This window comes from Streptomyces sp. NPDC058678 (assembly GCF_042714835.1).
In the GTDB taxonomy this organism is placed as follows: domain Bacteria; phylum Actinomycetota; class Actinomycetes; order Streptomycetales; family Streptomycetaceae; genus Streptomyces.
This window is the reverse complement of sequence record NZ_JBHXSG010000019.1, coordinates 1-115343: the sequence shown is the minus strand read 5'-3', so window position 1 is coordinate 115343 and position 115343 is coordinate 1. Positions and strand designations below refer to the sequence as shown.

Below are 115343 nucleotides of genomic sequence, written 5' to 3'. Positions count from 1 at the left end.
GCCTTCGGCGCCCTCACGGTCTACTTCTACATCCTCCCCGACGGCACAGCGATGGCCATCGCCGTGCCCATGATGCTGATAGGCGGCGGAATCGTCGCCATCCTCATCGCCGTCGGAGCGGAACGATTCGCCTACCGGCCACTGCGCGGAGCACCACGGCTAGCACCGCTCATCACCGCCATCGGCCTCTCCCTGGCGCTCCAGGAGGTCGTCCGAAACTTCTACCCCGACGCCGACCGCGCCCGCGCCTTCCCCGGCCTCGACGCCACCCACGACATCGGCTCCATCACCATCAAGGACGCCGACATCTTCCTGATCGCCGCCGCGATCATCTGCATGTCCGGCCTCGCCTTCTTCGTCCGCAAGAGCCGCACCGGCCGCGCCATGCAGGCCACCGCGCAGGACCCGGACACCGCACAGCTCATGGGCATCGACACCAACCGCATCATCGTCATCGCCTTCGCGATCGGCGGCTTCTTCGCCGCCGTGGCCGCCGTCGCCTACGGACTCAAGTACGGCAACATCGACTACCGCATGGGCTTCCTCATGGGCCTCAAGGCGTTCACCGCCGCCGTCCTCGGCGGCATCGGCAACATCTACGGCGCCATGCTCGGCGGCATCGTCCTCGGCATCGCCGAAACCCTCGCCTCCGCCTACATCGACGGCATCCCCGGCATGCAGCAACTCGGCGGCCAGGGCTGGGCCAACGTCTGGGCCTTCGCCCTCCTCATCATCGTCCTCCTCGTGAGGCCACAAGGCCTACTCGGCGAACGCGTCGCGGACAGGGCGTGATCACGATGACCGACATCACCAAAACCAACCCCGCCACCCGCGGCCTCATCCCGCTGCCGGAAGCCGCCGCCCGCGGCCTCCTCCTCGCCGGCGGCATAGCCACCGCCGCCTCCGCCTTCCTCGCCTGGACCTGGACCTCCGAGTTCCCCGGCGACCTCACCATCAACGGCTACCCCGGCGGCCTGCAATGGCTCACCTTCACCGCCGGCCTCCTCACCACCCTCTTCGCCCTCGCCCTCTACGGCGTCCGCGGCCTCGGCTGGCTCCTGCCCGCCCGCAACAACGCCCCCCTCGCCCTCGCGGCCCTCGGCGGCTTCGGCACCACCTGGTTCACCGTCATCGCCATCGCCAGCAACCTCGGCGGCGTCGTCAACTACGAACCCGGCGCCTGGATCGCGGCCATCGCCTCCCTGCTGCCCGTCCTCGGCGCCTTCGCCCTCCCCCAAGAAGGCGTCGGCCAGGACAGCACCAAGGAAAGCCTCAAGGCCTACATCACCAAGCCCGACGCGATCCCCGCACCCCAGCCCCTCACACCCTGGCTGGAACGCGCCGCCATCACCCTCGCCACCATCCTCGGCCTCGCCGTCTTCACCTACGGCATCGACACCGAGTACGGCGAACTCTTCATCGGCTACCTCATCGTCGTCGTCTTCTTCACCTGGGCCCTGCACACCGCAGGCCTCATGGACCGCTTCTCCCGCATCGTCGCCCACAACCGCAGCTTCACGCTCGCCATGGGCTTCCTCGCGGCCATCGCGTTCCCCTTCACCCAGACCGACGACCACTACGCCAACATCGGCGTCAACATCCTGATCTTCGGGACCGTCGCCCTCGGCCTCAACATCGTCGTCGGCCTCGCCGGACTCCTCGACCTCGGATACGTCGCCTTCCTCGGCGTCGGCGCCTACACCGCCGCCCTCGTATCCGGCTCCGAGTTCTCCACCTTCTCCGGCGTCCAGTTCCCCTTCTGGGCCGCCGCCCTCACCGGCGCCGCCGCCAGCCTCATCTTCGGCGTCCTCATCGGCGCCCCCACCCTGCGACTGCGCGGCGACTACCTCGCCATCGTCACCCTCGGCTTCGGAGAAATCTTCCGCATCGCCGTCAACAACATGGACGGCGTCTCCGGACCCGACATCACCAACGGGCCCAACGGCATCCCGTCCATCCCCGACCTCAGCTTCTTCGGCTTCAACATGGGCGAAGCACACGACGTCGCCGGCTTCACCCTCGGCCGCTTCGCCAACTACTACCTGCTGATGGTCCTCATCATGGCGATCGTCGTCCTGGTGTACACCCGCGCCGCCGACTCCCGCATCGGCCGCTCCTGGATCGCCATCCGCGAAGACGAGACCGCCGCCACCGCCATGGGCATCAACGGCTTCCGCGTCAAACTCATCGCCTTCGCCCTCGGCGCCTCCCTCGCCGGCCTCGCCGGCACCGTCAGCGCCCACGTCACCTACAGCGTCGTCCCCACCCCGTACCAGTTCGCCGGCTCCACCCCGCCCAACTCCGCCTTCCTCCTCGCCGCAGTCGTCCTCGGCGGCATGGGCACGGTCGCGGGCCCCATCCTCGGCGCCGCACTCCTCTACCTGCTGCCCGAGAAGCTGGTGTTCCTCCAGGACAAGTCGCTGCTCGCCTTCGGCATCGCGCTCATCCTCCTGATGCGCTTCCGCCCCGAAGGCATCATCGCCAACCGACGCAACCAGCTGGAATTCCACGAAACCGGCCAACTCGACGTACCACAACAAACGACGCTGACCGACGAACCGGCCGTCACCAAGGCGGGGGCGTGACCGACATGACGACACCAGTACTCGAAGCCCGCGACGTCACGATGCGCTTCGGCGGCCTCACCGCCGTCCGCTCCGTCGACTTCACCGTCAACACCGGCGAGATCGTCGGCCTCATCGGCCCCAACGGCGCCGGAAAGACCACCTTCTTCAACTGCCTGACGGGCCTCTACATCCCCACCGAAGGCACGGTCTCCTACAAAGGAACCGTCCTCCCACCCAAGCCCCACCTCGTCACCCAGGCCGGCATCGCCCGCACCTTCCAGAACATCCGCCTGTTCGCCAACATGACGGTCCTGGAAAACGTCCTCGTCGGCCGCCACACGCGCACAAAGGAAGGCCTCTGGTCCGCCCTCCTGCGCGGCCCCGGCTTCAAGAAGGCCGAAAAAGCCAGCGAAGAACGCTCCATGGAACTCCTTGAGTTCATCGGCCTCGCCCACAAGCGCGACCACCTGGCCAGGAACCTCCCCTACGGCGAACAGCGCAAGCTCGAGATCGCACGCGCCCTGGCCTCCGAGCCGGGCCTGCTCCTGCTCGACGAACCCACCGCCGGCATGAACCCCCAGGAAACGCGAGCCACCGAAGAACTCGTCTTCGCCATCCGCGACAAGGGCATCGCCGTCCTCGTCATCGAGCACGACATGCGCTTCATCTTCAACCTGTGCGACCGCGTCGCCGTCCTCGTCCAGGGCGAAAAGCTCGTCGAAGGCACCTCCGCCGTCGTCCAGGCCGACGAACGCGTCATCGCCGCATACCTCGGCGAACCGTTCGAGGGCGAGCCAGGCGAAGCCGAAGCCGCGGAAATCGCCGCAGTGGAGGCCGGAACCGACGCGCAGAGCACCACCAGCACCAAGGGAGAAGCCCAGTGACCGCACTGCTAGAGGTCGAAGACCTCCGGGTCGCCTACGGCAAGATCGAAGCCGTCAAAGGCATCTCCTTCAGCGTCGAAGCCGGCCAGGTCGTCACCCTCATCGGCACCAACGGCGCCGGCAAGACCACCACCCTGCGCACCCTCTCGGGCCTCCTCAAGCCGGCCTCCGGAAAGATCATCTTCGACGGCAAGCCGCTCACCGGCATCCCCGCCCACAAGATCGTCGCCCTCGGACTGGCCCACTCCCCCGAAGGCCGCCACATCTTCCCCCGCCTCACCATCGCCGAGAACCTCCAACTCGGCGCCTTCCTCAGGAAGGACAAGGAAGGCATCGACAAGGACATCCAGCGCGCCTACGACCTCTTCCCCATCCTCGGAGAACGCCGCAGGCAAGCCGCCGGAACCCTCTCCGGCGGCGAACAGCAAATGCTGGCCATGGGCCGCGCCCTGATGTCCCGACCGAAGCTCCTGATGCTGGACGAACCCTCCATGGGCCTCTCCCCCATCATGATGCAGAAGATCATGGCCACCATCGCCGAGCTCAAGTCCACCGGCACGACCATCCTCCTCGTCGAGCAGAACGCCCAAGCCGCACTCTCCCTGGCCGACCAGGGACACGTCATGGAGGTCGGCAGCATCGTCGTCTCCGGCACCGGCGAACACCTGCTGCACGACGAGTCGGTCCGCAAGGCGTACCTCGGCGAGGACTAGGACACGCTTCCGACCTGCCTACACGACGAGGCCCGCGCCCCCGAATCCGGGACGCGGGCCTCGTCGCATGTGACGCGAAGGGGTATCAGCCCTTGCCGTTCTTCTTCTCGTCAGCGTCCTGAATGACCGCCTCGGCGACCTGCTGCATCGACATCCGACGATCCATCGACGTCTTCTGAATCCAACGGAACGCGGCCGGCTCGGTCAGCCCGTACTCCGTCTGAAGAATCGACTTCGCACGGTCCACCAGCTTCCGCGTCTCCAGACGCAGAGTGAGGTCCGCGACCTCGTTCTCCAGCTCCCGCAACTCCGTGAAACGCGACACCGCCATCTCGATCGCCGGCACGACATCACTCTTGCTGAACGGCTTCACCAGATAGGCCATCGCACCGGCATCCCGGGCACGCTCGACGAGATCGCGCTGCGAGAAGGCGGTCAGCATCAACACCGGGGCGATACGCTCCTCGGCGATCTTCTCCGCGGCGGAGATCCCGTCCAGCTTCGGCATCTTCACATCGAGGATCACGAGGTCCGGCTTGTGCTCGCGAGCGAGCTCGACGGCCTGCTCGCCGTCACCGGCCTCGCCCACGACGCTGTAGCCCTCTTCCTCCAGCATCTCTTTGAGGTCGAGGCGAATCAGCGCCTCGTCCTCGGCGATGACGACACGGGTCGTCAGCGGAGGCACGTGCGACTTGTCGTCGTCGGGCGCGTCTACGGGCTGGGGCGACTCGGGGGCGGTCACGGGGGCTCCTCGTTCAGGGGCGGGGTGCTGCTGACAAGAGCCTACCTAGCTGCGGTAAGGTGGACGCGCGGAGGGTCAGAGGAAACCTTGGATTCTGCCAGCCCCGGTAGCCCAATTGGCAGCAGGCAATGGATTCAAAACCCATACAGTGTCGGTTCGAGTCCGACCCGGGGCACTTTCCTTGGATTCCAAGGTCGCCCTCCGGAAGCGGATGTCCACGTTCTCGTGAACATCCGCTTTTTGCTGCGTGTCGTCGGGACCACTCTCACAGAGTGACCACATGTACGACGTCAGCACACGCAAGCGAGCACTCTCGCTGGTTGCTCAGGGGCGCAGCCTGAATTCCGTCAGCCGAGAGACGGGCATCTCACGGGCCGCGATTCGTGCTTGGCAGGACCGACTTGAGCCCTTACCTCGCATTGCGCCTCCGGACCCCGGACCGCCCGCGGATGAACGCGCGTACGCCTACCCGCTGGGCCTCTATCTCGGCGACGGCTGTATCAGCGCACACCCACGCAGCGGCTACTACCTCCGCATCGCGTGCGCCGATGCATGGCCCGGTCTTATCCAGCAGTGCCGTGAAGCCATCACGAAGGTGCGCCCCGGCATTGGTGTGTATGCCCTTCAGAGGGAGGGCTGCACGATGGTGACCAGCTACTCCCCACAGTGGCCCCGCCTCTTCCCTCAGCACGGCCCCGGCAGGAAGCACGACCGCACCATCGCCCTCGAACCCTGGCAGCAAGCCATTGTCGACGCCCACCCGTGGGAATTCATCCGCGGCCTCATCCACTCCGACGGGTGCCGGATCACCAACTGGACCACTCGCCTCGTAGCCGGTGAACGCAAGCGCTACGAATACCCCCGGTACTTCTTCACCAACCGGTCGGGCGACATCATGCGTCTCTTCACCCAGGCACTGGACCACGTGGGCGTCGAGTGGAAGCAGGCGAATGCCTGCAACATCTCGGTCGCCCGCAAAGCCTCGGTCGCCCTCATGGACACCCGCGTAGGCCCCAAGCACTGAATTGGGCCCCTCCTCAAGAGGGGCCCTGCATCCGCCTACTTGAGGCTGTCGTCCTCCCCGATGTGGTGCACCCGCACCAGGTTCGTCGAGCCCGAGACTCCCGGCGGGGAGCCGGCCGTGATGACCACGGTGTCGCCCTGTTCGCAGCGGCCGTACTTCAGCAACAGTTCGTCCACCTGGTCGACCATGGCGTCGGTGGAGTCGGCCTCGGGGCCGAGGAAGGTCTCCACTCCCCACGTCAGGCTGAGCTGGGAGCGGGTCGCCGGTTCCGGGGTGAAGGCCAGGAGCGGGATCGGTGAGCGGTAGCGGGACAGGCGGCGGACGGTGTCGCCGGACTGGGTGAAGGCGACGAGGAACTTGGCGCCGAGGAAGTCGCCCATTTCGGCTGCCGCTCGGGCGACCGCGCCGCCCTGTGTGCGGGGCTTGTTGTGTTCGGTCAGGGGCGGGAGGCCCTTGGCGAGGATGTCTTCCTCGGCCGCCTCGACGATCTTCGCCATGGTCGTGACGGTCTCGATGGGGTATTTGCCGACGCTGGTCTCGCCGGACAGCATCACGGCGTCCGTGCCGTCGATGACCGCGTTGGCGACGTCGCTCGCTTCCGCCCTGGTCGGGCGGGAGTTTTCGATCATGGAGTCGAGCATTTGGGTGGCGACGATGACCGGTTTGGCGTTGCGTTTGGCGAGTTTGATTGCGCGCTTTTGGACGAGTGGGACCTGTTCCAGTGGCATTTCGACGCCCAGGTCTCCTCGCGCGACCATGATGCCGTCGAAGGCGGCGACGATGTCGTCGATGGCGTCGACGGCCTGGGGTTTTTCGACCTTGGCGATGACGGGGAGGCGGCGGCCTTCTTCGTCCATGATGCGGTGGACGTCGTCGATGTCGCGGCCGGTGCGGACGAAGGAGAGGGCGATGACGTCGAAGCCGGTGCGCAGGGCCCAGCGGAGGTCGGCTTCGTCCTTGTCGGAGAGGGCGGGGACGGAGACGGCGACGCCGGGGAGGTTGAGTCCCTTGTGGTCGGAGATCATGCCTCCTTCGACGACGGTGGTGTGGACGCGGGGTCCGTCGACGGAGGTGACTTCGAGGCAGACTTTGCCGTCGTCGATGAGGATGTTTTCGCCGGGGGTGACGTCAGTGGCGAGGCCGGTGTAGGTGGTTCCGCAGGTCAGGCGGTCGCCCTCGGTTCCTTCCTCCACCGTGATAGTGAAGGTGTCGCCGCGTTCGAGGAGTACGGGTCCTTCGGTGAAGTGGCCGAGGCGGATCTTCGGGCCTTGTAGGTCGGCGAGGGTGCCGACGCTGTGGCCGGTCTCGTCGGAGGCCTTTCGTACGCGCTGGTAGCGCTCCTCGTGTTCGGCGTAGGAGCCGTGGCTGAGGTTGAATCGGGCGACGTCCATTCCGGCGTCGACCAGTCCTTTGATCTGGTCGTACGAGTCGGTGGCGGGGCCCAGGGTGCAGACGATTTTTGCTCGGCGCATGTTTCGAGCCTAGAGCTTACCGGTGGGTAGGGAATTGGTGGCGGGTGGCTACTGAACAAGCTTTGGGTGAAGCGCTCTTGACAAGTGTTGAATTGTGCGCAGGGGTGCTCTGATGAGCATTTCAGGGCGCCCCGGCGCATTCTTATGGCAATTACTTTTACAGCTGTGGTGGGGCCATGGTGAAGCGTGCGTTGACCTGGGCCTGGACGCGTTGGCGTTGGGGTTCGAGGTCGAGGGGGGCGGCGGCGGTTTCCTCGGCCGCGTAGGCCGCTGAGCGCATCCGGGCGCCGCTCGGGGCGGCGGGGTAGGCCGGTGGGGCGTTTTCGGCGCCGATGTCGGCGAGCTCGACCAGGGCGGCCAGTGACGTCCCGAGTGCCTCGGCGTACTCCCTGGCGCGCTGGACGGCTTCTCGTACCGCTTGCTGTCGGGCTTGCCTGTGGGCGGGTGAGTCGGGGCGCAGGGCCCACCAGGGGCCGTCGACGCGGGTGAGGTCCAGGTCGGCGAGGCGGGTGGTGAGTTCGCCGAGGGCGGTGAAGTCGGTGAGCTCGGCGGTGATGTGGACGCGGCCGTGGTAGGCGTGGATGCGTTCGCCGCGGCCGTCTTTGAGTTGTGGGGTGATGGAGAAGGAGCCGGTCTCCAGTCGTTCCACTGCGTCGCCGTAGGTTTTGATGAGGTCGAGGGCGGTGGTGTTGCGGCGGGTGAGGTCGTCGAGGGCGGCTCGGCGGTCTTTGCCGCGGGAGGCGACGGTGACGCCGATGCGGGCGATCTCGGGGTCGACTTCGAGGCGTGCTTCGCCGCGGACGGCGATGCGGGGTGCGTCGGGGGTGCCGTAGGGGACGGCGGGTTGGGGCTCCTCGGATGGTGGGGTCATACGTCCCACTGTGTCAGTTCTTACCTGTTTGACGCCCCGGCTGGTCACCAGATCGAAACCTGTGGGGTCTATTGCGGTGCGGCATGTCCGGGTCAGAATCTACGCGCGTTGTTGACCGTTCCCCGAGGAGATCCAGACATGCCGTTGAACCGTCGGAAGTTCCTGAAGAAGTCCGCTGTGACCGGTGCGGGTGTCGCGCTGGCGAGTGCGGTGGCGGCTCCGGCGGCGGAGGCCGCGGAGGCGAAGAAGGGCTCCCGGCCCGCTAAGCGGTATTCGCTGACGGTGATGGGGACGACCGACCTGCACGGTCACATCTTCAACTGGGACTACTTCAAGGACGCGGAGTACACGGACGCCAAGGGCAACGCGCAGGGCCTGGCCCGGGTGTCGACGCTGGTGAACCAGGTCCGCAAGGAGAGGGGCCGGGGCAACACGCTGCTGCTGGACGCGGGCGACACGATCCAGGGCACCCCGCTGACGTACTACTACGCGAAGGTGGACCCGATCACCGCCGAGGGTGGTCCGGTGCATCCGATGGCGGCGGCGATGAATGCCATCGGGTATGACGCGGTGGCGCTCGGCAACCACGAGTTCAACTACGGCATCGAGACGCTGCGCAAGTTCGAGGAGCAGTGTGATTTTCCGCTGCTGGGCGCGAACGCGCTGGACGCGAAGACGCTGAGGCCGGCTTTCCCGCCGTACTTCATGAAGAAGTTCCGGGTCAAGGGTGCGCCGCCGGTGACGGTGGCGGTGCTGGGTCTGACGAATCCGGGGATCGCGATCTGGGACAAGGCGTATGTGCAGGGCAGGTTGACGTTCCCGGGTCTTGAGGAGCAGGCGGCGAAGTGGGTGCCGAAGCTGCGGTCGATGGGTGCGGACGTGGTGGTCGTGTCGGCGCACTCGGGTTCGTCGGGCACGTCGTCGTACGGTGACCAGTTGCCGTATGTGGAGAACTCGGCGGCGTTGGTGGCGCAGCAGGTGCCGGGGATCGACGCGATTCTGGTCGGGCACGCGCACGTGGAGATTCCCGAGCTGCTGGTCACGAATGAGAAGACCGGCAGGACGGTCGTGTTGTCGGAGCCTTTGGCGTATGCGGAGCGGCTGTCGCTGTTCGACTTCGAGTTGGTTTTCGCGAAGGGGCGTTGGGCGGTCGAGTCGGTGTCGGCGTCGGTGTTGAACTCGAATGCGGTCGCGGACGACCCGAAGATCACGAAGTTGCTGAAGGACGATCACGATGTGGTCGTGGCGTATGTCAACCAGGTGGTCGGTACGGCGACGGAGACGCTGACGACGGTGGATGCGCGGTACAGGGACGCGCCGATCATCGACCTGATCACGAAGGTGCAGGAGGACGTCGTCAGGGCGGCTCTGGCGGGTACGGAGTACGCGTCGGTGCCGGTGATCGCGCAGGCGTCGCCGTTCTCGCGGACCTCGGAGATCCCGGCCGGCGAGGTGACGATCCGGGATCTGTCGAGTCTGTACGTGTACGACAACACGCTGGTCGCGAAGTTGATGACGGGTGCGCAGATCAGGGCGTACCTGGAGTACTCGGCGGAGTACTTCGTGCGGACGGCGGCGGGTGCGGCGGTCGATGTGGAGAAGCTGACGAACGCGGGTGGGCGTCCGGACTACAACTACGACTACGTGTCGGGGTTGACGTATGAGATCGACATCGCGGAGGCGGCGGGTTCGCGGATCAAGAACCTTTCGTACGGCGGTGCGGCGCTGGCTGACGCGCAGCGATTCGTGTTGGCGGTGAACAACTACCGGGCCAATGGTGGTGGTGCGTTCCCGCATGTGGCGTCGGCGACGGAGTTGTGGGCGGAGTCGACGGAGATCCGGACGCGGATCTCGGAGTGGGTGACGGCGAAGGGTGTGCTGGACCCGAAGGACTTCGCGTCGGTGGACTGGAGGCTGACGCGGGGTGGTACGCCGGTCTTCTAGGAGTTTTTGGCATCAGAGGTTCAGCGGGGTGGTGTCCACGGCGTCGGCGATGGGTTTGGCGCCGGCGTCGTTGACGTGGAGGCTGTCGCCGCTGTTGTGGTCGTCGCGGATCCGGTCGGGTCGGTCGGGGTCCGCGACGGCGACGGCGATGTCGATGACGGTGTCGAAGGGGTGGGTGTCGCCGAGGAGCCGGGCGTTGAGGGCTTGGCGCGTGGTCTGGCCGGTGTCGGTGTCGTAGCCCTCGTGGAGGGTGCCGCGGTAGGGGCCGGGGGTGGAGCCGGGCCGTCAGTCGATGAGGGGTGTGAGGGCTTTGGCGGGCTGCCGTGCCTGGGGGACGTGCGGGGGGTGTGGTTCGAGGCCGAAGGTGGTGAAGGCGGTGCGGGTCGGCAGGGGGTAGGGGTCTTTTCCGGTGAGGGTGTTGAGGATGGTCGCGCTGCGCCAGGCGGCGAGGCCGAGGTCGGGGGTGCCGACGCCGTGGGTGTGGCGTTCGGCGTTCTGGACGTATGCGGTGCCGGTGACGGAGGGGTCGAGGACCAGGCGGAACTGTTCGTCGACGCGGGGGCGTTCGCGGCTGTCGCGGCGTAGGTAGGGGTCGAGGCCGGCGAGGATGCGTTCGAGGGGGCGTTCGCGGTGGCCGGTGGCGAGGACGACGGCGTCGGTGGTGAGGCGGGAGCGGGTGTTCTGCTGGATGTGTTCGAGGTGTAGTTCGATTTTGGTGGTGGCGATGCGGCCGGCGGTGCGGACGTGGACGCCGGGGGTGAGGACGGTGTCGGGCCAGCCGCCGTGCAGGGTGCGGCGGTAGAGCTCGTCGTGGATGGCGGCGATGGTGCCGGCGTCGATGCCCTTGTGGAGCTGCCACTGGGTGGTGGCGAGGCGGTCGCGGACGCTTTCGGTGAGGGCGTGGAAGTAGCGGGTGTAGTCGGGGGTGAAGTGTTCCAGGCCGAGCTTGGAGTACTCCATGGGTGCGAAGGCCTCGCTGCGGCCGAGCCAGTGGAGTTTTTCGCGGCCGGCGGGGCGGTGGCGGAGCAGGTCGAGGAAGATCTCGGCGCCGGACTGTCCGGAGCCGACGACGGTGACGTGGCCGGCGCTGAGGATCGTGTCGCGGTGGTCGAGGTAGTCGGCGGCGTGGACGACGGGCACGGTGGGGGTTTCGACGAGGGGCTTCAACGGCTCCGGCACGTAGGGCTCGGTGCCGATGCCGAGGACGAAGTTCCTGGTGTAGGTCCGTCCGAGGGCTTCGGCTTCTCCGTCGGCGTCGAGCTGGGTGAAGTCGACTTCGAAGAGGTCGCGTTCGGGGTTCCAGCGGACGGCGTCGACCTGGTGGCCGAAGCGGAGCGTGGGGAGGTGGTCCGCCACCCAGCGGCAGTAGGCGTCGTACTCGGCGCGTTGGATGTGGAAGCGCTCGGCGAAGTAGAAGGGGAAGAGTCTGTCGCGGGCCTTGAGGTAGTTGAGGAAGGTCCAGGGGCTGGCGGGGTCGGCGAGGGTCACCAGGTCGGCGAGGAAGGGGACTTGGATGGTGGCGCCGTCGATGAGCAGGCCGCGGTGCCAGTCGAAGGCGGGGCGTTGTTCGTAGAAGACGGTGTCGAGTTCGGTGAGGGGGTGGGCGAGGGCGGCGAGGGAGAGGTTGAAGGGGCCGATGCCGATGCCGACGAGGTCGCGGGGTGCGTCGGGTGCGTGGTGTGGGGGGTGGGGCGTCGGGCTCATCGGGGTGTGGTTCCTTCCACGAGTTGCAGCAGTCCGGCCAGGTCGTCGGGGCGGCTGTGGGGGTTGAGGAGGGTGGCCTTGAGCCAGAGCCGGCCGTCGAGGCGGGCGCGGCCGAGGACGGCTCGGCCGTGGGTGAGGAGTTCTCGGCGTACGGCGGCGACGGTGTCGTCGGTGGCGCCCGCGGGACGGAACAGGACCGTGCTGATGGTGGGCCGGTCGTGGAGTTCGAAGCCGGGGTGGTCGTGGACCAGGGCGGCGAAGGTCTGGGCGTGGTCGCAGACCTGGTCGACGAGGGCGCCGAGGCCGGTGCGGCCGAGGGTTTTGAGGGTGACGGCGACTTTGAGGATGTCGGGGCGGCGGCTGGTGCGCAGGGAGCGGCCGAGCAGGTCGGGCAGGCCGGCCTGGGTGTCGTCGTCGGCGTTGAGGTAGTCGGCGCGCTGGTCGAGGGCGGCGAGGTCGTGGGGGTTCTTGACGGTGAGGAGGCCGGCGGCGACGGGCTGCCAGCCGAGTTTGTGCAGGTCGAGGGTGATGGTGTCGGCGGCGTCGAGGCCGGTGAGTTTGGCGCGGTGCCGGTCGCTGAAGAGGAGGCCTCCGCCGTAGGCGGCGTCGATGTGCAGGCGGGCGTGGTGGGTGCGGCACACGGCGGCGATGTCGGGGAGGGGGTCGATGAGGCCGGCGTCGGTGGTGCCCGCGGTGGCGGTGACGAGGTGGGGGCCGGGGAGGGTGGTGAGTGCTTCGTCGAGGGCCGCGGGGTCGAGGGTGCCTGCGGGTGCGGGGACGACGACGGGGTCGGGCAGGCCGAGCAGCCAGGCGGCGCGGGGCAGCGAGTGGTGGGCGTTGGCGCCGTGGAGGAGGCGGACGCCGGCGCCGTGGGTTTCGCGGGCGAGGAGGAGGGCGAGTTGGTTGGATTCGGTGCCGCCGGTGGTGACGAGTGCGTCGGCGGCGCCGGCTTGCCGGGCGAGCGCCCGGGTCACCAGTGCTTCGAGTTCGGATGCCGCCGGGGCCTGGTCCCAGGAGTCCAGGGAGGGGTTGAGGGTGGAGGCGGCGAGGTCGGCGGCGGTGGCGACGGCGAGGGGCGGGCAGTGCAGGTGGGCGGCGCACCGGGGGTGGGCGGGGTCGGCGGCGCCCTCGGCGAGGGCGTGGACGAGGAGTCGTAGGGCGTCGGGGTCGCCTTCGTCGGGCAGTACGTCGCCCACGGTGTCGCGTAGGCGCGCCGCTACTGTTTCGGGGCCGCCGGCGGGCAGGGGGCCGCCGCGTGCTCGGGTGCCGTCGTGCAGTGCGTGGAGCACGGTGTCGAGCAGGGGCCGCAGGGCGTGGGGGCCTTCGGGGCCCGAGGCGAGGCTCGGTGTGCTCATGGGTGGTCCTCCGGGCGCTGGGCAGAGGGAGTTCCAGCTTGTACGCGAATGCGTGGTCGCGCCCGAAAAGCCCAACGAACGGAACCCTAAAGGGGGTACGTCCGTGCGGGGAAAACGTGTCGGGGCACGGCCGACCCGGGAGTCGGCCGTGCCTCGGGGTTGGTCCGGTTCATGCCTCCTGTACCCGCAGGGCGCGTGCCAGGTCGTCCAGTTGGTCGGCGAGCTTGCGGCGCAGGGACGGGATGGCGTCGTCGTCGCTCAGGCACGCCTCGCCCAGGCTCAGGGTGTGCGGGTCGACGGCGTGCACGGGGAAGGCCCAGCGGCCGGCGGCGTCGGCGATGGCGGGGCCGCGGCGGTCGGCGAGGGCGACGGCGTCCTGGAAGTAGCGGGGGACGTACTGCTTCAGGAGGTCGGTCTGTTCGGGCTGCCAGAAGCCCTGGGCGGTGGCGGTGAACAGGTAGTTGGAGAGGGTGTCGTCGGTGAACATGGCCTCCCAGGCGCGCTGCTTGGCCTCCTCGTCGGGCAGGGCGGCCCGGCAGCGGGCGGCGCCTTCCTGGCCGGTGGCGCTGGGGTCGCGTTCGAGTTCGGCCGTGATGGCGGCTTCGTCGGTGGCGCCGAGGACGGCGAGCCGGGACAGGACGCGCCAGCGCAGCTCGGGGTCGAGTTCCGGGCCGCCGGGGACGGTGCCGTCGGCGAGCCAGGCGGCGATGGTGTCGGGGTGGGCGGCGACGTCGATGTAGTGGCGTACGGCGATGAGGCGCAGGCCGGGGTGGTCGCCGTCCTCGGTGCGGCGGATGAGGTCGCGGCACAGGGCGGTGAGGGTGGCGAGTGCGGCGGGCCGTTCTTCGGGCTTCAGGTAGCGGTCGGTGACCTGGGTGGCGGCGAAGGCGAGGACGCCCTGCACGAGGGCGAGGTCGGTCTCGTGCGGGAGGTGGGTGCGGGCGGCTTCCAGGTAGGCGGAGGCGGGCAGTTCACCGTCGCGGACGGCGTCCCTGAGGGCGTTCCAGACGACCGCGCGGGTGAGGGGGTCGGGCAGGCCGGAGAGGGCTGCCTGGACGGTTTCGAAGGAGCGGGGGTCGAAGCGGACCTTGGCGTAGGTGAGGTCGCCGTCGTTGAGGAGGAGCAGTGCGGGGCGCTTGCCGATGGGGCGGGCGGTGGTGTGCGGGACGTCGAGGTCGAGGCGTTCGCGCAGGACGAGGTGGCGGCCTTCGTCGGCGACGTCCTGGTCGTAGAGGCCGACGGAGATGCGGTGGGGGCGGCTGCCGGTGTGGTCGACGGTGAGGGTGCAGGTGCCGTCGTCGCCGGGGGTGACGCGCGGGGCGAGGGTGTCGACTCCGGTGGTGCGCAGCCAGGCGTCGGCCCAGGCGTGGACGTCGCGCTCGGTGCCGGCGGCGAGGGAGTCGATGAAGTCGGCGAGGGTGGCGTTGGCGAACTTGTGGCGGGCGAAGTGGGTGTTGATGCCGGTGAGGAAGTCATTTTCGCCGAGCCAGGCCACCAGTTGCCGGAGGGCGGAGGCGCCCTTGGCGTAGGAGATGCCGTCGAAGTTGAGCATGGCGGACGCGGTGTCGGGGACGGCGGCCGGGTCGGGGGCGACGGGGTGGGTGGAGGGGCGCTGGTCGGCGTCGTAGCCCCAGGCCTTGCGGGCGACGCCGAAGTCGGTCCAGGTGTCGGTGAAGCGGGTGGCTTCGGTGAGGGTCTGGTAGCCCATGTACTCGGCGAAGGACTCGTTGAGCCAGATGTCGTCCCACCACTGGAGGGTGACGAGGTCGCCGAACCACATGTGGGCCATCTCGTGGGCGATGACCATGGCGCGGGTCTGGCGTTCGGTGTCGGTGACGGCGGAGCGGTAGACGAACTCGTCGCGGAAGGTGACCAGTCCGGGGTTCTCCATGGCGCCGGCGTTGAACTCGGGGACGAATGCCTGGTCGTAGGAGTCGAAGGGGTAGGGCTCCTCGAACTTCTCGTGGTAGCGGTCGTAGCACTGCCGGGTGATCTCGAGGAGTTCGTCGGCGTCCGTGTCCAGGTATGGGGCGAGGGAGCGGCGGCAGTGGATGCCGAAGGGCAGGCCTCGGTGTTCGGTGCGCACCGAGTGCCAGGGGCCGGCGGCGACGGCGACGAGGTAGGTGGAGATCAGCGGGGTGGGTGCGGCCTGCCAGCGGCCGTCACTGAGGGGGGCGGTGATGCCGTTGGCGAGTACCGTCCAGCCCGTGGGGGCGGTCACCGACACCTCGAAGACGGCCTTGAGGTCGGGCTGGTCGAAGGCGGCGAAGACGCGCTGGACGTCGTCCATGAACAGCTGCGTGTAGACGTAGGTTTCGCCGTCGGTGGGGTCGGTGAAGCGGTGCATGCCCTCGCCGGTGCGGGAGTAGCGCATCGCCGCGTCGACGCGCAGTTCGTGCTCGCCGGGGGTGAGGTTCTTGAGGGGCAGCCTGTTCTCGTCCAGGGTTTCCGGGTCGAGGGGGTGTCCGTCGAGGGTGACGGTGCGCAGTTCGGCGGGCTTGACCTCGAGGAAGGTGTCCGTGGTGTCCTGGTCCGCGCGGACGGTGAACCGGATGACGGTGCGGGAGTCGAAGGTCTCGTCGCCGGTGCTCAGATCGAGGTCGATCGTGTAGCGGTGGACGTCGAGGAGCTTGGCACGGGTCTGCGCTTCGTCGCGCGTCAGTACGGACATGCAGGACATGCTGCCTGATGCCGCTGACCTGGCACAGAGGCGGATCGGTACGCGGCCTATGTCCGGTCCTGTTCGAGCTCTCCGGTGTGCGCCCCCTGGCCGCGCTGGACGGGTACGCGGGCGTCGGGGTGGGGCGGGGCGGGGAGGGTGGGGTGTTCGTCGGCCTCGCCGTGGTCCTTGACGAGGGCGCGTAGTTCCCGGACTTCGTGTTCGAGGGCGAGGTGGCGCTGGTGGGCGTCGAACAGGTAGCGGACCTTGGTGCGCAGCGCCCAGGGGTCGATGGGTTTCATGACGAGGTCGGCGACGCCGAGTGCGAAGGCGGTGGTGGTCAGTTCGTGGTCGGCGCCGAAGCCGGTGAGCAGGATGACGGGGATGTGCTGGGTCTGTTCCACGCGGCGCATGTAGCGCACGACGTCCAGGCCGCTGACGCCGGGCATGCGCACGTCGAGCAGGAGGAGACCGACCAGGCCGCGCAGCACCTGTTTGAGGGCTTCGTCGCCGCTGGTGGCGCGGCCCAGCCGGTAGCCCAGCGGGGCGAGGGCGCTCTCCAGGGCGTACAGCGTGTCCTCGTGGTCGTCGACGATGAGGATCCTGGCATCCGACGGCATGGCCCGACGTCCCTCCCTCGTGAGCAGACCAGCTTATGCCCGAGGAGCTGACGGGGAGTGCTCGTCAGCTGACAAGGAGTGCACAGCGCAGCATGCCTCTCGGGAGCGTCCGTGTCACGTCCTCGGGGGCGTCGGGGAGGTCAATTCGCCGGGGGTGTCGAGCCGTTGACGGCGTCCTCGGCGATGCGCTCGTGGTGCCTGATCACTTCGGCGATGATGAAGGTCAGGAACTTCTCGGCGAAGGCCGGGTCGAGTTTGGCGTTCTCGGCGAGGGTGCGCAGCCGCTCGATCTGCCGGGCCTCGCGGGCCGCGTCGGCGGGCGGCAGCTGGTGTCTGGCCTTGAGGTGGCCGACCTGTTGGGTGCACTTGAAGCGTTCGGCGAGCATGTGGACGACGGCCGCGTCGATGTTGTCGATGCTGTCGCGGAGCCGGGCGAGTTCCTCGCGGACGGCGGGGTCGACGTCTGAGGTGTCGGTGTTGCGGGTGGTCATGACGGATCAGCCTACGTGGCGTGGGGGCGTTCGATCATGGGTGGATCGTCCGGGTCGGGGACCTGGTTGCTCCAGCCGCCGGGGACGGTGCGGCCCTGCTGGGCGCGGAAGCGGACGGGGGCGGTGCCGACGCGGCGGGTGAACAGGCGGGAGAAGTAGGCCGGATCGTCGTAGCCGACGCGGCGGGCGACGGCGGCGACGGGCAGTTCGGTGGCGGCGAGGAGTTCCTTGGCGCGGCCGAGGCGGATGCCGAGCAGGTAGTCCTTGGGGCTGCAGCCGGCGCCGCGGCGGACGGCGGTGCGCAGTTCGGTGGTGGTCATGCCGTGCCGGGTGGCGTGGTCGGCGACCGACAGTGGCAGACACGCGTCGCGGGCGAGGGCCTTGAGGACGTGGTCGCCGTCGGGTGCGAGGTCGGCGCGGGCGCGGCGCAGGGCGACGAGGAGTTCGTGGACGGCGGCGCCGGTCTCCACCTCCAGGAGGGGGTTGTCGCGGCGGGCGGCGCGGGCGATGCGGGTGACGACGGCGCGTGGGCCGGTGGCGTCGGACAGGGGGACGAGGGGGCGGCCGGGTTCGATGTAGCCGAGTTCGGTGTAGGTGGTGGTGGCGGGGCCGGAGAAGGCGACGAAGCCCTCGTCCCAGCCGGTGTCGGGGTCGGGTGCGTAGTGGTGCGGGACGCCGGGGGTGAGCCACAGCAGGGCGGGCGCGGTGACGGTGGTACGGCGTTCGTCGGGGCCGAGGTACCAGCCGGTGCCGGCGCTGACGACGACGGCGACGTGGTGGTCGAGGGTGCGGGGTCCGACGGTGGGGAGGGCGCCGTGCTGGAGGCCGACGCCGAGGCAGACGAGGCCGAGCCGGTGGTGGGCGGGGCCGGGCGTGAGGAACCGCATCCAGGTGTGGTACATCCGCGGTCCTCCGGCGGTCGTACTTGTGTCCAAGCAGCGCCGATCTTTGTCCATGGACGTGATCGACGCCAGGGGGTGAGGGTGGGGCGTATGAGCGAGTTCGGGGTGGGGGACACGGATTTCCTGCTGGACGGGCGGCCGGTGCGGCTGCTGTCCGGTGCGCTGCACTACTTCCGGGTGCACGAGGCGCAGTGGGGTCACCGGCTGGCGATGCTGCGGGCGCTGGGCCTCAACTGTGTGGAGACGTACGTGCCGTGGAACCTGCACGAGCCGGGGCCGGGCGTTTTCCGTGACGTCGAGGCTGTGGGCCGGTTCCTGGACGCGGTGCGGGAGGCGGGGCTGTGGGCGATCGTGCGGCCGGGGCCGTACATCTGTGCCGAGTGGGAGAACGGCGGGCTGCCGCACTGGCTGACGGGGCGTTTGCGCACGCGTGACGAGCGCTTTCTCCGACCGGTGGAGGACTGGTTTCGCCGGCTGCTGCCCGAGGTGGTGTCCCGGCAGGCCGACCGGGGCGGCCCGGTGATTCTGGTGCAGGTGGAGAACGAGTACGGCAGCTACGGCTCGGACGCGGAGTATCCGGGCCGTCTCGCGGATCTGTTGCGGTCCGGGGGCATCACCGTCCCGCTGTGCACCTCGGACGGCCCGGAGGATCACATGCTCGGCGGCGGCTCGGTCCCCGGTGTGCTCGCCACGGTCAACTTCGGCTCCGACGCGCGCGGGGCGTTCGAGGCGCTGCGCCGGCACCGCTCGGGCGGGCCGTTGATGTGCATGGAGTTCTGGTGCGGGTGGTTCGATCACTGGGGCGGCGAGCATGTCGTACGGGATCCCGCTGAGGCCGCGGCGACGCTGCGGGAGATCCTGGAGTGCGGGGCCTCGGTCAATCTGTACATGGCGCACGGCGGCACCAGTTTCGCGGGCTGGGCGGGTGCCAACCGGGGTGGCGGCGTGATGCACGACGGGCCGCTCGAGGCGGACGTGACGTCGTACGACTACGACGCGCCGGTCGACGAGTACGGCGCGCCCACGGAGAAGTTCTGGCGGCTGCGCGAGGTCCTCGCCGAGTACGCCGACGGCCCGCTGCCCGCACTCCCGCCCGCGCCTCCGGCGCTGCGCGGGCCGGCCGAGGTGCGTTTGACCGGCTGGGCGTCCCTGTCCGCCGTGCTCGAGGCGCGCGGGGGCCCCGAGCGCACCCGTCCTGTGCCGCCCACCTTCGAGGAGCTGGACGTCGACCGGGGGCTGGTGCGCTACGAGGTGACGGTGCCGGGGCCGCGGCAGCCGTATCCGCTGACTGTGCGCGGGCTGCGGGATCTGGCGGTGGTGTACGTCGACGGGGAGCGGGCCGGCGTGCTCACCGAGGACGACGACCGTCTCGAGAGGCCCGTCGCGGGGCACGCGCGGGTGCAGCTGTGGGTGGAGTCCCTGGGGAGGGTCAACTACGGTCCGCGGACCGGTGAACCCAAGGGCATCACCGGTGGTCTCCTGCACGAGCGGCAGTTCCTGCACGGCGTACGCGCGCGTGGGCTGCGCCTGGACGCCCTGGACGACATCGAGGGCATCGGCTTCCGGTCGCCGCCCGGCGACGGCGCCCCCGGCCTGTACCGGGCCACGGTCGAGGTCCGCGGCGCGGGGGACGCCTGTCTGGATCTGCCGGGCTGGACGCGCGGCTTCGTGTGGATCAACGGCTTCAACCTGGGCCGCTACTGGTCCGCGGGTCCCCAGCGGTCGCTGTACGTGCCCGGGCCGGTGCTGCGGGAGGGCGTGAACGAGGTGTGGGTGCTGGAGCTCGAGGGGGCGTCGGCCGGGCCGGGGCCGCTGCTCAGGGGCCGATGACCTTGTGGAGGTGCACGTCCTGGTGTCCGCCGGGGATGCCTTCGGTGCGGCCCGTCTCGCGGAACCCGAGCCGCCGGTAGAAGTCCGGTGCCTGGAAGGTGAAGGAGGAGACGATCATCTCGGTGCAGCCTCGCCGCGCCGCTTCGTCCTCGGCCGCCCGCATGAGCCGGCTCCCCCAGCCGGCGTGCCGCTGGTCCGCGCGCACCCACAGCATGCCGACGGCACAGCAGCTGCCCCAGACCCAGGCGGTGAGTCCCCCGACGAGTTCGCCGCCGGTGTCGTCCAGGCGGACGGTGAGCGGCTGGGGGGTACCGGCTCCGGTCGCCTCGGCGTTGAAGGCGGTGAGTTCGTCGTCGAGGCGCTGCTCGAGGGTTGCGTCCTTGCCGCTCACGCGCAGGGAGGCGGTGGTCTCGGAATCTTGTTCGGTGGTCACGGCCGGGAGTATGCCAGGGGGGCGGGATCCGACCAGGGAATTTCCGCCCGCACCCTCGTAGAGTGGAAGCGGGTTCACGGCCTCTTGGGGGTACGGGCGTGGCGAACGACGGACCGGTCGAGCACGGCTACCCGCATCTGGAGACGGTGCGGGCCGCGGTCACCGCGCTGTACAAGCGGCTGTCGTACGACACCATCCAGACGTTCGGGGCCAGCGTGCCCCCTGTCGACGTGGCGTTCTGCGACACCGACGATCTGTATCTGGGGGCGCAGCGGGTGGCCCGCGAGCTGGTGCGGCACTACCGGCTGCCGGATGCCCGGATGGTCGTCAGTTTCCGGGAGATGACACATGCGGCGAACGTCGAACTCGCCGCTGGTCCCGAGTACTTCGTCGAGCTGAACGACCGGTTCCGCACCCACCGCCGGGACATCGGCGCGGCTCTGGCCCACGAGGTGATGCACGTCTATCTGCACCGCCTGGATCTGTCCTTCCCCGGCACCCGGGACAACGAGATCCTCACCGACACCGCGGCGGCCTACCTGGGTGCCGGCTGGCTGCTCCTGGACGCGTACCGGGAGGACGCCGCGTCCTCCCAGAAGCTCGGCTACCTCACCCCCGAGGAGTTCGGTTACGTCCTCGCCAAGCGTGCCCTGGTCTTCGGCGAGGATCCGTCGGTGTGGTTCACCAGCCCGCAGGCCTACACGGCGTACGTCAAGGGCATGGCCCGGGCCCGTCAGGACGAGCAGCAGCCCCCGCTCACGGCCGCCGGCTGGGCGGGGCGCCGCCGCTACGCCCGCGACCGGCGGCACGTGCCGGGGCCCCAGCCGGGCGTCCCCTACACCTTCAGCCCGGACAGCGGCGGCCACCTGCGTGTCTCCTTCCCCTGCCCGACCTGCCACCAGCGGATCAGGGTGCCGGTTCGGGGGCGGGTGCGGGCCCGGTGTTCGTTGTGCAGGTCGGTGCTGGAGTGCGACACGTAGCGAGCCCGTGCGTCCGGAGAACAGCGGGAGTCAGCAGGAGACAGCGGGAGACAGCTCCGCTACTCGGTCCGCAGGGCCGTCGCCGTACGGGTCCTCGCCGCCCAGCCGGCCGGGAGCAGCGCGCCCAGCAGGGCGATGGTGACGCCGGCCAGCCCCAGCAGCACCAGCCGCGGGGTGTCGTACACGTCGAGGACCGACGGTGGCAGGTCGGTGCCCGCCGCGTGTCCCATGACCGGCAGCACGTAGGCGTGCAGGGCGAATCCGGCCGGTACGCCGAGCAGTCCGCCGAGTACGCCGATCCCGGCCACCGAGGCGAGGACGAGACCCACGGTCTGGCGCGGTGACATGCCGAGCGCCTTGCACACCCCCAGGTCGTGGACCCGCTCGCGGGTGTCGAGGACCACGGAGTTGAGCACGCCGAGTCCGGCCACGGAGACCAGCATGAGCGTGAGCAGCGCGGCCATCGCGTTCAGGATGAGGACCATGTTGTCCTGTTGCGAGGGGGAGTTGGCGCCGGCGTCGCCGCCCAGGGGCTGGACCGTCGCCGCGAGGTCCCGGGCGTACTCGGTGGCCGAGACGCCCGGTTTCACCTCGACGAGGAACACGCCGGGTTCGGCCGCGGGGAAGTCGGCGCGGTTCGCGTGGATCTCCAGTGTGTCGTCGGAGGTGTCGAAGGCCTCGCCGACGATGCGCAGGGTCCGCGGCTGCCCCTGGGAGGTCACCCGTACCGTGTCGCCGATCTCGGTGCCGGTCTTCTCCAGGAAGCCCGAGGGTACGACGACCTGGCCGCGGCCGGTGATCCAGTGGCCGGAGATCATCTCGTAGGCGCCGGAGCGGGAGTCGCCCTGGTAGAGGCTGGCCCGGACGATGCCGGAGACCCCGCCGACGGTGACGTCCGTCTGGCTCTTGCCGTAGTACGAGGCCGTGCCGGCCTGCGCCTCGATGGCGGCACGCACGCGTGCCGGGTCGGCGGCGGCCGGGGGGTCGGCGGTGCCGGCCGCGGGGGCGGGTCCGTGGGCGCCGGGCGGTCCGGCGGCGCCGGTGAAGACGGTGACCGCCGCGCGGTTCTCGGGATCCTGTGCCTCGCCGACCGCGTTCAGGGACGAGGTCAGGCCCACCGCGAAGGTCGCCGCGACCGTGCCGAAGGCCACCGCGAGCAGCATGGCGGCGGTGCGGACCGGGTGGGCGAAGGGTGCGGCGAGGCCGTAGGTCACCGCGCGGGGCAGCGGCAGCCGGCCCGCCGCCCGGTGTGCCCACTGGCCGCGTCCGGTGCGGGGCGCGCGGCCGATCGCGATGGCCTCGACCGTGCGCAGCCGTCCGGCCCGCAGTGCGGGGATCAGCGCCGCGATGCCGACGACCAGCAGCGCGGCGGCCGGTACGACGACGGACACCCACCAGGCCACCGTCAGCGAGGCGGTGCCGTACACCTGCTCGGTGCCGTCCAGCAGGGGTACGGCCAGCAGGTTTCCGAGGACGACGCCCAGGGCGATGCCGACGCCCGCCGGGATGAGTGCCTGGGCGACGTAGGCGCGCACGACCTCGCGTGGGGTGAAGCCGATGGCCTTGAGGATGCCGATCCTGCGCAGGCTGGTGCCGACCGCGCCGCTGACCACACTGCCGACGATGATCAGTGACATCGCGATGCCGAGCACGCCGAACGCGATGAGGAACGGGATGGTGGGCGCCGCGCCCGCGTCGGCGGCACGCTTGGTGTCCAGGTAGGACCGGGTGCCGAGGAGGGCGCCTTCCGGCAGGGCGGCGGTGAGCTTCTTGCGGGCGGCGGTGATGTGTCCTTTGGTGTCCGCGGAGTCGAAGCGGTAGAGCATCTGGCCGGTGACCGGGGTTTCCTTCGAGGCGAGTGCCGTGACCTGGGCGGGGGTTGCCCAGGCGTCGGCGGTCCGGGCGGCCGAGACGGCGATGCCGACGACCGTCAGGGTGGGGGCGTCGGCGGCGTCCGAAGTCCTCAGTGTGGTGCCGAGCTCGAAGGCGGGGCCGGCGACCTGAGAGGTGAGGACGATCTCGCCCGGCTTCGTCGCCCAGCGGCCCAAGGACAGGTCCAGGTCGTCCACGTCGGCGTGCGGGGTGGACCGCCCGGCCAGGGTGAGGGGCGGCTGCAGGTGGCCGCCGCCCTCGTCCACCGCGCGGATCGTCGTGACGGGGTACGGTCCCGCGGTCGCGGTGACGCCGTCCAGGCGGCCGGTGGCCTCGAGCTGTGCCGTGCTCGCCTTCGCCGGGTCGTACTCCGCGGTGATGTGGGCACCGTGCTGCCGGGCGAAGGCCTTGTCGAAGGGGGCGTCCGCGGCGACCATCAGCGATCCGGCGACCACGGCCGAGGCCACGGCCATCATCACCGCCACGGCGATCACCACGGTCTGCACCCGCCGCCGGCCCACCCCGGAGCGGACGACCCGAGCGAGTGCCCCGCCAGCGAAACGGCTCATCGGACGGCCTCCACCGTGGTGTCGAGGGCGAGATGACCGTCCACCAGGTGGATCGTGCGGCTCGCGCAGGCCCGGGCCAGCGCGAGGTCGTGGGTGACCAGCACGATGGTCTGGCCGCCGCGGTGCAGATCGACCAACAGGTCCCGTACGTCCTGCCCCGACGCCGTGTCGAGCGCTCCGGTCGGCTCGTCGGCGAGCAGCAGCGCGGGCCGGTTGACCAGGGCGCGGGCGACCGCGACCCGCTGGCGTTCGCCGCCGGAGAGGCGGCCGGGGTAGGCGCGGGCGTGCTTCTGGATGCCGAGCACCTCCATGAGCTCACCGGCGCGGGCCGCGGCCTGGCGGCGCGTGGTGCCGGTCAGCTGGGCGGGCAGCTGGATGTTGTCGGCGACGGTGAGGTCGTCGAGCAGGTTGAAGAACTGGAAGACCATGCCGATCCGTTCACGGCGGAACCGGGCCAGCGCGTGTTCGCTCTGCCGGTCGATCCGCCGCCCGGCGACGGTCACCGTGCCCTCGGTGGGCCGGTCCAGGCCGGCGACGAGGTTCAGCAGCGTGGACTTGCCGCTGCCGGAGGGGCCCGTGACGGCGAGGGCCTCGCCCTGCGCGATCGCGAGGTCGAGCGGTCCGAGGGCGGGGGCGCCGGCGCTGTCGTAGCGCTTGGCCACGCCCGCCAGTTCGATCACGTGTGTGGTGGTGGCCAGGGGCGTCGTCGGTGCCAGGGAGGTCATGGGAGTCGTCCGTCCTTACGGTCGCTCGTGCCCGGTCGGGTCCCGGTGAACCTAGGGGCGGGGCCTCGTCGGGCGCGTCGGCCGCGGCACCGACATGCGGCCCTCCCCGCGGAGGACCCGTTCGCGGGGTCATCCCTGCGAAGTACGCCTGCGGGACGGTGCCTTGGCCGACCTGGTCGTCCAGGCGGACGCGGCCGGGGCGCGTCGGCCACACAATGAGCCGATGGAGACGGAGGAGCGGCCCGGGTGGCGCCGGCAACTGCGGGACGCGCTGCGGCCGGAGGCGAAGGGCGCCCCGCTGTCACGGCGTGCGATGCGCGCGGACGTGGTGCTGGCGGTCGTCCTGACCGTGGTGGCGCTGGTCGTGGCGGCGCGGTATCCCGGTGACGGGCCGGCGTTCGTCGTGCCGAGGGACGAGTACGGGGTGCCCGTCCCGCCCCAGCCGCCGACACCGGGTGCGCGGGTCGTGGAGGACGAGATCTCCGCGCTGCCCTGGCCCCTGGTGCTGCTGTCGGCGCTGCCTCTCGCGGCCCGGCGCCGGTATCCGCTGGCCGTGTTCGCGGTGGTGCTGGCCGCGGCGCTGGGCATCGGGGACCGTGCCACCTGGATCACTGTGCTGACCTGTGTCATCGGCGCCTACAGCGCGGTGAAGCACAGTCGGTACCGGACCCTGGCGCCGGCCTGTCTGGTCGCCGCCGCCGTGCCGGCCGGCCTGGCGTTCCGGCAGACGGATCCGATCCTGCCGGGGTGGTCGAGTCCCGTGGTCGTGCTCCTGGCCGCCGGGGTGCTGGCCGGGACGGTCCGGTTCTGGCAGCGGCGCCTGGCGGCAGGCCGGGACCGGTTCGCCGAGTTGCAGCGGGTTCAGGAGGAGGACATGCGCCGGGCGGTCGAGGAGGAACGGGCTCGGATAGCCGCCGAGTTGCACGACGTCGTGACCCACAATGTGAGCGTGATGGTCATCCAGGCGGGGGCGGCCCGCAAGGTGATGGACGCGGCACCGGAGCGGTCGAAGGAGGCACTGCTGGCGGTGGAGGCCGGAGGCAGGGCCGCGATGGCCGAACTGCGCCATGTGATGGGCCTGTTGGCGGCCCCGGACCTCGGCGGCACCGACACTCCCGTCGACGGTCTGGAGCCGCAGCCCGGCCTCGGGCAGCTCGACGCGCTGATCGAGCGGGTGCGCGCCGCCGGGACCCCGGTGGGCGTCGCGGTGTCGCTGCCGCCCCAGCCGCTGCCGCCCGGGGTGGACCTGGCGGCGTACCGCGTGGTGCAGGAGGCGCTGACCAACACGATCAAGCACGCGTCCGGCGCCGACGCCGGCGTCACGATCGGCTACGCCGGCGACTGTCTGGAGATCGAGGTCACCGACACCGGCGCGGTCCGCGACTCCCCGCCCGCGGACGGCAACGGCCGCGGGCTGATCGGGCTGCGCGAACGCCTCGCGGTCTACGGCGGTGAGCTGACGGCCGGTCCCACCCTCGCCGGCGGCTACCGGGTCACGGCCCGGATCCCCTGGCGGGCGGCGTGAACCGGCCGCCGGCGCTGCGCGCGGTCATCGCCGACGACCAGGCCCTCGTGCGGACCGGCTTCGGGATGATCCTGGCCGCGGACGGCATCGAGGTGACGGCCGAGGCGGCCGACGGGGCGGAGGCGGTCGCCGCGGTCCGGCGCACCCGGCCCGACGTGGTCCTCATGGACATCCGGATGCCCCGGATGGACGGCATCGAGGCCACCCGAAGGATCCTCGCCGACAGCGACCCGGACGGCCCGCGCGTCATCATCCTGACCACCTACGACCTCGACCACTACGTCTACGCCGCGCTCACCGCCGGGGCCAGCGGCTTCCTGCTCAAGGACGTCACCCCCGAGCATCTGGTGGCCGCCGTACGCCTCGTGCAGTCCGGTGACGCCCTGCTCGCACCCGCCATCACCCGCCGCCTGATCGAACGCTTCGCCCACCGCGAGGAGGCCCGACCGGCCGCCCTCCCCCGTGACCTGTCCGACCTCACCCCACGCGAGCTGGAGGTGCTGCGGCTCCTCGCGACGGGTCTGAGCAACGCCGAACTCGCGGACCGGCTGTTCCTCAGCCCCACCACGGTCAAGACCCACATCGGCCGCATCCTGTCGAAACTGGACCTCCGCGACCGCGTCCAGGCGGTGGTCCTCGCGTACGAGACGGGGCTGGTGGCACCGGGGGGTCCGCCGGGGAACGGCTGAGACCTTGTGCGCGCCCCCTGCCCCACCCCTGTCACGCGCCGTACACCGCCCGCGGAACCTCCGCCTCCGCCAGCAGTTCCAGCGTCGCGTCCCCCGCGCCGGCCGGTGTCCACCGTGCGCCCTTGTCGGCGCTCGGCCCCGGCCGCCAGCCCTCCATGACGGTGATCCGGCCGCCCTCGGCCTCGAAGACCCGCCCGGTGACGCCCGCGCTCGCGGCCGAGCCGAGCCAGACCACCAGCGGCGACACGTTCTCGGGGGCCATCGCGTCGAAGCCACCCGCGGGGCTCGCCATGGCCTCCGCGAACGTCTCCTCCGTCATCCGGGTCCGGGCGGCCGGGGCGATCGCGTTGACCTGCACGCCGTACCGTCCCAACTCCGCCGCCGCGACCAGCGTCAGCCCGAGGATCCCGGCCTTCGCCGCGCTGTAGTTGCCCTGCCCCACCGACCCCGACAGCCCTGCCCCGCTGCTGGTGTTGACGACCCGCGCCACCGGAGTCCGCCCCGCCTTCGCCTCCGCCCGCCAGTGCGCCGCCGCGTGCTTGAGCGGCAGGAAGTGGCCCTTCAGGTGGACGCGTACGACCGCGTCCCAGTCGTCCTCGTCGAGGTTGACCAGCGTGCGGTCGCGCAGGAACCCGGCGTTGTTGACGAGGGTGTCGAGACGGCCGTACGTCTCCAGGGCGGTGCGTACGAGGGACGCGGCGCCCTCGGTCGTGGCGATGTCCCCGGCGTGGGCCACCGCGTCGCCGCCGGCCGTGCGGATCTCGTCGGCGACCCGGCCGGCGGGGCTGTCGCCGCCCGGCGTGCCGTCGAGGCCGACGCCGAGGTCGTTGACGACGACCCGGGCGCCCTCGGCGGCGTACGCGAGGGCGTGCGCGCGACCGAGCCCGCGGCCTGCGCCCGTGACGATCACGACGCGTCCCTCGCACAGCGGTGGTGCGCTCATCTCAGCTCTCCTTGTCGGCGGTTGCGGCATCGAGGAACGCGGGCCGCTCCCCGCCCCCGTGGACGAGCAGCGAGGCCCCACTGATGTACGCGGCGGCGTCCGAGGCGAGGAAGACCGCGGCCGCGCCGACGTCGGACGGCTCGGCCAGCCGCCCGAGGGGGACGGTGCGGGCGACCGCGGCGATGCCGTCCGGGCCGCCGTAGTGGAGGTGGGACAGCTCGGTGCGGACCATGCCGACGACGAGGGTGTTCACGCGGACCTCCGGCGCCCACTCGACGGCCATCGAGCGGGCCAGGTGCTCCAGGCCGGCCTTGGCCGCCCCGTACGCCGCCGTGCCGGGCGAGGGGCGGCTGCCGCTGACGCTGCCGATCATCACGATCGAGCCCTGGGCCCGCTTGAGGTGGTCGTACGCGGCGAGGGACACGGTCAGCGGGGCGAGGAGATTCAACTCGACGACACGGACGTGACGTTCGGGCTCGGCCCGCGCGAGCGGACGGTACGGGGCGCCGCCCGCGTTGTTGACCAGGACATCGAGACCGGGCAGCTCGGCGAAGAACCGCCGTACGGACTCGCTGTCCCGTACGTCCAGCGGCACGAACTCGGTTTTCGGCACCGGGGCTTCCGGCGGCCGGCGCGCACAGACGACGACCTCCGCACCCGCCTCCACCAAGGCCCTCGCGATCCCGGCGCCGACGCCTCGGGTACCGCCGGTGACGACCGCGACCTTCCCGTTCAGCTCCATTCGCCGCTACCCTCCACCTAACAAACGTTTGGTGGAAAGGTAGCTGATGCGGCCATGGGTGTCTCCACCTCGTCCCCGGAAAAGGGGCCCGAAGAAAATGGCATAGCCGTCGTAACGGTCGACTTCCCGCCGGTGAACGCCCTGCCGGTGCGGGGCTGGTTCGCGCTGGCCGACGCCGTGCGCGCGGCCGGCCGGGACACCGGGGTCCGGTGCGTGGTGCTGGCCGCCGAGGGGCGCGGTTTCAACGCGGGTGTGGACATCAAGGAGATACAGACGCAGGGACAGCAGGCCCTGATCGGCGCGAACCGCGGCTGCTTCGAGGCCTTCGCGGCGGTGTACGAGTGCGAGGTGCCCGTGGTCGCGGCCGTGCAGGGGTTCTGCCTGGGCGGCGGGATCGGCCTGGTGGGGAACGCGGACGCGATCGTGGCGAGCGAGGACGCGACCTTCGGCCTGCCCGAGCTGGACCGGGGCGCACTCGGCGCGGCCACCCACCTGGCCCGGCTGGTCCCGCAGCACCTGATGCGCGCCCTGTACTACACCTCGCGCACCGCGACCGCGGCCGAGCTGCACGCGCACGGCTCGGTGTGGCGGGTCGTCCCGCGCGCGGAACTGCGCGAAGCCGCCCTGGAGCTGGCCCGCGAGATCGCCGCCAAGGACGGCCACCTCATCCGGCTGGCCAAGGCCGCCATCAACGGCATCGACCCCGTCGACGTTCGCCGCAGCTACCGCTTCGAACAGGGCTTCACCTTCGAGGCCAACCTCGGCGGCGTCGCCGGCCGGGTGCGCGACACCTTCGGCAAGGAGGCCATCCGGTGAGCGACAAGACCATGTCGGCCCAGGAAGCCGTCGGCCGCCTGGAGAGCGGCATGACGCTCGGCATCGGCGGCTGGGGCTCGCGCCGCAAGCCGATGGCACTGGTCAGAGCGCTGCTACGGTCCGAGGTCACCGACCTCACGGTCGTCTCGTACGGCGGTCCGGACGTCGGCATGCTGGCCGCGGCCGGCCGTGTCCGCAAGCTGGTCACCGCCTTCGTCACCCTCGATTCCATCCCCCTGGAACCGCACTACCGCGCGGCCCGCGAGCGCGGCGCCCTCGAACTGATGGAGATCGACGAGGCGATGTTCCTGTGGGGCCTGCGGGCGGCCGCGAACCGGCTGCCCTTCCTGCCGGTGCGGGCCGGGATCGGCTCGGACGTGATGCGGGTGAGCCCGGGCCTGCGGACGGTGACGTCGCCGTACGACGATGGGGAGACGTTCGTGGCGATGCCGGCCCTGCGGATGGACGCCGCCCTGGTGCACGTGAGCCGCGCGGACCGGCGGGGCAACGGCCAGTACCTGGGCCCGGACCCGTACTTCGACGACCTGTTCTGCGAGGCGGCCGACACCGCGTACCTGTCCTGCGAGCGGATCGTGGACACGGCCGAGCTGACGAAGGACGCCGCCCCGCAGACCCTGCTGATCAAACGCCACACGGTCACGGGCGTCGTCGAGGCCCCGAACGGCGCCCACTTCACGTCCTGCGCCCCCGACTACGGCCGGGACGAGGCGTTCCAGAAGCGGTACGCCACCACGCCCTGGGCGGAGTTCGCGGCGCGGTTCCTCGACGGGGACGAGCAGTCCTACCAGAGGGCAGTCAGGGAGGGCGCATGACCGCCGTCAGCCGCGCCGAGTACTGCGTGATCGCCTGCGCCGAGGCCTGGCGGGACGCGGGCGAGATCCTGGCGAGCCCCATGGGCCTGGTCCCGTCCGTCGGCGCCCGCCTGGCCCGCCGTACCTTCGCACCGGACCTGCTGCTGACCGACGGCGAGGCCATGCTCGTCGACCCGGACGGCACCGTCGAGGGCTGGCTGCCCTACCGCCGGCACCTCACCCTGGTCACCGGCGGGCGACGGCACGTGATGATGGGCGCGAGCCAGATCGACCGGTTCGGCAACCAGAACATCTCCTGCGTCGGCGACTGGGCGAGGCCGAAGCGGCAGCTGCTCGGTGTGCGGGGAGCGCCGGTCAACACCCTGAACAACCCGACGAGTTACTGGATCCCGCGGCACTCCAGGCGGGTCTTCGTCGAGCGCGTCGACATGGTGTGCGGGGTGGGATACGACCGTGCCGCCGAGCATCCGGAAACGGCCCGCTTCCACCGCCTCCCCCGGGTCGTCTCCGACCTCGGTGTCTTCGACTTCGCCACCCCCGACCACTCGATGCGGCTGGCCTCGCTGCACCCGGGCGTCACCGTGGACCAGGTCGGGGAGGCCACCGGCTTCGAACTGACCGTGCCGGACGAGGTGCCGTACACCCGTGAACCGACGCCCCGCGAACTGGAGCTGATCCGCGAGGTGATCGATCCGGAAGGCGCCCGTACCCGTGAGGTACCTGATCGGGAGGCCGGCTGATGGAGACCGCGCTCACCCGGCTGGTCGGCGTCCGCCATCCCGTCGTGCAGACCGGCATGGGCTGGGTGGCGGGCCCGCGCCTGGTCTCCGCGTCGGCCGACGCGGGCGCGCTGGGCATCCTGGCCTCCGCGACGATGACCCTCGACCGGCTGCGGGACGCCGTACGGGAGGTCAAGTCCCGTACGGACCGGCCGTTCGGGGTGAATCTGCGCGCGGACGCCGGGGACGCGGGCGACCGGGTGCGGATCGTCATCGACGAGGGCGTGCGGGTCGCGTCCTTCGCCCTCGCGCCCTCCCCCGAGCTGATCACCGAGCTCAAGGCGGCGGGCGTCGTGGTCATCCCCTCCGTGGGCGCGCGGCGGCATGCCGAGAAGGTCGCGGCGTGGGGGGCGGACGCGGTGATCGTGCAGGGCGGCGAGGGCGGCGGGCACACCGGCGAGGTGGCGACGACCGTGCTGTTGCCGCAGGTGGTGGACGCCGTCGACATCCCGGTCGTGGCGGCGGGCGGCTTCCACGACGGGCGGGGCCTGGTAGCGGCGCTGGCGTACGGCGCGGCGGGCGTCGCCATGGGCACGCGGTTCCTGCTCACCTCGGACTCGACGGTGCCGGACGCGGTGAAGGCCCGGTATCTGGCGGCGACGGTCCGGGACGTGACCGTGACACGGGCGGTCGACGGCCTGCCGCACCGCATGCTCCGTACGGAACTGGTCGAGGCCCTGGAGCACGCCGGCCGCACGAGGGCCCTGCTCCAGGCCGTGAGAAGAGCGGCGGGCTATCGGAAGCTGTCCGGGCTGACCTGGCGCCGGCTGGTCAGCGACGGGCTCGCCATGAAGCACGGCAAGGACCTGACCTGGAGCCAGGTCCTGCTCGCCGCGAACACGCCGATGCTGCTGAGGTCGGCGATGGTGGACGGCCGTACCGATCTCGGGGTCATGGCCGCGGGGCAGGTCGCCGGGGTGATCGACGACCTGCCGTCGTGCGCGGAGCTGGTGGAGCGGATCATGAAGGAGGCGGAGGAGGTACGGGAGCGGCTGAGTACGCCCCCGTGAGCGTCACAGCCGCTCGATGTCCTCAGAGCCGCTCGATGATCGTCACGTTGGCCTGCCCGCCGCCCTCGCACATGGTCTGCAGCCCGAACCGCCCCCCGGTGCGCTCCAGTTCGTGCAGCAGGGTCGTCATCAGCTTGACGCCCGTCGCGCCCAGCGGATGCCCGAGAGCGATGGCACCACCGTTGACGTTGACCTTGTCGGGGTCCGCGCCGGTCTCCTTCAGCCAGGCCAGGACGACCGGGGCGAAGGCTTCGTTGATCTCGACGAGGTCGATGTCGTCGAGGGACAGTCCGGTCTTCTTCAGGGCGTGGGCGGTGGCCGGTATGGGCGCGGTCAGCATGCGGATGGGGTCCTCGCCGCGTACGGAGAGATGGTGCACGCGCGCGCGTGGGCGCAGCCCGTGCTCGTGCACCGCCCCCTCCGACGCGAGCAGCATGGCGGCCGCCCCGTCGGAGACCTGCGAGGAGCAGGCCGCGGTGACGGTGCCGCCGTCGATGACGGGCTTCAGGGCGGCCATCTTCTCCGGCGAGGTGTCCCGGCGCGGCCCCTCGTCGACGGCGGTCCGGGCGTACGCCACGATCTCCCGCTCGAAGCGCCCCTCGTCGATGGCCCGCAGGGCCCGCCGGTGCGACCGCAGCGCGAACTCCTCCTGGTCCTGCCGGCTGATCCCCCACTTGGCGGCGATCATCTCGGCGCCGGCGAACTGGTTCACCGCCCGGTCCCCGTACCGTGCCCGCCAGCCCTCGCTGCCCGCGAAGGGGCCCTCCGTGAAGCCCAGGGGCTCGGCGGCCTGCCGGGTCGCGAAGGCGATCGGGATCTGCGACATGTTCTGCACGCCGCCGGCGACGACCAGGTCCTGCGTCCCGGACAGCACGGCCTGCGCGGCGAAGTGCACGGCCTGCTGGGAGGAACCGCACTGCCGGTCCACCGTCACTCCCGGCACCTCCTCGGGCAGCCCGGCCGCCAGCCAGCAGGTTCGCGCGATGTCCCCGGCCTGCGGGCCCACGGTGTCCAGGCAGCCGAAGACGACGTCCTCGACGGCGGCCGGGTCGACTCCGGCCCGCGCGACCAGTTCCTTGAGCACATGTGCGCCCAGGTCGGCCGGGTGGACCCCGCTCAGTCCTCCCCCGCGCCGCCCGACGGGCGTTCGGACCGCTTCGACGATGTAGGCCTCGGCCATGGCAACTCCCCAGACTCCCCATTGAGTTACGTGCGTACGGCGATCCCGTCCAGCACCATCGACAGGTACTGCCGGGCGATCTCCTCCGGGCTGTGCTGTCCGCCGGGCCGGTACCAGGACGCGGCGACCCAGACGGTGTCGCGCACGAACCGGTAGGTGAGGCGGACGTCGAGGTCGGCCCGGAACACCTCGGCGGCGACCCCGCGTTCCAGCGTGGACAGCCACGCCTTCTCGAACCTGCGCTGCGACTCGGCGAGGAACGCGAACCGGTCGTGCGTGACGAGCTGCCTGCTCTCCTTCTGGTAGATCGCGACGGCGGCGCGGTGCCGGTCGATCTCCCGGAACGACTCGGTGACCAGCGCTTCGAGGGTCTCGCGCGGCCCGAGCTCGCCACCCAGGACGGTGTCGTAGCCTTCCCACAGCTCGTCGAGGAAGGTCCGCAGGATCTCCTCCAGCATCGATTCCTTGGAGTCGAAGTGGTAGTAGAGGCTGCCCGCGAGCATGCCCGCGTGGTCCGCGATCTTGCGGACGGTGGTGGCGTTGTAGCCCTGCTCGGCGAAAACCTCGGCGGCGGTGTCGAGGAGTTCGCGTCGGCGGTCGCGAGCGGCGGCGGCGGGGGGCTCTGTGGCGGTCACCTGGGGCTTCTTCTTGGTCGGCACGGGTCCATTGTGGTCCTAGGGGTGCTGACTGCTGACCGGGACGACCTCGCCCGTCATGTACGAGGAGTAACCGGACGCCAGGAACACGATCACGTTGGCCACCTCCCACGGCTCGGCGTACCGCCCGAAGGCCTCGCGCGAGGTCAGCTCCTCCAGCAGTTCCGCCGAAGTCACCTTGACCAGGTGCGGATGCATGGCGAGGCTCGGTGACACGGCGTTGACGCGCACCCCGTACGCGGCGGCCTCCATCGCCGCGCACCGGGTCAGCGCCATCACGCCCGCCTTCGCGGCGGCGTAGTGCGCCTGCCCGGCCTGGGCACGCCAGCCGACGACGGAGGCGTTGTTGACGATCACGCCGCCGGTGCCCCTCATCAGGCGGAGGGCTGCCCGCATGCACCGGAACGTGCCGTTCAACGTCACGTCCAGCACCGTCGACCACTGCTCGTCGGTCATGTCGACGAGCTCCGAAGTCCCTCCGAGACCCGCGTTGTTGACGACGACGTCCAGGCGTCCGTGCTCCTGCACGGCGGCGTCGAACAGGGCCCGCACCTGTGCCTCGTCGGTGACATCGCAGGGGATCGCCGCCACCGCCCCCGGGTACTCCCGGCTCAGCTCGGTCTCGTGCTCCTTCAGCCGCCGCGCGTGCGCATCGCTGATCAGCACGCGCGCGCCCTCCTCCAGGAAGCGGCGCGCGGTCGCCCCGCCGATCCCCGCGCCGGCTGCCGCGGTGATGACGGCCGTGCGCCCGCCGAGCAGCCCGTGCCCGGGAACGTACGCGGGAGCCTCGACGTTCGTCATGACAGCACGCTAACCTACCAAACACTTGTTAGGGAAGGAGAGTGACCGTGGACCTGGCCCACTCCCCCGCCGACGAGGCGTTCCGCGCCGAGGCCCGCGGCTGGCTGCACGCGCACGTGCCGTCCGTTCCGCTCCCCTCCCTGGAGACCGAGGAGGGTTTCGCGGCGCACCGCGCGTGGGAGGCCGAACTCGCCGCGGACCGCTGGTCGGTGGTCAACTGGCCGAGGGCCTACGGCGGGCGGGACGCGGGCCTGATCCGGTGGCTGCTCTTCGAGGAGGAGTACTACGCGGCGGGCGCGCCGGGAAGGGTCGGCCAGAACGGCGTCAACCTGCTCGCCCCGACCCTGTTCGAGCATGGCACCGAGGAGCAACGCGCGCGCGTGCTCCCGCCCATGGCCTCGGGCGAGGTGGTCTGGGCGCAGGCCTGGTCGGAGCCGGAGGCGGGTTCGGACCTGGCGTCCCTGCGGTCGCGGGCGGTCCGTACCGACGGCGGCTGGCTGCTGAGCGGGCAGAAGACCTGGTCCTCGCGCGCGGCCTTCGCGGACCGCGCGTTCGGCCTGTTCCGCAGCGAGCCCGACACCCCGAAGCCGCACCAGGGCCTCACCTACCTGATGTTCGACCTGCGCGCCCCGGGCGTCACGGTCCGCCCGATCGGCCGCCTCGACGGAAAGCCGGCCTTCGCGGAACTCTTCCTGGACGAGGTGTTCGTGCCCGACGAGGACGTGATCGGCGAGCCCGGGCAGGGCTGGCGGGTCGCCATGTCGACAGCCGGCAACGAACGCGGCCTGACCCTCCGCTCCCCCGGCCGCTTCCTCGCGAGCGCCGCCCGGCTCTCCGAGCTCTGGCAGGCACGGGGCCGCCCGCAGAGCGCCGACAGCCGCGTGGCCGACGCCCTCATCGGCGCCCGCGCCTACCAGCTCTTCACCTACGCCGCCGCCTCCCGCTTCCTCGACGGCGAGTCGATCGGTCCCGAGTCCAGCCTGAACAAGGTCTTCTGGTCCGAGTACGACATCGCCCTGCACGAGACGGCACTCGACCTCCTCGGCCCGGAGGGCGAGTGTGCCGACACAGGCTGGTCCGAGGGCTACGTCTTCTCCCTCGCCGGCCCCATCTACGCCGGCACCAACGAGATCCAGCGCGACATCATCGCCGAGCGCCTGCTGGGCCTGCCGAAGGGACGCCGTTGATGCGCTTCCTCCTGGACCCCGAGCAGCGCGCGTTCGCCGACGCGCTGGACGCGATGCTGACAGCCGCGGACACACCTTCGGTGGTACGGGACTGGAGCCGGGGCGAGCACACGAGCGGCCGTGCGCTGTGGCGCCGTATCGCGGAGACGGGCGTGTTCGCGCTGGCGGTACCGGAGGCGTACGAAGGGCTGGGCCCCCGGCCCGTGGAACTCGCCGTCGCCTTCGTGGAGTTGGGGCGGCACGCGGTGCCGGGCCCCTTGGTGGAGACGGTGGCGGCGGCCACGCTGCTCGCCGCCCTGGACGACACGGGCCCGGCCGAACGCCTGCTGCCCGCCCTGGCTTCGGGCAAGTCGACGGCGACCCTGGCGGCGGGCCCGTACACGCTGGACGCGGACGTGACCGACGTCCGGCTCGAGAGGTCGGGCCCGACCGCGCTGCGCCTGGCCCCCGCGCCCGGCGCCCCGCGCCCCTGTCTCGACCCCGCTCGTCGTCTCTTCCGCCTACCGCCCGGGGGAGAAACCCTCGCCACCGGCCCGCAGGTGATCGCGGCCGCCGCCCTCGCCCTCACCTGGGCTCGCCTGGCCACGGCCGCCCAGGCTCTCGGCGTCGGTCTCGCCCTTCTCGACAGAACCGTCGCCCACGTCAGGCAGCGCACCCAGTTCGGCGTCCCCGTGGGCTCGTTCCAGACCGTCAAGCACCACCTGGCCGACGCGAAGATCGCGTTGGAGTTCGCGCGCCCCCTGCTCTTCGGCGCCGCTCTGACGATGACCGAGCAGGACGTCGCCGCCGCGAAGGTCACGGCCTGCGAGGCGGCGTACACCACCGCTCGTACGGCCCTCCAACTGCACGGCGCGATCGGCTACACGGCGGAGTACGACCTGTCACTCTGGCTCACCAAGGCCCGCGCCCTGCGCACCGCCTGGGGAGGCCCCGACGAGTGCCGGGCAGCCGTCCTCCTCACTGGTGGTGATCACCGCTCGTGAGCTCCCGGTACTCCTCGACCGTGGGTTTCGCGATCCGCTTGTCGGGCCCGAACATCGCCCTGGCGAGCCGCGCCCGCACCCGCTGGGAGACCTTGACCGGCCGCCGTACGCCGCCCGCGTCGACGAGCGGCCCGATCTCGTACGGCGGCTCCTGCTCGTGCTGGGTGAGCGTGAACATCTGTGCCTGCGAGAGCGGCTCGTGGACCTCGACGTACTCGCCCTGCGGGAGCCGTTTGATCGTGCCGGACTCCCTGCCGTGCAGCACCTTGTCCCGGTCGCGGCGCTGGAGTCCGAGACAGATCCGTTTCGTCACCGTGAAGGCGAGGACCGGCATCACGAAGACGGAGATCCGCACGAACCAGGTGATCGCGTTGATGGACAGATGCAGATGCGTGGCCACGATGTCGTTGCCGCCGCCGATCAGCAGCACCGCGTACAGGCTCAGCCAGGCGACGCCGAGACCGGTGCGCACGGGTGCATTGCGCGGCCGGTCCAGGATGTGGTGCTCGCGCTTGTCGCCGGTGATCCACGCCTCGATGAACGGATACACGCCGATGGCGATCATGATCAGCGGGAAGAGGGCGAAGGGGATGAAGACGCCCAGCTCCAGGGTGTGACCCCAGAAGTTGATCTCCCATCCCGGCATCACCCGGATCAGGCCCTCGGAGAAGCCCAGATACCAGTCGGGCTGCGCACCCGTGGTCACCAGATCCGGCCGGTACGGCCCGAAGGCCCACACCGGGTTGATGCTGGCGATGCCGCCCATCACCGTGAGCATGCCGAAGACGAGGAAGAAGAAGCCGCCGGCCTTCGCCATGTAGACGGGCAGGAACGGCATGCCGACCACCGACTTGTTGTCCCGTCCGGCGCCCGGGAACTGCGTGTGCTTGTGGTAGAAGACCAGGATCAGATGGGCCACCACCAGGCCGAGCATGATCCCGGGAAGCAGCAGGATGTGGACCGGGTACAGCCGCGCGATGAAGTCCTCCCCGGGGAACTCCCCGCCGAAGAGGAAGAACGCCAGGTACGTTCCCACGACCGGCACGGACAGGATCGCGCCGTGTGCGAAGCGCAGACCGGTGCCGGACAGCAGGTCGTCGGGGAGCGAGTAGCCGGTCAGGCCGGTGAGGATGCCGAGGAACAGCAGGGTCCAGCCGAACACCCAGTTGAGCTCGCGCGGCTTGCGGAAGGCGCCGGTGAAGAACACCCGCATCATGTGCACCATCATGCCGGTGACGAAGACCAGCGCGGCCCAGTGGTGGATCTGCCGGATGAGCAGCCCGCCGCGCACGTCGAAGCTGATGTCGAGCGTGGACTCGTAGGCCCTGGTCATCAGGACGCCGTTGAGCGGTTCGTAGGAGCCGTTGTAGACGACTTCGGTGGTGCTCGGATCGAAGAACAGGGTCAGATAGACGCCGGTGAGGATCAGGATGAGGAAGCTGTAGAGGCAGACCTCGCCCAGCATGAACGACCAGTGGTCCGGGAACACCTTGCGCATGTTGGCCTTGGCCAGCCCGTAGAGACCGAGCCGCCCGTCTGCCCAGTCGGCGAGCTTCTCGCCCTTGGCGGGGGGCTCCCTGCGGGAGCGGACGGAACCCCTCGTCTCGTCCACCGATCGTGCGCCGTCCATACGTCGTCGCCTCCCCGTGGGATCCCATTCAGGGTGGCACGGCGGTCATGCCTGGGCCAACGGTGCGAGCGGACGAGTGAGCGCGGAACGGCCCCCACACATGCGGCGGCGCCTGCCCATGTCCGGTCGGGGACTGGGGCAGGCGCCGTCTCGTGTTCCGTACGCCTTTGTACGGGACGCTTCGTGTGGGCCGAGGCCGAGGCCGTCAGACCATCAGCGAGCGGTCCGTCGGACGGATCGGGGCGTGCAGCTCACTGGTTCCGGTCAGGAACCGGTCGACGCCGCGCGCGGCCGAGCGGCCCTCCGCGATCGCCCAGACGATGAGCGACTGGCCTCGGCCGGCGTCACCGGCGACGTACACGCCCGGCACGTTGGTCCGGAAGTCGGCGTCGCGGGCGATGTTGCCGCGCTCGTCGAGCTCCAGGCCGAACTGCTCGACCAGGCCGTTCTCACGGTCGGTGCCGGTGAAGCCCATGGCGAGGGTGACCAGCTGGGCGGGGATCTTGCGCTCCGTGCCCGGCTTCGGGGTCAGCTTGCCCTCGACGAACTCGACCTCGCTGAGGTGCAGCCACTGGACGTTTCCGTCCTCGTCGCCCTCGAAGTGGGTGGTGGAGACGGAGTAGACCCGCTCGCCGCCCTCCTCGTGCGCCGAGGTGACCTTGTAGAGCATCGGGAAGGTCGGCCACGGCTGGGAGACCGGGTTCCGGTCCTCGTTCGGGCGGGGCATGATCTCCAGCTGCGTGACGGAGGCCGCGCCCTGGCGGTGCGCGGTGCCCACGCAGTCGGCACCGGTGTCACCGCCGCCGATCACGACCACGTGCTTGCCCTCGGCCGAGATCGGGGGCGCCACGAAGTCGCCCTCCTGCACCTTGTTGGCCAGGGGCAGGTACTCCATGGCCTGGTAGATGCCCTTGAGCTCGCGGCCCGGGGCCGGAAGGTCACGCGCGGTCGTCGCACCGGCGGCGATGACGATCGCGTCGTACCGCTTCTTCAGGTCGGTCGCCTTGAGGTCGCGGCCGATCTCGATGCCCGTACGGAAGCGGGTGCCCTCCGCGCGCATCTGCTCGATACGGCGGTTGATGTGCCGCTTCTCCATCTTGAACTCGGGGATGCCGTACCGGAGGAGGCCTCCGATGCGGTCCGCGCGCTCGTAGACGGCGACGGTGTGGCCGGCCCGGGTCAGCTGCTGGGCGGCGGCGAGACCGGCAGGGCCGGACCCGATGACCGCGACCGTCTTGCCCGACAGGCGCTCGGGCGCCTGCGGGGCGACGTCACCGGTCTCCCACGCCTTGTCGATGATCGAGACCTCGACGTTCTTGATGGTCACCGGCGGCTGGTTGATGCCGAGCACACACGCCGACTCGCAGGGAGCGGGGCACAGCCGGCCCGTGAACTCCGGGAAGTTGTTCGTGGCGTGCAGGCGCTCGGAGGCGTTCGCCCAGTCCTCGCGGTAGGCGTAGTCGTTCCACTCGGGAATCAGGTTCCCCAGCGGACAGCCGTTGTGACAGAACGGGATGCCGCAGTCCATGCACCGGCTGGCCTGCTTGCTGATGATCGGCAGCAGCGAACCGGGAACGTAGACCTCGTTCCAGTCCTTGAGACGTACGTCGACGGGGCGGGACCTGGCGACCTCGCGCCCGTGGTTCAGAAAGCCCTTCGGGTCAGCCATTGATCGCCGCCTCCATCATCTTCTCGGTGATCTCGGTCTCGGTGAGACCCGCTCGCTCGGCGGCGTCCTTGGCGGCGAGCACTGCCTTGTACGTGCTGGGGATGATCTTGCTGAAGCGCTCCACGGAGGCGTCCCAGTCGGCGAGCAGCTTCTCGGCGACCGTCGAGGCGGTCTCCTCGGCGTGGCGGCGCACCACGTCGTGCAGCCACTGCTTGTCGGTGTCGTCCAGCGCCTCGATCGCGTCCACGTTGCCGACGTTGACGTTGTCGCGGTTCAGGTCAATGACGTACGCGACACCGCCGGACATGCCGGCCGCGAAGTTGCGGCCCGTCTCGCCCAGCACCACCGCGTGACCGCCGGTCATGTACTCGCAGCCGTGGTCGCCCACGCCCTCGGAGACGACCGTCGCGCCGGAGTTGCGGACGCAGAACCGCTCGCCGGTGCGACCGCGCAGGAACAGTTCACCGCCGGTCGCGCCGTACGCGATGGTGTTGCCCGCGATCGTCGAGAACTCGGCGAGGTGGTCGGCGCCCCGGTCGGGACGGACGATCACCCGGCCGCCGGAGAGGCCCTTGCCGACGTAGTCGTTGGCGTCGCCCTCCAGGCGCAGCGTGACGCCGCGCGGCAGGAAGGCACCGAAGGACTGGCCGGCGGAGCCCGTGAAGGTGATGTCGATGGTGTCGTCGGGCAGGCCCGCGCCACCGAACTTCTTGGTCACCTCGTGGCCGAGCATGGTGCCGACCGTGCGGTTGATGTTGCGGATCGCGACCTGGGCGCGCACCGGCTGGGCGTCGGTCGCGGAGTCCGCGGCCAGGGCGTCGCCGGCGAGCTTGATCAGCTCGTTGTCGAGTGCCTTCTCCAGGCCGTGGTCCTGCTGGATGACCTGGTGCAGCGGGGCGCCCTCGGGCAGCTCCGGCACGTAGAAGAGCGGGGACAGGTCCAGGCCCTGCGCCTTCCAGTGGTCGACCGCGCGGGTCACGTCGAGGGTCTCGGCGTGGCCGACGGCCTCCTCGATGGAGCGGAAGCCCAGCTCGGCGAGGATCTCGCGGACCTCCTCGGCGATGAACTGGAAGAAGTTCACCACGTACTCGGCCTTGCCGGTGAACCGGTCGCGCAGGACCGGGTTCTGGGTGGCGATGCCGACCGGGCAGGTGTCCAGGTGACAGACGCGCATCATGACGCAGCCGGAGACGACGAGCGGCGCGGTCGCGAAACCGAACTCCTCGGCGCCGAGGAGCGCGGCGATGACGACGTCACGGCCGGTCTTCAGCTGGCCGTCGGTCTGCACGACGATGCGGTCGCGCAGGCCGTTGAGCAGCAGCGTCTGCTGGGTCTCGGCGAGACCGAGCTCCCAGGGACCGCCCGCGTGCTTCAGCGAGGTGAGTGGGGAGGCGCCCGTACCGCCGTCGTGGCCGGAGATGAGCACCACGTCCGCGTGCGCCTTCGACACACCCGCCGCGACCGTGCCGACGCCGACCTCGGAGACCAGCTTCACGTGAATCCGCGCCTGCGGGTTCGCGTTCTTCAGGTCGTGGATCAGCTGGGCCAGGTCCTCGATGGAGTAGATGTCGTGGTGCGGCGGCGGGGAGATCAGACCGACACCCGGGGTGGAGTGACGGGTCTTGGCGACCCACGGGTACACCTTGTGGCCGGGCAGCTGGCCGCCCTCGCCGGGCTTGGCGCCCTGGGCCATCTTGATCTGGATGTCGTCCGCGTTGACCAGGTACTCGGAGGTCACGCCGAAGCGGCCGGAGGCGACCTGCTTGATCGACGAGCGGCGGGCCGGGTCGTACAGCCGGTCCGCGTCCTCGCCGCCCTCACCGGTGTTGGACTTGCCGCCCAGCTGGTTCATGGCGATGGCGAGCGTCTCGTGGGCTTCCTTCGAGATGGAGCCGTACGACATGGCGCCCGTCGAGAACCGCTTGACGATCTCGCTGACCGGCTCGACCTCGTCGATGGAGATCGGCTGCCGGTCGGAGGTGAAGCCGAACAGGCCGCGCAGCGTCATCAGGCGCTCGGACTGCTCGTTCACACGCTCGGTGTACTTCTTGAAGATGTCGTACCGGCCGCTGCGCGTGGAGTGCTGGAGGCGGAAGACCGTCTCCGGGTCGAACAAGTGCGGCTCGCCCTCGCGGCGCCACTGGTACTCGCCGCCTATCTCCAGCGCGCGGTGGGCCGGCGCGATGCCGCTGGCCGGGTACGCCTTGGCGTGGCGGGCGGCGACCTCCTTGGCGATGACGTCGATGCCGACGCCGCCGATCTTGGTGGCCGTACCGCTGAAGTACTTGGTGACGAACTGCTCGTCCAGGCCGACCGCTTCGAAGACCTGGGCGCCGCGGTAGGACGCGACGGTCGAGATGCCCATCTTGGACATGACCTTCAGGACGCCCTTGCCGAGGGCGTAGATCAGGTTGCGGATGGCCTGCTCGGCCTCGATGTCCGACAGGAAGGTGCCCGCGCGGACCAGGTCCTCGACGGACTCCATGGCCAGGTACGGGTTCACGGCCGCGGCGCCGAAGCCGATCAGCAGGGCGACGTGGTGGACCTCGCGGACGTCACCGGCCTCGACCAGCAGACCCACCTGGGTGCGCTGCTTGGTGCGGATGAGGTGGTGGTGGACGGCCGCGGTGAGCAGCAGCGACGGGATCGGCGCGTGCTCGGCGTCCGAGTGACGGTCCGACAGGACGATGAGGCGGGCGCCGTTGTCGATGGCGGCGTCGGCCTCGGCGCAGATGTCCTCGAGGCGTGCGGCGAGGGCTTCGCCGCCGCCGGAGACCCGGTACAGGCCGGACAGGGTCGCGGCCTTCATGCCGGGCATGTCGCCGTCGGCGTTGATGTGGATGAGCTTGGCCAGCTCGTCGTTGTCGATGACCGGGAAGGGCAGGAGGACGCTGCGACAGGACGCGGCGGTCGGCTCCAGCAGGTTGCCCTGCGGGCCGAGGGACGAGCGCAGGCTCGTGACCAGTTCTTCCCGGATGGCGTCCAGCGGCGGGTTGGTGACCTGCGCGAACAGCTGGGTGAAGTAGTCGAAGAGCAGTCGCGGACGCTCGCTCAGCGCGGCGATCGGCGAGTCGGTGCCCATCGAACCGATCGGTTCGGCACCGGCCTTGGCCATCGGCGCGAGGATGACGCGCAGCTCCTCCTCGGTGTAGCCGAAGGTCTGCTGGCGGCGGGTGACCGAGGCGTGCGTGTGCACGATGTGCTCGCGCTCGGGCAGGTCGGAGAGCTCGATCTCGCCGGCTTCCAGCCACTCCGCGTACGGCTTCTCGGCGGCGAGCTGGGCCTTGATCTCGTCGTCCTCGATGATGCGGTGCTCGACGGTGTCGACGAGGAACATACGGCCGGGCTGCAGACGGCCCTTGCGCACGACCCTGGCCGGGTCGATGTCGAGGACGCCGACCTCGGAGCCGAGGACGACGAGGCCGTCGTCGGTGACCCAGTAGCGGCCGGGGCGCAGACCGTTGCGGTCGAGGACCGCGCCGACCTGCTTGCCGTCGGTGAAGGTGACGCAGGCCGGTCCGTCCCAGGGCTCCATCATCGTGGCGTGGAACTGGTAGAAGGCTCGCCGGGCCGAGTCCATGGAGTCGTGGTTCTCCCACGCCTCCGGGATCATCATCAGCACGGAGTGCGGCAGTGAACGGCCGCCCAGGTGCAGGAGTTCCAGGACCTCGTCGAAGGACGCGGAGTCGGAGGCGTCCGGCGTGCAGATCGGGAAGACCCGGTCGATCGTGTCCTGCTCGCCGAACAGGTCGGAGACGATCTGGGACTCGCGGGCCGCCATCCAGTTGCGGTTGCCCTTGACCGTGTTGATCTCACCGTTGTGCGCGACGAAGCGGTACGGGTGCGCGAGCGGCCAGCTCGGGAAGGTGTTCGTCGAGAAGCGCGAGTGGACCAGCGCGATGGCCGACGCGAAGCGGCGGTCGGACAGGTCCGGGAAGAAGGGCTCCAGCTGGCCGGTGGTCAGCATGCCCTTGTAGACGATCGTCCGCGCGGACAGCGACGGGAAGTAGACGTCGACCTCGCGCTCGGCGCGCTTGCGCAGCACGAACGCCTTGCGGTCGAGGGTGATGTCCGTCGAGGAACCGTCCGTGACGAAGATCTGCCGGAAGGCGGGCATCGTCGAACGGGCGGTGGCGCCGAGCAGTTCGGGGGCGACCGGCACGTCGCGCCAGCCGAGGACCGTCAGGCCCTCCTCCGCGGCGATCGTCTCAATGCGTGAGATGGCGTCTTCGGCGCCGTTCTCCGGCAGGAAGGCGATACCGACCGCGTACGCACCGGCCGCGGGCAGCTCGAATTCGGCCACCTCGCGGAAGAAGGCGTCCGGCACCTGGGACAGGATGCCCGCCCCGTCACCCGAGTCGGGCTCGGAGCCGGTGGCACCGCGGTGTTCCAGGTTGCGCAGAACAGTCAGCGCCTGCTCGACCAGCGCGTGGCTCGCCTCGCCGGTGAGGGTGGCCACAAAGCCGACGCCACAGGCGTCGTGCTCGTTGCGGGGGTCGTACATACCCTGCGCAGCAGGGCGAGCATCCATGAACGACCGGTTCTGGCCATTCGTGGAGTGCTGGGACGGCTGGCGCGGCGTACGCATCGGCTCTCCCGTCGTCGTCATGTGGCATATGCAGATTGCCGAGGGACGACGTTGGCCCTCTGCGTGAGTGCAAAATTTCGTGCAGGTTACATGATGGAGCGGATCTCGGGAACCGGATACTCCGTTCCAACATGCGGACGCCGCAGGGTCGCGGCGGGGGTACCGCGCTCGGCGGCGCAAGGTATATGGGGACCGAAGCGGACAGATCGGTGTCCGTCGACCCGAGGGGGCGGAGAGAGCATCGTCGCCCACCCCGCGGGTGTGCCGCGGGCCTCATTGCCCACAGCGCTTACGGCTCATGCCCGGTGGTTAAGCATTCGAAACCAGCGAGTAACGGCTACTTATGCGGCCCATCGCATAACTTGCAGCCGACCTATCCTACGACCGTTCCGAACAGGCTGCCCAGGGCGTACGTCACACCGGCCGCCGCACCCCCCAGAGCGAGCTGCCGCAGCCCGCTGAACCACCAGGTCCGCGCCGTCACCCTGGCCACGACCGCGCCGCACGCGAAGAGCCCGACGAGCGCGAGCAGCACGGCGGGCCACAGGTCGGTGGCGCCGAGCAGATACGGCAGCACGGGAAGCAGGGCGCCCAGCGCGAACGCCCCGAACGAGGACACGGCGGCGACCAGCGGCGACGGCAGGTCACCGGGGTCGATGCCCAGTTCCTCGCGAGCGTGTATCTCCAGCGCCTGCTCGGGGTCGCGGGACAGCTGCCGCGCCACTTCCCGGGCCAGCTCCGGCTCGACGCCTCGCCCTTCGTACAGGGCCGCGAGTTCGGCCTCCTCGTCCTTCGGGTGCTTTCTCAGCTCCCTGCGTTCCACGTCCAGCTCGGCCTCGACGAGTTCGCGCTGCGAGGCGACGGAGGTGTACTCACCGGCGGCCATGGAGAAGGCGCCGGCGGCGAGCCCCGCGAGCCCGGTGATGACAATGGTCTGCTGACCGACCGAACCGCCCGCGACGCCGGTCATCAGCGCGAGGTTGGAGACCAGGCCGTCCATCGCACCGAAGACGGCGGGCCGCAGCCAGCCGCCGTTCACATCCCGGTGGGTGTGGTTGTCGCGGTGCGCCTCGTGCAGTGACGCCTCGGTTTCGATGATGGCCATACGGTCCCCCAGGGAGAGCTTCTTCGGGCTTCTTTGGACTTCTTCCAGATTTCGACAACAAAGAGACTACGCTCCCGAATTCCCGCCCGCCAGCAAGGAAAGGCTCCGCTAACCTGCGGTTTTACCTTCGGACGCTCATTCGATCGGGGAGCTGCACAGATGTCGACCGGGTGATGCTGAGGTCCCCGAGGCTCTGGCGAACCGCTCCGGTGGGACACATCCGCAAAGGGCTCCGCCGCCTGCGTGAAGCCCCGGAGGAGAGGCCGCGTATGGCATCGATCGCCTGCATTCCCCCGGTCCCGGCGCCCGGCAACGCCGCCGAAATCCGCGAGCGGGCCCGCGGCGCCCTGCTCGGCCTGGCCGTGGGAGACGCGCTCGGGGCCCCGGCGGAGAACATGAAACCCTCCGAGATCCGCGCCCGCTGGGGCCGTATCACCGGCTATGTCGCGGACAAGCCGTCCGGCACGGACGACACCGAGTACGCGATCTTCTCCGGCCTCCTGCTGGCCCGGCACGGCTCGGCGCTCACCCCGACCCACGTCGAGGCGGCCTGGCACGAGTGGATCGCGGACCGCGACGAAGGCCCCTTCAGGGGCGCGGGCTTCAGTGAACGCGGCACGCTGGAGAACCTGCGCCGCGGCCTCGCGGCCCCCATCTCCGCCCAGCACCGCCACGCCTGGAGCGACGGCCTGGCCATGCGCGCGGCCCCCTTCGGCGTCTTCGCATGCGGCCGCCCCGCCGAGGCGGCCCGCCTGGTGGCGATCGACGGCTCGGTGAGCCATGACGGCGAGGGCATCTACGGCGGTCAGGCGGTGGCGGCGGGTGTCGCGGCGGCGATGGCGGGCGCCCCGACGATCGCCGTGGTCGCCTCGGCCCTGGCGGTCGTGCCCGACGACTCGTGGACGGCCCGCTCGCTCCGCCGCGCGGTGGCGGTGGCCCACCGCGGCGAACGCGCGGTCCGCTCGGCGGTCGTCGTCGGCGGCTACCCCTGGACCGACCTGGCCCCCGAGGCGGTCGCCCTCGCCTTCGGCGCCTACGCGGCCGCCGACGGCGACTTCGTCCAGGCGGTGCTCACCGCCGTCAACATGGGCCGCGACGCCGACACCACGGCGGCGGTGGCGGGCGCCCTGGCCGGCGCCACCCACGGCGTCTCCGCGATCCCGGCCGACTGGGCCGCGGCGATCGGCCCGGCGCGCGGCAGCTGCCTGCCGTCCATGGCGGGCCACCACGTCCTGGACGTGGCGGAGCTGCTGACGCCGGGCGAGGACGGGCGATGGGGCGCGGGGGGCTTCGTACCTAGCGAGATCCCGGGCGAGACGGAGGCCCTCTCATGACCCCGCCCATCCCCTGGGACGAGGGCGCGGCGACGCAGCTGCTCGCACCCGCGGCCGCCGAAGGCGAGGAACCCCCACAGGGGCCACCGGCACCCGACGACGAAAGCCGCACGGGTGGTGCGGGTGGGAACAAAAAGGCCGAAGGCGAAGCCGAGGCGACCCACCACCGCACCCCACGCCGAATCGAAGGCCTCCTGCTGGGCCTCGCCGCAGGCGACGCAGCCGGCTGGCCGGCCGGCCGCCACCGAGCCGCCCGTATGCCCGACTGGACCCGCCGCCTGACCCGCGAACTCGACACCTTCGCCGAACAGAACGCGACGACGACCCTCCCCGTCCCCATCGCCCTGAACCAACCCCCCGAACCGCTCCGGCTGGGGCCGTCCGACGACGCCGAGTGGGCGGTCTTCGCGGCGGAAGCGGTCCTCCGCGCAGGCGACGACACCGTCCTCGGCGACCTGAGCCGAGAACGCCGTACCCGCGCCGCCATCGACCTCACCTGGAGCGCCCTGGCCAGCGAGGTCGCCGCAGCGGCCGACCGCGCCCCCGAGATCGAGTCCGCGGTGATCCCCCTCCGCGCCCGCATCTCGGTCCGCGCGGGCCTCGGCAACCTCGCCACCGGCCTGCGCCCGCCCGCCACCGGCCACGACAACCCGCACTACTTCGACGACGCCGCCTGCGTACGGGCCTGCGTACTGGCCGTGGCCCACCCCGGTGACCCCCGGCTCGCCGCGGAACTCGCCGAGTTCGACGCCCGCTACACCCAGGACGGCGACGGAGTGCACGGCGCCCGCGCGATGGCCGCGGCACTCGCCCTCGCCCTGGCGGGAGCCGACGTACGGGCATGCGTCACCGCCGCACTCGCGGAACTCCCCGAGTCCACCGAGATCGGCCGCAACGCCCGCCACGCCCTCGAGCTCGCCCAGGACGCCGAAAGCGCCTTCGCCCTGATCCCCCTGCTGGAACACCAGATCGTCGACCACGTCTACAGCTACGGCATCGCCGCCGCCGAGACCGTCCCGGTCGCCCTGGCCCTGGCCTGCGCGGCGCAGGGCCGGATCGCGCAGGCGGTTCCGGCAGCGGCCTGTCTCTCCCGGGTCGCCGATTCGGCCCCGGCCCTCGCGGGCGCCCTCACCGGCACCCTGGGCGGCGGCCAGTCGATCCCCGCCTCCTGGCGCGACAGCTGCCGCATCCTCTCCGGCTGCGTACTGCCCCGCCTCACCGGCACGGACCTGGTGGAACTCGCCGAGCTGCTGGAAGCCGCACAACCGGCCCCGCCAGGGGGATGATTCGGGGCATGACACCCAAAGAGGAAAAAGCTCACGCGTCGGGTCTGGACGAACGCATCGCCGGCGCCCTCGTCGGCGCGGCTGTCGGCGACGCGCTGGGCGGCCCCGTCGAGGGCTACTCCCCCGAGCAGATCGTCGAACGCCACGCCGGCCGCGTCCACGGCATCGTCGGCCCCTGGCACGGCGACGCCTGGCGCACGGCCCGTCCCATCGCGCCTTACCACAAGGGCGACGGCCACGTCACCGACGACACCTTGATGACCCACGCGCTGGTCCGGGTGTACGCGCGGGTCCGTGACCACCTGGACGCGTACGCGATCGCGGACCACCTGGTGCCGGACCTGATGACGAACCCGCGGTGGATCCCGGAGCTGGAGACGGAGGCACTCCCGCTGCAACGTGTCTTCCTGGCGGAGAAGTGGCTGGTGGCCCGTCTCCACTACGGCCACCTCGACCCCCGCGAGGCCGGCGTCGGCAACATCGTCAACTGTGGCGCGGCGATGTACATGGCCCCGGTCGGCCTGGTCAACGCGGCCAACCCGGCGGGGGCGTACGCCGAGGCGCTGGACATCGCGGGCGCCCACCAGTCGTCGTACGGCCGTGAGGCGGCGGCCGTCCTCGCGGCGGCGGTGGCGGCGGCGAGCACGCCCGGCGCGAGCCCGGACTCGGTCGTCTCCGCCTGCCTCGCCCTGGCGAAGGACGGGACCCGTGCGGCCATCGAGCAGGTCTGCGAAACCGCCTCACAGCACACGGACTTCGAGTCCGCGCTGACCCCGCTGCGAAAGGCGGTGGCCCCGTACGACACGGTCGGTCCCGACTACCGACAGCCCTCCCTCGGCGCCCGCCGCCCCTCCCGCCTGCACACGATCGAGGAACTTCCGATCGCCCTGGGCATGCTGGTGGTCTCCCGCGGCGACTACCGGCACGCGGTCCTGGGCGCGGTGAACTACGGCCGCGACTGCGACTCCATCGCCACGATGGCGGGCGCGATGGCAGGCGCCCTCGGCTCCCCGGTCCCGGAGGACTGGGCGAAGCAGGTCTCCGAAGCCAGCCGCCTGGACCTCTGGGAACCGGCGACCACCCTCACGACCGTCACCCGCGAGATCTTCCGACGGGACGTGACCCGTCGCCGGTCCCACGAGGCGGCCCTCACCGAACTCGGAGCCTGAGATGCTCCGCCTCACCTGGGTCCAGCCCGAGGACCTGATCGGCCACGAACTCCACCAGGCGGCCCAGGACGGCCGCGAGCCGTCGGCGATCGCGGCGAGATGGAGAGCGGCGGGCGGCAGAGCAGCCCCCCTGCGAGCGGGCGCCTCGCCGGAACCGGCATCGAGATACCTACGGCAGCTCGCCGAGGACCTGCTGGACGAACTGGCGGACCTGCCGAGCAGGTCGGCGGAGAACGAGCCCACCGACCTCGCGAGGATCAAGGCCGCCTGCCCGGCCTGGCCCACCCGGACTGCGGGCAGTCGTGCCGCCGGGGCGGCCCCGATGGACGTCGCAGGCGGCCAGGCCCGGCTGGAAGCCGCCTGGCTCGGCCGGGCCGTCGGCTGCCTCCTGGGCAAACCAGTGGAAAAGCTCCCCCTGGAAGCCATCCGCCGACTCGCCAAATCCACCGGCAACTGGCCCCTGAACACGTACTTCACGGCCCGAGGAGTCCCCCCGGAACTCCTGACGGAGCACCCCTGGAACCGCCGCTCGGCACAAACCTCGCTCGCCGAGAACATCGACGGCATGCCGGAGGACGACGACCTCAACTACCCCCTCCTCAACCTCCTCCTGCTCCAACGCCACGGCAAGACCTTCACCACCAAGGACGTGGCATCCCTCTGGCTGGACGAACTCCCGGCCGGCCGCACGTTCACCGCCGAACGCATCGCCTACCGCAACCTCCTCACCGGCCTGGAACCCCCACGCACCGCCCACCACCGCAACCCCTTCCGCGAATGGATCGGCGCGCTGATCCGCGCCGACGTCCACGGCTGGACCAACCCCGGCGCCCCCGCGGCCGCCGCGGAACAGGCCCACCGGGACGCCACCCTCACCCACACCGCCAACGGCGTGTACGCGGCGATGTTCGTCGCGGCCACCATCGCGCAGGCGGCCACCGGCACCCACGACATCCACACCTGCCTGCGCACCGGCCTCACGGTGATCCCCCCGGCCTCCCGCCTGGCGAAGGCCGTCACCCATGCTGTCCAACTGGCCCAGGAGCACGACGACTTCGACACGATCGTCGACGCGCTGCACGCCACCCACGCGCCGACCCACCACTGGGTCCACGCCATCCCCAACACCGCCCTGATCGCCGCCGCCCTCACCCACGCGGACGGCGACTTCACCGGCTCCATCCGCCGTGCGGTTTCGGGAGGTTGGGACACCGACTCCAACGGTGCCACCGCCGGCAGCATCGCCGCCCTCCTCGCCGGCACCCCCGCCGCCCTCCCCGACCACTGGACGGCCCCCCTCAAGAACCGGCTGTCCACCTCCGTCGGCGACTTCAACGGCACCGGCTTCGACACTCCGGCCCGCCTCACCCACGAGCTCACCCACCTGGAGGCACCCCGCCCATGACCCACATCGCCGTGCTCGGCAGCACGAACATGGACCTCGTCGCCTACGTCGAGAAGGCCCCGCAGCGCGGAGAGACCGTCACGGGACGGGACTTCCGTACGATCCCCGGCGGCAAGGGCGCCAACCAGGCGATCGCCGCGGCTCGCGCCGGAGCCACCGTCTCGATGATCGGCGCGGTCGGCAACGACGCGTTCGGCGCCCGCCTGCGCTCCACCCTGGAGCACTCCGGCGTGACCACCGACCACCTGCGCACCACCGAGGGCCCCTCCGGCACGGCGCACATCGTCGTGGACGACGAGGGCGGCAACGCGATCGTCGTGATCCCCGGCGCCAACGGTACCGTCGACCACCTCGCCCCCGGCGACGAAGGCCTCATCGCCTCCGCCGACGCCCTGCTCCTCCAGCTGGAGATCCCCCTGGCCGCGGTCCTCGCGGGCGCGCGGGCGGCCCGCGACCACGGAGTCCGTACGGTCCTCACCCCCGCACCCGCCCAGCCACTGCCCCCCGAACTCCTCGCCGCCACCGATCTGTTGGTGCCCAACGAACACGAGGCCGCCGCCCTCACCGGCCTCACCGACCCGCATGACGCGGCCACCGCCCTGCTGGAGCGGGTCCCGGAGGTGGTCGTCACCCTGGGCGCGGCGGGCAGCCTCCACGCGACCCGCGGAGCCGAGCCGGCAACCGTCCCCGCACCGCAGGTCACCGCCGTGGACTCGACCGGCGCGGGCGACACCTTCGTCGGCACCCTGGCCGTGGCCCTCGGCGAGGGCCGCCCGATGCGCGAGGCACTGGAGTGGGCGGCCACGGCCGCCGCGCTCTCCGTACAGCGTCCCGGAGCCTCGGCCTCGATGCCGTACCGCGCGGAGATCGAAGCGGGGTACACCGCATGACACGAAACCACCGCACGACAACAAACCACCGCACGACAACAGACCCCCGTGCAACGGAAGACCGCCGCACGACGACAGACCCCCGTTCGACGGAAGACCGCCGCACGACGACAGACCAGCCCACGACGGCAGACCGGCCCACGGCCGCCGCCCCCCTCACCGGCCTGCGCGTCCTCGACCTCGCCACCCTCTTCGCCGGCCCCCTCGCCGCCACCATGCTCGGCGACTTCGGCGCGGAGGTCATCAAGATCGAGCACCCGGCCAAACCCGACCCTTCCCGGGGCCACGGCCCGTCGAAGAACGGCGTGGGTCTGTGGTGGAAGCTGCTCGGCCGCAACAAGCGCACGATCACGCTGGATCTCTCCAAGCCGGCCGGCCGCACCACCCTCCTCCGTCTCGCCGCGACCGCGGACGTTGTCATCGAGAACTTCCGCCCCGGCACCCTGGAGAAATGGGACCTCGGCTGGGAGGAGCTGTCGGCAGCCAACCCCCGCCTGGTCCTCACCCGCGTCACCGGCTTCGGCCAGTTCGGCCCGTACGCCCACCGCCCCGGCTTCGGCACCCTCGCCGAGGCGATGAGCGGCTTCGCGGCGATCACCGGCGAACCGGACGCGCCCCCGACGCTCCCACCGTTCGGCCTGGCCGACTCGATCGCGGGCCTCGCCACGGCGTACGCGGTGATGACGGCGCTCGCCGCCCGCGACCGCACCGGCGCGGGCCAGGTCGTCGACATGGCGCTGATCGAACCGATCCTGATGGCCCTGGGCCCCCAGCCCCTCTGGTACGACCAGCTCGGCCACGTCCAGCCGCGCACCGGCAACCGCTCCCAGAACAACGCACCGCGCAACACCTACCGCACGGCGGACGGCACCTGGGTCGCGGTCTCCACCTCCGCCCAGTCGATCGCCGAGCGCGTGATGCACCTGGTCGGCCGACCGGAGCTGATCGACGAGCCGTGGTTCGCCACGGGCGCCGAACGGGCCGCCCACTGCGACATCCTCGACGAGGCGGTCGGCTCCTGGATCGCCGAGCGCACCCGCACCGAGGTCCTCGCGGCCTTCGAGAAGGCGGAGGCGGCCGTCGCCCCGATCCAGGACGTGAGGGACGTGATGGCCGACCCCCAGTACCAGGCCCTCGACACCGTCACCACCGTCGACGACCCCGAGCTGGGCCCCGTCCGCATGCAGAACGTCCTGTTCCGCCTCTCCGCCACCCCGGGCGCGATCCGCTGGACAGGCCGCCCGCACGGCGCGGACACGGCGGAGGTCCTGGCCGAACTGGGCCTGACACCGGCGGACCTCGACGCCCTGCGGGAGGAGGGCACCGTATGACGGCACCTCCGCTCACCTGGCTGTACGTCCCCGGCGACCGCCCGCGCGTGGTCACCAAGGCCCTCGCCTGCGGCGCCGACGTCGTCGTGATCGACCTGGAGGACGCGGTCGCCCCCGACCGCAAGGCGTACGCCCGCGAGGCCACCGTCGAACTCCTCTCCGAGCCGCAGCCGGTACCGGTCCACGTCCGCGTGAACGCCCTGGACGGCCCGCTCGCGGCGGCGGATCTGGCGGCCGTGGCGGCCCTCCCGGGCGTCAGCGGACTCCGCCTCCCGAAGGTGACCTCGCCCGGGCAGATCGTCCGTGTCGCCGAGGACACGGCCCCCGCCGACGGCGGCGCACCCCCGCTCCACGCCCTCCTGGAATCGGCCCTGGGCATCGAACGCGCCCACGCCATCGCCTCCGCACACCCGGCCCTGCTCGGCATCGCCGTCGGCGAGGCGGACCTCCGCGCCGACCTGGGCGTGCGTGACGACGCGGGCCTCGACTGGTGCCGCTCCCGCGTGGTGGTCGCCGCGCGTGCGGCGGGTCTCGCGCCACCACCCCAGTCCGTACACCCCGACATCCGCGACCTCGACGCCCTCGCCGCCTCCTGCGTCCGCGGACGCGCCCTCGGCTTCCTCGGCCGCGCCGCCATCCACCCCCGGCAGCTCCCGGTCATCGAACGGGCCTACCTGCCCACCGAGGAGGAGATCGAGGAGGCGGAGACGATCGTCAAGGCGTCGACCACGGACCAGGGCGCGCAGGCGCTGCCGGACGGACGATTCGTCGACGCGGCGGTGGTGGCGGCAGCGCGACGCACGCTGTCGCTGGCCCGCCGGACATGACTGAGGGCGCCCGGGGATTCCAGGGCGCCCTCGTCGACGGTCGACCGACCGTCAGGTCTTCTTCCCCGACCCGGCCTCGTCCTTGACGTCGGTGTCGGCGTCGGCTTCCGCCTTGGCCTCGGCCGCGGCCCCCTGTTCGGCCTCGGCGCCGTCCTCGGGTTCGTCGCCGGAGGCACTGTCACCGTCGGCGGGCTCGCCGCCCGGCTCGACCACCGTCTCCCGGCCCGGCCGCTTCTTCGCCGACAGCACGAGGTAGACCACCGCGAGCACGAACACGACCATCGCGGTCCAGTTGTTCAGGCGCAGGCCCAGGATGTGGTGGGCGTCGTCGACGCGCATGTACTCGATCCAGAACCGGCCCGCGCAGTACGCGGCGACATACAGCGCGAACGCCCGGCCATGCCCCAGCTTGAAGCGGCGGTCGGCCCAGATGACGAGGAGGGCGACGCCGATGCACCACAGCGACTCGTACAGGAACGTCGGGTGGTAGTAGCCGGGCACCCGCCCGTCCGCGGACGAGGTGATGTGCAGGGCCCAGGGGAGGTCGGTCTCCTTGCCGTACAGCTCCTGGTTGAACCAGTTGCCCCAGCGGCCGATCGCCTGTGCGAGGGCGATACCGGGGGCGAGGGCGTCGGCCCAGGCGGGCAGCGGGATGCCCCGGCGCCGGCAGCCGATCCACGCGCCCACCGCACCGAGCGCGATCGCGCCCCAGATACCGAGACCGCCCTCCCAGATCTTGAAGGCGTCCACCCAGTCACGGCCCTCGCTGAAGTACAGCTCGTAGTCCGTGATCACGTGGTAGAGCCGGCCGCCGACCAGACCGAACGGCACGGCCCAGACCGCGATGTCGGCCACCGTGCCGGCCCGCCCTCCCCGGGCGAGCCAGCGCTTGTTGCCGAGCCAGACGGCTACGAAGACGCCGATGATGATGCAGAACGCGTAGCCGCGCAGCGGAACGGGGCCGAGGTACAGCACCCCGCGCGACGGGCTGGGAATGTAGGCAAGTTCCATGGCAGGGTCGACGCTACCGTGCCCGACCGGGCCCACGACGGGCGGCCCGGCTACGGGTCCATAACGGGAGGGTGTGAAAGCTGCTCACCAGCGGGTCACGCCTTGTCGGCCTCCTGCACCAGCTGCTTCAGCTTCGCCGGGGTCATGGTCTGGTCCTGGTAGATGTTCTTTCCGTTGAGGATCACGGTCGGCGTGCCGCTGAAGCCGCCGTTGCGGAAGGCCGCGGCGGACTTCTCGACCCAGCTGTTGTGGGTGCCCTTCTCGACACACGTACGGAACGCGGCGGTGTCGAGACCGTCGACCTTGGCCGCCAGCTCGATGAGCTTGGTGTTCTCGGCGAAGGCGTCGTCGGTCTCCGGGGGCTGGTTGTCGTACAGCACGTCGTGGTACGCCGTGAACTTGCCGACGTCCTGGGCGCAGGCCGCCGCGTTGGCGGCGTTGCGGGAGCCGGTGCCGCCCATGTTGCCGTCGATGATCGTCGCCAGGTGGTACTCCACCTTCAGCTGCCCGGCGGCGGTCAGCTCGTGGATGGCCGGCCGGTACGCCGTCTCGAAGGCCTTGCAGGCCGGGCAGCGGAAGTCCTCCCAGATCGTGAGCGTCGACTTGGCGCTCTCCTTGCCGACCGGGATGGCGAGGCTGTCCTTGCCCTTGGCCCCCGAGGGCACCACGAGCGGGCCGGCGGAATCGCTGCCGTCGTCCTTGCCCACCTTCGCCGCGACCACGCCGATCACCGCCGCGAGAGCCAGGACGCAGACCACGCTCGCGCCCACGATCAGCACCCTGCGCCGCTTGTCCGCGGACTTCTGTTTGTCGCGCTCCTCCGCCAGCCGCTCCCGGGCGGTGCGCTTTCCCTCTCGATTCTTCTCGCTCACATCCCGCAGAACGAACCGGGGAGGCGCACCGCGCCTCCCCGGTCCCAGGTCCACCCGTTCGAGTGACCCGTACGAAATGTCCTGCCTTGTTACGCCTTTCCGCGCACGCCCTTCGCGAGTTCACCGGCGAGCGCGCGGACCGCCTCGACGCCGGCCGCGTCGTCGGGCGCGTCCAGCATCCGCTTGACGAAGGCCGAGCCGACGATCACACCGTCGGCGAAGCCGGCGACCTCGGCGGCCTGAGCGGCGTCGGAGACGCCGAGCCCGACGCAGACCGGCAGGTCGGTGCCGGTGGCCCGGGTGCGCTGCACCAGGTCCTGGGCCTGCGCGCCGACCGACGCGCGGGTGCCGGTGACGCCCATCAGCGAGGCGGCGTAGACGAAGCCGCTGCCCGCCGCGGTGATCTTGGCGAGCCGCTGGTCCTTGCTGCTGGGGGCCACCACGAAGACCGTCGCGAGCCCGTGCTTCTCCGCATGCTCCCTCCACAGCGCCGACTCCTGCACGGGCAGGTCGGGCAGGATGCACCCGGCGCCGCCCGCCTCGGCGAGCTCGGCGGTGAAGCGCTCGACGCCGTAGCGGTCGATCGGGTTCCAGTACGTCATCACGAGCACCGGCTTCCCGGTCGCCTCGTGGGCCTCACGGACCGTCCGCATGACGTCCGCGATCTTGACGCCACCACGCAGGGCGATGTCGTCGGCGGTCTGGATGACCGGGCCGTCGAGCACGGGGTCGCTGTGCGGCAGACCGACCTCGACGATGTCCGCGCCGCCGTCGAAGACGGCCTTGATCGCCTCGATGCCGCCGTCCACGGTCGGGAACCCGGCCGGGAGGTAGGCGATGAGGGCCGAGCGTCCCTCCGCCTTGGTGGCGGCGAGGGTGTCGGACAGCAGTTGGATGTTCCCGCTCACTTGGCGTCCCCCTCGATCTCGGCGGTGTCGGCGTCCTGGTCGGCCGCGACCTCGGCGTCGGTGTCGTACAGGTCGAAGTAGCGGGCGGCCGTGTCCATGTCCTTGTCGCCGCGGCCGGACAGGTTGATCACGATCAGCCCGTCCCTGCCGAGCTCCTTGCCGACCTCCAGCGCACCGGCCAGCGCGTGGGCGCTCTCGATGGCCGGGATGATGCCCTCGGTCCGCGACAGCAGGCGCAGGGCCTGCATCGCCGCGTCGTCGGTGACCGCGCGGTACTCGCCGCGGCCGCTGTCCTTGAGGTAGGCGTGCTCGGGGCCGATGCCGGGGTAGTCGAGTCCGGCCGAGATCGAGTACGGCTCGGTGATCTGGCCCTCCTCGTCCTGGAGGACGTACGACCGCGAACCGTGCAGGATGCCGGGCTCGCCGGCCGTCAGGGTCGCCGCGTGCTCGCCGGTCTCCACGCCGTGCCCGGCGGGCTCGCAGCCGATGAGGCGTACGTCCGCGTCCGGGATGAAGGCGTGGAACAGGCCGATGGCGTTGGAGCCGCCGCCGACGCAGGCGACGGCGGCGTCGGGCAGACGTCCGGCGCGCTCCAGGATCTGGCGGCGGGCCTCGACGCCGATCACCCGGTGGAAGTCGCGCACCATGGCCGGGAAGGGGTGCGGCCCGGCCACGGTCCCGAACAGGTAGTGGGTGCGGTCGACGTTGGCGACCCAGTCGCGGAACGCCTCGTTGATCGCGTCCTTCAGCGTGCGGCTGCCGGACTTCACGGCGATGACCTCGGCGCCGAGCATGCGCATCCGGGCCACGTTGAGGGCCTGGCGCCGGGTGTCGATCTCACCCATGTAGATGGTGCACTCGAGCCCGAACAGCGCGCAGGCGGTGGCGGTCGCGACACCGTGCTGGCCGGCACCGGTCTCGGCGATGACGCGGGTCTTGCCCATCCGCTTGGTGAGCAGCGCCTGGCCGAGCACGTTGTTGATCTTGTGGGAGCCGGTGTGGTTGAGGTCCTCGCGCTTGAGGAACACCCGGGCGCCACCGGCGTGTTCGGCGAACCGCGGCACCTCGGTGAGGGAGCTGGGCCGGCCGGTGTAGTGGACGAGGAGGTCGTCGAGTTCGCGGGCGAACTCGGGGTCGCCCTTCGCCTTCTCGTACTCGACGGCGACCTCGTCCACGGCGGCGACGAGCGCCTCCGGGATGAACTTGCCGCCGAACGCGCCGAAGTAGCCTTCGGCGCTGGGGATCCGACCCTCGGGGTCGGGGATGAAGAACTCGCTGGGCATGCTGGAACCTCACGGTGAGTGTGGTGGACAGACACTGATCGCCGTGGGGGCGGGGTTTCGTCAGTCGGCCGCGGGCCGACTGTGGCTTGTCGCGCGCACGCGGCGGAGCCGCATGTTCAGAACTGCCCCACGCCCCTGACGGGGCGCTGCCATCGCATGCCGTTCACCTGGCCCGGTTCGTCACCGATGACGTACCGCACCCGACGCCCGTGCACCCTGCGTGCGGGCGCGCGGCAGCCCCGGGGCCGACAGCCGCGCGCCAGGCGGGCGTACCGGTCCGGGGTCGTCAGGGTGATCGGGAGCGTCATCGGGGTCAGTTTAGCGAGCCGTCAGCCCCGGCCGTGCCGGAGTGCGGGATGCTCGCCCGCCGCGACCAGATCGGCGACCGCCGTCTTGGGGTCCTTGCCGGTCACCAGGGACTCGCCCACCAGGACCGCGTCGGCACCGGCGTTGGCGTACGCGATGAGGTCGTGCGGGCCGCGGATGCCGGACTCGGCGATCTTGACGAGGTTGTCCGGGATCTCGGGAGCCAGCCGCTCGAAGGTCGTGCGGTCGACCTCCAGCGTCTTCAGGTTGCGCGCGTTGACGCCGATCACCTTGGCGCCCGCGTCCACCGCGCGCTCCACCTCGTCCTCGTCGTGGACCTCGACGATCGGGGTGAGCCCGATGGACTCGGCGCGCTCGATGAGGGACTCGAGGGCCGGCTGGTCCAGGGCGGCCACGATGAGCAGCGCGAGGTCGGCGCCGTAGGCCCGGGCCTCCCACAGCTGGTACGAGGTGACGATGAAGTCCTTGCGCAGCAGGGGGATGTCCACGCGCCCGCGGACCGCTTCGAGGTCGGCCAGCGAGCCGCCGAAGCGGCGCTCCTCGGTCAGTACGGAGATGACGGCGGCGCCGCCCGCCTCGTAGTCCGCGGCAAGGCCTGCCGGATCGGCGATCGCGGCCAGCGCGCCCTTGGACGGGCTGGAGCGCTTGACCTCACAGATGACCTTGACGCCGTCGCCCCGCAGTGCGGCGAGCCCGTCCTTGGCCGCGGGAGCCTTCGCCGCGCGCTCCTTGAGCTCGTCGAGGCTGACGCGCGCCTGCCGTTCCGCGAGGTCGGCACGGACTCCGTCGATGATCTCGTCGAGCACACTCACGCGAGCGGCCCCCTTCCAGACGGTTGACTGTTCAAGCGGTTGAGCTTCTGCCACCGGACCGGCCCATGAGACGAAACCAGTGGTCACCTCGATGGTATCCGCAGGAGGGCGTAGGCCTCACATCCGGTTGACGCCGGTCCCACTACCTGGACCTTCGTGAATTGATCAAGGATGTAGCCAGCCACCGAACGGCAGGTTCCGGACAACAGTGAAGACCAGCACCAACGCACCGAGGCTCCACAGCTGCACCGGCCCGAGAACGATCCTCGCCGGCCGTCCGCGCAGCGCACGGACCACCCAGACGGTCCACACCACCGCGAAGGCGAAGTACCCGACGACGGCCAGGGCGTTGTCGCCGAGCGCCGCGACGAAGTCCCCGTGGATGAAGGCGTGCGCACTGCGCAGACCGCCGCAGCCAGGGCAGTAGATGCCGGTGAGGCGCAGCAGCGGGCAGACGGGGTAGTGGCCGGGCTGGTTGGGGTCCACGGTGCCCACGTACGCGAAGGCCCCGACGACCGCCGCGAGCACTCCCGCCGGCACGGCCAGCCGGCCCAGCACGCCCTCGTCGGCGGCGTCGGGGGGCGATGTCGTCGGGGTGCTCCGGCTGTCGGCGTCCACGCTCGCATTGTGCCCTGTACGGCCCCCTGGACGCGCGTGAGGGGCGGCCCCGGCATCACGCCGGGCCGCCCCTCCACGAAGTCGTACGCGATCAGCCCTCGACGCGCGCGGGCTCGCGCTCGTCCGCGACCTTGTGCTCCGGGTGGGTCTGCTTCGGCTGGCCCAGTCCCATCTTCCGCATGATCCAGCCGACCACGCCACCGAGGACCACGATCACCATGCCGCCCCAGAAGCCCGCCGGCTCGGCCAGCACCATGAAGGCGCCGGCGACGGTGAAACCGATGAAGGCGATGATGACACCGGTCCAGGCGGCCGGGGTGTGACCGTGGCTGCTGCCCGCCATGACTTGCTCCTCGTTGCTGTGTACGTGTCTGAGCCGGACGCTCATGGTCCATTGTTCCGCACGCACGCGTGCCGGGTGTCCCGGGGTCGTCCCTTGCGCGTCGGGGGCCGATGGGGCGCCGGCCGTGGCCTGTCTGCCGAAGAACCGGCACCTGGCGAGAAGCGTGGGCCGCACCCCCAGGGGCGCGGGGAACTGCGCGACCAGCCCCCACACACCAGCACCCGGCACATCACCGAGCCCCCACCCCCGTAGCCGCCGCGACCGCGGCACGCACCGCCGGAGGCCTACGCGCCGGTCGGATCCTCGCCCCGGTCGAGGGCCTTCCAGATGTCCTCGGGACGGTCGGGGTCGACGGCGGGCGCCTGGCGGCGCGGGCGGGGAGTGCCGGAACGCTCGTAGCGGCCGGACATCGCGGGCCACCGGCGTCCGTAGCGCAGGGCGAGCAGGCCGGCCAGGAGGAGCAGGGCACCGCCGACGGCCGCGACGTACGGCCAGGCGGTGTGGGAGAGCGCGTCGACGGTGGCCGAGGTGTCGCCGGAGGCCTTCGCGGCCTGCTCGTCGAGCGCGGAGCTGTCGTCGACGCCGAGGAGGGCCGCCGCGATGGTACCGGCGCCGGAGAGCGCGAGCAGGGCGGCGACCAGGAAGCGGCCGGCCCGGCGGACGGCGAAGACGGCGACGAGCGCGGCGAGGCCCACTATGGCCAGGGACGCGGGCACGCCCGTCACGTCGCTGCCCGTGGCGGTCAGCGGGAAGCTGCCGCCGGCCACGGTCGCGGTGCCCTGCGACCACTGCTGGCGGGTCGCGAGCAACACCACGGCCGCGCCGAGCGCCCCGCTGAGCAGGGCGACGGCAAGACTCCGGCGGCCGGCCCGGGCGGGTCCTGCGGCATCGGAACGGGGGTGAGGTACGGGAGTCACGTACTCCACTATCGCCTGAACCCCGGGCGAACCGTCACCCGGGGTTCAGTGATAAGCGCCCTATTTGACGAGCCGGTTGGCCGTGTGGACCGCGCGCAGCACCGCCGCGGCCTTGTTGCGGCACTCCTGGTCCTCGGCGACCGGGTCGGAGTCCGCGACGATGCCGGCGCCCGCCTGGACGTATGCCGTGCCGCCCCGCAGCAGGGCCGTGCGGATGGCGATGGCGGTGTCGGAGTCGCCGGCGAAGTCCAGGTAGCCCACGCAGCCGCCGTACAGGCCGCGCCGGGACGGTTCCAGTTCGTCGATGATCTGCATGGCGCGGGGCTTGGGGGCTCCGGAGAGGGTGCCCGCCGGGAAGCAGGCCGTCAGGACGTCGAAGGCCGTGCGGCCCGCGGCGACCTTGCCGGTGACCGTCGAGACGATGTGCATGACGTGCGAGTACCGCTCGACGGACATGAAGTCGACGACCTCGACCGAGCCCGGCTCGCAGACTCGTCCGAGGTCGTTGCGCCCCAGGTCGACCAGCATGAGGTGCTCGGCGCGCTCCTTCGGGTCGGCGAGCAGCTCCTCGGCGAGGGCCTGGTCCTCCTGCGGGGTGGCCCCGCGGTGCCGGGTGCCGGCGATGGGGTGGACCATGGCCTGCCCGTCCTCGACCTTGACGAGGGCCTCGGGGGACGAGCCGACGACGTCGAAATCGTCGAAGCGGAACAGGTACATGTACGGGGAGGGGTTCGTCGCCCGCAGCACCCGGTACACGTCCAACGCGCTTGCCGTGCACGGTGTTTCGAAGCGCTGCGACGGTACGACCTGGAAGGCCTCGCCCGCGCGGATGCGCTCCTTGACGTCCTCGACGGCCTCCTGGAAGTCGGGGCCGCCCCACAGGGCCGTGTACTCGGGGAGTTCGGAGGGGGGCAGGACGGCCGGGGGCTGGGCGACCGCCCGCGACAGGTCCGCCTCCATGGCGTCCAGGCGGGCCACCGCGTCCGCGTGTGCCTCGTCGACGCCGGTGTCGAGGTCGTTGTGGTTGATCGCGTTGGCGATCAGCAGGACCGAGCCCTCCCAGTGGTCCATCACGGCGAGGTCGCTGGTGAGGAGCATGGTCAGCTCGGGCAGTCGGAGGTCGTCGCGCTCGCCGGGGCCGATCTTCTCCAGGCGGCGCACGATGTCGTAGCCGAGGTAGCCGACCATGCCGCCGGTGAAGGGCGGCAGGCCCTCCTGGTGGGGGGTGTGCAGGGCCTCGATGGTGGCGCGCAGGGCGACGAGCGGGTCACCGTCGGCCGGGACGCCGACGGGCGGGGTGCCGAGCCAGTGCGCCTGCCCGTCGCGCGCGGTGAGCGTCGCCGCGGACCGGACGCCGACGAACGAGTAACGGGACCACGAGCGGCCGTTCTCCGCGGACTCCAGCAGGAAGGTGCCGGGGCGCTCGGCGGCGAGCTTGCGGTAGAGCGCGACCGGGGTGTCGCCGTCGGCGAGGAGCTTGCGGGTGACGGGGATGACGCGGCGGTCGGTGGCCAGCTTGCGGAACGTCTCGAGGTCCATGGCGGCTGACCCTACTGATCCGCGGCCGGTACGCCGGAACCGGCGTCCTTGACCAGCACGTCGGCGTCGAAGCAGGTGCGCGCGCCGGTGTGGCAGGCGGCGCCGACCTGGTCGACCTTGACCAGCACGGTGTCCGCGTCGCAGTCCAGGGCCACGGACCTGACCCACTGGAAGTGGCCGGAGGTGTCGCCCTTGACCCAGTACTCCCGGCGGCTGCGCGACCAGTAGGTGCAGCGGCCTGTGGTGAGCGTGCGGTGCAGCGCCTCGTCGTCCATCCAGCCGAGCATCAGCACCTCCCCGGTGTCGTACTGCTGGGCGATGGCGGGCAGGAGTCCGTCGGCGCTGCGCTTGAGACGCGCGGCGATCTCGGGGTCGAGCCGGCTGGGCTGGCGGGGCGTGCTGCTGGTCATGGTGCCATTGTGCCGCCCGCCACTGACAGTCACCGTGGGGTGTCCACTGTGCGGACCGGCGGGACGGCCGTAGGCTGACTGCCATGTCGACTTTCGCCAAGCGTGAACGACTTCTCCTGGCCGACCTGTTGGAGGCCGCGGGCCCTGAGGCCCCGACCTTGTGCGAGGGCTGGCTGACCCGTGACCTGGCCGCGCACGTGGTGGTGCGCGAGCGCCGCCCCGACGCCGCCGGCGGCATACTGATCAAGCAACTCGAGCCACGCCTGGAGAAGGTGATGGACGAGTTCTCGGCCAAGCCGTACGAGGAACTGATCCAGCTGATCCGGACCGGCCCGCCCCGGTTCTCGCCCTTCTCTCTCAAGCAGATCGACGAGGCGTCCAACACCATCGAGTTCTACGTCCACACCGAGGACGTCCGCCGCGCCCAGCCCGACTGGTCACCGCGCGAGCTCGACAAGGTCTTCCAGGACGCCCTGTGGTCCCGCCTGGAGCGCACCGCCCGCCTGATGGGCCGCGGCGTCGCGACGGGCCTGGTGCTGCGCCGCCCGGACGGCCAGACCGCCGTCGCCCACCGCGGCACCCCGGTCGTGACGGTGACCGGCGAGCCGTCGGAGCTGCTGCTGTTCCTCTACGGCCGCCAGGACGCGGTCCACGTCGAGCTGGACGGCGACAAGGAGGCGATCGACAAGCTGCACGGGTCGAAGCAGCTCGGTATCTGAAGTCCCGCTCAGCGGGGCAGTTGCGCGCGCCTGTCCCGTTCAGCGGGGCAGTTGCGCGCGCCGCAGGTCCCGGACGCACAGCGCGACGACCCCGCCGAGCCCGCAGACCACGGCGCTGACGACGAAGACCGGGCCGGTCCCCCAGGCGCCGACGGCCGCGGCGGACAGTGGCATGCTCAGCGGGGCGAAGCCGAGGCTCACCAGGCCGGAGACGGCGGTGACGCGGCCCAGGTAGGCGGGGTCGGCCTGGGTCTGCAGCAGGGCGCCGCACATGACGCCGCTGAGCCCGGCGAGCAGCCCGATGAGCAGGGCCACCCCGACCGCCGCGAGGACGCCCGGGACGAAGGCGAGGGCGCCGATGGCGACCGAGCCCGCGAGGATGGCGTACGCAGCGACCTGCCCGGCGTGCGGCAGGCGTCCGCGCACGGTCAGCAGCAGGGAGGCGGCGCCCGCCCCGGTCCCGAACCCGGCGAGGACCCAGCCCACGCCGGAGGCACCCCAGCCACGCTCGTCCGCGAGCAGGGTGAGGCCCACGTTCAGCGGGCCGACGAAGCCGAGGTCACCGAGGGCGATGGCCAGCATCAACGGGGCCAGCACGCGGTGGCGGCGTATGTAGCACAGTCCGGCCACCAGGTCGCGCCAGGCGGTGTCGCCGTGGGCGGCCGCCTTGTCGTCCGGGCCCAGTTCCCGCAGCCGTACGCAGAGGAGCAGCGGCACCGACACCGCGATCAGCAGGCCCGCCAGAGCGAAGGCCGCCGCCGCACCGCCCGCCGCCACCGCCAGGCCGCCGAGCGGGGCGCCGACGATGCTGGCGAGGCGGATCGCGAGGCCCCGCATGCCCTGCACGCGCGCGAGCTGGTCGCGGCTCGTCACGCGCGCGGGGAGGGCACCCACGGCGGGCATGAAGACGGCGTCGACGGTGCCGAAGACGAGGGCGAGCAGGGCCAGCGGCCACAGTCCGGGGCTGGTGAGGAACAGCAGGGCGGCCACCGCGAGCCCGGCCGCGCAGCGCACCGCGTCACTGCCGATGACGACCCTGCGCGGCCCGAACCGGTCGGCGATCACTCCCCCGCCCAGCATCAGCAGGGCCCGCGGCACCGCGCTCACCGCCATGACCACTCCGGCCTGGGAGGGCGTCCCGGCCTGCACGGCAGCCCAGGACAGGGCGATGTAGTACACGCTGTCGCCGACCATCGAGAAGGTGTAGGCGGCGAGCCAGCGCAGGACGTTGCCGTCCCGGTGGGCCGGTCTGCCGGTGACGGCGGCCGGGGCGGTGAGTGAGGCGCTCACGGTGGGTGCCTTTCGGACGCGGAACGGGAAGGCGTACAGGGGCGGGGCGACGTGCTCGCGACAGGTCCTTCTTCAGCTCCGCTTCGGTCCGGCCAAGAAGAAAGCCCCGGCGGCCTCGAAAGGCAGCCGGGGCTCGAGCCGAACGTCACCTCACCGGGTGCCCCGACTCCCGCAGTGCGTCCTTCACCTGTCCGATGCGCAGATCGCCGAAGTGGAAGACGGACGCCGCGAGCACCGCGTCCGCGCCCGCCGCGACGGCCGGCGCGAAGTCGGCCAGCTTGCCCGCGCCGCCGGAGGCGATCACCGGAACCGTCACGTGCTTGCGGACGGCGGCGATCATCTCCAGGTCGTACCCGTCCTTCGTCCCGTCCGCGTCCATCGAGTTGAGCAGGATCTCCCCCGCGCCCAGCTCGGCGGCCCGGTGCGCCCACTCGACGGCGTCGATGCCGGTGCCCTTGCGACCGCCGTGGGTGGTGACCTCGAAGGAGCCCGACTCGGTGCGCCGCGCGTCCACCGACAGCACCAGCACCTGCCGGCCGAAACGCTCGGCGATCTCGCGGATGAGGTCGGGACGGGCGATCGCGGCCGTGTTGACGCCCACCTTGTCCGCGCCCGCCCGCAGCAGCTTGTCCACGTCCTCGGCCGCACGGACGCCGCCGCCGACCGTCAGCGGGATGAACACCTGCTCGGCGGTGCGGCGCACCACGTCGTACGTCGTCTCGCGGTTGCCCGACGAGGCGGTGATGTCCAGGAACGTCAGCTCGTCGGCGCCCTCGGCGTCGTACACCTTCGCCATCTCGACGGGGTCGCCCGCGTCGCGCAGGTTCTGGAAGTTGACGCCCTTGACGACCCGGCCGTTGTCCACGTCCAGGCAGGGGATGACTCGGACCGCCAGGGTCATGACTTGTCTGCTCCTCGGTACGCCTCCACCTCGACCTCGACCACCAGGCCGGGGTCCACGAAGCCGGAGACGATGATCATGGATGCGGCGGGCCGGACGGAGTCGAACAGCTCCTTGTGAGCCCGACCGACGTCGTCCACGTCCCGGGCGTGGGTGAGGTACATGCGCGTACGCACGACGTCCTCGCGGCCGAGACCCAGCTGCCCCAGCGCCTCGAACGCGACGTCGAAGGCGTTGACCGTCTGCTCGTACGGGTCGCCTCCGGCGATCTGGCCGTCCACGACGGACGTGCAGCCGGAGACCAGTACCAGGCCGTTCGGGAGCTCCACCGCCCGGGAGTACCCGAAGGTCTCCTCCCAGGGCGCGCCGGTCGTCACGCGTCGCAGATCGCTCACTGAGCCACCGCCTCCAGGGCCTCTTCGAGGGTGAACGCCTTCGCGTACAGGGCCTTCCCGACGATGGCGCCCTCGACACCGAGGGGTACCAGCTCGGCGATGGCCCGCAGGTCGTCCAGCGACGACACGCCACCGGAGGCCACGACGGGCCGGTCGGTCGCCGCGCACACGTTGCGCAGCAGCTCCAGGTTGGGGCCCTGCAGCGTGCCGTCCTTGGCGATGTCCGTCACCACGTACCGCGCGCAGCCCTCCTTGTCGAGGCGCTCCAGCGTCTCGTAGAGGTCGCCCCCGTCACTGGTCCAGCCGCGTCCGCGCAGGGTCGTGCCGCGTACGTCGAGCCCGACCGCGATCTTGTCGCCGTGCTCGGCGATGACCTTGGCGACCCACTCGGGGGTCTCCAGGGCGGCCGTGCCGAGATTGACCCGGGTGCAGCCGGTGGCCAGCGCGGCGGCGAGGGCGGCGTCGTCGCGGATGCCGCCGGAGAGCTCCACCTTGACGTGCATGCTCTTCATGCGCTCGGCGACCTCGCCGATCACGGCCCGGTTGTCGCCGGTGCCGAACGCCGCGTCCAGGTCGACCAGGTGCAGCCACTCGGCGCCCGAGCGCTGCCAGGCGAGGGCGGCCTCCAGCGGGGAGCCGTACGAGGTCTCCGAGCCGGACTCGCCGTGCACGAGCCGGACCGCCTGGCCGTCACGGACGTCGACGGCGGGGAGGAGTTCGAGCCGTCCTGAGGGGTTCGAAGACATCAGAGGGTTCCGATCCAGTTGGTCAGCAGCTGCGCTCCGGCGTCGCCGGACTTCTCGGGGTGGAACTGCGTGGCCCACAGGGCGCCGTTCTCCACGGCGGCCACGAAGGGCTTGCCGTGGGTCGACCAGGTGACCTTGGGGGCGCGGATCGCCGCGTTGTGCGTCTCCAGGCTCCAGTCGTGGACGGCGTAGGAGTGCACGAAGTAGAAGCGCGCGTCCGCGTCCAGCCCGGCGAAGAGCTGCGAGTCGGCCGGCGCGTCGACGGTGTTCCAGCCCATGTGGGGCACGATCTCGGCCTGCAGCGGCTCGACCGAGCCGGGCCACTCGTCGAGGCCCTCGCTCTCCACGCCGTGCTCGATACCCCGCGCGAAGAGGATCTGCATGCCGACGCAGATGCCCATCACGGGGCGCCCGCCGGACAGCCGGCGGTCGACGATCCAGTCGCCGCGTGCTTCCTTCAGGCCCTTCATGCAGGCGGCGAAGGCGCCGACGCCCGGCACCAGCAGGCCGTCCGCGTTCATGGCCCTGTCGTAGTCGCGCGTTATCTCGACGTCCGCTCCCGCGCGCGCGAGGGCACGCTCGGCGGAACGGACGTTGCCGAAGCCGTAGTCGAAGACGACCACTTTCTTCGATCCGGTGCTCAATTCCACACCTCCAGCCTCATGACGCCCGCGACGAGGCACATCGCAGCGCCGATCGAGAGCAGCACGATGAGGCTCTTCGGCATCTGCTGCTTGACGAAGGAGTAGATCCCGCCGGCCAGGAAGAGGCCGACGACGATCAGGAGGGTCGACAGGCCGGTCACAGCGCGCCCTTCGTGGACGGGAGGATGCCGGCCGCGCGCGGGTCGCGCTCGGACGCGTACCGCAGCGCCCGGGCCAGTGCCTTGAACTGGCACTCCACGATGTGGTGGGCGTTGCGTCCGTAGGGCACGTGCACGTGCAGGGCGATCTGCGCCTGGGCGACGAAGGACTCCAGGATGTGCCGGGTCATCGTGGTGTCGTACTCGCCGATCATCGGCGCCATCTTCTCGGGCTCGGTGTGCACGAGGTAGGGGCGGCCGGACAGGTCGACGGTGACCTGGGCGAGGGACTCGTCCAGCGGGACCGTGCAGTTGCCGAAGCGGTAGATGCCCACCTTGTCGCCGAGCGCCTGCTTGAAGGCGGCGCCCAGCGCGAGGGCGCTGTCCTCGATGGTGTGGTGCGAGTCGATGTGCAGGTCGCCCTCGGTCTTCACGGTCAGGTCGAACAGACCGTGCCGGCCGAGCTGGTCGAGCATGTGGTCGTAGAAACCGACCCCTGTCGACACATCGACCTTGCCGGACCCGTCGAGATCGATCTCGACGAGGACCGAGGTCTCCTTCGTCACCCGCTCGACCCTTCCAACACGCCCATCGCGAGTCATGCGCACTGCTCCTTCTTCAGTTCACGGACCGCGTCGAGGAACGCGTCGTTCTCTTCGGGGGTTCCGGCGGTCACCCGCAGCCAGCCGGGCACGCCGTTGTCCCGGACCAGGACGCCCCGGTCGAGGATCTTCCGCCACACCGCGTGGGCGTCGTCGAACCGCCCGAACTGCACGAAGTTGGCGTCCGACGCCGTCACCTCGTAGCCGATCGCCAGCAGTTCGGAGACCAGCCGGTCCCGCTCGGCCTTCAGCTGCTCGACGTAGCCGAGCAGGGTGTCGGTGTGTTCCAGGGCGGCCAGCGCGGTCGCCTGCGTGATCGCCGACAGGTGGTACGGCAGCCGTACGAGCTGGACGGCGTCCACGACCGCCGGGTGCGCGGCGAGATAGCCGAGGCGCAGGCCCGCCGCGCCGAAGGCCTTGGACATCGTCCGCGAGACGACGAGGTGGGGCCGGCCCTCGATGAGCGGCAGCAGCGAGGCGCCGTGGCTGAACTCGATGTACGCCTCGTCGATCACGACCATCGAGGGCCCCGCTGCCTGGGCGGCCTCGTACAGCGCGAGGACCGTCTCCGGCGGGACCGCGGTGCCGGTGGGGTTGTTGGGGGTCGTGACGAAGACGACGTCCGGCCGGTGCTCGGCGACCGCCTTCTCGGCGGCGGCGAGGTCGATCGTGAAGTCCTCGTTGCGGGGGCCGGAGATCCAGCCCGTGCCGGTGCCGCGCGCGATGAGGCCGTGCATCGAGTACGACGGCTCGAAGCCGATCGCCGTACGGCCCGGTCCGCCGAAGGTCTGCAGCAGTTGCTGGATGACCTCGTTGGAGCCGTTGGCGGCCCAGAGGTTGGCCGGGCCGACCTCGTGGCCGGCGGTGTCGGTGAGGTACTTGGCGAGCTGCGTGCGCAGCTCCACCGCGTCCCGGTCCGGATAGCGGTTGAGGTTCCGGGCCGCCTCGCGCACCCGCTCGGCGATCCGCTCGACCAGCGGTTCGGGCAGCGGGTAGGGGTTCTCGTTGGTGTTCAGCCGTACCGGGACGTCCAACTGGGGGGCGCCATAAGGGGACTTGCCGCGCAGCTCGTCCCGTACGGGGAGATCGTCGATTCCAAAACTCACTTGCTCGTCGGTACCTTCCATCCGAACCGCGCCTTGATCGCCGCGCCGTGCGCGGGCAGGTCCTCCGCCTCCGCGAGCGTCACCACGTGGTGCGCCACGTCGGCCAGCGCGTCCTTCGTGTAGTCGACGATGTGGATGCCGCGCAGGAAGGACTGGACGGACAGGCCCGAGGAGTGGCAGGCGCAGCCGCCGGTGGGCAGGACGTGGTTGGACCCGGCCGCGTAGTCGCCGAGCGAGACCGGCGCCCAGGGGCCGATGAAGATCGCGCCGGCGTTCCTGACGCGTTCGGCGACTTCCGAGGCCTGAGCGGTCTGGATCTCCAGGTGCTCGGCGCCGTACGCGTCGACGACCCGAAGTCCCTCCTCGACACCGTCGACGAGAACGATCGCGGACTGCCTGCCGGCGAGGGCCGGCACGATCCGGTCCTCGATGTGCTTGCTGGCCGCGACCTGCGGCTCCAGCTCCTTCGCCACCGCGTCCGCGAGCTCCACGGAGTCGGTGACCAGCACGGCTGCGGCCAGCGGGTCGTGCTCGGCCTGGCTGATCAGGTCGGAGGCGACGTGCACCGGGTCGGCGGTGTCGTCCGCGAGGATCGCGATCTCGGTCGGACCGGCCTCGGCGTCGATGCCGATCTTGCCGGTGAAGTAGCGCTTGGCGGCGGCGACCCAGATGTTGCCGGGGCCGGTGACCATGTTGGCGGGCGGGCAGGACTCGGTGCCGTACGCGAACATCGCGACGGCGGTCGCACCGCCGGCCGCGTACACCTCGTCGACGCCGAGCAGCGCGCACGCGGCGAGGATCGTCGGGTGCGGCAGCCCGTCGAACTCGGCCTGCGCGGGGGAGGCGAGGGCGATCGACTCGACGCCGGCCTCCTGCGCGGGCACCACGTTCATGATCACGGAGGACGGGTAGACGGACCGCCCGCCGGGCGCGTAGAGACCGACGCGATCGACCGGCACCCACTTCTCGGTGACCGAACCACCGGGTACGACCTGCGTCGTGTGCGTCGTACGGCGCTGCTCGCGGTGGACGAGACGGGCGCGGCGGATGGACTCCTCCAGGGCCGCGCGCACGGCCGGGTCCAGCTCCGCGAGGGCCAGGGTCAGCGCCTCGGCCGGAACCCGTACGGACTCCAGGCGTACTCCGTCGAACTTCTCGGCGAAGTCGATCAGCGCCGCGTCACCCCGATGATGCACGGCCTCGCAGATCGGACGCACCTTCTCCAGGGCGGCCGAGACGTCGAAGTCCGCTCGGGGCAGCAGGTCGCGCAGGGCGGGGCCCTCGGGAAGGGCGTCGCCGCGCAGATCGATTCGGGAGATCACGTCGTCAATTCTCTCAGACCGGGATCGGGCGTCGTTCGCGCGTATCAATGGCTGATACAGGTCCCGGGCGGAACCCGGAAGATCCCGTTCACGTCTGGTGTTCCGGGCGTCACTCAACGGGCATGACCGGTTGTACGAAACCACGAAGAGCTACTGGGGAGGAAGGAAGCCTGGTGACCGAGGGGGCCGGCATCCGGGACGGAGACCTGCCGGAGGATCTGACCGCCGCCGAGGCGGGGATGTGGCAGGCGTTCCGCAACGGCAGTGTGTACGACCTGAGCAGCGGCGACACCGTCGTCGACGATCCGCACGGCGGGCACCCCTGGGGGCCCGAGCGGACCGTGCGGGCGCGGATCGTGTGCTGGCTGCTCCTGGACGGACCGCCCGCGCTCGCGGGCCGTGTGTCGTCACTGAAGCTCGTCGGGGTGCAGATCAGCGACAGCCTGGACCTCGCGGGCGGCACGGTGGTGCCTTACGTCGAGATGCGCGGCTGCCGGTTCGAGCGGGACGTCCTGCTGCCGGAGGCCCACTTCACGACCGTACGCATGGTGGACTGCTCGGTGCCGCGCCTGGAGGCGGCCCGGGTGCACACCGAGGGCGACCTGCATCTGCCGCGCTGCCGCTTCCAGAACGGCATCCGGCTCACCGACGCGCAGATCGGTACGGATCTGCTGCTCAACCAGGCGATCGTCTATCGCGACCGCAGCGGTCGCTCGATCGCCGCGGACGGCCTGACCGTCGGCCAGGACCTCCAGGCCGAGATGCTGGAGTCGCACGGCGAGCTGACCCTGCGCAGCGCGAAGATCGGCGTCTCGCTGAGCCTGCGCGGCGCCCGGCTGGCCAACCCCTACTCGCGGCTCGCCCTGAACGCCCCCCAGCTGACCGTGGAGCGCTCGCTGTACCTGACCCCGGCGGGCGTCGGCAGCACCCTGCTCAGCGGCACGACGCCCGCGCGCGGGACGCGCATCCAGCGGTTCGAATGCCAGGGCGGGCTGCGCCTCGACGACGGGCGGTTCGGGGACGCGGTCGACCTGGAGCGGGCCCGGTTCACCTTCACCGACGAGCAGGAGCTGTCGCTGCGCCGCGTGCAGACGCCCGAGCTGCGCTTCCTCGGGGAGCGGCCGACGCGGGGCACGGTCGTGCTGTCGGGGGCGCGGGTCGTCAACCTGATGGACCGGGCGGACGCGTGGCCGGGCCCGGGCCGGCTGCACATGGGCGGGTTCAGCTACGAGAACCTGGTGCCGCGCGGCCCGTTCCCGCTGAACGAACGGCTGGAGTGGCTGGCGGCGGCGACCGCCGAGTACAACCCGGAGCCGTACGAACGGCTCGCCGCCGTACTGCGGACCGGCGGCGAGGACGAGGACGCCCGGGAGGTGCTGCTGGCCAAGCAGCGCCGCCGCCGCGAGAGCCTGCCGGTCGCCGCCAAGCTGTGGGGGTACGTGCAGGACTGGGCGGTCGCCTACGGGTACCGGCCGGGCCGGGCCGCCGTGTGGATGGCGGTGCTGTGGGCGGCGAGTTCGGTGGCCTTCGCGCACGCCGACCATCCACCGATCAGGCGCGGCGAGCACCCGCCGTGGGACCCCGCCCTGTTCGCCCTCGACCTGCTGCTGCCGGTGATCGACCTGGGCCAGGCCGGGTTCTGGCAGCTGCGGGGCGGCTGGCAGTGGCTCGCCGCCGCGATCATCCTGCTGGGCTGGATTCTGGCGACGACGGTGGCGGCGGGGGCCACACGGCTGCTGCGGCGCAGCTAGAGGGGCTCGTGTGGCTGATGGTGCAGAAGTTGTTGAACGGGCAACCTTTTACCTGTCCTTGACCGTAGCGCGTACAACTTTCCGCGAGTTGCCCGTTCGCACTGGCGCTCCCTTGACCAGCGGACCTTCAATGGTCGGCACCATGGCTCTGCTGCCCCCCTTCATCCGCTCGTCCCGGACGCCCCGGGAGCCCTCGCGCCTCGGCCCGCCGCCCGCCGACGACGAGGTCCTCCTCGACGCGCCCGACGACCGGCTCGGTCCCGCACTCGTCGCGGCCGCGCGGGGTGAGTACGAGCCCGCCGCCCACCTGCTCACCGCCACCCGCATCGGCGCCGACTGGGAGAACCGCGATCGCTACGCGCGAAGACTCGCCGCCTTCGCCGGCTCCCGCGGCGAGTGGTACGAGGACTGGCGCACAGCCGCGCCCACCGATCCCGACGCACTGCTGATCGGCGCCCAACTCGTGCTGGATCGCGCCTGGCAGTCACCGGCGCGGGCCGAACTCCTGCGCCAGGCCACCCCCCTGATCACGGCCGCCGCGCACGGCGACGACCGGGACCCGGTGCCGTGGCGGATCGCGCTGGACCACGCGCGCGGCGCGAACGCCGGGCACAAGTACTTCGAGCAGCTGTGGGAGGCGGCGGTCCGCCGTGCCCCGCACCACTACGGCTGCCATGTGGCCGCCCTGCGCTACCTCGCCGCCTCCTGGCACGGCTCCCACCACGCGTGCTTCGACTTCGCCGACCTGGCCGCGCAGGACGCTCCGGCCGACTTCCTCGTCCAGGCGCTGCCGGCCCGGGCGGCCTTCTCCTACCTGACCGACGGCTGCGGCCCCGAGGTCCCGGTCGAGCGGCTGGACGCGGCGGTGGACCGGGCGATCGCGCTCTCGGCCCGGTTCCCGGCGGCCGACCCCTGGCCGGCCGAGGTACGGAACAAGCTGATGTACCTGCTGGTACGGCTGGAGCGCTGGACGGACGCCGAGGAGCAACTGCGCCTGATCGGCCCGTACGTCACCTCCTTCCCCTGGGACCGGTTCTCGGACGATCCGCTCGTCCGGTTCCTGGAGATCCGCGAGGAGGTCCGCCGGAACACGGCTGCCCGCCATCCACGGAGTGAGCACGGCGGACGCGTCCGCTCGGGCGACCATTAGGCTTTTGCGTCGTGACCACCGTCCGGCTTCCGCTCTTCCCGCTGAACTCCGTACTGTTCCCGGGGCTCGTGCTTCCACTGAACATTTTCGAGGAGCGCTATCGCGCCATGATGCGCGAGTTGGTGAAGACGCCCGAGGACGAACCGCGCCGGTTCGCCGTGGTGGCGATCCGCGACGGCCACGAGGTGGCGACGACCGCACCCGGCATGCCGGACCAGACGGCCGTGGCCGAGCACGGTGCCGCGGCCGGCTTCGGCGACGACCCGGTCAAGGCGTTCCACGGGTTCGGCTGCATCGCGGACGCCGCGACCATCCGGGAGGGGGCCGACGGCACCTTCGAGGTACTGGCTACGGGCACGACCCGGGTACGGCTGCTGTCGGTCGACGCCTCGGGTCCGTTCCTCACGGCGGAGCTGGAGGAGCTGCCCGAGGACCCGGGCGAGGAGGCGGGGGCGCTGGCGGAGGGCGTGCTGCGGGCCTTCCGCCAGTACCAGAAGCGCCTCGCCGGCGCCCGCGAGCGATCCCTGTCCACCGGCGCGGACCTGCCGGACGAACCGTCGGTGGTCTCCTACCTCGTGGCCGCCGCGATGATGCTGGACGTCCCGACCAAGCAGCGCCTGCTCCAGGCCCCGGACACCGCGTCCCGGCTGCGCGACGAACTGAAACTCCTGCGCGCGGAGACGGCGATCATCCGTAATCTGCCGTCCTTGCCCGCGGCGGAACTGACCCGCGGCCCGACGAGTCTCAACTGACGTACGACCTCTGGGGAACAGGCGGAATCAGGCCGCATGGCGAAGAAGGCGAAGAAGCAGCAGCAGGCGGGCGGCACGCCGGCGACGGTGGCCCTGACGGCCGCGGGAGTGCCGTACACGGTCCACTCCTACGACCACGACCCCGCCCACCCGTCGTACGGCGAGGAGGCGGCCGAGGCGATGGGTGTCTCACCGGAGCGGGTCTTCAAGACGCTGGTCGCGGACGTCGACGGCACCCTGACCGTCGCCGTCGTTCCGGTGGCCGGCCAGCTGGACCTCAAGGCACTGGCGGCGGCGGTCGGCGGCAAGCGCGCCGCGATGGCCGACCCCGCACTCGCGGAACGCACCACGGGCTATGTCCGCGGCGGCATCTCCCCGCTCGGTCAGCGCAAGAAGCTCGCCACGGTCCTGGACGAGTCGGCCTCCGCCCACCCGACGATCTGCGTCTCGGCGGGCCGCCGCGGCCTGGAGGTCGAACTTTCCCCCGACGACCTGGCCCAGCTCACCGCAGCGGTGGTGGCTTCCATCGGGCGTGCGTGACCCCTCGACGCGGGCCGGTTCCCCGGTCACGCACGAGGGACGTGTCGAAGCGAACGCGCAACGCGGGTGGCGCACCCCGAAGGGCCGCTCGGATCACGGCCAGGCTGTCCGCCCGGCCGCTCGTCACGCCTGCGGGGTCCCGTAGCCGTCCTTGGGAACCGGGCCCTGCTGGTGGACGTACGGGTCCGGGTCCCGGGGTCCGAACAGCGCCGTCAGCCCCAGATGCACCACGAGCGCGGCCAGCGACCAGGCCATCAGGGCCCCCTTCGCGCCCAGCCTCAGCGGCGCCGAGAACGTGACCCCCTTGCCCACGTCCTTGGCATGCGCGATGACGTCATGGGTGGGCCCCAGCCACACCCCGAGCCGCCACGCCAGCAGTGACCCGAGCAGCCCGCCGACGGTGAGCGCCACGACCAGCGGCACTCCGCCGCGCCTGCGCACCAGGAACACGGCGAACGCGCTCACCGCGCCGAAGGCCAACGCCAGCAGAGTGAACGTTCCATCGACACCGACGGCCTGCTCGCCCTCGGTGTCCTGGAGGAAGACGACCCAGTTCCCCTGCTCGTCCAGCCCGCCGACCAGCGGCACGTGCGGCGCCAGCCACCACCACAGCACCCCGAGCAGCACCCCGCCGAGCGCCACCGCCACCGTGACGACGCCGGCCTCCCGCACTTCGGTCTTCATCCCGGGACCGTCCTGTCCGTACGAACCGTGCGCGCCGTACGGGGCGTCCGGCGCGGGGGCCGCGTACCCGGGAGGCACGGACTGCCACGCGCTGTGCGAGGAGTGTTCGTGGGGCGGCGGAGGAGGAGTCAACGGTGCGGTCACCCTGACATCGTGCCAGGCCCGCCTGTGCGGCGCGTCATCGGACGGCCGCCCGGCGGTAGGCCCAGGTGGCGACGGCCAGCGAGACCACGCCGACCCCGGCGCACACGGCGAGATCACCGAGCACGAACGCCCAGTCGGGGTTCGGCTCGAAGGTCCGGGCGAAGGCCTCGACGCCGTACGTCGACGGCAGCAGGTCCCGCGCGAACCGCACGGCCTCCGGCATCCGGTCCGCCGGCAGGACCCCGAGCAGCAGCGCCGCGGACATGCCCAGCTGCCCCAGCAGTGTGGCCAGTTCCGGACGCGGCGCGAGCAGTCCGAGCGCGGCCCCGAGCCCGGCGAGCGCGGCACCCGCGAGCGGGATGACGGCCAGCAGCACCCACAGGTGCGCGAGCGGCAACCCGAACAGCACGCAACCGAAGACCGCGGTGACCACGGTCCCCGGCACGGTGAAGGACGCGTACGCGCCCGCCGCCCCGAGCACCACGGCCGCCGGCGGCACGGGAAGTGTCGCGTAGTGGTCGAGCCCGCCGCTGGCGCGCAGCTGGCCGAAGTACTGGGCCAGCAGGTTCAGTGCGACGAAGGCGACGACGAGCACTGACGACCCGGCGACCACGGCCTGCGCCTCGCCCCCGCCGTCCACGACCCCCCGCATCAGGACCATGATCCCGACAGACTGGAAGGTCGCGACGAACAGCAGCGGGATCCGCGCCACCCGCGCGCGGGACAGCTGTGCCCGGTACACGGCCGCGAGCGCCGGCCACAGCCGTGCGCGCGGTCCTAGCTCGGCCGCTTCCCGGACCGTCTCCTCCACGGCCAGGACGCTGCCCGGCAGAACCTCGGCGGGTACGACACTCACGTCGCGCGGCTCCCCTCTCTCGGTTTCACTCCGGCAGTCGTCGTGTTCCGTACGGATGCGGCGGTCACGGTACTCACGCCCGTGGTCGGTCGGCTCACGCCTTCACCAGCCCCTGTCGTGCGGCGCCGCCGAGCGCCAGGTACACGTCCTCCAGGCTCGGCGTGGTCAGTGTGAAGTCGTCCAGCGCGGCGAACGCGGCCCCGCCGGTGACCGTGGCGACCACCGTACGGGCCTCCTCCGGGGCGAGCCGCAGCGTCCAGCGGCGTCCGGACTCCTCGGCCCGGTCCCGCAGCGCGGCCACCTCGGGGACGTGCAGCGGGGCGGACTCGCGCCACACCAGGTCGACCCGCACCTCGCCGGCGACCTGCTCCTTGAGACCGGTGGGGGTGTCGCAGGCGATCACCCGTCCCCGGTCGAGTACGGCGACCCGGTCGAGGACCGTCTCCGCCTCGATGACGTTGTGCGTGACGAGCAGGACGGTCGTGCCGTGCTCGGCCCGGCGCCGGTCAACGGCGGACCACACCGCGCGCCGCGCCACGGGGTCCATGCCGCTGGTGGGCTCGTCGAGGACGAGCAACGGCCGCGCCCCGACCAGCGCGGCGGCGAAGCAGGCGAGCCGGCGCTGTCCGCCGGAGAGTTTCCTGAGCGGCCGCCCGGCGAGCGGGGTGAGCCCCAGCTCGTCGAGTACGGCGTCCCGCTCGGCCCGTGCCTGGGCCGCCTCCAGCCCGCGCAGCCGTCCGGTGGTCTCGGCGGCGAGCGACACGGTCAGGTCGTCCAGGGCGGTGGACTCCTGCCCGAGGTAGGCGAGGATCCGCGACGCCCGCTCGGGATGGCGCACGATGTCGTGGCCGAGGATCTCGACGCTGCCGCGGTCGGGCCGCATCAGCCCGGTCAGCTGCCGTACGAGGGTGGTCTTCCCGGCACCGTTCGGCCCGAGGAGCCCGAAGATCTCGCCGCGCCTGATCTCCAGCCGTACGTCGTCGGTGGCCTTCACCTCGGGCGTCGCGGGAACGCCGCGCCGGCCCCGGGCCGCCGGATAGGTCTTCGTCAGCCCGCGCACCGCGCACACGACATCGTCACCGTGCCGAAGTGCCTGTGCCGCGCGCGTACTCACAAGGGACGAGACTACGGGGTCCGCGAGCCCGCTTTGCTCCCGGGTCGGCCCGTTACGGCACTTGGTGCGGAAAAGATCTCACTCCCCGACGGGCGCGTGCTCGGCGGCCGTCCGCACATCGATCTCCCGCCAGAACCCGGCCCGGATCGCATACCGGTCGTGCTCGTCGATCTGGTCGTCCTTGTGCGCGAGCAGCCCGAACCGCGCGGCGTACCGCAGCAGCTCCCCGTCGATCCGGTGCGGGATCCGCGGGTACATCCCGGACAGTTTCTGCAGGTGGACCTGGTCACCGAGCCGCTCCATCCAGCGCCGCGCGAACACCTGCCCGACCTCGAACGGATCGCCGCCGACGGTCGTGATGTCCTCCTCCCGGTCGGCCCACCGCTGCTCCGCCGTGGTCACCTGGGCGAGCGTCGGCATCGAGGCGACCTCGGGAGGCTCGGCCGCGCCGCCGGGCCGGTCGACCCACCCTTTGTCGGAGGACCAGCGCAGGGTCGCGGTCTGCGGGGGCTGGGCGGGCTGCGGGCCGGGCGCGCGCAGCGCGGCCAGGTCCTTCGGCGTGGGCACTCCCTTGGCCGCGGGCGCCCGCTCCTGCGTGCCGTTCTCCGAGACGGCGGCCGCCGGGGCGTGCTCCTCCTCGACCGACCGCTCGGCTGCCCCGGCGTGCGCGGACTCGGGCAGCGGCGCGGAGAGGATCGCGGCGATCTCGGGACGCGGCACGGGCGGCGGCGCGCAGATACCGCCGAAATCCTTGGCGCGTACGGCCTTGGTGATCCACGTACGGTCCAGCACCCGCCGCTCGTCGGCCTCGGCGACCAGGTCCTCGGACTGGTTGTAGTCCCCGTCGGCGGCCTGCACGGCCCACAGGTGTACGGCGACCCCGTGTTCCTTGGCCGCCATCATGCCCGGCAGCAGATCCCCGTCGCCGGTCACCAGGACCACGTCGGAGCAGGCGCGGTTGCGGGCCAGCTCGGTCAGCTCGGCGTGCATCGCGGCGTCCACGCCCTTCTGGGCCCAGCGTCCGTCGCTGCGGGTCAGGGCGCCGAGCCGGACGGTGACCCGGGGCATCACGCGCAGCCTGCGGTGCTCGGGCTGCGGGACGCGGTCGGGGGCGCCGTCGAACCAGTAGATGCGCAGCAGGGGCCGCTCCGTGTCGGACTCGGCGCGTTCACGCAGGCCCTGGATGAGGGCGGTGTGGTCGACGGTGATGCGGGACCGCGAGGGCTCCCCGGCGAGGAGACTGGCGGCGGCCCCCAGCAGATACCCGGCGTCCACCAGGACGATGCAGCGGTCCACGCGATCCACCCTCTTTCCGGGAGGTTTGCTTCGGGCTTCCTTCGAGTCTGCCCGACCGTGAGGGGGTTAACGGCCCGAACTCGATCTTCGGCGTGGCGTTTCGAGGTATCGCTCCCCGACAAGCCCTGTCACAGACGGTAATTATCCGACATGCGCTCCTTGTCAGCCTATGTGAATCTGGTCCCGGCCCTGGCCCCTAGATCCCCCACAGGAGGCAGATCACCATGGCCAAGAACAAGAACCGTGAACGTAAGCAGTCGCAGTCCGCGCGAGGTGAGCAGACGGTCCAGGAGTCCACAGTGGACACGCAGGCCCCGTCACATGCCACGCAGGTGACTCCCGACGCCATGGCCCGCAAGAGCCGCGGGAAGCGCTTCGGTCACAACTGACCTCCGCGTCACGGGCCGTTGAAGCCCGGGCACACACCGAGGGGCGCACCCGATCGTGGGCGCGCCCCTCGCGTACGTCAGTTGCTCGGCCGGACAGCCGCTCAACCGGCCAGGCAGGACGGGCCCAGCAGCACCTTCAAGTCACCGAAGAGCGCCGGATCCGGCTTCACCCGGTGCCGGTCCAGACGCAGCACGGTCGTCTTGCGGGGGCCCTGGAGCTTGATCCGCACCTCGCTGTCGCCCTTGTGGTGGCTGAGGATCTCGCCGAGCCGGCTGACCATCGGCGGGGTGACCCGGGTGGCCGGGATGGTGAGAATGACGGGGGCGTTGGTGCCCGCGTTCGACAGGTCCGGCACCTGGAGCTCCATGGCGACGAGGCGGGGCACGTCCTCGCGCTTGTCGAGGCGTCCCTTGACGAACACCACGGCGTCCTCGACGAGTTGGGTCGACACGAGCTGGTAGGTGGCGGGGAAGAACATGCACTCGATGGAGCCGGCCAGGTCCTCGACCGTGGCGATGGCCCAGGCGTTGCCCTGCTTGGTCATCTTGCGCTGGAGGCCGGAGATGATGCCGCCGATGGTGACGACCGCGCCGTCGGAGTGCTCGCCTCCGGTGAGCTGGGCGATGCCCGCGTCGGCCTTGTCGGACAGCACGTGCTCCAGGCCGAAGAGCGGGTGGTCGGAGACGTACAGACCGAGCATCTCCCGCTCCTGGGCGAGCAGATAGGCCTTGTCCCACTCGTCGGTCGTGAACTCCACGTCGAGTCCGAAGCCGGGCTCGCTCGTCTCCTCCTCGCCCATGCCGCCGAAGAGGTCGAACTGGCCCTCGGCCTCCTTGCGCTTGACCGCCACCACGTTGTCGATCATCGGCTCGAAGTGCGCGGTGAGGCCCTTGCGGGTGTGCCCCATGCTGTCGAAGGCGCCCGCCTTGATCAGCGATTCGGTGGTGCGCTTGTTGCAGACGACCGCCTCGACCTTGTCGAGGTAGTCGGGGAAGGACGCGTACTTTCCCTTGGAATTGCGGCTCTTGATGATCGACTCGACCACGTTCGTACCGACGTTGCGCACCGCGGAGAGGCCGAAGAGGATCACGTCGTCGCCCTGCGCGGCGAAGTTGGACATCGACTCGTTGACGTTCGGCGGGAGCACCTTGATGCCCATGCGCCGGCACTCGTTGAGGTAGACGGCCGACTTGTCCTTGTCGTCCTTGACCGAGGTGAGCAGCGCGGCCATGTATTCGGCGGGGTAGTTCGCCTTCAGGTACGCCGTCCAGTACGAGACCAGTCCGTACGCGGCCGAGTGGGCCTTGTTGAACGCGTATCCGGCGAAGGGGACCAGCACGTCCCACAGGGCCTGGATGGCCTCGTCGCTGTACCCCTTCTTCTTGGCGCCCTCCTGGAAGAGGACGAAGTTCTTCGCCAGCTCGTCGGGCTTCTTCTTGCCCATCACGCGGCGCAGGATGTCGGCCTCGCCGAGCGAGTACCCGGCGATGATCTGGGCGGCCTTCTGGACCTGCTCCTGGTAGACGATCAGGCCGTAGGTGACGGCCAGGACCTCTTCGAGGGGCTCCTCCAGCTCCTTGTGGATCGGCGTGATCTCCTGGCGGCCGTTCTTGCGCTCCGCGTAGTTGATGTGCGAGTTCATGCCCATCGGGCCCGGCCGGTAGAGGGCCGAGACGGCGGAGATGTCCTCGAAGTTGTCGGGCTGCATCTGGCGCAGCAGCGAGCGCATCGGGCCGCCGTCGAACTGGAAGACGCCGAGGGTGTCACCGCGGCACAGCAGTTCGAAGGTCGTGGGGTCGTCCAGCGGGAGGGCGAGCATCTCCAGATCGATGCCCTTGTTGGCCTTCACCATCTTGATGGCGTCGTCCATGATCGTGAGGTTGCGCAGGCCCAGGAAGTCCATCTTCAGCAGGCCCAGCGACTCGCACTGGGGGTAGTCCCACTGTGTGATGGTCACGCCGTCGGTGTGCCGCACCCAGATGGGGGCGTGGTCGACGATGGGTTCGCTGGACATGATCACGCCCGCCGCGTGCACACCCATCTGCCGGACCAGGCCCTCGACGCCCTTGGCGGTGTCGATGACCTTCTTCACGTCCGGCTCGTTCTCGTACATCGCGCGGATCTCGCCCGCCTCGCTGTAACGGGGGTGCGAGGGGTCGGTGATGCCGTTGAGGTCGATGCCCTTGCCCAGGACGTCGGCGGGCATCGCCTTGGTGAGGCGGTCGCCCATCGCGTACGGGTAGCCCAGCACGCGCGCGGAGTCCTTGATGGCGTTCTTCGCCTTGATCTTGCCGTAGGTGCCGATCATGGCGACCTTGTCGGCGCCGTACTTCTCCGTCACGTACCTGATCACCTCGACGCGCCTGCGCTCGTCGAAGTCGATGTCGACGTCGGGCATGGAGACGCGCTCGGGGTTGAGGAACCGCTCGAAGATCAGGCCGTGCGGGATCGGGTCGAGGTCGGTGATGCCCATGGCGTACGCGACGATCGAGCCGGCCGCGGAGCCTCGGCCGGGGCCGACCGCGATGCCGTTGTTCTTGGCCCACATGATGAAGTCGGCGACGACGAGGAAGTACCCCGGGAACCCCATCTGGATGATGACGTCCATCTCGTACTCGACCTGCTTCTGGCGGTCTTCCGGAATGCCGCCGGGGAAGCGGCGCTCCATGCCGCGGCGGACCTCCTCCTTGAACCAGCTGACCTCGGTGTAGCCCTCGGGGATGTCGAACTTCGGCATGAGGTTCTTCGCCTCGAACATGCCGGCCGTGTCGATCTGCTCGGCCACCAGGAGGGTGTTGGCGCAGCCCTCCTGCCAGGCGTCCGAGGAGTCGATGGCGTACATCTCGTCGGTGGACTTCAGGTAGTAACCGGTGCCGTCGAAGCGGAAGCGGTCCGGGTCGGAGAGGTTCTTGCCGGTCTGGATGCACAGCAGCGCGTCGTGAGCGGTCGCCTCGTGCGCGTACGTGTAGTGCGAGTCGTTGGTGACCAGCGGCGGGATGCCGAGCTTCTTGCCGATCTCCAGGAGGCCGTCGCGGACCCGGTGCTCGATGTCGATGCCGTGGTCCATCAGCTCAAGGAAGTAGCGGTCCTTGCCGAAGATGTCCTGGTACTCGGCCGCCGACTTCAGGGCCTCGTCGAACTGGCCGAGCCGCAGCCGGGTCTGGAGCTCGCCGGAGGGGCAGCCGGTGGAGGCGATGAGTCCCTCGGACCACTGGGAGATGGTCTCCTTGTCCATCCGGGGCCACTTCTGCAGCCAGCCCTCCGCATACGCGTCCGAGGACAGCTTGAAGAGGTTGTGCAGGCCCTTCGCGTTGGCCGCCCAGATCGTCTTGTGGGTGTAACCACCCGAACCGGAGACGTCGTCCCGCTTCTGGTGCGGCTGGCCCCACTGGATCTTGCGCTTGTTGCGCCGGGACTCGGGCGCGACATACGCCTCGATACCGATGATCGGCGTGACCCCCGCCTTCTTCGCGGTGTGGAAGAAGTCGTAGGCCCCGTGCAGGTTGCCGTGGTCGGACATCGCGATGTGGGTCATGCCCATCTCGTTGCACGCGTCGAACATGTCCTTGAGCCGCGCGGCACCGTCCAGCAGCGAGTACTGGGTGTGGACGTGCAGGTGCGTGAACGGCGGCTTTGACACGGCGTGGCCTCCATGGAAAACGCTCGGCGACAGGCTGCGGACAGTCTGGGGGGACAGCGTCGAAGTCTATGCCTCGGCACTGACACCGGGAGGCGTCTCCCCCGTACCTTCAAGCAGGAGTCGCGGGCACTCCCGCGTACCGTCGGACGTTGCAAGAGGACGGGCGATCCGGCCCCCCATGTCACGCACCACCTGCACCAGGAGGCACCCAGCGATGTCGGTCCCGCAGCTCAACGACGAGCACCGCGGCGAGGAGATCCTCGCCGTCTTCGACACCGCCTTCGGCCAGCTCCTGGCCGCCGACCCGGCAGCGTTCCGCGTGAAGTTCCGGAAGATGGCGGCCTCGGCGTTCGCGTTCTACCGGGGCACGGCGTGCCTCTTCTACCACGATCTCGACGCCGAGGACGCCGGGCGGGGTGCCGGGAGGATATTCAGCGGGCCCTACCTGGACGAGCGCACCTCCCGCGTGTGGATCCACGGCGACCTGCACGCGGAGAACTTCGGCACGTACATGGACGCCAACGGCCGGCTGATCTTCAACGTCAACGACTTCGACGAGGCGTACGTCGGCCCCTTCACCTGGGACCTCAAGCGCTTCTCCGCCTCCATCGCCCTGATCGGCTACGCGAAGGCGCTCGGTGACGACCAGATCACCGAGCTGGTGCAGGTGTACGCGGGCGCGTACCGCGAGCGGATCCACGCCCTGGCCACCGGCGCCAAGAGCGACGAGGTGCCGCCCTTCACCCTGGACACCGCCCAGGGCCCGCTGCTCGACGCGCTGCGCGACGCCCGCTCGCTGACCCGCTTCGGCCTGCTCGACTCCATGACGGAGATCCGTGACTTCGAACGCCGCTTCGCCCCGGGCAGCGGCTCCATCGAGCTGGACGCGGCCACCCGCTACAAGGTCCTCGCCGCCTTCGACGGCTACCTGGAGACGCTCCCTGACTCGTCCCTGGCCCGCCCGGACTCGTACCGCGTGAAGGACGTCGTCGGCCGCCGCGGCATCGGCATCGGCTCGGCCGGGCTGCCGTCGTACAACATCCTCCTGGAGGGCCACAGCGACGCCCTGGAGAACGACGTCGTGATCTACATCAAGCAGGCCCAGACCCCGGCCGTCTCCCGCCACATCACGGACCCGGCGATCCGGGACTACTTCCAGCACGAGGGCCACCGCACGGTGATCTCGCAGCGTGCCCTCCAGGCACACGCCGACCCGTGGCTCGGCTGGACCGAGCTGGGCGGCACGGGGCAGCTGGTCGCCGAGATCTCGCCGTACGCCGTGGACCTCGACTGGGGCGACATCGACGACCCGGAGGAGATCGCCGCGGTCGTCGCCGACCTGGGCCGGGCCACCGCCACCATGCACGGGGCGGCGGACGACCAGTCCGGCGAGTCCCTGGTGCCCTTCTCCACCGAGCGGGCCATCGACGCGGCCCTCGCGGCCGACGAGGACGGCCTGGCGGACCTCCTGGTCGACTTCGCGCACGGCTACGGCGCACGCGCGCGTGCCGACCACCAGATCTTCGTGGACCTGTTCCGCAACGGCCGGATTCCAGGTCTGTGACGGAACGGCCGCGCACAGGAACCCTTTAGGGGTCCCTTACAGGCCCGCGTGACAGACTCTCCTCCGCTATGGACATATCCGGGACTCAGCTCAGAGCCGTACGCGCGGCGCTGTTCACGGCACTCGTCGTGACGCTCAGCACCGCGTCGCACGTCCTGCTGTCCCGGGCCCCGCTGCCGCTGAACACGGTGGCGGTGGTCGCCGCCGCCGTGTTCGCCCTCGCCTACGCGCTGGCCGGCCGCGAACGCGGCTACGGCCGGATCGCCGCCCTGCTGATCCCGCTGGAACTGGCCGCCGACACCGTGTTCACCACCGGCCAGCACGTCTGCTACGGCGCCGCGGGCGGCCCGGTCACCGGTCCGCTGCGCTCCGTCGGCCTCGACCTGCTGTGCGGCGACGGCACCGGTGTCGGCGCCCCGCTGGCCCGGGTGACTGGCGCCGACCCCGACCGCCTCGGCGGTCTGCTCGCCCACGCCGACCCGGCGACCGCCTGGCTGCTGCTCGGCGCGCACCTCGGCGTCGGCCTCCTGGCCGCCGCCTGGCTGCGACGCGGCGAGCGCGCGCTGGCCCAGCTGCTGCGGGCGATGACCGCGACCACCTTCCGGCCGCTCCTGCTGGCGGTCGCGGCGGTGGCCGTGACCGCGGATCCGACACCCTCCGTGTGCCGCCCGCAGCGCCCCGGCCGCCGTACCGCCACGGCGCGCGAGCGGATCCTCGTGCACTCCCTGGGACGGCGTGGACCGCCGTGCTCGGTCGCTTTCGCCTGAGCACCACCAGTCCCCCATACGTATTCCGCACACGACGTGTGCGCGTCCCCTTACGGAGATCACCCATGGCAAAGCGGAACAGTCAGGCCGCGAAGACCGCCGCCCGCGAGCGCCTGCGCCAGGAGCGCGAGCGCCAGGCCAAGCGCGACAAGGTCAAGCGGCAGGTCATCGTGGCCGGCTCCATAGTCGCCGTCCTGGCGATAGCCGGCGGCATCAGCTACGCGGTCGTCCAGGGCAACAAGCCCGGTTACTGGGATGCCGCGAAGGACGACAAGCTCGTCAAGCCGGCCAACACCACGGGCACGAACGGCACGACCGTCGTCATCGGCAAGAGCAGCGCCAAGAAGACCCTGGTCATGTACGAGGACCCGCGCTGCCCGGTCTGCGCCCAGTTCGAGCAGACCGTCGGCGCGACGGTGGACAAGGGCGTCGAGGACGGCACGTACAAGGTGCAGTACGTCGGTGCCAGCTTCCTCGACAACGGCCTGGGCGGCGAGGGCTCCAAGAACACGCTCAGCGCCATGGGCGCCGCGCTCAACGTCAGCCCCGAGGCCTTCCTCGAGTACAAGACCGCGCTGTACTCGGCGAAGTGGCACCCGGAGGAGAACGACGACAAGTTCAAGGACGACGCCTACCTGATCAAGGTGGCCGACACGGTCTCCGCGCTCAAGGGCAACACGAAGTTCCAGAGCGCCGTGAAGAACGGCACCTACGACAAGTGGGCGCTGGAGATGTCGGCGAAGTTCGACGACAGCGGCGTGACCGGCACCCCGACCCTGAAGATGGACGGCAAGACGCTGACCGCCCCGAACAGCAAGAACGCGCCGATGACGGTCGCCGACTTCAACACCGCGATCGAGGCGGCCCTCAAGGCCTGATCTCGATCGCCGCTCGAAGAGCGATCGTCGGTCAAAGAGCGGGCGAACTTTTGCGAGTTCGCCCGCTCTCGTTCATACCGATCAGTAACCTGATCGGCCGTGACCAGACGACACAGAGCATCCGAGCAACTCAACTCCCTTTCCCCGCGCCGCCGTACGGTCGTCAAGGCCGCGGCCGCCACCGCCGTCCTGGCCGGCCCGCTGGCCGCCGCCCTGCCCGCCCGGGCGGCCACGGACTCCCCCGCCTTCCTGCACGGCGTCGCCTCCGGCGACCCGCTGCCCGACGGCGTCCTGCTGTGGACCCGGGTGACGCCCACCGCCGAGGCGGCACCCGGCTCCGGGCTCGGCCCGGACACCTCGGTCGACTGGGTCGTCGCCCGGGACAAGGCGCTGACGAACATCGTCGCCAAGGGCACCGTCACCGCGACCGCCGCCTCCGACCACACCGTCAAGGCGGACGTACGCGGCCTGGAACCGGCCACCGACTACTGGTTCCGCTTCTCCGCCGGGGGCACCGACTCCCCCGTCGCCCGCACCCGCACCGCCCCCGCCGCCGACGCGGCCGTGCCGAACCTCCGCTTCGGCGTGGCCTCCTGCGCCAACTGGGAGGCCGGCTACTTCTCGTCGTACCGCCATCTCGCGGCCCGCGGCGACCTGGACGCCTGGCTGCACCTGGGCGACTACATCTACGAGTACGGCACCGGCGAGTACGGGACGCGCGACACCGTCATACGGCCGCACGCGCCCACGCACGAGATCCTCACCCTGGCCGACTACCGCATCCGGCACGGCCGTTACAAGACCGACGCCGACCTCCAGGCCCTGCACGCCGTCGCTCCGGTCATCGCCATCTGGGACGACCACGAGTTCGCCAACGACGCCTGGTCGGGCGGGGCCGAGAACCACACCGAGGGGGCCGAGGGCGCCTGGTCCGCGCGTCAGGCCGCCGCCAAACAGGCCTACTTCGAGTGGATGCCGGTGCGCACGGCGATCGCGGGCACCACCTACCGGCGGCTGCGCTTCGGCAAGCTGGTCGACCTCTCGCTCCTGGACCTGCGCTCCTTCCGCTCGCAGCAGGTGTCCGTCGGCAACGGCTCGGTCGACGACCCGGACCGCACGCTCACCGGCCGCGCCCAGCTCGACTGGCTGAAGGCAGGGCTCAAGGCGTCCGACACCACCTGGCGGCTGATCGGCAACTCCGTGATGATCTCGCCGTTCGCGATCGGCTCCCTCGCCGCCGACCTGCTCAAACCGCTCGCCGAGCTGCTCGGCCTGCCGAAGGAGGGCCTCGCCCTCAACACCGACCAGTGGGACGGCTACACCGACGACCGCCGCGAACTGCTGGCCCACCTGCGCTCCCACGCGATCCGCAACACCGTCTTCCTGACCGGCGACATCCACATGGCGTGGGCCAACGACGTGCCGGTGGACGCCGGCACCTACCCGCTGTCCGCCTCGGCGGCCACGGAGTTCGTCGTCACCTCGGTCACCTCCGACAACCTCGACGACATCGTGAAGGCCCCCGAGGGCACGATCTCCGCGGTCGCCGCGCCGATCATCAAAGCCGCCAACCGGCATGTCCACTGGGTCGACACCGACCGCCACGGCTACGGCGTCCTGGACATCACGGCCGCCCGTGCGCAGATGGACTACTACGTCCTGTCCGACCGCACCAGACCTGACGCGACCTCGTCGTGGGCCCGCTCGTACCGCACGCGCAGCGGCACGCAGAAGGTGGAGCGGACGTACGACCCCGTGTGAGCCCCCTGATCCACCCGTGCAAGGCCGTGATCTACAGGGATTCGAGGAAGCCGAGTGCCACCCGCCAGGTGGCCTCGGCTGCCTCCTCGTCGTAGTCGGGCAGGTCGGGGTCGGTGTACAGGTGGCCGGCCCCCGCGTACCGGTACACCTCCACGTCCGCGCCCGCCCTGCCCATCTGGAGATACCAGGCGCTCAGCCAGTCGTCGGTCTCGAAGGGGTCCGGCTCGGCGACGTGCAGCTGCACGGGCAGCTCGTCCACGCTCGCGTTCGCCGCGATGTCCGACGTGCCGTGCAGGAGCAGCAGGCCGCGCGCCTTTTCGTCACCGAGCGCGAGGGTCTGTGCGACGGACGCGCCGAGCGAGAACCCGGCATAGACCAGCCCGCGTTCCGAGTAGGGCGCGGCGGCCAGGACGGCCCGCTTGAGCAACTCGTCCTTGCCGATCTCGTCGTTGAAGGCCATGCCCTCCTCGACCGTCTCGAACGTACGCCCCTCGAAGAGGTCCGGCGTCCACACCTCGTGTCCGGCCGCGCGCAGCCGGTCCGCCGCGGCGCGCACCGCGGGCCTGAGACCGAAGGTCGAGTGAAAGAGCACGATGTTCATGAGGCCATGGTGCCAGCCGGGTACGACAACGCAGGTCACGGCCGTGCCCTTCGCCCGGTGCCGCGGCCGTACCCACCTTGAGCGCGAAGTCACATGTTCATGAACGCCCGGGGCCGGTTACGTTCGTGGGCATGGAGAATCTACTCCGCCCACTGATCGTGGTCGGCGGGTCGGTCGCGCTCACGCTGGTCATCGGCTGGGCGACCGACCTGTTGCTGCGCAAGGCCGACGCACGGCATCACGAGACCCCCCTGTGGGGTCTGTTGCGCCGTGGCCGCATCCCCTACCAACTCGTGCTCTGCGCGGCCATGCTGAGAGGGGCGTACGACGAGGCGCAGCTCCTGGAGCAGCACAGGGTCGGCATCGGCCGCACCCTCACCCTGGTCCTGATCGGGGCGACCGCGTGGCTGGTGATCCGGATCGCCGCCGCGATAGTGGAGACGACGTACACCCGCTACGCGCGCGCCCACCGCGATGCGGCCCGGGTCCGGCGCGTCCGTACCCAGGTGTCGCTGATCATGCGTGTCGTCTCCGCGACCGTCGGCGTGGTGGCCGTGGCCACGATGTTGCTGACGTTCCCGGCGTTCCGCGCGGCGGGCGCCTCGTTGCTGGCCTCGGCCGGAATCCTCGGCATCGTCGCCGGTGTCGCCGCCCAGTCGACGCTCAGCAACATGTTCGCGGGGTTTCAGATCGCCTTCGGCGACATGGTGCGCATCGGCGACACGGTCGTGGTGGACGGCGAGTGGGGCACGGTCGAGGAGATCACGCTGACCTTCCTGACCGTACGCACCTGGGACGAGCGGCGGATCACCATGCCCGTCTCGTACTTCACGTCCAAGCCGTTCGAGAACTGGTCGCGCGGCACCCCCCAGATGACCGGCATCGTCTTCTGGCACGTCGACCACGCCGCGCCGGTGGACGCGATGCGGGACAAGCTCCGCGACCTCCTGCGCGAGTGCCCGGCCTGGGACGGCCGCGCCTTCGGCCTGGACGTCACCGACACCACTCCGAACACCATGCAAATACGGGCCCTGATGACGGCGAAGGACGCCGACGACATCTGGACGGTACGCGTCACGGTCCGCGAGGGCATGATCCGCTGGCTGGCCGCGGAACACCCGTACGCCCTCCCCCGGGTCAACACGGCGGACGCTGTCCAGCCCCCGAACCGCAGGAACGGGCACCGCCCCGCCCGGGACGACGTCGCACGCGACGGGGTGGCCGCGAGCCGCGGCCACGAGCCTCCGCGCGCGGGTGCCTGACACAGCGCAGCACGTACGGGCAGCCCGCACGGACGAGCAACCCCCACAGGACGGACCACCTCACGACCAACTGGAAACGGCTGGTGCGCGCGGGTGGGAGACCACATCGGCAACCCCCACCCGCACGCACCCGGCAACTCACCGCAAACTCCGCACATCAAGATGCCGCAGCACCCGATCCACCACCTCCGGATCGGCCCCCGCCTCACTCCGGGCCGCCAGCACCTCATGCCGAGCCGCGCTCAGCATCTCCCCCTGGATCCGCCGCACCCGCTTGAGCCTCCGCACCCGCTGCTCATGCGCCTCCCGGCGCTCGTCCTCCCCCACCTCCGGAGTGATCCGCACCCCGATGTCGTGGGCCCGCCGCAGCATCTGCTCGGACAACTCCTCCGGCAGCTCCTCCTCGGCCTCGATCTCCCTGAGCCTCCGCTTCGCCGCCTTCGCCGCCCGCACGGCCAGCGCCTTCTCGAACTCCTTCTCCCGATCCGTGTCGGCCTGCACCCCCAGCCGCCTCACCAGCCACGGCAGGGTCAGCCCCTGAAGCACCAGGGTGGCCATGATCACCCCGAACGCGATGAACACGATCTCGTCCCGGTCCGGGAAGGGCGAACCGTCATCGGTCTGCAGGGGAATCGCCAACGCCAGCGCCACCGACGCCACCCCCCGCATCCCGGACCACCACATGACGACGGTCTCCCGCAGGCTCATCGGGATGTCCTCGTCGTGGTCCCGCCTCGCATGCAGCCGCTTGGTGAGCCAGGTGGCCGGCAACAGCCACAACAGCCGTACGAGCACGACCACACCCACGATCGCCGCCGCCCACCCGAGCATCTCGCCCCACCGCCCGGACGCCGTCCGGATCGCGTTGTGCAGCTCGAGGCCGATCAGCCCGAAGGCGACCCCGGTGACCAGCGTGTCGACGATGTCCCAGAAGGTGTGCCCGGCGAGCCGTGTCAGCACGTCGTCCGGATCGGTGGCGTACTCGGCGAGGAACAACGCGGTGGTGAGCACGGCCAGCACCCCGGACCCTCGGAACTCCTCCGCCAGCACGTACGAGGCGAACGGCACCAGCAGCGTCAACCCGATCTGCAGGGTCGGGTCCCCGAGCAGGTCCATCAGCTTGTTGGCGCCCCACCCCAGCACGATCCCGACGGCCACCGCCACCACGGCGGACAGCACCAGGTCCAGCCCCGCCCGCCACGGCGAGAAGCTCCCGCTCACGGCCGCGGTGATCGCCACGTGGTACAGCACGATGGCCGTGACGTCGTTGAAGAGCCCCTCGCCCTCCAGGATGGACACCAGTCGCCGCGGAAGGCCGAGTTGGCCCGCGACGGCGGTCGCCGCGACCGGGTCGGGCGGCGCGACCAGCGCGCCGAGCGCCACGGCGGCGGCGACCGGCAGCCCCGGCACGATCGCGTTGGCGACGGCGGCCACACACACCGTGGTGACGAACACCAGCGCCACGGCCAGCAGGAAGATCGGCCGGATGTTGGCGGTGAACTGCCGCCAGGACGTGCGCCGTACGGCCGCGTACAGCAACGGCGGCAACAGCAGGGGCAGGATGAGTTCCGGCGGGATGCTGACGTTCGGCACGAAGTCGAGCAGCGCGAGGACGATCCCGAGGAGCGTCATCAGCACCGGCGCCGGCAGTTTCAGCCGGTCCCCGACCGGGACGCTCACCACGGCCCCGAGCAACAGCACGAAAAGCAGGGCCAACTGATCCACGATCAGGCTCCGGGGTCGTCTCGGCGTTCACACAACAGACTTCAAGCCTGCCACGCCACGGTGTTCACCGGCCGTTCGACGCCCCCCGCCACAGCGGACACGGCCTGGGCCGGCAGGCACGGCCGGCTACAGCACGCGCCGCATCGCCCGGTGCGCAATCCCGGCGTCCGGGAACTCGGGGCCGTACGCCACGTACCCCAGCCGCTCGTAGAACCCGAGCGCGTGCGTCTGGGAGTGCAGGTCCACCGCCGCGAGCCCACGCGTGCGTGCCGCGTCCTCGACGGCCCGTACGAGAGCGGCCCCGACGCCGAGGCCCCGCGCGTCCCGCGTCACGGCGAGCCGTCCCAGCGAGCCCACCGACAGGTCGCCGTCGGTCTTGGCCGCGGCCTCTTCGCCGTACAGCAGTCGTGCGGTCCCGAGCGGCGTGCCGTCCTCCCGGACCGCCAGCACATGCACGGCCCCGGCGTCGTACGCGTCGTACTCAAGGTCCGCGGGGACCCCCTGCTCGCCGACGAAGACCTCCTTGCGGACCGCGAAGCACGCCTCACGGTCGGCGGGGTCCTCGGCGACCCGCACGACGTACGCGGAGCTCACGCGTAGGTCTCCTCGCGGACCTGGTCCAGGGCCTGCTGCAGGTCGTCCGGGTAACCGCACTCGAACTCCACCCACTGACCGTCTCCGGGGTGTTCGAAGCCCAGCCGTACGGCGTGCAGCCACTGGCGGGTCAGGCCGAGCCGCTTGGCGAGCGTGGGGTCGGCGCCGTACGTCAGGTCGCCGACGCACGGGTGCCGGTGGGCGGCCATGTGGACGCGGATCTGGTGGGTGCGGCCGGTCTCCAGCTTCACGTCGAGCAGGGAGGCCGCGCGGAACGCCTCGATGAGGTCGTAGTGCGTGACGGACGGCTTGCCCTCGGCCGTGACCGCCCACTTGTAGTCGTGGTTCGGGTGCCGGCCGATGGGCGCGTCGATGGTGCCGCTGGTCGGGTCCGGGTGGCCCTGGACAAGCGTGTGGTAGCGCTTGTCGACCGTGCGCTCCTTGAACTGGCGCTTGAGCGAGGTGTAGGCGTACTCGGACTTCGCCACGACCATCAGGCCGGACGTGCCCACGTCCAGGCGGTGCACGATGCCCTGGCGCTCGGCGGCGCCCGAGGTCGAGATCCGGTACCCGGCGGCGGCGAGCCCGCCGATCACGGTCGTCCCCGTCCAGCCGGGGCTGGGGTGCGCGGCCACGCCGACCGGCTTGACGATCACGACCACGTCATCGTCGTCGTGCACGATCTCCATGCCCTCGACCGGTTCGGCGACGATCTGCACCGGCGCGGGCGCCTGCGGCATCTCGACCTCCAGCCAGGCCCCGCCGTGCACCCGCTCGGACTTCCCTACCACCGACCCGTCGACCGTGACCTTCCCCGCGGCGGCAAGCTCCGCCGCCTTGGTACGGGAGAAGCCGAACATGCGGGAGATGGCGGCGTCGACGCGCTCGCCCTCCAGGCCGTCGGGCACGGGCAGGTTGCGGATCTCGGGAATGGTGCTCACCCGTCGAGTATGCCGGACGGGTCCGACACTCTCGTACGAGAGTCCGGGGTCCTCAGTCCTTGTGGACGGTGCCGTCCGGGTCGAGCCCCTTGAACGACAGCAGCACGATCAGGATGCCGCCGCACACGATCGCCGAGTCGGCCAGGTTGAAGACCGCGAAGTGCTTGGGCGCGATGAAGTCGACGACCGCGCCCTCGAACACGCCCGGCGAACGGAAGATCCGGTCGGTGAGGTTGCCGAGCGCACCGCCGAGCAGCAGGCCGAGCGCGATCGCCCAGGGCAGGCTGTAGAGCTTGCGGGCGAGACGGGCGATGACCACGATCACGGCCGCCGCGATCACCGTGAAGATCACGGTGAAGGCCTCGCCGAAGCCGAAGGCCGCACCCGCGTTGCGGATGGCCTCGAACTTCAGCCAGTCCCCGATGATCTCGATCGGCGCGTGGTGCTCCAGCTTGGCGACCACGATCATCTTGCTGATCAGGTCGAGGGCGTACGCGAAGGCCGCGACGGTGAACAGCACGGCGATCCGCCGCCTGCCCCGAGGCCGCTCGGCCCCGGCGGCGGCCTCCGACGCGTCCGCAGCGTGCTCCTCGGACTGCTCCGGCCCGCCTCCCGCCGCCTCTGGGGTGTCCGGCGTACCGATGATGCGCTCCGCCTCTGCCACGTGAGTCCCTCAACCTAGATACCTGACTGAGGACGAGGGTACGACACGCCCCCAGGCAGCGACGTGATCAGTACCGGCGTTCCTGCTTCTGCTTGCACTCCACGCACAGGGTGGCCCGCGGGAAGGCCTGCATGCGGGCCTTGCCGATGGGGTTGCCGCAGTTCTCGCACAGGCCGTAGGTGCCCGCGTCGAGCCGCTGCAGGGCCCGCTCGGTCTGGATGAGCATCTCGCGCGCGTTGGCCGCGAGGGCCATCTCGTGCTCGCGCGTGATGTTCTTGGTACCGGTGTCCGCCTGATCGTCGCCGGCGCCGTCGCCGGAGTCCCGCATCAGACCCACCAGGGACTGTTCGGACGAGGTGATCTCGTCGCGCAGTCGCGTCGCCTCGGACGACAGCTCGGCGCGCGCCTCCGCGACCTCTTCCGGCGTCCAGGGGTCCTCGCCGGGGCGCACCGCGAGCTCACCGGGCTCCGCCGCGGCGAGCCGTGCCTGGGGTAGGGCGGTCTTCGCCGCCGTGGCCGTGCCAGGAGTCTTCTTCGCAACCACCGTCGTGGCTCCCGTCTGCTCCGCGGCCTGCGCCGCGCCCGCCTTCTTGACCGTGCTCTTCTTGGCCGCAGTCGTCTCGGCTGCGCTCTTCGTGGAGGTGCTCTTCCCGGCGCCGCTCCTCGCGGTACCACTCTTCTGGTCAGCGGTCTTCTTCCCGCCGGTCTCCTTCACAGGCGCTACGTCCGTGACCGCCACCTTCCCGCCCGCGCCCTGACCGGCCGCCACCTTCCCGCCCGTGTCCTTCACGGCGGCCGCCTTCCCGCGGGCCCCTTTCCCGGCCTCGGCCTTGGCGGCCGCCGCCCCGCCCGTCTCCTTCACGGCGGCCGCCTTCCCGCCCGCCGGCTTCGTGGCTTCAGCCTTCGTGGCCGCCACCGTCTTCCCGCCGGTCTTCCGCCCGTCGGCCACCTTCCTGGCTTCAGCCTTCGTGGCCGCCACCGTCTTCCCGCCGGTCTTCCGCCCGTCGGCCACCTTCCTGGCCGCCGCCTTCGTGGCCGCCTTCGTAGCCACCGCCTTCTTTCCCGCGGCCTTCTTCGCCGCCGCCCCCCTCTTGCCGGCCTTCGTCTCCTCTGCCGCCGGTCTCTCCAGCCCTTTCTCCCCGGCCGCGGCCTTGGGGGGAACCGCCTTGGACGCCGCCGCCTTCTTGGCAGCGGCCTTCTTCACTGGTTGCGTTTTCCTTGCCGCCGCCTTCTTCGCCTCGGCCTTTTTGACCCCCGCACCCGCGCCCGCCGCGGTGCTCTTCCCGGCGGTCTTCCTCGCCGCCGTACCCACCGTCTTCACGGCCTTGGCCTCCCGCTCGGCCGCGCCCCCCTGCGTGCTCTTCTTCCCGCCGACGTCCTTGGCCGCACCGCCGGAGGCACCCGTGGATCCGGACGCCGACTGCTGTACGGCGGTCTTCTTCGCCACCATGGCCGCGGCCCCTTCACATATTGTGATCTTGCACGCGAATCGTGCTGGGACGATAAATCGACTTGAGTCCCACGGCAACGGGGCACACCGCCCGATTCGCCCGCCCCGCGAACGCCGCGCGGCAAACCTGCATGCGTTGTGCCCAGCTCCCCGCCGGGTAATCCGCCGAGCCGGGCATCCCGGTATGCGAACACCCGCCCCTCGCCATTCGGGTCATCCCGGCCCGCGCCCAGCCCGCGCCGACGGCCGCCGGTAAAGCGGTCGGCCGCTGTCCTCGCGGCGCCGTACACTGGGCGGAGCGAAAAGCGTGGATGGGGACGAGTAGCGACGTACGCAGCCCAGAGCGACCCGGGGACGGTGGAAGCCCGGGGGCGAGCGCGACGTGAAGATCACCCCGGAGCCGCCGGAAGAAAGCCGCAGCCGAAAGAATGCGGCCAGTAGACCCGGCATCGCGACCCCAATGAGGGGGCTCACCGGCGCGTACGGCGCACCGGAGAGCCAAGGAGGGTGGTACCGCGGGAGCGCGCCGAAGGCGGCGCAGGGAATGACACAGCTCTCGTCCCTCCGGACGGAAGGCAGCAAGTCCGCCGGAGGAAGCTCGCTGATGACAACGCCGACGTACCGCCAGGTGCCCGCCCAGGTCGACCTGCCCGCGCTCGAGCACGCCGTGCTCGACTTCTGGCGCGAGCAGAAGATCTTCGCCAAGACCCTGGAACAGTCCGAGGGCCGCCCCGAGTGGGTGTTCTACGAGGGCCCGCCCACGGCCAACGGCATGCCGGGGGCCCACCACATCGAGGCGCGCGTCTTCAAGGACGTCTTCCCCCGCTTCCGCACCATGCGCGGCTACCACGTGGCCCGCAAGGCCGGCTGGGACTGCCACGGCCTCCCGGTCGAGATCGCCGTGGAGAAGGAACTCGGCTTCAACGGCAAGAAGGACATCGAGGCGTACGGCATCGCCGCGTTCAACGCCAAGTGCCGCGAGTCCGTGACCCGCCACACCGACGCCTTCACCGAGCTCACGAACCGCATGGGCTACTGGGTCGACCTGGACGACGCGTACCGCACGATGGACCCCGAGTACGTGGACTCCGTCTGGTGGTCGCTGAAGGAGATCTTCAACAAGGGCCTGCTGGTCCAGGACTACCGGGTCGCCCCCTGGTGCCCGCGCGACGAGACAGGTCTGTCGGACCACGAGCTGGCGCAGGGCTACGAGACGATCGTCGACCCGTCGGTGTACGTCCGTTTCCCGCTCACCTCCGGCCCGCTCGCCGGCCGGGCAGCGCTCCTGGTGTGGACGACGACGCCCTGGACGCTGGTCTCCAACACCGCCGTCGCCGCGCACCCCTCCGTCACCTACGTCGTCGCGACGAACGGCGAGGAGAAGCTCGTCGTCGCCGAGCCGCTCGTCGAAAAGGCCCTCGGCGAGGGCTGGGAGGTCACGGGCGAGACCTTCACCGGCGCCGAGATGGAGCGCTGGACTTATCAACGCCCCTTCGAGCTCGTCGAGTTCCCGGAACCGGCCCACTACGTGGTCAACGCCGAGTACGTGACGACCGAGGACGGTACGGGTCTGGTCCACCAGTCCCCCGCTTTCGGTGAGGACGACCTCAAGGTCTGCCGCGCGTACGGCCTTCCCGTCGTGAACCCCGTCCGCCGGGACGGCACCTTCGAGGAGGACGTCCCCCTCGTGGGCGGCGTCTTCTTCAAGAAGGCGGACGAAAAGCTCACCGAGGATCTCCAGCACCGCGGTCTCCTCTTCAAGCACATCCCGTACGAGCACAGCTACCCGCACTGCTGGCGCTGCCACACCGCGCTCCTCTACTACGCGCAGCCGTCCTGGTACATCCGCACGACGGCCGTCAAGGACCGCCTCCTCCAGGAGAACGAGAAGACCAACTGGTTCCCGGACTCCGTCAAGCACGGCCGTTTCGGCGACTGGCTGAACAACAACATCGACTGGGCGCTCTCCCGCAGCCGCTACTGGGGCACGCCGCTGCCCATCTGGCACTGCGAGGACGGCCACCTCACCTGCGTCGGCTCCCGCGCCGAACTGACCGAGCTGACCGGCACCGACCAGTCGGAGCTCGACCCGCACCGTCCGTTCATCGACGACGTCACCTTCGCCTGCCCGACGTGCCAGAAGACGGCCACGCGCGTGCCGGAGGTCATCGACGCCTGGTACGACTCGGGTTCGATGCCGTTCGCGCAGTGGGGCTACCCGCACAAGAACAAGGAGCTCTTCGAGAGCCGCTACCCGGCCCAGTTCATCTCGGAGGCCATCGACCAGACACGCGGGTGGTTCTACACCCTCATGGCCGTCGGCACGCTCGTCTTCGACAAGTCGTCGTACGAGAACGTCGTCTGCCTCGGTCACATCCTCGCCGAGGACGGCCGCAAGATGTCCAAGCACCTGGGCAACATCCTGCAGCCGATCCCGCTGATGGAACAGCACGGCGCGGACGCGGTCCGCTGGTTCATGGCGGCCGGCGGCTCCCCGTGGTCGGCCCGCCGCGTCGGCCACGGCACCATCCAGGAGGTCGTCCGCAAGACGCTCCTCACCTACTGGAACACGGTCGCCTTCCAGGCCCTGTACGCCCGCACGTCGAACTGGGCACCCAGCGAGGCCGACCCGGCCCCGGCGGACCGGCCGGTCCTCGACCGCTGGCTCCTGTCCGAACTGCACGCGCTCACCGACCAGGTGACGCAGGCGCTGGAGTCGTACGACACCCAGCGCGCCGGAAAGCTGCTGTCGGCGTTCGTCGACGACCTGTCCAACTGGTACGTACGCCGTTCACGCCGCCGCTTCTGGCAGGGCGACAAGGCCGCGCTGCGCACCCTGCACGAGGTCGTCGAGACGGTCACCAGGCTGCTGGCCCCGCTGACCCCGTTCCTCACCGAACGGGTCTGGCAGGACCTGGTGGTGCCCGTCAGCCCTGACGCCCCCGAGTCGGTGCACCTGGCGTCCTGGCCCGAGGCGGACCTGTCCGCCATCGACCCGGAACTGTCGAAGCAGATGGTCCTGGTTCGGCGGCTGGTGGAGCTGGGCCGTGCCACGCGCGCGGAGTCGGGCGTGAAGACGCGCCAGCCGCTGCGGCGCGCGCTGATCGCCGCGACGGGCTTCGACTCGCTCAACGCAGAACTGCACGCGCAGATCACGGAGGAGCTGAACGTCGAGGCGCTGGCGTCGCTGTCCGAGGTGGGCGGTTCGCTGGTCGACACGACGGCGAAGGCCAACTTCCGTGCACTCGGCAAGCGGTTCGGCAAGAGGGTCCAGGACGTGGCGAAGACCATCGCGAACGCGGACGCCGCCGCGCTGTCCCTGGCCCTGCGCGAGGGCACGGCATCCGTGGAGGTCGACGGCGAGACGGTCACGCTCGCCCCGGACGAGGTCATCATCACGGAGACCCCGCGTGAGGGTTGGTCGGTGGCGTCCGACTCGGGCGCGACGGTCGCCCTCGACCTGGAGATCACGGAGCAGCTGCGTCAGGCGGGCCTGGCCCGTGACGCGATCCGTCTGATCCAGGAGGCCCGCAAGAACAGCGGCCTCGACGTGGCCGACCGCATCGCGCTGCGCTGGACGTCCACGGACCCGGCCGTCGTCGCGGCCCTGTCCGAGCACGCCGGCCTCATCGCCGACGAGGTCCTCGCGAGTGACTTCGCCCAGGGCGAGGCGGACGACACCTACGGATCCCCGTTCACGGACGAGGGCCTGTCCCTGACCTTCCGCCTGCGCAAGGCGTAGCCAAGGGCACGAAGGCCCGGGCGCACCAAGAAGATCTTGGCGCACCCGGGCCTTCGGCGTTGCGTACGCAGGACAACTGCACCGGCACCCGAACACGCACGGCAAAACCCCGGACGCACACGGCAAAAGGGCGGGGCCCCGGATCAAAATCCGGGGCCCCGCCCTGAACGCTGCCGACGCCTACGGCGTACTCATAACCGTCAGTTGTCGTCCTCGTCGATGAGGAAGCCGCGCATCGGCGAGGGAGCCTGGCCCATCGGCGACGGGCCCTGCGGCCGTACCGGCGCCATCGGCTGGGTCATCGCCGGGGACATCTGCTGCTGGCCGCCGTAGGACGGACCGGCAGGAGACGGACCGCCGCCCATGCCCTGGTTGCCGCCGCCGTACGACGGGGCGCTGGCGCCGGCCGGAGCCATGGAGGGCGCCGGGGACGGCGGCAGCGACGCGGCCGCCGGGGTGCGCGGCGGGGCCAGCGAGTCGTCCGCCTGGGTCTCCAACTGACGCAGCTGCGACTCCAGGTAGGACTTCAGACGCGTGCGGTACTCGCGCTCGAAGCCACGCAGGTCCTCGACCTTGCGCTCCAGCGTGGCGCGGGCGGACTCCAGGGAGCCCATCGCGACACGGTGCTTCTCCTGCGCGTCCCGCTCCAGGGCGTCGGCCTTGGCGCGGGCGTCACGCTCAAGACCCTCGGCACGCGAACGCGCCTCACCGACGATCTTGTTGGCCTCGGAACGCGCCTCGGCGATCGCCTGGTCGGCGGTCTGCTGGGCCAGCGAGAGGACACGGGCGGCGCTGTCGCCACCGGGGCCCTGACCGGGGCCGCCCATCGGACCGCCCATGGGGCCACCCATCGGGCCGCCCATCTGCTGCTGCATCTGGGGCTGGCCACCCATCGGGCCCTGACCCATCGGACCCTGGCCCATCGGACCGGGACCCTGCGGGCCGCCCTGGCCACCACCGGGACCGGCAGGCAGCTGCGGTGCACCGCTCGGCAGCTGGGGCGGGCCACCCATGGGGCCACCCATCTGCTGCTGCGGCGGGCCAGATATGCCGGCCGGCACCGGAGAGCCGGGACCGCGCATGCCTTGCTGCGGCATCCCTTGCTGCGGCATCCCCTGCTGAGGCATGCCTTGCTGCGGCATCCCCTGCTGAGGCATACCCTGCTGCTGCATGCCGCCCTGCTGCTGGTCCTGTTGCTGCTCCGGGGGCTTGCGCATGTTCTGCTGATTCTGGGCAGCAGCGCGCGTGGCCGCCGCCAGCTTGGCGCGCAGGTCCTCGTTCTCGCGGAGCAGGCGAGTCAGTTCGGCTTCGACCTCATCGAGGAAGGCATCGACCTCGTCCTCGTCATAGCCTTCTCGGAGGCGGACGGTCGTGAACTGCTTGTTCCGCACGTCCTCGGGGGTCAACGGCATCTCTTCACCTCAACGTAGTCGTCGGCATTCGGCAAGACCGTATCGTTCACAGCCGGCTCACGACGGAGATCAGGATGTAGACGATGATCATCAGTACGAAGAAGGACAGGTCGAGCGCCACGCCCCCGAGACGCAGCGGCGGAATGAACCGCCGCAGAAGCTTGAGCGGTGGATCAGTGACAGTGTAGGTGGCCTCCAGAACGACCACCATCGCCTTGCCGGGTTGCCACGAGCGGGCGAACTGGAAGACGTAGTCCATGACCAACCGGAAGATCAGCACGATGAGGAAGCACATCAGCGCGATGTAGACGACATCCAGAACCACGCTCATTGCCTGCGCTTCCCTCTCCCCTGATCCGTACTGCTGGGTCCTACTTGTACTGCCGTTTCCGGTCCTGCGTCTCAGCTCTGGTTGAAGAACCCGCCCTCTGCGATGCGGGCCTTGTCCTCCGCCGTGACATCGACGTTAGCAGGCGACAACAGGAACACCTTCTGCGTCACCCGCTCGATGCTGCCGTGAAGACCAAACACCAAACCGGCCGCAAAGTCGACAAGTCGCTTCGCGTCCGTGTCATCCATCTCAGTCAGATTCATGATCACCGGGGTGCCCTCACGGAAGTGTTCCCCGATGGTACGGGCCTCGTTGTAGGTCCGGGGGTGAAGTGTGGTGATCCGGTAAGGCTCTCGTTCCGACACGACCTTGGGCATGATCACCGGTGCGTTCTTCTCCAGGCTTGCGCGTTCTTGTGTGATGGATGCCACGGGCGCGATACGCGCCGGACGCCCGGATTCCGCGCCTAGCGAAGCGGATCGGGGCAGCGGGTCGCGTGACACCGGAGGCTGCACCATTCGCACCGGTTCGTCCCTTTCAGGCTGATGTGCCTGGTGGGACTGGTGCGAGCCGTGCGACTGGTGCGACAGCTCATGCCGTCGCCGGTCCCGCTCGGGCTCCGGATCCAGCTCGGGTTCGAAGTCGTCGTCGGGATCAAAACCGCGGCCGTCGTACCCATCGTCCTCCACGAGGCCGAGGTAGACCGCCATCTTGCGCATCGCGCCGGCCATTCTCTGAGTCCTCCGCTCTGTGGTGGATCGGCTGACGACTGCCAAGTGCCCGCGATCCACGAGGTCGTTATGCCCGCTATGCTGCGGTAATGACCATATTTTCTGCTGTGGTCCGACTTCCTGGCGACGTTACCCGAGCCTGGGGCGTACTCCGAGTACCGCGGTACCGACGCGTACATGTGTCGCCCCGGCCGCCACGGCCTGTTCGAGGTCCGCACTCATCCCTGCGGAGACCATGTTCGCAGCCGGATGCGCCCGGCGCAGGTCGGTCGACAAATCCATCAACCGCTCGAACGCCGCCTGTTCGCGCCCCGCGTACTCCCCGGTGAGCGGAGCGACGGTCATCAGCCCGTCGAGCCGCAGCCCCGAAGCGTCGGCGACGAGGTCGGCCAACTCCTGGATCCCGCCAGGTCCTACGCCACCCCGCTCCCCTCTCCCGCTCGCTCCCGCGTCGAGCGCCACCTGGATCAGGCAGCCCACTTCGCGCCCGACCCGCACGGCCTCCTTCGACAGGGCCGTCACCAGCTTGGAACGATCGACGGACTGCACGATATCCGCGTAACCGACCACAGATCGCACCTTGTTGGTCTGCAACTGACCGACGAAATGCCATTCAAGGGGCAAGTCCGCGCATTCCGCAGCCTTGGGTGCCGCGTCCTGGTCGCGGTTCTCGGCGACATGACGCACACCGAGTTCCGAAAGCATCCGCACATCACTCGCGGGATAGGTCTTGGTGACCACGATCAGCGTGACTTCCTCACGCCCCCGCCCGGCGGCCGCACACGCGGCGCCGATGCGCTCCTCCACCTTCGCCAGGTTTCCGGCGAGTTCGTCCTGACGGTTCGTCATGCCCCTCAGTCCAACCACACATATCCCGCGAGTCGCCCCGTGGTGCGATCGCGGCGGTACGAGAAGTGGTCCCCCGACTCCAGCGTGCACACCGGCGACTGCTCCCGGTCGTGCACCCCGAGCCGCTCGAGCTGCGCGTGCACTCCGGCGGTCACGTCGACCGCGGGCGTACCCCAGCTCGTCTCGGCGTGCGCCGCCGGTTCGACGGCGGCCACCTCGGCACGCATGGCGTCCGGCACTTCGTAGCACCGGCCGCAGACCGCGGGTCCGGTGCGGGCGACGATCCGGGACGGTTCGGCACCGAGTTCGGTCATGGCCCGTACGGCGGCGGGGACGACCCCGGCGATCATGCCGGGCCGGCCCGCGTGGGCCGCGGCGGCGACCTTGGCGACCGGGTCGGCGAGCAGAACGGGAGTGCAGTCGGCGGTGAGGACGGCGAGGGCGAGTCCGCGCCGGGCGGTGACGACCGCGTCCACCGAGGGGATCCGCGAAGCGGAACCCCAGGGTCGGTCCACCACGACCACGTCGGCCCCGTGCACCTGGTTCATCCAGACCACCTGAGCCGCGTCCAGCCCCAGGGACTTGGCGGCCAGTTCACGGTTGGTCCGTACGGCCTCGGGATCGTCGCCGACCGCTCCGCCGAGGTTGAGCTCCTCGTACGGAACGGCGCTCACCCCGCCCCACCTGTCGGTGAAGGCGAAGTGCGCGCCGTTCACAGTGCTCGTTCCGGAGCGCTGGTCTATCACTTCAGGAAGTCCGGCACGTCCAGTTCCTCGGCCGCGCTGTCCGAGTAGGACCGCGACGGCGGGACCGGCGGGGAGACCGGAAGGTCGGCCACCGGCTCGGGCGCCTGCTCCGACTCCTCCTTCGGCGTGACACTGCCGAGCGAGCCGAAGGACGGGCGGCTCTCGGTCTGCCGTACCGGAGTGGGCTCCTCACGGCGGCCCGAGGTCGACGACGAGGCCGAACCGAGGACGTTGTCCCGGCGGGCCGGCGGCTGGCCGCCGTCGAAGCCGGCCGCGATCACGGTGACCCGGACCTCGTCGCCGAGGGCGTCGTCGATGACCGCGCCGAAGATGATGTTGGCCTCGGGGTGGGCGGCCTCGCTCACCAGCTGGGCGGCCTCGTTGATCTCGAACAGGCCGAGGTCGGAACCGCCGGAGATGGAGAGGAGCACACCGCGGGCGCCGTCGATGGACGCCTCCAGCAGCGGCGAGGAGATCGCCATCTCGGCCGCGGCCACCGCACGGTCGTCGCCACGGGCCGAGCCGATGCCCATGAGGGCCGAGCCGGCCTCGGACATGACCGACTTGACGTCGGCGAAGTCGAGGTTGATCAGGCCGGGCGTGGTGATGAGGTCGGTGATGCCCTGGACACCGGAGAGCAGGACCTGGTCCGCCGACTTGAAGGCGTCGAGGACCGAGACCTGGCGGTCCGAGATGGACAGCAGCCGGTCGTTCGGGATGACGATGAGGGTGTCGACCTCTTCGCGGAGTTCGGCGATGCCGTCCTCGGCCTGGTTGGCGCGGCGCCGTCCCTCGAAGGTGAACGGACGCGTGACCACGCCGATGGTGAGGGCGCCCAGGGTGCGTGCGATGTTGGCCACGACGGGTGCGCCGCCGGTGCCTGTGCCGCCACCTTCACCGGCCGTCACGAAGACCATGTCGGCCCCCTTGAGGACCTCCTCGATCTCCTCTCGGTGGTCCTCGGCGGCCTTGCGGCCCACGGCCGGGTTGGCTCCGGCGCCGAGTCCGCGGGTGAGTTCGCGGCCGACGTCGAGTTTGACGTCGGCGTCGCTCATCAACAGCGCCTGTGCGTCGGTGTTGATGGCGATGAACTCGACGCCCTTGAGACCGACCTCGATCATCCGGTTGATGGCATTGACACCACCGCCGCCGACACCGATGACTTTGATGACTGCGAGGTAGTTCTGCGGTGCTGCCACGTCGAAGGCCTCTCGCCTCGAGTTACGTGTCGCCGCCTCACGGGCCTTGCCGCGGTCCGACGACTGATGCCGATTTGGGACGGTCCGTATCGCCGACCCGAACCCTAACGTTGAAGTTTAGGGTTACCAGTGTGTCTGTTCCCTGGAGTCTTCTGAACAGGACACTAAGTCGACAAGTGGCGCACGTTCAACGAACACGCCGAACCTCCCGTTTTTCTTTTCACCCTATGTGATCAGCCATAGCGCTGCCCAACCAGGGTGCTGGCCTGCGCGGATGTGCGTCAACTCCCCGATGACGCGGGCGCCGTGGGAACGCTGACGTCGAAGAACCGCGCCTCAGGAGAGGCTTTCATGAGAGCCGTGAGCGTACGGGCCTTCGCGGCCCCCTTCTCGCTGCTCCCCCAGGCGACGGTCCGCCCGTCGCTCAACTCCAGTGAGATGTCGTCGTACGAACGCACCTTGAGGGTCTCAGTCCGATGCGCGACGGCGGCCGGAATGGCACGGGCGACGCTGACCGCCTCCCGCAGCAATCGGCCCTCGCCGAATCGGCGCAGGCTCGCGGCGCGCGAGCCCGGCTGAGACAGCGTCAATTCCAGTGCGGGCACGCCTTTCGGGGCCTCGGAAACCGTGGCGAATCGGACACCTTCCTCGTCCACTTCGACAAAGTTTCCGCCCTTTTGGACAAGCAGAACCGGAGTACGCTCAGTCACTTTCAGCCCGATTTCGTGGGGCCAGGAACGCACTACGTCAACCACGTCAATTCGGGGCAATTTCCGGCGCAGTCGTGCCTCGATCGCATCGGTGTCGACGGAAATCAGGGGCGATCCGACCGGCACATCGGCGGCCTCTCGGACCTGCGCGGGCGTCAGAACCCTTGTCCCGGCGACCGATACCTGCTCCACGCGCAGCCAGTTCGAGCCGTACAGGACCCAGACGGATCCGGCACCGGCGAGCACCAGCGCGACGGCGAGAATGATGATCGTACGAAGGCGGGGGGTGGCGATCCTCCGGACAGGCGGCGGGCCGGACGACTCCTGCTGGCGTTCACCGCGCTCGGCGGTCGTCGATCCGGCCACGCTCCCTGCCTTCCGGTCATACGGGCCTCGGTACAGTCCTATCGGCGTGCACGGTTGGCGGCGATCGCCTCGTACACCATGCCGACGAGCAGGTCGTCGGCGTCCCGGCGGCCGAACTCACCGGCGGAACGGGACATCTGGTACAGCCGGTGCGGGTCGGCGAGCACGGGCAGCACGTTCTGCTGCACCCACTCGGGCGTCAGGTCCGCGTCGTCCACCAGGAGTCCGCCGCCGGCCTTGACCACCGGCTGGGCGTTCAGCCGCTGTTCACCGTTGCCGATGGGCAGCGGGACATAGGCGGCCGGGAGTCCGACGGCGGAGAGTTCGGCGACGGTCATCGCGCCCGCGCGGCAGAGCATCATGTCGGCCGCGGCGTACGCGAGGTCCATCCGGTCCACGTACGGTACCGGGATGTACGGGGGCATCCCCGGCATCTGGTGCACCTGCGGCAGTTCGTTCTTCGGGCCGACCGCGTGAAGGATCTGAATCCCGGCCTGCTGGAGGTACGGCGCGACCTGCTGGACCACCTCGTTGAGCCGACGCGCACCCTGCGAGCCGCCGGAGACCAGCAGCGTCGGCAGGTTCGGGTCGAGCCCGAAGGCGGCGCGGGCCTCGGGGCGCATGGCCGCCCGGTCGAGGGTGGCGATGGAGCGGCGCAGCGGGATGCCGATGTAGCGGGCGTCGCGCAGCTTGCTGTCCGGGGTGGAGACGGCCACCTTGGCCGCGTACCGGGAGCCGATCTTGTTGGCGAGGCCGGGTCGGGCGTTGGCCTCGTGGATGATGATCGGCACGCCGAGGCGCTTGGCGGCGAGGTAGCCGGGCAGGGCCACGTACCCGCCGAAGCCGACGACGGCGTCCGCCTTGGTGCGCTCCAGGATCTGCTCGGCGGCCTTGATCGTGCCGCGCAGCCGGCCCGGGACGGTGATCAGCTCGGGGGTCGGCTTGCGTGGCAGCGGTACCGCGGGGATCAGCGCGAGGTCATAGCCCCGCTCCGGTACGAGCCGGGTCTCCAGACCGCGCTCCGTGCCCAGGGCCGTGATTCCCACGGTCGGGTCCTGCCTGCGCAGGGCGTCCGCGAGGGCGAGCGCGGGCTCGATGTGGCCGGCGGTCCCCCCACCGGCGAGTACGACATGCACCGAAATTCACCGCTCTCCGGACGAACGCGCCGCCGAGGCACGCCGTCTCATCGTGTTCCATCTCCGAGGCCCCCGCACAGGGCCTCCCGCCCGCTTTCTACCAAAGCGGGGTTGCCGCATCGAAAGCGCCATCCGCGCAGCGGGATCCTCTCGCGCGAAGGCGATCAGCAACCCGATGGCGAACATGGTCGGCAGCAGGGCGGACCCTCCGTAGGAGAACAGCGGGAGGGGGACACCGGCGATCGGCAGCAGGCCGAGCACCGCACCCATGTTGATCACCGCCTGTGCGGTGATCCAGGTGGTCACACCTCCCGCGGCATACCTCACGAAGGGGTCCTCCGTGCGTCCGGCCACGCGGATACCCGCATAGCCTAGGGCCGCGAAGAGGGCGAGCACGGACAGCGTCCCCGCCAGGCCCAGTTCCTCACCGGTGACGGCGAAGATGAAGTCCGTGTGCGCTTCCGGGAGTTGGCCCCATTTTTCCACACTCGCACCGAGCCCGGAACCGAAGAGTCCACCGGAGGCCAGGGCGTAGATGCCGTGCACGGCCTGCCAGCAGTCGGCCACTCCGGACTTCGGCTCGGTGGCACCGATGCACTGCAGCCGGGCCATGCGGTTGGGGCTGGTCCTGATGAGGATCACACCCAGCGTGGCGGCGATCGACAGCACCCCGACGAACAGCCGGGTCGGCGCGCCCGCCAGCCACAGCAGCCCGAACAGGATCGCGGTGAGGATGATCGCCGTACCCATGTCACCGCCGAGCATGATCAGCCCGAGCAGCATGAAGGCGACCGGCACGAGCGGCACGAGCATGTGCTTCCACTGGGTCAACAGCTTCTTGTCCTGCTTGCGGGCGAGCAGGTCGGCACCCCACAGCACGAGGGCGAGCTTGCCGAACTCGCTGGGCTGGATCTGGAAGGAGCCGCCGAGGGAGATCCAGTTCTGGTTGCCGTTGACCGACATCCCTATCCCCGGGATCTGCACCAGGGCCATCAGGAAGACCGCGCCCGCGAGGATCGGGTAGGCGAGCGCCCGGTGCAGCTTCACCGGCATGCGGGAGGCGGCCAGCAGCAGTACCCCGCCGATGACGGCCGCGAGGAGCTGCTTGCGGAAGAAGTACGAGCCCGGCAGGGACATCTGCAGGGCGGTGATCTGGGAGGCCGAGTAGACCATCACCAGCCCGAGCACGGTGATCAGCAGACTGCCGCCGAGGATCAGGTAGTACGCGGTCAGCGGCCGGTCCCAGGCGCGGCGGGCGCGCAGGTACAGGCTGAGGATCGGGTTCTCGCGCGGTGCCCGGGGGGTGGCGGGACGTCTCACGGCCCGCCGCACGGGCGGCCGCCCGGTACGGCTACCGGGCATCGCAGACCTCACTGTACGTCGACGGTCCCACGCGTCCCTCCCAAGGTCCGCCCGGCAGGCGGCCGGGTCAGGCGCCGAGTTCGCGAACCGCCTCCGCGAACGCGTCACCGCGCTGGTTGTAGTTGGTGAACATGTCCATGGAGGCACAGGCCGGGGCCAGCAGGACCGTGTCGCCCGCGGCGGCGAGCCGCTTCGCTTCCTGGACTGCCTGGAGCATCGCCCCAGTGTCGGTCCGCTCGAGGTCGACGACGGGTACTTCCGGGGCGTGTCGCGCCAGGGCTTCGCGGATCAGCGCGCGGTCCGCGCCGATGAGGACGACCCCGCGCAGCCGCTTCGCCGCCCCCGTCACCAGCTCGTCGAAGGTCGCGCCCTTCGCGAGACCCCCAGCGATCCACACGATCGACTCGTAGGCCGCCAACGAGGCTTCTGCGGCGTGGGTGTTGGTGGCCTTGGAGTCGTCGACGTAGGCGACCTGGCCGATGTCGGCCACGTGCGCGATGCGGTGGGCGTCCGGTGTGAAGGCCCTCAGGCCGTCCCGTACGGCCGTCGCGGGCACCCCGAAGGCACGCGCGAGGGCGGCCGCCGCAAGGGCGTTGGCGATGTTGTGGGGGGCGGGCGGGTTGACGTCGGAGACCTCCGCCAGCTCCTGGGCGTTCTTGTGCCGGTCCTCCACGAAGGCGCGGTCGACCAGGATGCCGTCCACCACGCCGAGTTGGGAGGGCGCGGGCGCGCCGAGGGTGAAACCGATGGCCCGGCAGCCCTCCTCGACGTCCGCCTCGCGCACCAGGTCCTCGGTGGCCCGGTCGGCGAGGTTGTAGACGCACGCGACGCGATTGCCCTCGTAGATACGGCCCTTGTCGGCGGCGTACGCCGCCATGGAGCCGTGCCAGTCGAGGTGGTCGGGCGCCAGGTTCAGTACGGCGGCGGAGTGGGCGCGCAGCGAGGGCGCCCAGTGGAGCTGGTAGCTCGACAGCTCCACCGCGAGGACGTCGTACTGCTCCTCGCCGAGGACCGCGTCGAGGAGCGAGACGCCGATGTTGCCGACCGCCGCCGTGCGCAGGCCCGCCGCCTTCAGGATGGAGGCGAGCATCTGGACGGTCGTGGTCTTGCCGTTGGTGCCGGTGACGGCGAGCCAGGGCGCGGCGTCGGGTCCGCGCAGCCGCCAGGCGAGTTCGACGTCGCCCCAGACCGGCACGCCGGCGGCGCGTGCCGCCGCGAACAGGGGCTTGTCCGGCTTCCAGCCGGGGGCCGTGACGATGAGCTCGGTGCCCTCCGGCAGGGTCGCGCCGTCACCGAGGCGCACGGTGATGCCGAGGTCCTCCAGTTCGGCCGCCTGGGCACGGGCCCGCTCGTCGTCGCCGTCGTTGACGACCGTGACGAGAGCGCCGCGTTCGTGCAGCACCTTGGCGGCCGGGATGCCGGAGACGCCGAGCCCGGCGACGGTGACGCGCTTGCCCTGCCAGTCGGTCACTTGTCCGCCGCCCATCCCGCGTAGAACAGGCCCAGGCCGACGATCACACAGATGCCCTGGATGATCCAGAAGCGGACCACCACAAGGACTTCGGACCACCCCTTGAGTTCGAAGTGGTGCTGGAGTGGCGCCATCCGGAAGACGCGCTTGCCGGTCATGCGGAAGGAGCCGACCTGGATGACGACCGACATGGTGATGAGGACGAACAGGCCGCCGAGGAGGGCGATCAGCAGCTCGGTGCGGGAGCAGATCGCGAGACCGGCGAGCACACCGCCGAGGGCCAGCGAACCGGTGTCACCCATGAAGATCTTGGCGGGCGAGGTGTTCCACCACAGGAAGCCGAGGCATGCACCCATCAGCGCGGAGGCGATGACCGCGAGGTCGAGCGGATCGCGTACCTCGTAACAGGCGCCCGGGTTGGTCAGGCTCTCGCCGTTGGCGCAGGACTCCTGGAACTGCCAGACACCGATGAAGGTGTAGGCACCGAAGACGAGGACGGAGGCGCCTGTGGCCAGGCCGTCCAGACCGTCCGTCAGGTTCACGCCGTTCGACATCGCGAGGATCATGAACAGCGCCCAGACGACGAACAGCACCGGGCCGATCGTCCAGCCGAAGTCCGTGATGAACGACAGCTTCGTGGAGGCCGGGGTGTTGCCGCGGACGTCCGCGAACTGCAGCGAGAGCACGGCGAAGCTGATGCCCACGATCAGCTGGCCGGCCATCTTCGCCTTGGCCCTGAGGCCCAGCGAACGCCGCTTGACGATCTTGATGTAGTCGTCGAGGAAGCCGACCAGGCCCATGCCGACCATCAGGCCGAGGACGAGCAGACCGGAGTAGGTCGGGGTGTAGCCGGTGATGACCTTCGACAGGAAGTACGCGGCGACCGTCGCGAAGATGAAGGCGATACCGCCCATGGTCGGCGTACCGCGCTTGCTGCCGTGCGTGCGCGGGCCGTCGTCGCGGATGTACTGGCCGTAGCCCTTGCGGGCCAGCAGCTTGATCAGCAGCGGGGTGCCGACCAGGGTGAGGAAGAGGCCAATGACTCCTGCGAACAGGATCTGCTTCATCATCGGGCTGCGACCTCACCCTCGGCACCGGTTGCCAGCAGCGCCTCGGCGATGCTCTCCAGGCCGACCGAACGGGACGCCTTCACGAGTACGACGTCTCCCGGGCGCAACTCGCTGCGCAACAGGTCGATCGCCGCCTGTGCGTCGGACACGTGCACCGACTCCTCACCCCACGAACCCTCGTTATATGCGCCCAGTTGGAGCCAGGACGCTTCCCTGCCCCCGACCGCGACGAGCTTGCCGACATTGAGCCGGACGGCGAGCCGTCCGACCGCGTCGTGCTCGGCGAGCGCCTCGTCCCCGAGCTCGGCCATCTTGCCGAGCACCGCCCAGGTCCGCCGCCCCTTGCCCATGGCCGCGAGCGCGCGCAAAGCGGCTCGCATGGACTCGGGGTTCGCGTTGTAGGCGTCGTTGACGACCGTCACGCCGTCCGGGCGCTCGGTGACCTCCATACGCCAGCGGGAGAGGGAGCCCGCCTCGGAGAGCGCGGTGGCGATCTCTTCCGCGGACATGCCCAGCTCGTGGGCGACGGCGGCCGCGGCGAGCGCGTTCGACACGTGGTGCTCACCGTACAGGCGCATGGTCACTTCGCTTGCACCGGAGGGTGTACGAAGCAGGAAGGCGGGCTGTCCGCTGTCCGTGAGTCTCACGTTCTCGGCACGTACGTCCGCTTCGCCGGACTCTCCGAAAAGGATCACCTTCGCCTTCGTACGGGACGCCATGGCCCGTACGAGCGGATCGTCCGCGTTGAGGATCGCGGCACCGCCCTCGTCCGCTGAGGGAAGGGCCTCCACCAGCTCGCCCTTGGCCTGCGCGATCTGCTCGCGGCCGCCGAACTCGCCGATGTGGGCGGTCCCGACGTTGAGGACGAGGCCGATCTTCGGCGGCGTCAGATCGGCGAGGTAGCGGATGTGGCCGATGCCGCGGGCGCCCATCTCCAGGACGAGGAACCGCGTCTCCTCGGTGGCGCTGAGCGCGGTCAGCGGCAGCCCGATCTCGTTGTTGAGCGAGCCGGGTGTGAACACCGTCGGCGCCTTGTGCTGGAGCACCTGGGCGATCAGGTCCTTGGTGCTGGTCTTGCCGGCGGAGCCGGTGAGGGCTACGAGGGTCGCGCCGAGCCGTCGTACGACATGACGCGCGAGGGCGCCGAGAGCCGTCTGGACGTCCTCGACGACGATCGCGGGCACGCCTACGGGGCGCGACGCCAGTACGGCGACCGCGCCCGCTTCGACGACGGCCTGTGCGAAGTCGTGGCCGTCCACGCGCTCGCCGACGAAGGCGACGAAGAGGGTGCCGGGCCCGGCCTCGCGGGAGTCCCGGACGACCGGTCCGGTGACCTGCACGGACGGATCCGGTATGTCGTGCGTCTGCCCGCCGACGACTGAGGCGATCTCGGCGAGAGAGAGGGCGATCACAAGTTCATCCCTGGGTCTTCTGGATAGCTTCGCGAAGCACCTGGCGGTCGTCGAAGGGACGGACCACCCCGGCGATGTCCTGGCCCTGCTCGTGGCCCTTGCCCGCGACCAGCACGGTGTCGCCGGGCTCGGCTCGGGCGACGGCGGCGGCGATAGCGGCGGCCCGGTCCTCGAAGACCTGGACCTCGCCGCGCTCGTGCGCGGGCACGGAGGCCGCGCCCTGGAGCATCGTGGCGAGGATCGCGAGGGGGTCCTCGCCACGGGGGTTGTCGGAGGTCAGTACGGCGGTGTCGGCGAGCCGGGCCGCGGCGGCGCCCATCGGCATCCGCTTGGTCTTGTCCCGGTCGCCGCCGCAGCCGAGCACGATGTGCAGCCGGCCCTCGGTGACCTTGCGCAGGGCGCGCAGCACCGATTCGACGGCGTCCGTCTTGTGGGCGTAGTCGACGACCGCGAGGTACGGCTGTCCGGCGTCCACGTGCTCCAGTCGGCCCGGCACACCGGGCACGGCGGCGATGCCGTCGGCCGCGGCCTGCGGGTCGAGGCCGGCGGCGGCGAGGGCGACGATCGCGGCGAGGGTGTTCGCCACGTTGAAGGGGCCGGCGAGCGGCGACCTGGCCGTGATCCGCTCCCGCTCGGGGCCGATCACGGTGAACGTCGAGTCCATGGGCCCGACTTGGACGTCCTCGGCGCGCCAGTCGGCGTCCGGGTGGCCCTCGGCGGAGAAGGTGACGACCGGGACGGTGGCCTCCTTGGCCAGCCTGCGCCCGTACTCGTCGTCGAAGTTGACGACGCCGAGCCTGCTGCGTTTCGGCGTGAACAGCTGCGCCTTGGCCCGGAAGTAGTCCTCCATGTCGGAGTGGAACTCCATGTGTTCCGGGCTCAGGTTGGTGAAGACGCCGATGTCGAAGACGCAGCCGTCGACCCGGCCGAGGACCAGGGCGTGGCTGGAGACCTCCATGGCGACCGCCTCGACCCCGCGCTCGCGCATGACGGCGAACAGGGCCTGGAGGTCGGTGGCTTCGGGGGTGGTGCGCTCGGACTTGATGCGCTCGTCGCCGATGCGCATCTCCACCGTGCCGATCAGTCCGGTGGACTTGGCCGTCTTCAGACCGCCCTCGACCAGGTAGGCGGTGGTGGTCTTGCCGGAGGTGCCGGTGATGCCGATCTGGAGCAGATCAGGGCCCGGGTGGCCGTAGATCGTGGCCGCCAGTTCGCCCATCTCCGCGCGCGGGTCGTCGACGACCAGCACCGGGAGCCCGGTGGCGGCGGCCCGCTCGGCGCCCGTCGGGTCGGTCAGCACGGCGACCGCGCCGAGGCCCGCGGCCTGGGTGACGAAGTCGGCGCCGTGCAGGCGGGCCCCCGGGAGGGCGGCGTACAGGTCGCCGGGACGGACGGCACGGGAGTCGTGGGTGATGCCCGAGACTCCGGCCGCGCTCTCCGGGGCTTCCGGCTGCACGACACCCAGCTGATCGGCGAGCTCCGCGAGGGGTGTGGCGGAGATCCGGACCGGCCTGGGCGGTCCCGGATATGTCACGGGTGCGCCCTTCTGGGTGGTTTGGGACTGATCGGCGTGTGGCACGGCGGTGAGCGTACCGGGCGCACCCGCTTCGGAGCGAAGTGAGGGCACGGGCGTGCCCTGGTTGCCGGAATCGGGGGTGATCGTTGTCACGAGCTGGTTCCTGGGGGTTCCGTGCTGAACAGAGACGGTCAGGGTGTGAAGGCGACCGGAAGTTTCGCGGCCTTGGCCCCGGTGGGCGGTACCTGGAGGGTCTTCAGGGCGAACTCCATCACCTGCTTGTAGACGGGACCGCAGATCTGGCCACCGAAGTAGCTGCCCTCGGTGGCGTTCTGGATCGCGCAGTAGACGGTGACGCGAGGCTTGTCGGCGGGGGCGAATCCGGCGAAGGACGAGGTGTAGCCCTTGTACTTGCCGGTGGCCGGATCCACGCGGTTGGCCGTGCCCGTCTTGCCCGCGACCCGGTAGCCGGGGATCCGCGCCTTCGTACCGGTGCCCTCCACGTCGTCCACGACGGACTCCAGCATCCGGGCGAGGGTCTTGGCCGTCTTGGCGCTGACGACCCTTGTCTTCTTCGGCTGAGCGGCAGGGGCGAAGCGTCCGTCGGGTCCCTTCGTGCCGCGGACGAGCGTGGGTTCGACGCGGACACCGCCGTTGGCGATGGTCGAGTAGACCGACGCCGCCTGCATCGCGTTGAGGGACACGCCCTGGCCGAAAGGAATCGTGTACTGCTGCGAGGTCGACCACTTGTCGGGCCCGGCGAGGATGCCCGGCGTCTCGCCGGGGAAGCCGAGCCCGGTGTAGCTGCCCAGGCCGAACTTGCGCAGGTACGAGTAGAGGACCTGGTTGGCCTCCGCCTGCGTCTTGCCGAGCTGCCCGGTGGCCAGGATCGTGCCGATGTTGCTGGACTTGGCGAGCACGCCGTTGAGCGTGAGGTACCACGTCGGGTGGTCGATGTCGTCCTTGAAGAGCCGGTCGCCGCGGTGCAGCCGGTTGGGCACGACGACATGCGTGTCGGGCGTGGCGACGTTCTCCTCCAGTACGGCGGCCATCGACATGACCTTCGCGGTGGAGCCGGGCTCGTACGCGTCCTGGAGCGCCGCGTTGCCCATGTTGAGCCCGCTCGCCTTGGACAGGTCGTTCGGGTCGAAGCCGGGCGAGTTGGCCATGGCGAGGACCTCGCCGGTCCGGGTGTCCTGCACGATCACATAGCCGCGGTCCGCCTTGGACTTCTCGACCTGCTCGGTGATGGCGTTCTGCGCGGCCCACTGGATGTCGCGGTCGATGGTGAGCTCGACGTCGCTGCCGGGCACGGCGGGCGTCTCGGTGGAGCCCACGGTCGGCACCTGGCGGCCTCCGGACTGGGCGTAGCGGATCTTGCCGTCCTTGCCGGCCAGCAGGCCGTTCAGCTGCTGCTCGACACCGCCGCCGCCCTTGCCCTCGGCGTTGACCCAGCCCAGTATCCCGGCGGCGAGATCCCCGTTCGGGTACACGCGCTTGCTGGTGGGCACGGCCAGGACGCCCGCGAGGACGTTGACCGTGCCCGGGTCGGTCTCGGCCTTGGTGGACAGCGCGGTCTTGAGGTCCTTGATCTGCTTCCAGACCTGCGGGGTCTGCCGGTTGGCGAGCACGACGTAGCGGAGTTTCTTGTCCGCCGGCCTGAGCTTCTTGACGATCGCGTCCTGCTCCTGGCCGAGGATCGGGGCGAGCAGGGCGGCCGCCTGCTCGGGCCCGTCGTCGATCTTCAGCTGCTTACGGTTGAACAGCGTGGGGTCCGCGGTGATGTTGTACGCGTCCTCGCTGGTCGCCAGGGCCACGCCCGCGCGGTCGGTGATCCCGCCGCGCTCGGCGGCCAGGGTGTAGCCGACGTACCGGTTCTGCTCGGCCTTGGCGGCGTACGTGCTCGCGTCGACGGCCTGCACCTGGAGCAGTCGTACGACGAAGGCGATCAGTACGAGGGTCAGCGCCAGGCCGACCATGCGCAACCGGGGCCGGGGGCTGCCCAGCCGGATGACACGAGGGGCCGCGGGGCGGGGCGCCGCCGGGCGGCGGGGCGGGCGGGCGCCCGGGCCCGGGCGCCGCCGGCCGGAGGGGCGGGCAGGGCGCTC

General features: G+C 70.7%; 101 protein-coding genes and 1 tRNA gene (1 of these 102 running past the window's edge). 36 read left to right on the top strand and 66 right to left on the bottom strand.

Going from position 1 to position 115343, the window contains the following annotated elements:
• The 4 genes in view from ACFWWR_RS19350 to ACFWWR_RS19335 are tightly spaced (at most 5 nt apart) and all read left to right on the top strand, a layout consistent with a single transcriptional unit that may run on beyond the window.
• Window positions 1-792 carry the 3' portion of a branched-chain amino acid ABC transporter permease gene (locus tag ACFWWR_RS19350; protein ID WP_383860564.1) on the top strand. 138 nt of this gene lie to the left of the window's left edge, so 792 of the gene's 930 nt are visible here — the last part of the coding sequence; the start codon falls outside the window, past its left edge; it ends in the stop codon at window positions 790-792.
• Between the two features lie 5 nt (window positions 793-797).
• Window positions 798-2585 (top strand): branched-chain amino acid ABC transporter permease, encoded by a 1788-nt coding sequence (locus tag ACFWWR_RS19345; RefSeq protein ID WP_383860830.1) that lies wholly within the window; start codon window positions 798-800, stop codon window positions 2583-2585.
• 5 nt (window positions 2586-2590) lie between these two features.
• Window positions 2591-3451: an ABC transporter ATP-binding protein gene (locus ACFWWR_RS19340; protein WP_383860827.1), complete on the top strand. Its 861-nt coding sequence runs from the start codon at window positions 2591-2593 to the stop codon at window positions 3449-3451.
• Window positions 3448-4164: an ABC transporter ATP-binding protein gene (locus tag ACFWWR_RS19335; protein ID WP_383860561.1), complete on the top strand. Its 717-nt coding sequence runs from the start codon at window positions 3448-3450 to the stop codon at window positions 4162-4164. The genes ACFWWR_RS19340 and ACFWWR_RS19335 overlap by 4 nt, the downstream gene beginning before the upstream one ends.
• 85 nt (window positions 4165-4249) lie before the next feature.
• Here the strand turns inward: ACFWWR_RS19335 and ACFWWR_RS19330 are convergent, their stop codons facing one another.
• Window positions 4250-4906 carry an ANTAR domain-containing response regulator gene (locus ACFWWR_RS19330; protein ID WP_053748470.1) on the bottom strand — a complete coding sequence of 219 codons (657 nt, stop codon included), beginning with the start codon at window positions 4904-4906 and terminating at the stop codon, window positions 4250-4252.
• A 100-nt stretch (window positions 4907-5006) separates the two neighbouring features.
• On the opposite strand from ACFWWR_RS19330, the gene ACFWWR_RS19325 reads away from it, so the two are divergent.
• Window positions 5007-5081, top strand: a tRNA-Leu gene (locus ACFWWR_RS19325).
• 105 nt (window positions 5082-5186) lie between these two features.
• Window positions 5187-5930 carry a helix-turn-helix domain-containing protein gene (locus ACFWWR_RS19320; protein ID WP_384304380.1) on the top strand — a complete coding sequence of 248 codons (744 nt, stop codon included), beginning with the start codon at window positions 5187-5189 and terminating at the stop codon, window positions 5928-5930.
• Window positions 5931-5965: 35 nt separating this feature from the next.
• Here the strand turns inward: ACFWWR_RS19320 and pyk are convergent, their stop codons facing one another.
• Window positions 5966-7402, bottom strand: coding sequence for a pyruvate kinase (pyk, locus tag ACFWWR_RS19315; protein ID WP_383860554.1), 1437 nt, complete (start codon window positions 7400-7402; stop codon window positions 5966-5968).
• Between the two features lie 157 nt (window positions 7403-7559).
• Window positions 7560-8273 (bottom strand): SIMPL domain-containing protein, encoded by a 714-nt coding sequence (locus ACFWWR_RS19310; RefSeq protein ID WP_383860551.1) that lies wholly within the window; start codon window positions 8271-8273, stop codon window positions 7560-7562.
• A 138-nt stretch (window positions 8274-8411) separates the two neighbouring features.
• Here ACFWWR_RS19310 and ACFWWR_RS19305 point away from each other — a divergent pair, with 138 nt between their 5' ends.
• On the top strand, window positions 8412-10217 hold the full coding sequence (locus ACFWWR_RS19305; protein WP_383860549.1) for a bifunctional metallophosphatase/5'-nucleotidase: 1806 nt from the start codon (window positions 8412-8414) through the stop codon (window positions 10215-10217).
• Window positions 10218-10502: 285 nt separating this feature from the next.
• Here ACFWWR_RS19305 and ACFWWR_RS19300 read toward each other — a convergent pair whose 3' ends face one another.
• The 6 genes from ACFWWR_RS19300 to ACFWWR_RS19275 form a co-directional block, all read right to left on the bottom strand.
• Entirely contained in the window at window positions 10503-11921 is a 1419-nt protein-coding gene (locus ACFWWR_RS19300; RefSeq protein WP_383860547.1) for a lysine N(6)-hydroxylase/L-ornithine N(5)-oxygenase family protein, read from the bottom strand.
• Window positions 11918-13276 carry a pyridoxal phosphate-dependent decarboxylase family protein gene (locus ACFWWR_RS19295; protein WP_384304377.1) on the bottom strand — a complete coding sequence of 453 codons (1359 nt, stop codon included), beginning with the start codon at window positions 13274-13276 and terminating at the stop codon, window positions 11918-11920. Before ACFWWR_RS19295 ends, ACFWWR_RS19300 begins: the two co-directional genes overlap by 4 nt.
• A gap of 169 nt (window positions 13277-13445) precedes the next feature.
• Entirely contained in the window at window positions 13446-15947 is a 2502-nt protein-coding gene (gene pepN, locus ACFWWR_RS19290; RefSeq protein WP_383860541.1) for an aminopeptidase N, read from the bottom strand.
• Between the two features lie 56 nt (window positions 15948-16003).
• Window positions 16004-16555, bottom strand: a complete 552-nt coding sequence (locus ACFWWR_RS19285; RefSeq protein ID WP_383860538.1) for a two-component system response regulator — start codon at window positions 16553-16555, stop codon at window positions 16004-16006.
• Window positions 16556-16695: 140 nt separating this feature from the next.
• Complete coding sequence (locus tag ACFWWR_RS19280) at window positions 16696-17046, bottom strand: chorismate mutase (RefSeq protein ID WP_384304374.1); 351 nt, start codon at window positions 17044-17046, stop codon at window positions 16696-16698.
• 11 nt (window positions 17047-17057) lie between these two features.
• Complete coding sequence (locus tag ACFWWR_RS19275; protein WP_383860531.1) at window positions 17058-17948, bottom strand: helix-turn-helix domain-containing protein; 891 nt, start codon at window positions 17946-17948, stop codon at window positions 17058-17060.
• 90 nt (window positions 17949-18038) lie between these two features.
• On the opposite strand from ACFWWR_RS19275, the gene ACFWWR_RS19270 reads away from it, so the two are divergent.
• On the top strand, window positions 18039-19778 hold the full coding sequence (locus ACFWWR_RS19270; RefSeq protein ID WP_384304372.1) for a beta-galactosidase family protein: 1740 nt from the start codon (window positions 18039-18041) through the stop codon (window positions 19776-19778).
• Here the strand turns inward: ACFWWR_RS19270 and ACFWWR_RS19265 are convergent.
• Window positions 19765-20211 (bottom strand): GNAT family N-acetyltransferase, encoded by a 447-nt coding sequence (locus ACFWWR_RS19265; RefSeq protein ID WP_384304369.1) that lies wholly within the window; start codon window positions 20209-20211, stop codon window positions 19765-19767. The two genes, ACFWWR_RS19270 and ACFWWR_RS19265, sit on opposite strands and share 14 nt — an antisense overlap.
• Before the next feature lie 98 nt (window positions 20212-20309).
• Between ACFWWR_RS19265 and ACFWWR_RS19260 the strand changes: the two genes are divergently transcribed.
• A complete protein-coding gene (locus tag ACFWWR_RS19260; protein WP_383860521.1) occupies window positions 20310-21191 on the top strand; it encodes a hypothetical protein in 882 nt (293 codons plus the stop codon).
• Between the two features lie 59 nt (window positions 21192-21250).
• Here the strand turns inward: ACFWWR_RS19260 and ACFWWR_RS19255 are convergent, their stop codons facing one another.
• Window positions 21251-23632, bottom strand: coding sequence for an ABC transporter permease (locus ACFWWR_RS19255; protein ID WP_384304366.1), 2382 nt, complete (start codon window positions 23630-23632; stop codon window positions 21251-21253).
• A complete protein-coding gene (locus ACFWWR_RS19250) occupies window positions 23629-24357 on the bottom strand; it encodes an ABC transporter ATP-binding protein (protein ID WP_384304363.1) in 729 nt (242 codons plus the stop codon). The genes ACFWWR_RS19255 and ACFWWR_RS19250 overlap by 4 nt, the downstream gene beginning before the upstream one ends.
• Window positions 24358-24580: 223 nt before the next feature.
• Between ACFWWR_RS19250 and ACFWWR_RS19245 the strand changes: the two genes are divergently transcribed.
• Complete coding sequence (locus ACFWWR_RS19245; protein WP_384304360.1) at window positions 24581-25882, top strand: sensor histidine kinase; 1302 nt, start codon at window positions 24581-24583, stop codon at window positions 25880-25882.
• Window positions 25867-26571 (top strand): response regulator, encoded by a 705-nt coding sequence (locus ACFWWR_RS19240; protein ID WP_383860824.1) that lies wholly within the window; start codon window positions 25867-25869, stop codon window positions 26569-26571. Before ACFWWR_RS19245 ends, ACFWWR_RS19240 begins: the two co-directional genes overlap by 16 nt.
• A 31-nt stretch (window positions 26572-26602) precedes the next feature.
• On the opposite strand, the gene ACFWWR_RS19235 is transcribed toward ACFWWR_RS19240, so the two are convergent.
• Window positions 26603-27514: an SDR family oxidoreductase gene (locus ACFWWR_RS19235; protein ID WP_383860509.1), complete on the bottom strand. Its 912-nt coding sequence runs from the start codon at window positions 27512-27514 to the stop codon at window positions 26603-26605.
• Window position 27515: 1 nt separating this feature from the next.
• A complete protein-coding gene (locus ACFWWR_RS19230) occupies window positions 27516-28256 on the bottom strand; it encodes an SDR family oxidoreductase (protein ID WP_383860506.1) in 741 nt (246 codons plus the stop codon).
• A gap of 54 nt (window positions 28257-28310) precedes the next feature.
• On the opposite strand from ACFWWR_RS19230, the gene ACFWWR_RS19225 reads away from it, so the two are divergent.
• From ACFWWR_RS19225 to ACFWWR_RS19210, 4 genes are read left to right on the top strand one after another with little or no spacing between them, the layout of a single operon-like run.
• Window positions 28311-29072, top strand: a complete 762-nt coding sequence (locus tag ACFWWR_RS19225; protein WP_383860503.1) for an enoyl-CoA hydratase family protein — start codon at window positions 28311-28313, stop codon at window positions 29070-29072.
• The gene (locus tag ACFWWR_RS19220; RefSeq protein ID WP_383860500.1) at window positions 29069-29905 is read left to right on the top strand and encodes a CoA transferase subunit A; all 837 of its coding nucleotides are present in this window, start codon (window positions 29069-29071) and stop codon (window positions 29903-29905) included. Before ACFWWR_RS19225 ends, ACFWWR_RS19220 begins: the two co-directional genes overlap by 4 nt.
• The gene (locus ACFWWR_RS19215) at window positions 29902-30645 is read left to right on the top strand and encodes a CoA-transferase subunit beta (RefSeq protein WP_383860497.1); all 744 of its coding nucleotides are present in this window, start codon (window positions 29902-29904) and stop codon (window positions 30643-30645) included. The genes ACFWWR_RS19220 and ACFWWR_RS19215 overlap by 4 nt, the downstream gene beginning before the upstream one ends.
• A complete protein-coding gene (locus ACFWWR_RS19210; RefSeq protein ID WP_384304358.1) occupies window positions 30645-31694 on the top strand; it encodes an NAD(P)H-dependent flavin oxidoreductase in 1050 nt (349 codons plus the stop codon). Before ACFWWR_RS19215 ends, ACFWWR_RS19210 begins: the two co-directional genes overlap by 1 nt.
• A gap of 22 nt (window positions 31695-31716) precedes the next feature.
• On the opposite strand, the gene ACFWWR_RS19205 is transcribed toward ACFWWR_RS19210, so the two are convergent.
• From ACFWWR_RS19205 to ACFWWR_RS19195, 3 genes are read right to left on the bottom strand one after another with little or no spacing between them, the layout of a single operon-like run.
• Entirely contained in the window at window positions 31717-32874 is a 1158-nt protein-coding gene (locus tag ACFWWR_RS19205) for an acetyl-CoA C-acetyltransferase (protein WP_383860491.1), read from the bottom strand.
• A 26-nt stretch (window positions 32875-32900) separates the two neighbouring features.
• A complete protein-coding gene (locus tag ACFWWR_RS19200) occupies window positions 32901-33533 on the bottom strand; it encodes a TetR/AcrR family transcriptional regulator (RefSeq protein WP_384304356.1) in 633 nt (210 codons plus the stop codon).
• 15 nt (window positions 33534-33548) lie between these two features.
• Complete coding sequence (locus ACFWWR_RS19195) at window positions 33549-34331, bottom strand: SDR family oxidoreductase (protein WP_383860485.1); 783 nt, start codon at window positions 34329-34331, stop codon at window positions 33549-33551.
• Window positions 34332-34378: 47 nt separating this feature from the next.
• Between ACFWWR_RS19195 and ACFWWR_RS19190 the strand changes: the two genes are divergently transcribed.
• Window positions 34379-35518 (top strand): acyl-CoA dehydrogenase family protein, encoded by a 1140-nt coding sequence (locus ACFWWR_RS19190; protein WP_383860482.1) that lies wholly within the window; start codon window positions 34379-34381, stop codon window positions 35516-35518.
• Window positions 35518-36501 (top strand): acyl-CoA dehydrogenase family protein, encoded by a 984-nt coding sequence (locus tag ACFWWR_RS19185; RefSeq protein ID WP_383860479.1) that lies wholly within the window; start codon window positions 35518-35520, stop codon window positions 36499-36501. Before ACFWWR_RS19190 ends, ACFWWR_RS19185 begins: the two co-directional genes overlap by 1 nt.
• Here the strand turns inward: ACFWWR_RS19185 and ACFWWR_RS19180 are convergent.
• The 4 genes from ACFWWR_RS19180 to ACFWWR_RS19165 form a co-directional block, all read right to left on the bottom strand.
• Complete coding sequence (locus ACFWWR_RS19180; RefSeq protein WP_383860476.1) at window positions 36476-38131, bottom strand: cytochrome bc complex cytochrome b subunit; 1656 nt, start codon at window positions 38129-38131, stop codon at window positions 36476-36478. The genes ACFWWR_RS19185 and ACFWWR_RS19180 overlap by 26 nt on opposite strands.
• 205 nt (window positions 38132-38336) lie before the next feature.
• Window positions 38337-39800 carry a glutamate synthase subunit beta gene (locus ACFWWR_RS19175; protein ID WP_383860473.1) on the bottom strand — a complete coding sequence of 488 codons (1464 nt, stop codon included), beginning with the start codon at window positions 39798-39800 and terminating at the stop codon, window positions 38337-38339.
• Window positions 39793-44388, bottom strand: coding sequence for a glutamate synthase large subunit (gene gltB / locus ACFWWR_RS19170; protein ID WP_383860821.1), 4596 nt, complete (start codon window positions 44386-44388; stop codon window positions 39793-39795). Before gltB ends, ACFWWR_RS19175 begins: the two co-directional genes overlap by 8 nt.
• 373 nt (window positions 44389-44761) lie before the next feature.
• Window positions 44762-45493, bottom strand: coding sequence for a VIT1/CCC1 transporter family protein (locus tag ACFWWR_RS19165; RefSeq protein WP_383860470.1), 732 nt, complete (start codon window positions 45491-45493; stop codon window positions 44762-44764).
• A 269-nt stretch (window positions 45494-45762) separates the two neighbouring features.
• Between ACFWWR_RS19165 and ACFWWR_RS19160 the strand changes: the two genes are divergently transcribed.
• From ACFWWR_RS19160 to ACFWWR_RS19130, 7 genes are read left to right on the top strand one after another with little or no spacing between them, the layout of a single operon-like run.
• Window positions 45763-46827, top strand: a complete 1065-nt coding sequence (locus ACFWWR_RS19160) for an ADP-ribosylglycohydrolase family protein (protein ID WP_383860467.1) — start codon at window positions 45763-45765, stop codon at window positions 46825-46827.
• Window positions 46824-48113, top strand: coding sequence for an ADP-ribosylglycohydrolase family protein (locus ACFWWR_RS19155; protein ID WP_384304354.1), 1290 nt, complete (start codon window positions 46824-46826; stop codon window positions 48111-48113). The genes ACFWWR_RS19160 and ACFWWR_RS19155 overlap by 4 nt, the downstream gene beginning before the upstream one ends.
• Window positions 48114-48121: 8 nt before the next feature.
• Window positions 48122-49282, top strand: coding sequence for an ADP-ribosylglycohydrolase family protein (locus ACFWWR_RS19150; RefSeq protein ID WP_384304353.1), 1161 nt, complete (start codon window positions 48122-48124; stop codon window positions 49280-49282).
• A gap of 1 nt (window position 49283) precedes the next feature.
• A complete protein-coding gene (locus ACFWWR_RS19145) occupies window positions 49284-50687 on the top strand; it encodes an ADP-ribosylglycohydrolase family protein (protein ID WP_384304351.1) in 1404 nt (467 codons plus the stop codon).
• Window positions 50684-51577 carry a ribokinase gene (rbsK, locus tag ACFWWR_RS19140; RefSeq protein ID WP_384304348.1) on the top strand — a complete coding sequence of 298 codons (894 nt, stop codon included), beginning with the start codon at window positions 50684-50686 and terminating at the stop codon, window positions 51575-51577. The genes ACFWWR_RS19145 and rbsK overlap by 4 nt, the downstream gene beginning before the upstream one ends.
• Window positions 51574-52908 carry a CaiB/BaiF CoA transferase family protein gene (locus ACFWWR_RS19135; RefSeq protein WP_384304346.1) on the top strand — a complete coding sequence of 445 codons (1335 nt, stop codon included), beginning with the start codon at window positions 51574-51576 and terminating at the stop codon, window positions 52906-52908. Before rbsK ends, ACFWWR_RS19135 begins: the two co-directional genes overlap by 4 nt.
• Window positions 52905-53735 (top strand): HpcH/HpaI aldolase/citrate lyase family protein, encoded by an 831-nt coding sequence (locus ACFWWR_RS19130; RefSeq protein ID WP_383860449.1) that lies wholly within the window; start codon window positions 52905-52907, stop codon window positions 53733-53735. The genes ACFWWR_RS19135 and ACFWWR_RS19130 overlap by 4 nt, the downstream gene beginning before the upstream one ends.
• Window positions 53736-53786: 51 nt before the next feature.
• On the opposite strand, the gene lgt is transcribed toward ACFWWR_RS19130, so the two are convergent.
• From lgt to hisI, 11 genes are all read right to left on the bottom strand, one after another.
• Window positions 53787-54746, bottom strand: a complete 960-nt coding sequence (gene lgt / locus ACFWWR_RS19125) for a prolipoprotein diacylglyceryl transferase (protein WP_384304343.1) — start codon at window positions 54744-54746, stop codon at window positions 53787-53789.
• A gap of 95 nt (window positions 54747-54841) precedes the next feature.
• A complete protein-coding gene (locus tag ACFWWR_RS19120) occupies window positions 54842-55618 on the bottom strand; it encodes a DsbA family protein (RefSeq protein WP_383860443.1) in 777 nt (258 codons plus the stop codon).
• Window positions 55619-55707: 89 nt separating this feature from the next.
• Window positions 55708-56526, bottom strand: a complete 819-nt coding sequence (gene trpA, locus ACFWWR_RS19115; RefSeq protein ID WP_383860440.1) for a tryptophan synthase subunit alpha — start codon at window positions 56524-56526, stop codon at window positions 55708-55710.
• Window positions 56523-57809: a tryptophan synthase subunit beta gene (gene trpB / locus ACFWWR_RS19110; protein ID WP_383860438.1), complete on the bottom strand. Its 1287-nt coding sequence runs from the start codon at window positions 57807-57809 to the stop codon at window positions 56523-56525. Before trpB ends, trpA begins: the two co-directional genes overlap by 4 nt.
• Window positions 57810-57925: 116 nt before the next feature.
• Window positions 57926-58117: a tryptophan biosynthesis modulator TrpM gene (gene trpM, locus ACFWWR_RS19105; RefSeq protein ID WP_383860435.1), complete on the bottom strand. Its 192-nt coding sequence runs from the start codon at window positions 58115-58117 to the stop codon at window positions 57926-57928.
• Between the two features lie 21 nt (window positions 58118-58138).
• Window positions 58139-58948 (bottom strand): indole-3-glycerol phosphate synthase TrpC, encoded by an 810-nt coding sequence (trpC, locus tag ACFWWR_RS19100; protein ID WP_383860432.1) that lies wholly within the window; start codon window positions 58946-58948, stop codon window positions 58139-58141.
• A gap of 165 nt (window positions 58949-59113) precedes the next feature.
• Window positions 59114-59566 carry a DUF2752 domain-containing protein gene (locus ACFWWR_RS19095; protein ID WP_383860429.1) on the bottom strand — a complete coding sequence of 151 codons (453 nt, stop codon included), beginning with the start codon at window positions 59564-59566 and terminating at the stop codon, window positions 59114-59116.
• 91 nt (window positions 59567-59657) lie between these two features.
• The gene (locus ACFWWR_RS19090) at window positions 59658-59909 is read right to left on the bottom strand and encodes an HGxxPAAW family protein (RefSeq protein WP_383860426.1); all 252 of its coding nucleotides are present in this window, start codon (window positions 59907-59909) and stop codon (window positions 59658-59660) included.
• Window positions 59910-60193: 284 nt separating this feature from the next.
• On the bottom strand, window positions 60194-60835 hold the full coding sequence (locus ACFWWR_RS19085; protein WP_383860423.1) for a TIGR02234 family membrane protein: 642 nt from the start codon (window positions 60833-60835) through the stop codon (window positions 60194-60196).
• 51 nt (window positions 60836-60886) lie between these two features.
• A complete protein-coding gene (locus ACFWWR_RS19080; RefSeq protein ID WP_384304340.1) occupies window positions 60887-62365 on the bottom strand; it encodes an anthranilate synthase component I in 1479 nt (492 codons plus the stop codon).
• A gap of 11 nt (window positions 62366-62376) precedes the next feature.
• Window positions 62377-62775: a phosphoribosyl-AMP cyclohydrolase gene (gene hisI, locus ACFWWR_RS19075; protein WP_383860417.1), complete on the bottom strand. Its 399-nt coding sequence runs from the start codon at window positions 62773-62775 to the stop codon at window positions 62377-62379.
• An 83-nt stretch (window positions 62776-62858) separates the two neighbouring features.
• Here hisI and ACFWWR_RS19070 point away from each other — a divergent pair, with 83 nt between their 5' ends.
• Window positions 62859-63494 (top strand): TIGR03085 family metal-binding protein, encoded by a 636-nt coding sequence (locus ACFWWR_RS19070; protein WP_383860414.1) that lies wholly within the window; start codon window positions 62859-62861, stop codon window positions 63492-63494.
• A 39-nt stretch (window positions 63495-63533) separates the two neighbouring features.
• On the opposite strand, the gene ACFWWR_RS19065 is transcribed toward ACFWWR_RS19070, so the two are convergent.
• The 9 genes from ACFWWR_RS19065 to hisD form a co-directional block, all read right to left on the bottom strand.
• Complete coding sequence (locus tag ACFWWR_RS19065) at window positions 63534-64784, bottom strand: MFS transporter (RefSeq protein WP_384304338.1); 1251 nt, start codon at window positions 64782-64784, stop codon at window positions 63534-63536.
• Window positions 64785-64929: 145 nt separating this feature from the next.
• On the bottom strand, window positions 64930-65685 hold the full coding sequence (gene hisF, locus ACFWWR_RS19060; protein ID WP_383860408.1) for an imidazole glycerol phosphate synthase subunit HisF: 756 nt from the start codon (window positions 65683-65685) through the stop codon (window positions 64930-64932).
• On the bottom strand, window positions 65682-66080 hold the full coding sequence (locus ACFWWR_RS19055) for a RidA family protein (protein WP_383860405.1): 399 nt from the start codon (window positions 66078-66080) through the stop codon (window positions 65682-65684). Before ACFWWR_RS19055 ends, hisF begins: the two co-directional genes overlap by 4 nt.
• A complete protein-coding gene (priA, locus tag ACFWWR_RS19050; protein WP_384304335.1) occupies window positions 66077-66826 on the bottom strand; it encodes a bifunctional 1-(5-phosphoribosyl)-5-((5-phosphoribosylamino)methylideneamino)imidazole-4-carboxamide isomerase/phosphoribosylanthranilate isomerase PriA in 750 nt (249 codons plus the stop codon). The genes ACFWWR_RS19055 and priA overlap by 4 nt, the downstream gene beginning before the upstream one ends.
• Window positions 66826-67476, bottom strand: coding sequence for an imidazole glycerol phosphate synthase subunit HisH (hisH, locus tag ACFWWR_RS19045; protein ID WP_383860399.1), 651 nt, complete (start codon window positions 67474-67476; stop codon window positions 66826-66828). The genes priA and hisH overlap by 1 nt, the downstream gene beginning before the upstream one ends.
• Window positions 67467-67631, bottom strand: coding sequence for a hypothetical protein (locus tag ACFWWR_RS19040; RefSeq protein WP_358795182.1), 165 nt, complete (start codon window positions 67629-67631; stop codon window positions 67467-67469). The genes hisH and ACFWWR_RS19040 overlap by 10 nt, the downstream gene beginning before the upstream one ends.
• A complete protein-coding gene (gene hisB, locus ACFWWR_RS19035) occupies window positions 67628-68230 on the bottom strand; it encodes an imidazoleglycerol-phosphate dehydratase HisB (RefSeq protein WP_383860395.1) in 603 nt (200 codons plus the stop codon). The genes ACFWWR_RS19040 and hisB overlap by 4 nt, the downstream gene beginning before the upstream one ends.
• Window positions 68227-69336, bottom strand: a complete 1110-nt coding sequence (locus ACFWWR_RS19030; RefSeq protein WP_384304332.1) for a histidinol-phosphate transaminase — start codon at window positions 69334-69336, stop codon at window positions 68227-68229. The genes hisB and ACFWWR_RS19030 overlap by 4 nt, the downstream gene beginning before the upstream one ends.
• Window positions 69333-70658: a histidinol dehydrogenase gene (gene hisD / locus ACFWWR_RS19025; protein ID WP_384304330.1), complete on the bottom strand. Its 1326-nt coding sequence runs from the start codon at window positions 70656-70658 to the stop codon at window positions 69333-69335. The genes ACFWWR_RS19030 and hisD overlap by 4 nt, the downstream gene beginning before the upstream one ends.
• Window positions 70659-70831: 173 nt before the next feature.
• Between hisD and ACFWWR_RS19020 the strand changes: the two genes are divergently transcribed.
• The 4 genes from ACFWWR_RS19020 to ybaK all read left to right on the top strand — a co-directional run bounded on the left by ACFWWR_RS19020 (window position 70832) and on the right by ybaK (window position 74851).
• Window positions 70832-72409, top strand: a complete 1578-nt coding sequence (locus ACFWWR_RS19020; RefSeq protein WP_384304327.1) for an oxidoreductase — start codon at window positions 70832-70834, stop codon at window positions 72407-72409.
• 130 nt (window positions 72410-72539) lie between these two features.
• Window positions 72540-73559: a hypothetical protein gene (locus tag ACFWWR_RS19015; protein ID WP_383860383.1), complete on the top strand. Its 1020-nt coding sequence runs from the start codon at window positions 72540-72542 to the stop codon at window positions 73557-73559.
• Between the two features lie 11 nt (window positions 73560-73570).
• Window positions 73571-74311: an LON peptidase substrate-binding domain-containing protein gene (locus tag ACFWWR_RS19010; RefSeq protein ID WP_383860380.1), complete on the top strand. Its 741-nt coding sequence runs from the start codon at window positions 73571-73573 to the stop codon at window positions 74309-74311.
• Window positions 74312-74347: 36 nt separating this feature from the next.
• On the top strand, window positions 74348-74851 hold the full coding sequence (ybaK, locus tag ACFWWR_RS19005; RefSeq protein WP_383860377.1) for a Cys-tRNA(Pro) deacylase: 504 nt from the start codon (window positions 74348-74350) through the stop codon (window positions 74849-74851).
• A 123-nt stretch (window positions 74852-74974) separates the two neighbouring features.
• On the opposite strand, the gene ACFWWR_RS19000 is transcribed toward ybaK, so the two are convergent.
• From ACFWWR_RS19000 to ACFWWR_RS18985, 4 genes are all read right to left on the bottom strand, one after another.
• Entirely contained in the window at window positions 74975-75679 is a 705-nt protein-coding gene (locus tag ACFWWR_RS19000; protein ID WP_384304325.1) for an AAA family ATPase, read from the bottom strand.
• 34 nt (window positions 75680-75713) lie between these two features.
• Window positions 75714-76535 (bottom strand): ABC transporter permease, encoded by an 822-nt coding sequence (locus ACFWWR_RS18995; RefSeq protein WP_383860372.1) that lies wholly within the window; start codon window positions 76533-76535, stop codon window positions 75714-75716.
• 94 nt (window positions 76536-76629) lie between these two features.
• The gene (locus ACFWWR_RS18990; RefSeq protein WP_383860818.1) at window positions 76630-77604 is read right to left on the bottom strand and encodes an ABC transporter ATP-binding protein; all 975 of its coding nucleotides are present in this window, start codon (window positions 77602-77604) and stop codon (window positions 76630-76632) included.
• Between the two features lie 123 nt (window positions 77605-77727).
• Complete coding sequence (locus ACFWWR_RS18985) at window positions 77728-78945, bottom strand: NYN domain-containing protein (protein ID WP_383860369.1); 1218 nt, start codon at window positions 78943-78945, stop codon at window positions 77728-77730.
• Between the two features lie 224 nt (window positions 78946-79169).
• Here ACFWWR_RS18985 and ACFWWR_RS18980 point away from each other — a divergent pair, with 224 nt between their 5' ends.
• On the top strand, window positions 79170-79334 hold the full coding sequence (locus ACFWWR_RS18980) for a hypothetical protein (RefSeq protein WP_383860366.1): 165 nt from the start codon (window positions 79170-79172) through the stop codon (window positions 79332-79334).
• Between the two features lie 101 nt (window positions 79335-79435).
• Here the strand turns inward: ACFWWR_RS18980 and dnaE are convergent, their stop codons facing one another.
• Window positions 79436-82975: a DNA polymerase III subunit alpha gene (dnaE, locus tag ACFWWR_RS18975; RefSeq protein ID WP_383860363.1), complete on the bottom strand. Its 3540-nt coding sequence runs from the start codon at window positions 82973-82975 to the stop codon at window positions 79436-79438.
• A 214-nt stretch (window positions 82976-83189) separates the two neighbouring features.
• Here dnaE and ACFWWR_RS18970 point away from each other — a divergent pair, with 214 nt between their 5' ends.
• The 4 genes from ACFWWR_RS18970 to ACFWWR_RS18955 all read left to right on the top strand — a co-directional run bounded on the left by ACFWWR_RS18970 (window position 83190) and on the right by ACFWWR_RS18955 (window position 87945).
• A complete protein-coding gene (locus ACFWWR_RS18970) occupies window positions 83190-84539 on the top strand; it encodes a DUF2252 domain-containing protein (RefSeq protein WP_383860360.1) in 1350 nt (449 codons plus the stop codon).
• Window positions 84540-84607: 68 nt separating this feature from the next.
• Window positions 84608-85306, top strand: coding sequence for a hypothetical protein (locus tag ACFWWR_RS18965; RefSeq protein WP_383860357.1), 699 nt, complete (start codon window positions 84608-84610; stop codon window positions 85304-85306).
• 65 nt (window positions 85307-85371) lie between these two features.
• Window positions 85372-86184: a thioredoxin domain-containing protein gene (locus ACFWWR_RS18960; protein WP_383860354.1), complete on the top strand. Its 813-nt coding sequence runs from the start codon at window positions 85372-85374 to the stop codon at window positions 86182-86184.
• A gap of 99 nt (window positions 86185-86283) precedes the next feature.
• Window positions 86284-87945 carry an alkaline phosphatase D family protein gene (locus ACFWWR_RS18955; RefSeq protein WP_383860351.1) on the top strand — a complete coding sequence of 554 codons (1662 nt, stop codon included), beginning with the start codon at window positions 86284-86286 and terminating at the stop codon, window positions 87943-87945.
• Window positions 87946-87976: 31 nt separating this feature from the next.
• Here the strand turns inward: ACFWWR_RS18955 and ACFWWR_RS18950 are convergent, their stop codons facing one another.
• A complete protein-coding gene (locus tag ACFWWR_RS18950; protein WP_383860348.1) occupies window positions 87977-88546 on the bottom strand; it encodes a dienelactone hydrolase family protein in 570 nt (189 codons plus the stop codon).
• A 131-nt stretch (window positions 88547-88677) separates the two neighbouring features.
• On the opposite strand from ACFWWR_RS18950, the gene ACFWWR_RS18945 reads away from it, so the two are divergent.
• Window positions 88678-89808, top strand: coding sequence for a mechanosensitive ion channel family protein (locus tag ACFWWR_RS18945; RefSeq protein ID WP_383860345.1), 1131 nt, complete (start codon window positions 88678-88680; stop codon window positions 89806-89808).
• Between the two features lie 138 nt (window positions 89809-89946).
• On the opposite strand, the gene ACFWWR_RS18940 is transcribed toward ACFWWR_RS18945, so the two are convergent.
• The 5 genes from ACFWWR_RS18940 to ACFWWR_RS18920 all read right to left on the bottom strand — a co-directional run bounded on the left by ACFWWR_RS18940 (window position 89947) and on the right by ACFWWR_RS18920 (window position 95182).
• Window positions 89947-91533 (bottom strand): Na+/H+ antiporter, encoded by a 1587-nt coding sequence (locus tag ACFWWR_RS18940; RefSeq protein WP_384304323.1) that lies wholly within the window; start codon window positions 91531-91533, stop codon window positions 89947-89949.
• A 126-nt stretch (window positions 91534-91659) separates the two neighbouring features.
• Window positions 91660-92127, bottom strand: coding sequence for a GNAT family N-acetyltransferase (locus ACFWWR_RS18935; protein WP_383860339.1), 468 nt, complete (start codon window positions 92125-92127; stop codon window positions 91660-91662).
• Entirely contained in the window at window positions 92124-93068 is a 945-nt protein-coding gene (locus ACFWWR_RS18930; RefSeq protein ID WP_383860336.1) for an RluA family pseudouridine synthase, read from the bottom strand. Before ACFWWR_RS18930 ends, ACFWWR_RS18935 begins: the two co-directional genes overlap by 4 nt.
• Window positions 93069-93120: 52 nt before the next feature.
• Window positions 93121-93732: a signal peptidase II gene (gene lspA, locus ACFWWR_RS18925; protein ID WP_384304321.1), complete on the bottom strand. Its 612-nt coding sequence runs from the start codon at window positions 93730-93732 to the stop codon at window positions 93121-93123.
• A gap of 67 nt (window positions 93733-93799) precedes the next feature.
• Entirely contained in the window at window positions 93800-95182 is a 1383-nt protein-coding gene (locus tag ACFWWR_RS18920) for a TraR/DksA C4-type zinc finger protein (RefSeq protein WP_384304319.1), read from the bottom strand.
• 604 nt (window positions 95183-95786) lie between these two features.
• Between ACFWWR_RS18920 and ileS the strand changes: the two genes are divergently transcribed.
• A complete protein-coding gene (gene ileS / locus ACFWWR_RS18915; protein WP_383860328.1) occupies window positions 95787-98924 on the top strand; it encodes an isoleucine--tRNA ligase in 3138 nt (1045 codons plus the stop codon).
• A gap of 200 nt (window positions 98925-99124) precedes the next feature.
• On the opposite strand, the gene ACFWWR_RS18910 is transcribed toward ileS, so the two are convergent.
• From ACFWWR_RS18910 to ACFWWR_RS18845, 14 genes are all read right to left on the bottom strand, one after another.
• The gene (locus ACFWWR_RS18910; protein ID WP_383860325.1) at window positions 99125-100336 is read right to left on the bottom strand and encodes a DivIVA domain-containing protein; all 1212 of its coding nucleotides are present in this window, start codon (window positions 100334-100336) and stop codon (window positions 99125-99127) included.
• Between the two features lie 46 nt (window positions 100337-100382).
• Complete coding sequence (locus tag ACFWWR_RS18905; RefSeq protein ID WP_033318070.1) at window positions 100383-100667, bottom strand: YggT family protein; 285 nt, start codon at window positions 100665-100667, stop codon at window positions 100383-100385.
• Between the two features lie 71 nt (window positions 100668-100738).
• The gene (locus ACFWWR_RS18900) at window positions 100739-101398 is read right to left on the bottom strand and encodes a cell division protein SepF (protein ID WP_383860322.1); all 660 of its coding nucleotides are present in this window, start codon (window positions 101396-101398) and stop codon (window positions 100739-100741) included.
• Window positions 101399-101527: 129 nt separating this feature from the next.
• Window positions 101528-102247 (bottom strand): YggS family pyridoxal phosphate-dependent enzyme, encoded by a 720-nt coding sequence (locus tag ACFWWR_RS18895; RefSeq protein ID WP_383860319.1) that lies wholly within the window; start codon window positions 102245-102247, stop codon window positions 101528-101530.
• Between the two features lie 5 nt (window positions 102248-102252).
• Window positions 102253-102963 (bottom strand): peptidoglycan editing factor PgeF, encoded by a 711-nt coding sequence (gene pgeF, locus ACFWWR_RS18890; RefSeq protein WP_384304317.1) that lies wholly within the window; start codon window positions 102961-102963, stop codon window positions 102253-102255.
• Between the two features lie 26 nt (window positions 102964-102989).
• The gene (gene ftsZ, locus ACFWWR_RS18885) at window positions 102990-104192 is read right to left on the bottom strand and encodes a cell division protein FtsZ (RefSeq protein ID WP_383860313.1); all 1203 of its coding nucleotides are present in this window, start codon (window positions 104190-104192) and stop codon (window positions 102990-102992) included.
• 281 nt (window positions 104193-104473) lie between these two features.
• The gene (locus ACFWWR_RS18880) at window positions 104474-105268 is read right to left on the bottom strand and encodes a cell division protein FtsQ/DivIB (RefSeq protein WP_383860310.1); all 795 of its coding nucleotides are present in this window, start codon (window positions 105266-105268) and stop codon (window positions 104474-104476) included.
• A gap of 38 nt (window positions 105269-105306) precedes the next feature.
• Entirely contained in the window at window positions 105307-106404 is a 1098-nt protein-coding gene (gene murG / locus ACFWWR_RS18875; protein ID WP_383860307.1) for an undecaprenyldiphospho-muramoylpentapeptide beta-N-acetylglucosaminyltransferase, read from the bottom strand.
• Window positions 106405-106410: 6 nt separating this feature from the next.
• Entirely contained in the window at window positions 106411-107766 is a 1356-nt protein-coding gene (gene ftsW / locus ACFWWR_RS18870) for a putative lipid II flippase FtsW (protein WP_383860303.1), read from the bottom strand.
• A 67-nt stretch (window positions 107767-107833) separates the two neighbouring features.
• Window positions 107834-109252 (bottom strand): UDP-N-acetylmuramoyl-L-alanine--D-glutamate ligase, encoded by a 1419-nt coding sequence (murD, locus tag ACFWWR_RS18865; RefSeq protein WP_383860300.1) that lies wholly within the window; start codon window positions 109250-109252, stop codon window positions 107834-107836.
• A complete protein-coding gene (gene mraY / locus ACFWWR_RS18860) occupies window positions 109234-110304 on the bottom strand; it encodes a phospho-N-acetylmuramoyl-pentapeptide-transferase (RefSeq protein WP_383860815.1) in 1071 nt (356 codons plus the stop codon). The genes murD and mraY overlap by 19 nt, the downstream gene beginning before the upstream one ends.
• Window positions 110304-111719 (bottom strand): UDP-N-acetylmuramoyl-tripeptide--D-alanyl-D-alanine ligase, encoded by a 1416-nt coding sequence (murF, locus tag ACFWWR_RS18855; protein ID WP_383860297.1) that lies wholly within the window; start codon window positions 111717-111719, stop codon window positions 110304-110306. The genes mraY and murF overlap by 1 nt, the downstream gene beginning before the upstream one ends.
• A gap of 4 nt (window positions 111720-111723) precedes the next feature.
• The gene (locus ACFWWR_RS18850) at window positions 111724-113253 is read right to left on the bottom strand and encodes a UDP-N-acetylmuramoyl-L-alanyl-D-glutamate--2,6-diaminopimelate ligase (RefSeq protein ID WP_383860294.1); all 1530 of its coding nucleotides are present in this window, start codon (window positions 113251-113253) and stop codon (window positions 111724-111726) included.
• Window positions 113254-113426: 173 nt separating this feature from the next.
• Window positions 113427-115343: peptidoglycan D,D-transpeptidase FtsI family protein (locus ACFWWR_RS18845; protein WP_384304315.1), on the bottom strand; the 1917-nt coding region annotated here is incomplete at its 5' end.

Bases quoted from the DNA above. Each gene is read 5' to 3' on its own strand.
- ACFWWR_RS18950 (WP_383860348.1), bottom strand. From the start codon at position 88,546: ATGAACATCGTGCTCTTTCACTCGACCTTCGGTCTCAGGCCCGCGGTG.
- ACFWWR_RS19015 (WP_383860383.1), top strand. From the start codon at position 72,540: ATGGTCGGCACCATGGCTCTGCTGCCCCCCTTCATCCGCTCGTCCCGG.
- trpB (WP_383860438.1), bottom strand. From the start codon at position 57,809: ATGCCCAGCGAGTTCTTCATCCCCGACCCCGAGGGTCGGATCCCCAGC.
- pepN (WP_383860541.1), bottom strand. From the start codon at position 15,947: ATGTCCGTACTGACGCGCGACGAAGCGCAGACCCGTGCCAAGCTCCTC.
- ACFWWR_RS18965 (WP_383860357.1), top strand. From the start codon at position 84,608: ATGGACATATCCGGGACTCAGCTCAGAGCCGTACGCGCGGCGCTGTTC.
- ACFWWR_RS19215 (WP_383860497.1), top strand. From the start codon at position 29,902: ATGACCGCCGTCAGCCGCGCCGAGTACTGCGTGATCGCCTGCGCCGAG.
- priA (WP_384304335.1), bottom strand. From the start codon at position 66,826: ATGTCTTCGAACCCCTCAGGACGGCTCGAACTCCTCCCCGCCGTCGAC.
- pyk (WP_383860554.1), bottom strand. From the start codon at position 7,402: ATGCGCCGAGCAAAAATCGTCTGCACCCTGGGCCCCGCCACCGACTCG.
- ACFWWR_RS19285 (WP_383860538.1), bottom strand. From the start codon at position 16,555: ATGCCGTCGGATGCCAGGATCCTCATCGTCGACGACCACGAGGACACG.
- ACFWWR_RS19185 (WP_383860479.1), top strand. From the start codon at position 35,518: ATGCGCTTCCTCCTGGACCCCGAGCAGCGCGCGTTCGCCGACGCGCTG.
- ACFWWR_RS19305 (WP_383860549.1), top strand. From the start codon at position 8,412: ATGCCGTTGAACCGTCGGAAGTTCCTGAAGAAGTCCGCTGTGACCGGT.
- ACFWWR_RS19235 (WP_383860509.1), bottom strand. From the start codon at position 27,514: ATGAGCGCACCACCGCTGTGCGAGGGACGCGTCGTGATCGTCACGGGC.
- ACFWWR_RS18980 (WP_383860366.1), top strand. From the start codon at position 79,170: ATGGCCAAGAACAAGAACCGTGAACGTAAGCAGTCGCAGTCCGCGCGA.
- ACFWWR_RS19255 (WP_384304366.1), bottom strand. From the start codon at position 23,632: ATGAGCCGTTTCGCTGGCGGGGCACTCGCTCGGGTCGTCCGCTCCGGG.
- ACFWWR_RS18920 (WP_384304319.1), bottom strand. From the start codon at position 95,182: ATGGTGGCGAAGAAGACCGCCGTACAGCAGTCGGCGTCCGGATCCACG.
- ACFWWR_RS19295 (WP_384304377.1), bottom strand. From the start codon at position 13,276: ATGAGCACACCGAGCCTCGCCTCGGGCCCCGAAGGCCCCCACGCCCTG.
- ACFWWR_RS19320 (WP_384304380.1), top strand. From the start codon at position 5,187: ATGTACGACGTCAGCACACGCAAGCGAGCACTCTCGCTGGTTGCTCAG.
- ACFWWR_RS19195 (WP_383860485.1), bottom strand. From the start codon at position 34,331: ATGACGAACGTCGAGGCTCCCGCGTACGTTCCCGGGCACGGGCTGCTC.
- ACFWWR_RS19150 (WP_384304353.1), top strand. From the start codon at position 48,122: ATGACACCCAAAGAGGAAAAAGCTCACGCGTCGGGTCTGGACGAACGC.
- ACFWWR_RS19070 (WP_383860414.1), top strand. From the start codon at position 62,859: ATGTCGACTTTCGCCAAGCGTGAACGACTTCTCCTGGCCGACCTGTTG.
- ACFWWR_RS19090 (WP_383860426.1), bottom strand. From the start codon at position 59,909: ATGGCGGGCAGCAGCCACGGTCACACCCCGGCCGCCTGGACCGGTGTC.
- ACFWWR_RS19130 (WP_383860449.1), top strand. From the start codon at position 52,905: ATGACGGCACCTCCGCTCACCTGGCTGTACGTCCCCGGCGACCGCCCG.
- ACFWWR_RS18905 (WP_033318070.1), bottom strand. From the start codon at position 100,667: ATGAGCGTGGTTCTGGATGTCGTCTACATCGCGCTGATGTGCTTCCTC.
- ACFWWR_RS18900 (WP_383860322.1), bottom strand. From the start codon at position 101,398: ATGGCCGGCGCGATGCGCAAGATGGCGGTCTACCTCGGCCTCGTGGAG.
- ACFWWR_RS19135 (WP_384304346.1), top strand. From the start codon at position 51,574: ATGACACGAAACCACCGCACGACAACAAACCACCGCACGACAACAGAC.
- rbsK (WP_384304348.1), top strand. From the start codon at position 50,684: ATGACCCACATCGCCGTGCTCGGCAGCACGAACATGGACCTCGTCGCC.
- ACFWWR_RS19280 (WP_384304374.1), bottom strand. From the start codon at position 17,046: ATGACCACCCGCAACACCGACACCTCAGACGTCGACCCCGCCGTCCGC.
- gltB (WP_383860821.1), bottom strand. From the start codon at position 44,388: ATGCGTACGCCGCGCCAGCCGTCCCAGCACTCCACGAATGGCCAGAAC.
- ACFWWR_RS18945 (WP_383860345.1), top strand. From the start codon at position 88,678: ATGGAGAATCTACTCCGCCCACTGATCGTGGTCGGCGGGTCGGTCGCG.
- ileS (WP_383860328.1), top strand. From the start codon at position 95,787: ATGACAACGCCGACGTACCGCCAGGTGCCCGCCCAGGTCGACCTGCCC.
- ACFWWR_RS19180 (WP_383860476.1), bottom strand. From the start codon at position 38,131: ATGGACGGCGCACGATCGGTGGACGAGACGAGGGGTTCCGTCCGCTCC.
- ACFWWR_RS19300 (WP_383860547.1), bottom strand. From the start codon at position 11,921: ATGAGCCCGACGCCCCACCCCCCACACCACGCACCCGACGCACCCCGC.
- hisI (WP_383860417.1), bottom strand. From the start codon at position 62,775: ATGACCAGCAGCACGCCCCGCCAGCCCAGCCGGCTCGACCCCGAGATC.
- lgt (WP_384304343.1), bottom strand. From the start codon at position 54,746: ATGGAACTTGCCTACATTCCCAGCCCGTCGCGCGGGGTGCTGTACCTC.
- ACFWWR_RS19270 (WP_384304372.1), top strand. From the start codon at position 18,039: ATGAGCGAGTTCGGGGTGGGGGACACGGATTTCCTGCTGGACGGGCGG.
- ACFWWR_RS19205 (WP_383860491.1), bottom strand. From the start codon at position 32,874: ATGGCCGAGGCCTACATCGTCGAAGCGGTCCGAACGCCCGTCGGGCGG.
- ACFWWR_RS19345 (WP_383860830.1), top strand. From the start codon at position 798: ATGACCGACATCACCAAAACCAACCCCGCCACCCGCGGCCTCATCCCG.
- ACFWWR_RS19210 (WP_384304358.1), top strand. From the start codon at position 30,645: ATGGAGACCGCGCTCACCCGGCTGGTCGGCGTCCGCCATCCCGTCGTG.
- ACFWWR_RS18970 (WP_383860360.1), top strand. From the start codon at position 83,190: ATGTCGGTCCCGCAGCTCAACGACGAGCACCGCGGCGAGGAGATCCTC.
- hisF (WP_383860408.1), bottom strand. From the start codon at position 65,685: ATGACCCTGGCGGTCCGAGTCATCCCCTGCCTGGACGTGGACAACGGC.
- ACFWWR_RS19310 (WP_383860551.1), bottom strand. From the start codon at position 8,273: ATGACCCCACCATCCGAGGAGCCCCAACCCGCCGTCCCCTACGGCACC.
- ACFWWR_RS19340 (WP_383860827.1), top strand. From the start codon at position 2,591: ATGACGACACCAGTACTCGAAGCCCGCGACGTCACGATGCGCTTCGGC.
- trpM (WP_383860435.1), bottom strand. From the start codon at position 58,117: ATGACGCTCCCGATCACCCTGACGACCCCGGACCGGTACGCCCGCCTG.
- ACFWWR_RS19225 (WP_383860503.1), top strand. From the start codon at position 28,311: ATGGGTGTCTCCACCTCGTCCCCGGAAAAGGGGCCCGAAGAAAATGGC.
- ACFWWR_RS19165 (WP_383860470.1), bottom strand. From the start codon at position 45,493: ATGGCCATCATCGAAACCGAGGCGTCACTGCACGAGGCGCACCGCGAC.
- ybaK (WP_383860377.1), top strand. From the start codon at position 74,348: ATGGCGAAGAAGGCGAAGAAGCAGCAGCAGGCGGGCGGCACGCCGGCG.
- ACFWWR_RS18910 (WP_383860325.1), bottom strand. From the start codon at position 100,336: ATGCCGTTGACCCCCGAGGACGTGCGGAACAAGCAGTTCACGACCGTC.
- ACFWWR_RS19160 (WP_383860467.1), top strand. From the start codon at position 45,763: ATGGCATCGATCGCCTGCATTCCCCCGGTCCCGGCGCCCGGCAACGCC.
- ACFWWR_RS19080 (WP_384304340.1), bottom strand. From the start codon at position 62,365: ATGGACCTCGAGACGTTCCGCAAGCTGGCCACCGACCGCCGCGTCATC.
- ACFWWR_RS19250 (WP_384304363.1), bottom strand. From the start codon at position 24,357: ATGACCTCCCTGGCACCGACGACGCCCCTGGCCACCACCACACACGTG.
- mraY (WP_383860815.1), bottom strand. From the start codon at position 110,304: ATGAAGCAGATCCTGTTCGCAGGAGTCATTGGCCTCTTCCTCACCCTG.
- murD (WP_383860300.1), bottom strand. From the start codon at position 109,252: ATGGGCGGCGGACAAGTGACCGACTGGCAGGGCAAGCGCGTCACCGTC.
- ACFWWR_RS18895 (WP_383860319.1), bottom strand. From the start codon at position 102,247: ATGACGAACCGTCAGGACGAACTCGCCGGAAACCTGGCGAAGGTGGAG.
- ftsW (WP_383860303.1), bottom strand. From the start codon at position 107,766: ATGCCCGGTAGCCGTACCGGGCGGCCGCCCGTGCGGCGGGCCGTGAGA.
- ACFWWR_RS19145 (WP_384304351.1), top strand. From the start codon at position 49,284: ATGCTCCGCCTCACCTGGGTCCAGCCCGAGGACCTGATCGGCCACGAA.
- ACFWWR_RS19245 (WP_384304360.1), top strand. From the start codon at position 24,581: ATGGAGACGGAGGAGCGGCCCGGGTGGCGCCGGCAACTGCGGGACGCG.
- hisB (WP_383860395.1), bottom strand. From the start codon at position 68,230: ATGACTCGCGATGGGCGTGTTGGAAGGGTCGAGCGGGTGACGAAGGAG.
- ACFWWR_RS18960 (WP_383860354.1), top strand. From the start codon at position 85,372: ATGGCAAAGCGGAACAGTCAGGCCGCGAAGACCGCCGCCCGCGAGCGC.
- ACFWWR_RS19175 (WP_383860473.1), bottom strand. From the start codon at position 39,800: ATGGCTGACCCGAAGGGCTTTCTGAACCACGGGCGCGAGGTCGCCAGG.
- ACFWWR_RS19155 (WP_384304354.1), top strand. From the start codon at position 46,824: ATGACCCCGCCCATCCCCTGGGACGAGGGCGCGGCGACGCAGCTGCTC.
- ACFWWR_RS19230 (WP_383860506.1), bottom strand. From the start codon at position 28,256: ATGGAGCTGAACGGGAAGGTCGCGGTCGTCACCGGCGGTACCCGAGGC.
- ACFWWR_RS19275 (WP_383860531.1), bottom strand. From the start codon at position 17,948: ATGTACCACACCTGGATGCGGTTCCTCACGCCCGGCCCCGCCCACCAC.